At 70.7% G+C, this 112,999-nt stretch carries 110 protein-coding genes and 2 tRNA genes (1 of these 112 cut by a window edge); 46 read left to right on the top strand and 66 right to left on the bottom strand.

The genetic code is table 11. The annotated features are described in order from the left end of the window. The 3 genes in view from ABD705_RS11650 to ABD705_RS11640 are tightly spaced (each overlapping or abutting the next) and all read left to right on the top strand, a layout consistent with a single transcriptional unit that may run on beyond the window. Window positions 1-920, top strand: the 3' portion of a protein-coding gene (locus tag ABD705_RS11650; protein WP_344783750.1) for a mechanosensitive ion channel family protein. 196 nt of this gene lie to the left of the window's left edge; 920 of the gene's 1,116 nt are visible here — the last part of the coding sequence; its start codon lies beyond the left edge, outside the window; it ends in the stop codon at window positions 918-920. Further along, a complete protein-coding gene (locus tag ABD705_RS11645; RefSeq protein ID WP_344783748.1) occupies window positions 917-1,366 on the top strand; it encodes a globin in 450 nt (149 codons plus the stop codon). Before ABD705_RS11650 ends, ABD705_RS11645 begins: the two co-directional genes overlap by 4 nt. Then, window positions 1,363-3,030 carry an FAD-binding dehydrogenase gene (locus tag ABD705_RS11640; protein ID WP_344783746.1) on the top strand — a complete coding sequence of 556 codons (1,668 nt, stop codon included), beginning with the start codon at window positions 1,363-1,365 and terminating at the stop codon, window positions 3,028-3,030. The genes ABD705_RS11645 and ABD705_RS11640 overlap by 4 nt, the downstream gene beginning before the upstream one ends. Window positions 3,031-3,034: 4 nt before the next feature. Here the strand turns inward: ABD705_RS11640 and ABD705_RS11635 are convergent, their stop codons facing one another. Continuing rightward, window positions 3,035-3,727, bottom strand: coding sequence for a DUF8185 domain-containing protein (locus ABD705_RS11635; protein WP_344783744.1), 693 nt, complete (start codon window positions 3,725-3,727; stop codon window positions 3,035-3,037). A gap of 67 nt (window positions 3,728-3,794) precedes the next feature. Between ABD705_RS11635 and ABD705_RS11630 the strand changes: the two genes are divergently transcribed. Then, on the top strand, window positions 3,795-4,682 hold the full coding sequence (locus ABD705_RS11630; RefSeq protein WP_344783742.1) for an acyl-CoA thioesterase: 888 nt from the start codon (window positions 3,795-3,797) through the stop codon (window positions 4,680-4,682). Window positions 4,683-4,715: 33 nt separating this feature from the next. Here the strand turns inward: ABD705_RS11630 and ABD705_RS11625 are convergent, their stop codons facing one another. The 4 genes from ABD705_RS11625 to ssb form a co-directional block, all read right to left on the bottom strand. Next, the gene (locus tag ABD705_RS11625) at window positions 4,716-5,246 is read right to left on the bottom strand and encodes an acyl-CoA thioesterase (RefSeq protein ID WP_344783740.1); all 531 of its coding nucleotides are present in this window, start codon (window positions 5,244-5,246) and stop codon (window positions 4,716-4,718) included. Continuing rightward, a complete protein-coding gene (ettA, locus tag ABD705_RS11620) occupies window positions 5,239-6,918 on the bottom strand; it encodes an energy-dependent translational throttle protein EttA (protein WP_344783738.1) in 1,680 nt (559 codons plus the stop codon). Before ettA ends, ABD705_RS11625 begins: the two co-directional genes overlap by 8 nt. 111 nt (window positions 6,919-7,029) lie before the next feature. Beyond that, window positions 7,030-7,578 carry a DUF6993 domain-containing protein gene (locus ABD705_RS11615; RefSeq protein ID WP_344783736.1) on the bottom strand — a complete coding sequence of 183 codons (549 nt, stop codon included), beginning with the start codon at window positions 7,576-7,578 and terminating at the stop codon, window positions 7,030-7,032. 37 nt (window positions 7,579-7,615) lie between these two features. Beyond that, window positions 7,616-8,218, bottom strand: coding sequence for a single-stranded DNA-binding protein (ssb, locus tag ABD705_RS11610; protein ID WP_344783734.1), 603 nt, complete (start codon window positions 8,216-8,218; stop codon window positions 7,616-7,618). Window positions 8,219-8,481: 263 nt separating this feature from the next. Between ssb and ABD705_RS11605 the strand changes: the two genes are divergently transcribed. Next, window positions 8,482-8,745, top strand: a complete 264-nt coding sequence (locus ABD705_RS11605; protein ID WP_344783732.1) for a hypothetical protein — start codon at window positions 8,482-8,484, stop codon at window positions 8,743-8,745. Window positions 8,746-8,774: 29 nt separating this feature from the next. Here the strand turns inward: ABD705_RS11605 and ABD705_RS11600 are convergent, their stop codons facing one another. Next, a complete protein-coding gene (locus tag ABD705_RS11600; RefSeq protein ID WP_344783730.1) occupies window positions 8,775-8,975 on the bottom strand; it encodes a methyltransferase in 201 nt (66 codons plus the stop codon). 192 nt (window positions 8,976-9,167) lie between these two features. On the opposite strand from ABD705_RS11600, the gene ABD705_RS11595 reads away from it, so the two are divergent. The 6 genes from ABD705_RS11595 to ABD705_RS11570 all read left to right on the top strand — a co-directional run bounded on the left by ABD705_RS11595 (window position 9,168) and on the right by ABD705_RS11570 (window position 11,269). Then, a tRNA-Arg gene (locus ABD705_RS11595) sits at window positions 9,168-9,240 on the top strand. A gap of 88 nt (window positions 9,241-9,328) precedes the next feature. After that, window positions 9,329-9,955: an oligoribonuclease gene (gene orn, locus ABD705_RS11590; protein WP_344783728.1), complete on the top strand. Its 627-nt coding sequence runs from the start codon at window positions 9,329-9,331 to the stop codon at window positions 9,953-9,955. Window positions 9,956-9,992: 37 nt separating this feature from the next. Continuing rightward, window positions 9,993-10,068, top strand: a tRNA-His gene (locus ABD705_RS11585). A gap of 57 nt (window positions 10,069-10,125) precedes the next feature. Further along, the gene (locus tag ABD705_RS11580; protein WP_344783726.1) at window positions 10,126-10,476 is read left to right on the top strand and encodes a metallopeptidase family protein; all 351 of its coding nucleotides are present in this window, start codon (window positions 10,126-10,128) and stop codon (window positions 10,474-10,476) included. Further along, entirely contained in the window at window positions 10,473-10,769 is a 297-nt protein-coding gene (gene clpS, locus ABD705_RS11575; RefSeq protein ID WP_425562076.1) for an ATP-dependent Clp protease adapter ClpS, read from the top strand. Before ABD705_RS11580 ends, clpS begins: the two co-directional genes overlap by 4 nt. Continuing rightward, window positions 10,769-11,269 (top strand): DUF2017 family protein, encoded by a 501-nt coding sequence (locus tag ABD705_RS11570; protein ID WP_344783724.1) that lies wholly within the window; start codon window positions 10,769-10,771, stop codon window positions 11,267-11,269. The genes clpS and ABD705_RS11570 overlap by 1 nt, the downstream gene beginning before the upstream one ends. 10 nt (window positions 11,270-11,279) lie before the next feature. Here ABD705_RS11570 and ABD705_RS11565 read toward each other — a convergent pair whose 3' ends face one another. From ABD705_RS11565 to gatC, 6 genes are all read right to left on the bottom strand, one after another. After that, a complete protein-coding gene (locus tag ABD705_RS11565) occupies window positions 11,280-11,870 on the bottom strand; it encodes a nucleoside/nucleotide kinase family protein (RefSeq protein WP_344783722.1) in 591 nt (196 codons plus the stop codon). Then, window positions 11,845-12,165, bottom strand: coding sequence for a hypothetical protein (locus ABD705_RS11560; protein WP_344783720.1), 321 nt, complete (start codon window positions 12,163-12,165; stop codon window positions 11,845-11,847). The genes ABD705_RS11565 and ABD705_RS11560 overlap by 26 nt, the downstream gene beginning before the upstream one ends. 43 nt (window positions 12,166-12,208) lie before the next feature. Further along, window positions 12,209-13,474 carry a DNA polymerase IV gene (locus ABD705_RS11555; RefSeq protein WP_344783718.1) on the bottom strand — a complete coding sequence of 422 codons (1,266 nt, stop codon included), beginning with the start codon at window positions 13,472-13,474 and terminating at the stop codon, window positions 12,209-12,211. Between the two features lie 313 nt (window positions 13,475-13,787). Beyond that, the gene (gatB, locus tag ABD705_RS11550) at window positions 13,788-15,287 is read right to left on the bottom strand and encodes an Asp-tRNA(Asn)/Glu-tRNA(Gln) amidotransferase subunit GatB (protein WP_344783716.1); all 1,500 of its coding nucleotides are present in this window, start codon (window positions 15,285-15,287) and stop codon (window positions 13,788-13,790) included. After that, window positions 15,287-16,795, bottom strand: coding sequence for an Asp-tRNA(Asn)/Glu-tRNA(Gln) amidotransferase subunit GatA (gene gatA / locus ABD705_RS11545; RefSeq protein WP_344783714.1), 1,509 nt, complete (start codon window positions 16,793-16,795; stop codon window positions 15,287-15,289). Before gatA ends, gatB begins: the two co-directional genes overlap by 1 nt. After that, entirely contained in the window at window positions 16,792-17,091 is a 300-nt protein-coding gene (gene gatC, locus ABD705_RS11540; protein WP_344783712.1) for an Asp-tRNA(Asn)/Glu-tRNA(Gln) amidotransferase subunit GatC, read from the bottom strand. Before gatC ends, gatA begins: the two co-directional genes overlap by 4 nt. Window positions 17,092-17,208: 117 nt before the next feature. On the opposite strand from gatC, the gene ABD705_RS11535 reads away from it, so the two are divergent. Next, window positions 17,209-18,915: a long-chain-fatty-acid--CoA ligase gene (locus ABD705_RS11535; protein WP_344783710.1), complete on the top strand. Its 1,707-nt coding sequence runs from the start codon at window positions 17,209-17,211 to the stop codon at window positions 18,913-18,915. Further along, on the top strand, window positions 18,912-20,750 hold the full coding sequence (locus tag ABD705_RS11530; protein WP_344783708.1) for a DEAD/DEAH box helicase: 1,839 nt from the start codon (window positions 18,912-18,914) through the stop codon (window positions 20,748-20,750). The genes ABD705_RS11535 and ABD705_RS11530 overlap by 4 nt, the downstream gene beginning before the upstream one ends. A 1-nt stretch (window position 20,751) precedes the next feature. Here the strand turns inward: ABD705_RS11530 and ABD705_RS11525 are convergent, their stop codons facing one another. The 9 genes from ABD705_RS11525 to ABD705_RS11485 form a co-directional block, all read right to left on the bottom strand. Further along, a complete protein-coding gene (locus tag ABD705_RS11525; RefSeq protein WP_344783706.1) occupies window positions 20,752-20,913 on the bottom strand; it encodes a PIN domain-containing protein in 162 nt (53 codons plus the stop codon). A 204-nt stretch (window positions 20,914-21,117) separates the two neighbouring features. Further along, window positions 21,118-21,609 carry a DUF4262 domain-containing protein gene (locus tag ABD705_RS11520; protein ID WP_344783704.1) on the bottom strand — a complete coding sequence of 164 codons (492 nt, stop codon included), beginning with the start codon at window positions 21,607-21,609 and terminating at the stop codon, window positions 21,118-21,120. A gap of 51 nt (window positions 21,610-21,660) precedes the next feature. Then, window positions 21,661-24,027 carry an NAD-dependent DNA ligase LigA gene (ligA, locus tag ABD705_RS11515; RefSeq protein WP_344783702.1) on the bottom strand — a complete coding sequence of 789 codons (2,367 nt, stop codon included), beginning with the start codon at window positions 24,025-24,027 and terminating at the stop codon, window positions 21,661-21,663. Between the two features lie 372 nt (window positions 24,028-24,399). After that, complete coding sequence (locus tag ABD705_RS11510; protein WP_344783700.1) at window positions 24,400-25,227, bottom strand: PhzF family phenazine biosynthesis protein; 828 nt, start codon at window positions 25,225-25,227, stop codon at window positions 24,400-24,402. A gap of 671 nt (window positions 25,228-25,898) precedes the next feature. After that, window positions 25,899-26,996, bottom strand: coding sequence for a tRNA 2-thiouridine(34) synthase MnmA (gene mnmA / locus ABD705_RS11505; protein WP_344783698.1), 1,098 nt, complete (start codon window positions 26,994-26,996; stop codon window positions 25,899-25,901). A 178-nt stretch (window positions 26,997-27,174) separates the two neighbouring features. Beyond that, a complete protein-coding gene (locus tag ABD705_RS11500) occupies window positions 27,175-28,431 on the bottom strand; it encodes a cysteine desulfurase family protein (protein ID WP_344783696.1) in 1,257 nt (418 codons plus the stop codon). Window positions 28,432-28,657: 226 nt separating this feature from the next. Beyond that, entirely contained in the window at window positions 28,658-30,238 is a 1,581-nt protein-coding gene (locus tag ABD705_RS11495) for an MFS transporter (protein WP_344783694.1), read from the bottom strand. Window positions 30,239-30,301: 63 nt separating this feature from the next. Further along, the gene (locus ABD705_RS11490) at window positions 30,302-31,411 is read right to left on the bottom strand and encodes a VIT1/CCC1 transporter family protein (protein WP_344783692.1); all 1,110 of its coding nucleotides are present in this window, start codon (window positions 31,409-31,411) and stop codon (window positions 30,302-30,304) included. Between the two features lie 99 nt (window positions 31,412-31,510). After that, window positions 31,511-33,328 carry a DEAD/DEAH box helicase gene (locus ABD705_RS11485; RefSeq protein WP_344783690.1) on the bottom strand — a complete coding sequence of 606 codons (1,818 nt, stop codon included), beginning with the start codon at window positions 33,326-33,328 and terminating at the stop codon, window positions 31,511-31,513. Between the two features lie 116 nt (window positions 33,329-33,444). Between ABD705_RS11485 and ABD705_RS11480 the strand changes: the two genes are divergently transcribed. Then, window positions 33,445-34,305: an SGNH/GDSL hydrolase family protein gene (locus ABD705_RS11480; RefSeq protein ID WP_344783688.1), complete on the top strand. Its 861-nt coding sequence runs from the start codon at window positions 33,445-33,447 to the stop codon at window positions 34,303-34,305. Window positions 34,306-34,425: 120 nt separating this feature from the next. Here ABD705_RS11480 and ABD705_RS11475 read toward each other — a convergent pair whose 3' ends face one another. After that, a complete protein-coding gene (locus ABD705_RS11475; protein WP_425562075.1) occupies window positions 34,426-35,226 on the bottom strand; it encodes a TrmH family RNA methyltransferase in 801 nt (266 codons plus the stop codon). A gap of 50 nt (window positions 35,227-35,276) precedes the next feature. On the opposite strand from ABD705_RS11475, the gene ABD705_RS11470 reads away from it, so the two are divergent. Together ABD705_RS11470 and ABD705_RS11465 are read left to right on the top strand one after the other, a co-directional pair. Further along, window positions 35,277-36,107 (top strand): Sir2 family NAD-dependent protein deacetylase, encoded by an 831-nt coding sequence (locus tag ABD705_RS11470; protein ID WP_344783684.1) that lies wholly within the window; start codon window positions 35,277-35,279, stop codon window positions 36,105-36,107. Between the two features lie 80 nt (window positions 36,108-36,187). Continuing rightward, complete coding sequence (locus tag ABD705_RS11465; RefSeq protein ID WP_344783682.1) at window positions 36,188-36,805, top strand: histidine phosphatase family protein; 618 nt, start codon at window positions 36,188-36,190, stop codon at window positions 36,803-36,805. Between the two features lie 180 nt (window positions 36,806-36,985). On the opposite strand, the gene ABD705_RS11460 is transcribed toward ABD705_RS11465, so the two are convergent. Genes ABD705_RS11460 through ABD705_RS11440 form a run of 5 tightly spaced genes read right to left on the bottom strand, consistent with a single transcriptional unit; the run spans window position 36,986 to window position 43,006 of the window. Further along, entirely contained in the window at window positions 36,986-37,801 is an 816-nt protein-coding gene (locus ABD705_RS11460; protein ID WP_344783680.1) for an HpcH/HpaI aldolase/citrate lyase family protein, read from the bottom strand. Beyond that, window positions 37,798-38,280, bottom strand: a complete 483-nt coding sequence (locus ABD705_RS11455; protein WP_344783678.1) for a MaoC family dehydratase — start codon at window positions 38,278-38,280, stop codon at window positions 37,798-37,800. The genes ABD705_RS11460 and ABD705_RS11455 overlap by 4 nt, the downstream gene beginning before the upstream one ends. 4 nt (window positions 38,281-38,284) lie before the next feature. Next, the gene (locus ABD705_RS11450) at window positions 38,285-39,445 is read right to left on the bottom strand and encodes an acyl-CoA dehydrogenase family protein (RefSeq protein WP_344783676.1); all 1,161 of its coding nucleotides are present in this window, start codon (window positions 39,443-39,445) and stop codon (window positions 38,285-38,287) included. 22 nt (window positions 39,446-39,467) lie between these two features. After that, a complete protein-coding gene (locus tag ABD705_RS11445; protein ID WP_344783674.1) occupies window positions 39,468-41,384 on the bottom strand; it encodes an acetyl/propionyl/methylcrotonyl-CoA carboxylase subunit alpha in 1,917 nt (638 codons plus the stop codon). Between the two features lie 5 nt (window positions 41,385-41,389). After that, window positions 41,390-43,006 carry a carboxyl transferase domain-containing protein gene (locus tag ABD705_RS11440; protein WP_344783672.1) on the bottom strand — a complete coding sequence of 539 codons (1,617 nt, stop codon included), beginning with the start codon at window positions 43,004-43,006 and terminating at the stop codon, window positions 41,390-41,392. Window positions 43,007-43,079: 73 nt separating this feature from the next. On the opposite strand from ABD705_RS11440, the gene ABD705_RS11435 reads away from it, so the two are divergent. Next, entirely contained in the window at window positions 43,080-43,676 is a 597-nt protein-coding gene (locus ABD705_RS11435; protein WP_344783670.1) for an SACE_7040 family transcriptional regulator, read from the top strand. Window positions 43,677-43,691: 15 nt separating this feature from the next. Here the strand turns inward: ABD705_RS11435 and ABD705_RS11430 are convergent, their stop codons facing one another. The 4 genes from ABD705_RS11430 to pdhA all read right to left on the bottom strand — a co-directional run bounded on the left by ABD705_RS11430 (window position 43,692) and on the right by pdhA (window position 47,728). Further along, the gene (locus tag ABD705_RS11430; RefSeq protein WP_344783668.1) at window positions 43,692-43,865 is read right to left on the bottom strand and encodes a PIN domain-containing protein; all 174 of its coding nucleotides are present in this window, start codon (window positions 43,863-43,865) and stop codon (window positions 43,692-43,694) included. Between the two features lie 367 nt (window positions 43,866-44,232). Then, on the bottom strand, window positions 44,233-45,588 hold the full coding sequence (locus ABD705_RS11425; protein WP_344783666.1) for a dihydrolipoamide acetyltransferase family protein: 1,356 nt from the start codon (window positions 45,586-45,588) through the stop codon (window positions 44,233-44,235). Continuing rightward, the gene (locus ABD705_RS11420) at window positions 45,585-46,595 is read right to left on the bottom strand and encodes an alpha-ketoacid dehydrogenase subunit beta (protein WP_344783664.1); all 1,011 of its coding nucleotides are present in this window, start codon (window positions 46,593-46,595) and stop codon (window positions 45,585-45,587) included. Before ABD705_RS11420 ends, ABD705_RS11425 begins: the two co-directional genes overlap by 4 nt. Beyond that, window positions 46,592-47,728 (bottom strand): pyruvate dehydrogenase (acetyl-transferring) E1 component subunit alpha, encoded by a 1,137-nt coding sequence (gene pdhA / locus ABD705_RS11415; RefSeq protein WP_344783662.1) that lies wholly within the window; start codon window positions 47,726-47,728, stop codon window positions 46,592-46,594. Before pdhA ends, ABD705_RS11420 begins: the two co-directional genes overlap by 4 nt. 163 nt (window positions 47,729-47,891) lie before the next feature. Between pdhA and ABD705_RS11410 the strand changes: the two genes are divergently transcribed. Continuing rightward, a complete protein-coding gene (locus ABD705_RS11410; RefSeq protein ID WP_344783660.1) occupies window positions 47,892-48,365 on the top strand; it encodes an Lrp/AsnC family transcriptional regulator in 474 nt (157 codons plus the stop codon). Here ABD705_RS11410 and ABD705_RS11405 read toward each other — a convergent pair. Beyond that, window positions 48,337-49,224: an alpha/beta fold hydrolase gene (locus ABD705_RS11405; RefSeq protein ID WP_344783658.1), complete on the bottom strand. Its 888-nt coding sequence runs from the start codon at window positions 49,222-49,224 to the stop codon at window positions 48,337-48,339. The genes ABD705_RS11410 and ABD705_RS11405 overlap by 29 nt on opposite strands. A 61-nt stretch (window positions 49,225-49,285) precedes the next feature. Here ABD705_RS11405 and ABD705_RS11400 point away from each other — a divergent pair, with 61 nt between their 5' ends. Beyond that, window positions 49,286-50,002: an exonuclease domain-containing protein gene (locus ABD705_RS11400; protein ID WP_344783656.1), complete on the top strand. Its 717-nt coding sequence runs from the start codon at window positions 49,286-49,288 to the stop codon at window positions 50,000-50,002. 67 nt (window positions 50,003-50,069) lie between these two features. Here ABD705_RS11400 and ABD705_RS11395 read toward each other — a convergent pair whose 3' ends face one another. The 3 genes from ABD705_RS11395 to glgA form a co-directional block, all read right to left on the bottom strand. Further along, window positions 50,070-50,324: a type B 50S ribosomal protein L31 gene (locus ABD705_RS11395; RefSeq protein WP_344783654.1), complete on the bottom strand. Its 255-nt coding sequence runs from the start codon at window positions 50,322-50,324 to the stop codon at window positions 50,070-50,072. Between the two features lie 62 nt (window positions 50,325-50,386). Continuing rightward, window positions 50,387-51,190, bottom strand: coding sequence for an ABC transporter ATP-binding protein (locus tag ABD705_RS11390; protein WP_344783652.1), 804 nt, complete (start codon window positions 51,188-51,190; stop codon window positions 50,387-50,389). A 9-nt stretch (window positions 51,191-51,199) separates the two neighbouring features. Further along, complete coding sequence (gene glgA, locus ABD705_RS11385; RefSeq protein ID WP_344783650.1) at window positions 51,200-52,414, bottom strand: glycogen synthase; 1,215 nt, start codon at window positions 52,412-52,414, stop codon at window positions 51,200-51,202. Window positions 52,415-52,460: 46 nt separating this feature from the next. Here glgA and ABD705_RS11380 point away from each other — a divergent pair, with 46 nt between their 5' ends. Both ABD705_RS11380 and serB read left to right on the top strand, forming a co-directional pair. Further along, window positions 52,461-53,705 (top strand): glucose-1-phosphate adenylyltransferase, encoded by a 1,245-nt coding sequence (locus ABD705_RS11380; protein WP_344783648.1) that lies wholly within the window; start codon window positions 52,461-52,463, stop codon window positions 53,703-53,705. A gap of 20 nt (window positions 53,706-53,725) precedes the next feature. After that, window positions 53,726-54,361: a phosphoserine phosphatase SerB gene (serB, locus tag ABD705_RS11375; protein ID WP_344783646.1), complete on the top strand. Its 636-nt coding sequence runs from the start codon at window positions 53,726-53,728 to the stop codon at window positions 54,359-54,361. A gap of 58 nt (window positions 54,362-54,419) precedes the next feature. Here serB and fabG read toward each other — a convergent pair whose 3' ends face one another. Then, window positions 54,420-55,130, bottom strand: coding sequence for a 3-oxoacyl-ACP reductase FabG (gene fabG / locus ABD705_RS11370; protein ID WP_344783644.1), 711 nt, complete (start codon window positions 55,128-55,130; stop codon window positions 54,420-54,422). A 116-nt stretch (window positions 55,131-55,246) separates the two neighbouring features. On the opposite strand from fabG, the gene ABD705_RS11365 reads away from it, so the two are divergent. From ABD705_RS11365 to ABD705_RS11355, 3 genes are read left to right on the top strand one after another with little or no spacing between them, the layout of a single operon-like run. Further along, window positions 55,247-55,651: a DUF3099 domain-containing protein gene (locus ABD705_RS11365; RefSeq protein ID WP_344783642.1), complete on the top strand. Its 405-nt coding sequence runs from the start codon at window positions 55,247-55,249 to the stop codon at window positions 55,649-55,651. After that, window positions 55,648-55,902, top strand: coding sequence for a hypothetical protein (locus ABD705_RS11360; RefSeq protein WP_344783640.1), 255 nt, complete (start codon window positions 55,648-55,650; stop codon window positions 55,900-55,902). Before ABD705_RS11365 ends, ABD705_RS11360 begins: the two co-directional genes overlap by 4 nt. After that, entirely contained in the window at window positions 55,899-56,810 is a 912-nt protein-coding gene (locus ABD705_RS11355; RefSeq protein WP_344783639.1) for an SURF1 family cytochrome oxidase biogenesis protein, read from the top strand. Before ABD705_RS11360 ends, ABD705_RS11355 begins: the two co-directional genes overlap by 4 nt. A 27-nt stretch (window positions 56,811-56,837) precedes the next feature. On the opposite strand, the gene abc-f is transcribed toward ABD705_RS11355, so the two are convergent. Continuing rightward, window positions 56,838-58,436, bottom strand: a complete 1,599-nt coding sequence (abc-f, locus tag ABD705_RS11350; protein WP_344783637.1) for a ribosomal protection-like ABC-F family protein — start codon at window positions 58,434-58,436, stop codon at window positions 56,838-56,840. Between the two features lie 189 nt (window positions 58,437-58,625). Here abc-f and ABD705_RS11345 point away from each other — a divergent pair, with 189 nt between their 5' ends. The 4 genes from ABD705_RS11345 to ABD705_RS11330 are packed head-to-tail and all read left to right on the top strand — an operon-like array spanning window position 58,626 to window position 61,345. Then, window positions 58,626-59,261 carry a biotin transporter BioY gene (locus ABD705_RS11345; protein ID WP_344783635.1) on the top strand — a complete coding sequence of 212 codons (636 nt, stop codon included), beginning with the start codon at window positions 58,626-58,628 and terminating at the stop codon, window positions 59,259-59,261. Window positions 59,262-59,308: 47 nt separating this feature from the next. After that, window positions 59,309-59,620 carry an iron chelate uptake ABC transporter family permease subunit gene (locus ABD705_RS11340; protein ID WP_344783633.1) on the top strand — a complete coding sequence of 104 codons (312 nt, stop codon included), beginning with the start codon at window positions 59,309-59,311 and terminating at the stop codon, window positions 59,618-59,620. Then, the gene (locus ABD705_RS11335) at window positions 59,617-60,456 is read left to right on the top strand and encodes an ABC transporter ATP-binding protein (RefSeq protein WP_344783631.1); all 840 of its coding nucleotides are present in this window, start codon (window positions 59,617-59,619) and stop codon (window positions 60,454-60,456) included. Before ABD705_RS11340 ends, ABD705_RS11335 begins: the two co-directional genes overlap by 4 nt. After that, the gene (locus ABD705_RS11330; RefSeq protein ID WP_344783630.1) at window positions 60,446-61,345 is read left to right on the top strand and encodes a siderophore-interacting protein; all 900 of its coding nucleotides are present in this window, start codon (window positions 60,446-60,448) and stop codon (window positions 61,343-61,345) included. The genes ABD705_RS11335 and ABD705_RS11330 overlap by 11 nt, the downstream gene beginning before the upstream one ends. A 19-nt stretch (window positions 61,346-61,364) precedes the next feature. On the opposite strand, the gene ABD705_RS11325 is transcribed toward ABD705_RS11330, so the two are convergent. The 6 genes from ABD705_RS11325 to sufB are packed head-to-tail and all read right to left on the bottom strand — an operon-like array spanning window position 61,365 to window position 66,668. Beyond that, window positions 61,365-62,525 carry a MalY/PatB family protein gene (locus tag ABD705_RS11325; RefSeq protein ID WP_344783628.1) on the bottom strand — a complete coding sequence of 387 codons (1,161 nt, stop codon included), beginning with the start codon at window positions 62,523-62,525 and terminating at the stop codon, window positions 61,365-61,367. A 53-nt stretch (window positions 62,526-62,578) separates the two neighbouring features. Then, window positions 62,579-62,908, bottom strand: a complete 330-nt coding sequence (locus ABD705_RS11320) for a metal-sulfur cluster assembly factor (protein ID WP_344783626.1) — start codon at window positions 62,906-62,908, stop codon at window positions 62,579-62,581. A gap of 9 nt (window positions 62,909-62,917) precedes the next feature. Beyond that, window positions 62,918-63,700, bottom strand: coding sequence for a Fe-S cluster assembly ATPase SufC (gene sufC / locus ABD705_RS11315; protein ID WP_344783624.1), 783 nt, complete (start codon window positions 63,698-63,700; stop codon window positions 62,918-62,920). Window positions 63,701-63,702: 2 nt separating this feature from the next. After that, window positions 63,703-64,029: a non-heme iron oxygenase ferredoxin subunit gene (locus ABD705_RS11310; protein WP_344783622.1), complete on the bottom strand. Its 327-nt coding sequence runs from the start codon at window positions 64,027-64,029 to the stop codon at window positions 63,703-63,705. Next, window positions 64,026-65,249, bottom strand: a complete 1,224-nt coding sequence (gene sufD / locus ABD705_RS11305) for a Fe-S cluster assembly protein SufD (RefSeq protein WP_344783620.1) — start codon at window positions 65,247-65,249, stop codon at window positions 64,026-64,028. Before sufD ends, ABD705_RS11310 begins: the two co-directional genes overlap by 4 nt. Beyond that, the gene (sufB, locus tag ABD705_RS11300) at window positions 65,250-66,668 is read right to left on the bottom strand and encodes a Fe-S cluster assembly protein SufB (protein WP_344783618.1); all 1,419 of its coding nucleotides are present in this window, start codon (window positions 66,666-66,668) and stop codon (window positions 65,250-65,252) included. Between the two features lie 251 nt (window positions 66,669-66,919). Here sufB and ABD705_RS11295 point away from each other — a divergent pair, with 251 nt between their 5' ends. Continuing rightward, window positions 66,920-67,900 carry a COX15/CtaA family protein gene (locus tag ABD705_RS11295; RefSeq protein ID WP_344783616.1) on the top strand — a complete coding sequence of 327 codons (981 nt, stop codon included), beginning with the start codon at window positions 66,920-66,922 and terminating at the stop codon, window positions 67,898-67,900. A 16-nt stretch (window positions 67,901-67,916) separates the two neighbouring features. On the opposite strand, the gene ABD705_RS11290 is transcribed toward ABD705_RS11295, so the two are convergent. Then, entirely contained in the window at window positions 67,917-68,828 is a 912-nt protein-coding gene (locus ABD705_RS11290) for a heme o synthase (RefSeq protein WP_344783614.1), read from the bottom strand. Between the two features lie 223 nt (window positions 68,829-69,051). Here ABD705_RS11290 and tkt point away from each other — a divergent pair, with 223 nt between their 5' ends. The 6 genes from tkt to pgl are packed head-to-tail and all read left to right on the top strand — an operon-like array spanning window position 69,052 to window position 77,202. Then, window positions 69,052-71,148 carry a transketolase gene (gene tkt, locus ABD705_RS11285; RefSeq protein ID WP_344783612.1) on the top strand — a complete coding sequence of 699 codons (2,097 nt, stop codon included), beginning with the start codon at window positions 69,052-69,054 and terminating at the stop codon, window positions 71,146-71,148. Next, window positions 71,145-72,263 carry a transaldolase gene (gene tal / locus ABD705_RS11280; protein WP_344783610.1) on the top strand — a complete coding sequence of 373 codons (1,119 nt, stop codon included), beginning with the start codon at window positions 71,145-71,147 and terminating at the stop codon, window positions 72,261-72,263. Before tkt ends, tal begins: the two co-directional genes overlap by 4 nt. Further along, on the top strand, window positions 72,260-73,876 hold the full coding sequence (locus ABD705_RS11275; protein WP_344783608.1) for a glucose-6-phosphate isomerase: 1,617 nt from the start codon (window positions 72,260-72,262) through the stop codon (window positions 73,874-73,876). The genes tal and ABD705_RS11275 overlap by 4 nt, the downstream gene beginning before the upstream one ends. A 14-nt stretch (window positions 73,877-73,890) precedes the next feature. Continuing rightward, the gene (gene zwf, locus ABD705_RS11270) at window positions 73,891-75,456 is read left to right on the top strand and encodes a glucose-6-phosphate dehydrogenase (RefSeq protein WP_344783606.1); all 1,566 of its coding nucleotides are present in this window, start codon (window positions 73,891-73,893) and stop codon (window positions 75,454-75,456) included. Further along, window positions 75,453-76,406: a glucose-6-phosphate dehydrogenase assembly protein OpcA gene (locus ABD705_RS11265; protein WP_344783604.1), complete on the top strand. Its 954-nt coding sequence runs from the start codon at window positions 75,453-75,455 to the stop codon at window positions 76,404-76,406. Before zwf ends, ABD705_RS11265 begins: the two co-directional genes overlap by 4 nt. Then, window positions 76,399-77,202 (top strand): 6-phosphogluconolactonase, encoded by an 804-nt coding sequence (gene pgl / locus ABD705_RS11260; RefSeq protein ID WP_344783602.1) that lies wholly within the window; start codon window positions 76,399-76,401, stop codon window positions 77,200-77,202. The genes ABD705_RS11265 and pgl overlap by 8 nt, the downstream gene beginning before the upstream one ends. A 17-nt stretch (window positions 77,203-77,219) precedes the next feature. Here pgl and ABD705_RS11255 read toward each other — a convergent pair whose 3' ends face one another. From ABD705_RS11255 to coaE, 17 genes are all read right to left on the bottom strand, one after another. After that, a complete protein-coding gene (locus tag ABD705_RS11255; RefSeq protein ID WP_344783600.1) occupies window positions 77,220-77,576 on the bottom strand; it encodes an RNA polymerase-binding protein RbpA in 357 nt (118 codons plus the stop codon). A gap of 1 nt (window position 77,577) precedes the next feature. Beyond that, window positions 77,578-77,826 carry a preprotein translocase subunit SecG gene (secG, locus tag ABD705_RS11250; protein ID WP_344783598.1) on the bottom strand — a complete coding sequence of 83 codons (249 nt, stop codon included), beginning with the start codon at window positions 77,824-77,826 and terminating at the stop codon, window positions 77,578-77,580. A 97-nt stretch (window positions 77,827-77,923) separates the two neighbouring features. Then, on the bottom strand, window positions 77,924-78,733 hold the full coding sequence (tpiA, locus tag ABD705_RS11245) for a triose-phosphate isomerase (protein WP_344783596.1): 810 nt from the start codon (window positions 78,731-78,733) through the stop codon (window positions 77,924-77,926). After that, window positions 78,721-79,953 (bottom strand): phosphoglycerate kinase, encoded by a 1,233-nt coding sequence (locus ABD705_RS11240; RefSeq protein ID WP_344783594.1) that lies wholly within the window; start codon window positions 79,951-79,953, stop codon window positions 78,721-78,723. Before ABD705_RS11240 ends, tpiA begins: the two co-directional genes overlap by 13 nt. A gap of 7 nt (window positions 79,954-79,960) precedes the next feature. Then, window positions 79,961-80,971, bottom strand: coding sequence for a type I glyceraldehyde-3-phosphate dehydrogenase (gap, locus tag ABD705_RS11235; protein WP_344783592.1), 1,011 nt, complete (start codon window positions 80,969-80,971; stop codon window positions 79,961-79,963). Between the two features lie 97 nt (window positions 80,972-81,068). Beyond that, window positions 81,069-81,695, bottom strand: a complete 627-nt coding sequence (locus ABD705_RS11230; RefSeq protein ID WP_344783590.1) for a superoxide dismutase — start codon at window positions 81,693-81,695, stop codon at window positions 81,069-81,071. Window positions 81,696-81,807: 112 nt separating this feature from the next. After that, window positions 81,808-82,785, bottom strand: coding sequence for a DNA-binding protein WhiA (whiA, locus tag ABD705_RS11225; RefSeq protein ID WP_344783588.1), 978 nt, complete (start codon window positions 82,783-82,785; stop codon window positions 81,808-81,810). A 58-nt stretch (window positions 82,786-82,843) separates the two neighbouring features. After that, window positions 82,844-83,728, bottom strand: a complete 885-nt coding sequence (gene rapZ / locus ABD705_RS11220) for an RNase adapter RapZ (protein ID WP_344783587.1) — start codon at window positions 83,726-83,728, stop codon at window positions 82,844-82,846. A 42-nt stretch (window positions 83,729-83,770) separates the two neighbouring features. After that, entirely contained in the window at window positions 83,771-85,639 is a 1,869-nt protein-coding gene (uvrC, locus tag ABD705_RS11215) for an excinuclease ABC subunit UvrC (protein WP_344783585.1), read from the bottom strand. A 5-nt stretch (window positions 85,640-85,644) separates the two neighbouring features. Continuing rightward, complete coding sequence (uvrA, locus tag ABD705_RS11210; protein WP_344783583.1) at window positions 85,645-88,545, bottom strand: excinuclease ABC subunit UvrA; 2,901 nt, start codon at window positions 88,543-88,545, stop codon at window positions 85,645-85,647. A 76-nt stretch (window positions 88,546-88,621) separates the two neighbouring features. Then, a complete protein-coding gene (locus ABD705_RS11205; RefSeq protein ID WP_344783581.1) occupies window positions 88,622-89,140 on the bottom strand; it encodes a hypothetical protein in 519 nt (172 codons plus the stop codon). Then, window positions 89,137-90,399 carry a DUF58 domain-containing protein gene (locus ABD705_RS11200; RefSeq protein WP_344783579.1) on the bottom strand — a complete coding sequence of 421 codons (1,263 nt, stop codon included), beginning with the start codon at window positions 90,397-90,399 and terminating at the stop codon, window positions 89,137-89,139. Before ABD705_RS11200 ends, ABD705_RS11205 begins: the two co-directional genes overlap by 4 nt. After that, entirely contained in the window at window positions 90,399-91,418 is a 1,020-nt protein-coding gene (locus ABD705_RS11195; RefSeq protein WP_425562083.1) for an AAA family ATPase, read from the bottom strand. The genes ABD705_RS11200 and ABD705_RS11195 overlap by 1 nt, the downstream gene beginning before the upstream one ends. Before the next feature lie 9 nt (window positions 91,419-91,427). After that, window positions 91,428-91,943: a hypothetical protein gene (locus tag ABD705_RS11190; protein ID WP_344783577.1), complete on the bottom strand. Its 516-nt coding sequence runs from the start codon at window positions 91,941-91,943 to the stop codon at window positions 91,428-91,430. Then, complete coding sequence (locus ABD705_RS11185) at window positions 91,940-92,674, bottom strand: DUF4129 domain-containing protein (RefSeq protein ID WP_344783576.1); 735 nt, start codon at window positions 92,672-92,674, stop codon at window positions 91,940-91,942. Before ABD705_RS11185 ends, ABD705_RS11190 begins: the two co-directional genes overlap by 4 nt. Window positions 92,675-92,692: 18 nt before the next feature. Continuing rightward, window positions 92,693-94,774 carry an excinuclease ABC subunit UvrB gene (gene uvrB, locus ABD705_RS11180; RefSeq protein WP_344783574.1) on the bottom strand — a complete coding sequence of 694 codons (2,082 nt, stop codon included), beginning with the start codon at window positions 94,772-94,774 and terminating at the stop codon, window positions 92,693-92,695. A gap of 63 nt (window positions 94,775-94,837) precedes the next feature. Continuing rightward, the gene (gene coaE / locus ABD705_RS11175; RefSeq protein ID WP_344783572.1) at window positions 94,838-95,467 is read right to left on the bottom strand and encodes a dephospho-CoA kinase; all 630 of its coding nucleotides are present in this window, start codon (window positions 95,465-95,467) and stop codon (window positions 94,838-94,840) included. A gap of 102 nt (window positions 95,468-95,569) precedes the next feature. Between coaE and ABD705_RS11170 the strand changes: the two genes are divergently transcribed. After that, window positions 95,570-96,319, top strand: coding sequence for a response regulator transcription factor (locus ABD705_RS11170; RefSeq protein ID WP_344783570.1), 750 nt, complete (start codon window positions 95,570-95,572; stop codon window positions 96,317-96,319). Here ABD705_RS11170 and ABD705_RS11165 read toward each other — a convergent pair. From ABD705_RS11165 to rpsA, 3 genes are all read right to left on the bottom strand, one after another. Then, on the bottom strand, window positions 96,260-97,429 hold the full coding sequence (locus ABD705_RS11165; protein WP_344783568.1) for a nucleotidyl cyclase domain-containing protein: 1,170 nt from the start codon (window positions 97,427-97,429) through the stop codon (window positions 96,260-96,262). The genes ABD705_RS11170 and ABD705_RS11165 overlap by 60 nt on opposite strands. Before the next feature lie 3 nt (window positions 97,430-97,432). Then, entirely contained in the window at window positions 97,433-99,073 is a 1,641-nt protein-coding gene (locus ABD705_RS11160) for an ATP-binding protein (protein WP_344783566.1), read from the bottom strand. Window positions 99,074-99,167: 94 nt separating this feature from the next. Next, window positions 99,168-100,622, bottom strand: a complete 1,455-nt coding sequence (rpsA, locus tag ABD705_RS11155) for a 30S ribosomal protein S1 (protein WP_344783564.1) — start codon at window positions 100,620-100,622, stop codon at window positions 99,168-99,170. A gap of 206 nt (window positions 100,623-100,828) precedes the next feature. Here rpsA and ABD705_RS11150 point away from each other — a divergent pair, with 206 nt between their 5' ends. Beyond that, window positions 100,829-101,323, top strand: a complete 495-nt coding sequence (locus ABD705_RS11150; RefSeq protein WP_344783563.1) for a hypothetical protein — start codon at window positions 100,829-100,831, stop codon at window positions 101,321-101,323. A gap of 2 nt (window positions 101,324-101,325) precedes the next feature. On the opposite strand, the gene ABD705_RS11145 is transcribed toward ABD705_RS11150, so the two are convergent. Next, window positions 101,326-101,688: a TraR/DksA family transcriptional regulator gene (locus ABD705_RS11145; protein ID WP_344783561.1), complete on the bottom strand. Its 363-nt coding sequence runs from the start codon at window positions 101,686-101,688 to the stop codon at window positions 101,326-101,328. A 51-nt stretch (window positions 101,689-101,739) separates the two neighbouring features. Between ABD705_RS11145 and ABD705_RS11140 the strand changes: the two genes are divergently transcribed. From ABD705_RS11140 to ABD705_RS11120, 5 genes are all read left to right on the top strand, one after another. Beyond that, the gene (locus tag ABD705_RS11140; RefSeq protein WP_344783559.1) at window positions 101,740-102,774 is read left to right on the top strand and encodes an FUSC family protein; all 1,035 of its coding nucleotides are present in this window, start codon (window positions 101,740-101,742) and stop codon (window positions 102,772-102,774) included. A 44-nt stretch (window positions 102,775-102,818) separates the two neighbouring features. After that, window positions 102,819-103,760, top strand: a complete 942-nt coding sequence (locus tag ABD705_RS11135) for a 5'-3' exonuclease (protein WP_344783557.1) — start codon at window positions 102,819-102,821, stop codon at window positions 103,758-103,760. A gap of 83 nt (window positions 103,761-103,843) precedes the next feature. Beyond that, window positions 103,844-105,007, top strand: coding sequence for a sensor histidine kinase (locus ABD705_RS11130; protein ID WP_344783555.1), 1,164 nt, complete (start codon window positions 103,844-103,846; stop codon window positions 105,005-105,007). After that, a complete protein-coding gene (locus tag ABD705_RS11125) occupies window positions 105,004-105,666 on the top strand; it encodes a response regulator (RefSeq protein WP_344783553.1) in 663 nt (220 codons plus the stop codon). The genes ABD705_RS11130 and ABD705_RS11125 overlap by 4 nt, the downstream gene beginning before the upstream one ends. A gap of 119 nt (window positions 105,667-105,785) precedes the next feature. After that, window positions 105,786-106,088, top strand: coding sequence for an SHOCT domain-containing protein (locus tag ABD705_RS11120; protein ID WP_344783551.1), 303 nt, complete (start codon window positions 105,786-105,788; stop codon window positions 106,086-106,088). 57 nt (window positions 106,089-106,145) lie between these two features. Here ABD705_RS11120 and trpD read toward each other — a convergent pair whose 3' ends face one another. Beyond that, entirely contained in the window at window positions 106,146-107,207 is a 1,062-nt protein-coding gene (trpD, locus tag ABD705_RS11115) for an anthranilate phosphoribosyltransferase (protein ID WP_344783549.1), read from the bottom strand. Window positions 107,208-107,424: 217 nt separating this feature from the next. On the opposite strand from trpD, the gene ctaE reads away from it, so the two are divergent. The 4 genes from ctaE to qcrB are packed head-to-tail and all read left to right on the top strand — an operon-like array spanning window position 107,425 to window position 111,814. After that, window positions 107,425-108,063: an aa3-type cytochrome oxidase subunit III gene (gene ctaE, locus ABD705_RS11110; protein WP_344783547.1), complete on the top strand. Its 639-nt coding sequence runs from the start codon at window positions 107,425-107,427 to the stop codon at window positions 108,061-108,063. 15 nt (window positions 108,064-108,078) lie between these two features. Then, on the top strand, window positions 108,079-108,882 hold the full coding sequence (qcrC, locus tag ABD705_RS11105; protein ID WP_344783545.1) for a cytochrome bc1 complex diheme cytochrome c subunit: 804 nt from the start codon (window positions 108,079-108,081) through the stop codon (window positions 108,880-108,882). Between the two features lie 29 nt (window positions 108,883-108,911). Beyond that, complete coding sequence (qcrA, locus tag ABD705_RS11100) at window positions 108,912-109,991, top strand: cytochrome bc1 complex Rieske iron-sulfur subunit (RefSeq protein WP_344783543.1); 1,080 nt, start codon at window positions 108,912-108,914, stop codon at window positions 109,989-109,991. Continuing rightward, a complete protein-coding gene (qcrB, locus tag ABD705_RS11095; protein WP_425562074.1) occupies window positions 109,988-111,814 on the top strand; it encodes a cytochrome bc1 complex cytochrome b subunit in 1,827 nt (608 codons plus the stop codon). Before qcrA ends, qcrB begins: the two co-directional genes overlap by 4 nt. Window positions 111,815-112,999 lie beyond the last annotated feature (1,185 nt).

Raw genomic sequence — 112,999 nt, 5'->3', positions numbered from 1 at the left:
ACGGCGCCAAGCACAAGGCGCAGGTCGACGATACCCAGGCGCTGGAGCGCTCGCCGCTGGCCGCGGTGCGCATCGTCCAGCGCACGCGCACCCTGGGCACGATCCTGAGCAACGTCGTCAACGTGCTGATCGGCGTCATCGCCATCGTGCTGGTGGTCAGCGTGCTGTTCCCGGGCGTCCTCGGCTCGTTCGCCCTGCTCACCGCGGCGCTCGGCGCCGGCCTGGGCTTCGGTGCGCAGAACATCGTCAAGGACGTGCTCAACGGCATCTTCATCGTCGCCGAGGACCAGATCGGCATCGGCGATGTCGTCGACCTGGGCCTGGCCACCGGCGTCGTCGAGTACGTCAGCGTGCGCGTCACGCACGTGCGCGACGTCAACGGCACGCTCTGGTACGTGCGCAACGGCGAGGTCACCCGCATCGGCAACATGTCGAAGGGCTGGTCGCGCGTGATCGTCGATGTCGGCGTCGCCGCGGGCGTCGACGTCGATGCGGCCGAGGACCAGATGCTGGATGCCGCGGCGGGCCTGGCGAAGGACCCCAAGTGGCGCTCGCGGATCACCGGATACCCCGAGCTGTGGGGCCTGCAGCAGATCGACGGCGAGACGCTGGTGCTGCGCATCGTGCTCAAGACCCGTGCGAACGCGAAGGACGACGTGGCCAGCGAGCTGCGCCGGCGCCTGCGAGCCGCGCTGAGGGCGACCGGCACGGAGGTGTCGGGCCTGAACTCGGTGGTGCTCGAAGGCGCCGAGGGCGCGCAGCGGGTGCGCGGGGCCAATCCCCCCAGGACGAAGCCGAACCCGATCGCACCCAGCGATGTGCACTGGAAGCCGAAGTCGAAGAAGGGCCGCAAGCGCGACGCGTCGGCCGGCGGCGAGGGCCCCGCCGAAGGCGCCGGCGACGCGAAGGAGAAGCCATGACCGATGCCGCACCGATGACCTTCTATGAGGAGGTCGGCGGGCACGATGTCTTCGTGCCGCTCATCCACGACTTCTACCAGCGGGTCGCGCAGGACGCGCTGCTGCGCACGATGTATCCGCTGCACGACATGGACGGCGCGGAATGGCGGCTGCGCACCTTTCTGGAGCAGTTCTGGGGCGGGCCCACGGACTACAGCCAGCGGCGCGGACACCCGCGGCTGCGCGCGCGCCACGTGGCCTTCCACGTGAATCCCGAAGCCCGCGACCACTGGCTCGGCCACATGCGCGACGCGCTGGACGAGCAGAACCTGCCGCCGCTGCACGCGGACGTCATCTGGGACTACCTGCAGCGCTCGGCATACGCCATGGTGAACACGTTCGAGCCGACGCCGCCCTACCCGCCCTCTCCGGCGGCGCCCACCGACGCCGCGGAGCGGACGGTATGAGCACGGACACCGCCCACAGCGCCGACCTGCTCGTGATCGGCTGGGGGCTGGCAGGCCTGGTCGCCGCCGGCGAGGCGACCGCGGCCGGCAAGCGGGTCATCGTCGTCGACCAGGAGCCGCGCACGAACCTGGGCGGACAGGCCTGGTGGTCCTTCGGCGGGCTGCTGTTCATCGACTCCCCCGAGCAGCGCCGGTTCGGCATCAAGGACTCGTTCGAACTGGCCCGGCAGGACTGGTTCGGCACCGCCGGCTTCGATCGCGATGAGGACGCCTGGCCCCGGCAGTGGGCCGAGGCCTACCTGCAGTTCGCACATCAGGAGAACCGCGCGTGGCTGCGCGAGAAGGGCGTCGGCTTCTTCCCCGTGCCCGGCTGGGCCGAGCGCGGCGGCTACACCGCCGCCGGGCCCGGCAACTCGGTCCCGCGCTTCCACATCACCTGGGGCACCGGACCGGGCCTGGTGGCGCCGTTCCAGAAGGCCCTCGAGCAGGCCGAGGCAGCCGGGCGCCTGAGGGTGCTCCCCCGGCACCGGGTGGCGGCCCTGACCGTCGACGGCGGCACGGTCACCGGTGCGACCGGCGACGTCCTGGCGCCCTCGGGAGCCGCCCGCGGGTTCGCCAGCTCGCGCGACGTGGTCGGCTCGTTCTCGGTCTCCGCCACCGCCACGATCGTCTCCTCGGGTGGCATCGGCGGCAACCACGACCTGGTGCGGCGGAACTGGCCGAGCCGGCTGGGCACGCCGCCGCAGACGATGGTCACCGGCGTGCCCGCCTACGTGGACGGGTCGATGCAGCAGGTCAGCGCCGACGCCGGCGCCCGGCTGATCAACGCCGACCGGATGTGGCACTACGTCGAGGGCATCCAGAACTGGGATCCGGTGTGGCCCGGTCACGGCATCCGGATCCTGCCCGGACCGTCCTCGGTGTGGCTGGATGCCACCGGCAAGCGGCTGCCGGTGCCGCTGTTCCCCGGCTTCGACACGCTCGGCACGCTGGAGTACCTGCGCGGCACCGGGTACGACCATTCCTGGTTCATCCTGTCGCAGCGCATCATCGAGAAGGAGTTCACGCTCAGCGGCAGCGAGCAGAACCCCGACCTCACCGAGAAGAACCTGCCGCTGCTGCTGCGTTCGCGGCTGGGCAAGGGCGCGGCCGGCCCGGTGCAGGCGTTCCTGGACCATGGCGCCGACTTCATCGTGCGCGACACGCTCGACGAGCTGGTCGCCGCGATGCGGCAGCTGCCCGGCGGCGAGGCGCTGGACGGGCAGCGGGCGCGTGAGGAGGTCGAGGCGCGCGACCGCGAGATGGCCAACCCGTTCACGAAGGACGCGCAGATAGCGATGCTGCGCTCGGCGCGCTCGTACCGTGGCGACAAGCTCGTCCGCACCGCCGCGCCGCACCGCATCCTCGATCCGAAGGCCGGGCCGCTGATCGCCGTCAAGCTGCACGTGTTGACCCGCAAGTCGCTGGGCGGCATCGAGACCGACCTGTCAGCCCGTGCACTCGCGCCCGGCGGACAGGTCGTGCCCGGCCTGTACGCCGCCGGCGAGGCGGCCGGCTTCGGCGGTGGCGGCATGCACGGCTACCGGTCGCTGGAGGGCACCTTCCTGGGCGGATGCCTGTTCTCGGGGCGGGTCGCAGGCCGGGCGGCGGCCGCCGCCCTCTGAGCGGTCAGTCCACGAGTGCGGCCACGTGCCCGGTCTCGCGCACCTCGGTCATACCCAGGTGCGCGGGTCCGCGCAGCAGCACATGACCGCGGCGCAGCGTCAGCCGGGTCCACCGGCCACAGGTGCGCACCCCGACATCCTCGGCGTCCTCGCCGATGAACCCCAGCGTGCGGGCGACGAAGGCGACCCCGCGCGGCAGTCCGCCGAGGTCTTCGTCGGGAGCGCTCCAGATCTTGCCGCGCACGGCCTGCACGATCAGATCCCCCGGGTCGATCGGCAGCGCGTGCGCGACCGCCGACATCCCCCACTGGGCGCGTTCGGCCAGCACGGCGAGGTCGAGCGTGCCGGCGTGCGACCAGCCGCTGCGCGGCACTTCGGCCGCCGACCACAGCGGCGGCGGCACCGCCGTCTCGGGCAGCTCGACCGCTTCGGCGTCGTCGTGCGCGATCTGCAGCAGCGCCGCCTCGACGACCAGATCGCAGTCCAGCTCCGGATCCACCGGCAGCAGCCGCATCCCGATGATCGTGGGGGTCGAATCCAGCAGCCCCTGCCGCAGCAGCGGGGCGGCGGCGGTCACCAGCGTGCCGCCCGACGCCCGCAGGTGCACGGCGCCGTCGCCCGCGCGCGCGGCGCGACCGGCGAAGGTGATCAGGTCGGCGGCCGCGTACGCATCCGGGAACACGAGTCGCTGAGCCATCAGTCCTAAACTACCAAGCAGACACCCACCGGGCGCCGAGGTGCCCGACGAGAGCGAAGAGAGTTCTGTGACCGACGCCGCCGTTCCCACAGATCCGATCGACGCGCTGCTGGAGGTGCTGAATCTGGCGGATTCGGGCGCCCGCACCACGGAGGACATCTTCGTCGGCGTCTCGCAGCCGATGCCCGAGGGCCGGGTCTACGGCGGTCAGGTGCTGGCGCAGTCGATCGTGGCCGCGCAGCGCACGGTCGAGGCGGAGCGCACCCCGCACTCGATGCACGGCTATTTCCTGCGGCCCGGCGACGCGGCCCAGCGCATCACGTTCTCGGTCGATCGCATCCACGACGGCCGCTCGTTCTCGACCCGCCGCACGCAGGCGTTCCAGAACGGCGTGCCGATCTTCTCGATGATCTCCTCGTTCGAGGCGGAGTCGCCCGGCCTCGACCACCAGGCCCCGATGCCCGACGGCATCCCCGCGCCGGAGGATCTGCCCACGGGCGACGAGCAGCTGCGGGGGCTGCACCCGCTGTCGCAGCGGCTGCTGCGCGACCGCCCTGTCGAGCTGCGCTATCTCGACCGGCCCATCTATGCGCCGGGGCAAGATGACCCCTCGCCGCATCAGGCGGTGTGGATGCGCACCCGCCGGCAGCTGCCGGACGATCCGGCGGTGCACCGGGCGGCGCTCGTGTATCTGACCGACATGACGATCCAGGAGACGATCCTGCGGGCGCACGGCATCTCGTGGGCGACGCCCGGCCTGAAGCTGGCCAGCCTCGACCACGCCATGTGGTGGCACCGGGACGGCCGGGTGGACGAGTGGATGCTGTACGTGCAGGAGTCCCCCAGCGCCCGCGCCGGCCGCGGGCTGGCGCAGGGCCGGCTGTACACCCGGGCGGGCGTGCTGCTGGCCTCGGTGGCGCAGGAGATCATGGTGCGCGTTCCGGACCAGAGCTGACCGACCGGCCGACATCGGCGGGCCCGGTTCCGCTCAGCGGCGGTGTGAGAAATGCACGGCGGGCCCCAGATAGGGTTCCCACGCCGCCCGCTCGACCTCGCTGATGCGGATCGGGCGGCCGCTGGCGGCATCCACCTTCACGACCGTCGTCGTCGCGCGGACATAGACGGTCTGCGTACCCTCGGCGGGCGCGGCCTCAGCGGGTGGAGAGTCGGCGGGCGCGGCCTCGCGTGGCGAGCACACCTCGTAGCAGACCTCGAGGCTGCTGCCGATGACCTTGGAGAACCACATCTGCACGTCCAACGGCTCACGCTGGTAGGGCACCGGGGCGCGGTACTCGATCTCCTGCCGGGCGATCAGGGTGAGCACCCCGCTGTCCAAAGTGGCATCCATCACCGCCGTCGACGGCGCATGCTCACCGGCCAGCGGCCGCCACAGCGCGCGCACCCGCGCCTCTTCGAGGAGCTTAAGCATCGTCACGTTGTTGACGTGGTTGTAGGCGTCCAGGTCGCCCCACCGCAGCGGGATGGGGATGTGCAGCCGCCTCTGCTCGCCCTCAGTCACGCGTGAGCTTCCGGTACGTCGAGCGGTGCGGGGTCGCGGCGTCGGCGCCGAGGCGCTCGATCTTGTTCTGCTCGTAGGCCTCGAAGTTGCCCTCGAACCAGTACCACTGGTCGGGCTTGTCGTCGGTGCCCTCGTACGCGAGGATGTGCGTCGCGATGCGGTCCAGGAACCACCGGTCGTGGGTGATCACCACGGCGCAGCCGGGGAACTCCAGCAGGGCGTTCTCCAGGCTCGACAGGGTCTCGACGTCGAGGTCGTTGGTGGGCTCGTCCAGCAGCAGCAGGTTGCCGCCCTGCTTGAGGGTGAGGGCGAGGTTGAGCCGGTTGCGCTCGCCGCCCGAGAGCACGCCGGCCTTCTTCTGCTGGTCGGGGCCCTTGAAGCCGAACTTGGACACGTAGGCGCGCGACGGGATCTCGATCTTGCCGACGGTGATGATGTCCAGGCCGTCCGAGACGACCTCCCACAGCGTCTTGTTCGCGTCGATGCCGGCCCGGGTCTGATCGACGTAGCTGATCTTGACCGTCTCGCCGACCTTCAACTGGCCGCCGTCGATGGGCTCCAGGCCCACGATGGTCTTGAACAGCGTGGTCTTGCCGACGCCGTTGGGACCGATCACGCCGACGATGCCGTTCGGCGGCAGGCTGAAGCTGAGGCCGTCGATCAGGGAACGGTCGCCGAAGCCCTTCTGTAGCTTCTTCGCCTCGATCACGATGCTGCCCAGGCGCGGGCCTGCGGGGATCTGGATCTCTTCGAAGTCGAGCTTGCGGGTGCGCTCGGCCTCGGATGCCATCTCTTCGTAGCGGGCCAGGCGGGCCTTCGACTTCGCCTGCCGGCCCTTTGTGTTCGACCGCACCCAGTCCAGCTCGTCGGCGAGGCGCTTGGCGAGCTTGGCGTCCTTCTTGCCCTGCACCTGCAGGCGCTCGGCCTTCTTCTCCAGATAGGTCGAGTAGTTGCCCTCATAGCCGATCAGCCGACCGCGGTCTACCTCGGCGATCCATTCGGCGAGGTGGTCGAGGAAGTACCGGTCGTGCGTGACGGCGATCACGGCACCGGGGTACTTCTGCAGGTGCTGCTCGAGCCACTGCACGCTCTCGGCGTCCAGGTGGTTGGTGGGCTCGTCCAGCAGCAGCAGGTCGGGCTTCTGCAGCAGCAGGCGGGTCAGCGCGACGCGGCGCTTCTCCCCGCCCGAGAGGGTGTCCACCGGCGCGTCGCCGGGCGGGGTGCGCAGCGCGTCCATCGCCTGCTCGAGCTGCGAGTCCAGGTCCCACGCGTCGGCGGCGTCGATCTCCTCCTGCAGCGTGCCCATCTCGGCCAGCAGCGCATCGAAATCGGCATCCGGGTCGCTCATCAGCGCCGAGATCTCGTTGAAGCGGTCGACCTTGCCCTTGATCGCGATGCCCTCCTGGATGTTCTCCAGAACGGTCTTGGTCTCGTCGAGCTCGGGCTCCTGCATCAGGATGCCGACGGTGTAGCCGGGCGAGAGCATGGCCTCGCCGTTGGACGGGTGGTCCAGGCCCGCCATGATCTTCAGGATCGTGGACTTGCCCGCCCCGTTGGGGCCGACCATGCCGATCTTCGCCCCGGGCAGGAACGCCATCGTCACATCGTCGAGGATCAGCTTGTCGCCCACAGCCTTGCGGGCGCGGACCATCTGATAGATATATTCAGCCATTCGAAAGTGCTCTCCCTGCGTGACGACGTCAGCGTCCCAGCCTACCCGGCTGCGGCCCTGCCGACCTGCGGCGGGCGATCGCCAGTCGTTGACGCCGGTGGCACCCAGCGGTCACCAGTCGATGACGCGGGTGGCGCCCAGCAGGCAGCCGCCGCCGGCGAGCCCCGGAAGCACCGTCGTCACCGGCGCGCCGGTGTCGGGGCCGACCTGTCCGACCAGGCACTGGCCGTCCGGCCACCGCACCGAGAACTCGATCGACTCGGCGGGATGGCCCACCGTCGACTGGTCTTGCGTGACCTGCATCGCCTTCTTGTCGAACCCCGCCGTCACGAGCGCATCGATGTACGCCCGCCCCTCGACCTTGCCCGCACCGGCGGCCACCTGGGCCACGACGGCGCGGAACCGCGGCAGGTTCTGCTGCGCGGTGCCGGCAGCGTGCGGCTGCGTCGACGTCGCACCCGGCGTGCCAGAGGGCTCGACCACGGGCGGCGGCGACACGCTCGCCGGCGGCGCCACGGTGCCGGTCGTCGCCGGGCCGGCCACCACCGGGTCGGCCGAGCCACCGCCGGTGCATCCGGCCAGCGTCACCGCCACGCCCAGCGCGACGATCAGAGTCAGCGCACGGCGCGGCACCGACGCGAGGACGGGACGCAGACGCACCCACCGAGTCTAGGCGGTGCGTCCGCGCCGGAACCGCTCAGAACGGCGTATCGACGAGCTCGGCATCGGTGACGACGGGCACGGACCCGGCCGCCGGATCCGACGGCCGCCCGGGCTCCGGTGCGGGGGCGCCCCAGTCCCCGCCGCGCGCGGCACCGGCATCCGGCCCCTCGGCATCGGACTGCGCCCCCGCACCGGGCCTTGTCATGTCCCACTCCGGCGCCCGCTCCGGGTCGGCGTCCGGACCGGCTGCGCCGCCGGGCACCGCCCAGGACTGCTGCTCGTGCTCGGCACGCTGATACTGGGTCGTCGCCCAGAGCAGGTCGTGTCCGATGCCGTCGGCATCGATCTCGATGGCCGTGCCGTGCTTGTCGCCCGACTCCCACTGCCGCACCTTCAGCTTGCCGGTGACGATGACGCGCTCACCCTTGTGCAGCGAGGCGAAGGCATGGTCGCCGAGGCGACGGAACGCCGAGACCGAGTACCAGTTCGTCGCCGTCTGCACCCATTGGCCCTTGTCGCGGTCGAAGTGCCGCTGGCTGCTGCCCACCCGGAATGTGGTCACGGCAACCCCCGAGCCGATGTGCCGCCGCTCCGGGTCGGCCGCGATGTTGCCGGTGATCGTGATCATGTCGCTCATCTCGCTGTCCTTTCCGACAGTCGTGCCCATCCGGAGAATCAGGGTGATGCCCCGGTGCCCGAGTGCCCGTCGAGCACCGGGGCTGGCACCCACTGTGCCGCCGGCGGACCGGCGACGGCGGCGACATCCGGCGATCTGTGGATGCCGCCGCCGGTATCGCGAAATCAGCGGTGCTGGGGAGGAGCCGACGTCACGCGATCGCTGACGGGTCGGCCGGCGGCGATGTCGGAGGCCGCAGTTATCTTCAAAATCAGGAGGACATCATGCGCACCACACGTGTGACACCGGCAGCCGGCCCGCCCCGGTTGCGCCCCGGCACGGGCCTGCACCTCATGCCGATCGGTCGCGACCGCTGGCGGGTCGTTGATGCCGCGGGGCTGATCGTCGGCCACATCGGCGCCGAGCACGAGGCCCGAGGCACACGTTACCGGGCACGCCGCTACCACCCTGGGTCGCGGGCGTTCCTGGACCTGGGCGCGTTCTGGTCGATCGACGACGCCGTGGACTGCCTGCGCTACGGGCGCTGAGCCGACGGCGCCTGATGCCGCCGCGGGTGTCAGTGCTGTTCGAACCGCGGCCAGTCACTGCCCGCGGCCATTGCCGAGTACAGCGCGGATTTCGCGACCGCCATGGTCGGATAGGTGCCCAGCGCCGCATCGGCACCGGCCTTGGTGACGGTGAAGCCGTCGTCGCCCTGATGAATCATGCCCACAACCCCGGTCTCGCCGTGGGCCACCCATACCGTCTGGTCAGCCATGATCGAGCTCCTTCCGCTCTGCTGCCGACGCTACGCCAGCGCGCGCACCGGCGCCAGAGCCGGGCCGCACCGGCACCGGCACGCACCGGTGGCCGGGCGTGTGCGTGGATGCGTCCGGGCGCCGATCGCCGGCGGCACACACGCCTGTTTCCGGCCGGCACCCGCACCCGCTAATCTGTCTGTGACCCATCTCCCTCCGTAGCTCAGGGGACAGAGCGAGCGGTTTCTACCCGCAAGGTCGGGGGTTCGAATCCTCCCGGAGGGGCCCATCGTGCGCTGGCGCATCGCCGGCGACCGCATCAGCGGGCAGGCGCCGCGCGGTCGCGTCCGGGCCCGTCGTTAGGATGAAGACCATGGTGGGAACATCCGAGAACGACCGGCTGGTGTGGATCGATTGCGAGATGACCGGGCTCGACCCGGCCGTCGATGAGCTGGTCGAGATCGCGGTGATCGTGACCGACTTCGAACTCAAGCCCCTTGATCCGGGCCTGCAGGTCGTGATCAAGCCGGGCGCGGCGGCGCTGGCGCATATGAACGACTTCGTCACGAAGATGCACACCGCCTCGGGGCTGATCGAGCAGATCCCGCTCGGCGTCACCCTGGCCGAGGCAGAGGCCGAGACGCTCGCCTACATCAAGAGGTTCGCGCCGCTGCAGGGCAAGGCGCCGCTGGCCGGCAACACGATCGGCACCGACCGTATGTTCATCGCGAAGTACATGCCGCAGGTCGACGCCTGGCTGCACTACCGCAACGTCGACGTGTCCAGCATCAAGGAGCTCTCCCGGCGCTGGTTCCCGCGCGCGTACATGCACGCGCCGACCAAAGACGGCGGCCACCGGGCCCTCGCCGACATCCGCGAATCCATCCGCGAACTCGCCTATTACCGCCAGGCCGTCTTCGTTCCCGAGCCCGGCCCGACCAGCGATGACGCGAAGGCCACGGCGGCGGCCACGGTGTCGTCGTTCGCTCTGCAGGTGTGAGAGAATCGTCTGGTTGCCCGCGCAGGCGGGACACATGGTGGGTATAGCTCAGTTGGTAGAGCACCTGGTTGTGGTCCAGGGGGTCGCGGGTTCAAGTCCCGTTACTCACCCCATGAAGCCGGCATTCGCCGGCACGGCGCCCGACACGACGCGCAGGAGCTGAACGGCCGATGCTGAACATGGATGCCGAGGCATTCGAGGCACTCGTCACCGACGAGCTCGACCGCCTGCCGGACGACATGGTCGAGGGGCTGGACAACGTCGTGTTCGTCGTGGCCGACCGCCCCGAGGACGGCAGCCTAGACCTGCTCGGCCTGTACGACGGGTGGGCCCTGACCGAGCGCGACCGCTATGGCGGCGGCGAGCTGCCCGATCGGATCATCGTCTACCGAGAGCCGCATTTGGACATCTGCGCCGACGAGGACGAACTGCGCGACGAAGTGCACACGACGCTCGTGCACGAGATCGCGCACTTCTACGGCATCGACGACGAACGACTGCACGAACTGGGCTGGGCATGACCCCGCTGGCGACCCCCGACATCGACGAGGTCGTCGACCAGCGCGCGAGCGTGGATCCCGATCGCAATTGGCAGACCGTCGTGTGGAACGACCCGGTCAACTTGATGAGCTACGTCGTGCGGGTGCTGCGCGAGTACTTCGGCTACCCGCGCTCCGTCGCGACGACCCTGATGCTCGCCGTGCACGAGCAGGGCCACGCCGTGGTCTCCGAGGGCCCGCGCGAGCAGATGGAGCTGCACGCCCAGGCCATGCACGACTACGGACTGTGGGCGACGATCAGAAGGGTTCCGTGATGAGCGTGCCGAACACCGTCGTGATGCAGATCGCCCGCATGGAGGCGACGCATCTGGCCGACCTGATCGAGCAGTTCCGCGACCTGCTGCAGGGATCGGATGGCGCAGCCGGCGACGTGCCGACCGATCCGGCGCTGGCCCGACTGTTTCCGGATGCCTACGCCGACGACATCGACGCCGCCCGGCAGTTCCGCGAGCTGACCGCATCCGACCTGCTCGCACACCGTGACGAGGATGCCCGGACCGTGCTGGCGAGCTTGGGCGACGCGCGGGAAGGGCCAGACGGCGTCGACGATCCTCGCGAGCTGATCATCGTCGACCTGTCCCCCGACGACGTCGAGGCGTGGCTGCGCACGCTGACGTCGCTGCGCCTGGTGATCGCATCCCGCCTGGGCATCCGCACCGAGACCGACCACGACCAGACCGATCCACGATTCGGCATCTACGAATGGCTCGGCTACCGGCTCGAGGGACTGCTGCAGGCCATCGACCCGGACTGAGTACACGCGCTCACGGCACCGGGAAGACCAGGTCCGCCAGATGCAGCGGATCGTCGCGGTCCAGGTGGTGCTGCTCCTGCTGCGCCCACCGCTGCCAGTGCGGACGGTAGGCCTCCCCATCCCGCTCCAGCGCCCGATGCCGGCGCGAGCGCTCCGGCGAGTCCAGCCACACCCGCACCCGGCCCAGGGGCGCGGTGTCGGGCCGCAGCAGGCCTGCGCCCTCGATGACGAGCGGTCGCGAGAAGTCCACCGCATGCGCGTCGGCGGGCTCACCGGCATCCCAGTCCCACCGTCGCCAGGTGCCGGCTCGGCCCCCTGCGCGCGGGATCAGGATGCCGTCGCGGACGATGTCGACTCCGGCATCCATCCCGTCCCAGCCGGGGTACAGCGCGTCGAGCGCGACCAGCTGCGCGTGCCGGGGCGGCCATTGCGCGACCAGCAGCCGCGCGAGCGACGATTTGCCCGCACCGCTGCGGCCGTCGATGAGCACCACGGGATTAGCCGAGGCGGTGGCGGCGATCGCCGCCCAGGCGCCAGCGGCAGCCGCGGCCAGAGCGACGCCGACCGGGTCGGCGCTACTTCTTGAGGGCTCGGATGACACGGCTGAGCGCGCGGCCGCAGACCCAGACGAACGGGATCGCGACGGCCAGGAACGACACGACGTTCGGCTCGAACCGCAGGTCGTCGCCGCGGCGCACATATGCGCCGATCGGAATGGCGTAGCCGCCCCCGCCGCCCCCGCCGGTGCCGGCGTCGTCGGAGCCACCGCCGTACCCCGACCAGCTGATGGCCACCGGAATGACCCGGATGCCGTCCATGTCCTGCTGCGAACCGTACGCGCTGTTGACGCCGAAAGACGCGGCCTGCTTGCCGAGCTCGAGTGCGATATTGGGCATGGGTCCACGCTAGCCGCCCGCGGACGTCCTGCCCACCCCCGGCTCAGTCGGCCGGGCGGCGGCGGGGCGGCGGATGATGCGTGACGCCGCCGACGTCGCGGCGCGGGCCCAGCACGGCGGCGCGCCGGACCGCCCCTTCACCGAATCGCGCCGCGGCATCGTCGAGCGCGGTCTCGACCTGCCGCCACTCTTCGTCGTCGTCCCACAGCGCCGTCCCGGCACTGCCGGCAGGGCGCAGTCGTTCCGCGCGCACGCCGATCAGCCGCACCGGGAGCGGGCGGTCGACCTGGTCGAACAGGTCGATTGCCGCAGCGCCCAGACGCTGCCCGACCGCGGTGGGCTCGGGTAGGGTCTGGGTGCGGGTGAGGGTCGTGAAGTCGGAGAACCGCAGTTTCAGCGACACCGTGGCCGCCTCCCACCCGGACTGTCGCAGCCGCGCGCCCACCCGGTCGGCCAGGTGCCGCAGCTCAGCGCGCAGCACCTGCGCGTCGGCGATGTCGGTCTGGAAGGTCTCTTCGTGGCCGACGCTCTTCTCGACGCGTTCGGTCTCGACGGCCCGGGCATCCCTCCCCCGGGCCAAGTGCCAGAGACGATCGGCCATCGCGGCGCCCAGCACGCGTTCGAGCACCGGCCGCGGCGTCTGCACGAGGTCGGCGACGGTGCGGATGCCGCGGCCGGCGAGCACGTCGCCGGCCTTCGGCCCGACGCCCCACAGGGCGCGCACGCTCAGCGGCTGCAGGAACGCCTCGGTGTCGGCCGCGGCGATGATCAGCAGCCCGTCCGGCTTGCTCATGGTGGACGCGATCTTGGCGACGTGCTTGGTGGCCGCCGCCCCGACGCTGCAGGTCAGACCGGTGCGCTCGCGCACCCGCGCCCGCAGCATCCGGGCGACCTGCCCCGGCGGCCCCCATAGCCGGCGCGCGCCGCGCACGTCGAGGAATGCCTCGTCGATCGAGAGCGGTTCGACCAGCGGCGTGATCTCGTGGAACAGGTCCATCACCTGATCGGACAGGGCGAGGTAGCGGTCGAAGTGCGGCGGCACGACCACCGCGGCGGGGCACAGCCGCATCGCCTGGCCCACCGGCATCGCGGAGCGCACACCGTAGCGGCGCGCCTCGTACGTTGCGCTGGAGACGACGCCGCGGCCCTCAATGCCACCGACGATGACCGGCTTGCCCCGCAGCGAGGGGTCATCGAGCACCTCGACCGACGCGTAGAACGCGTCCATGTCGACGTGCAGGATGCCGGCGCCGGTGTCGTCCGCGTCATCCGCTGACACCCGCCGTCCCGATCCGTCGCCACGTCCCATCCGACCATTGTCCCCGCTGCCACCGACACCCGGCCCCGCCGAGAAGGCGCATCCGCCCTCGAGAAGGCCCTTCCCACACCGAGAAGGTCCTGCCTACGCCGAGAAGGCGCATCCTGCGTCGAGAAGGCCCTTCCCATGCCGAGAAGGTGCATCCGCCCTCGAGATGGTGCTGCACCGCCTCGGCGTAGAAACCACCTTCTCGGCAGAAAACCCACCTTCTCGGCGTAGAAACCACCTTCTCGGCAGAAAACCCACCTTCTCGGCGCAGAACCCACCTTCTCGGCGGGCTACGCGCCTTCTCGGCGCGGGCGGGCTACCGGGCGGCGCGCTCCAGGATCAGTTCGCGCACGCGGGCGGCGTCGGCCTGGCCGCGCATCGCCTTCATCACGGCGCCGATCACCGCGCCGGCGGCCTGCACCTTGCCGTCCTTGATCTTCGCCAGCACATCCGGCTGGGCGGCGAAGGCCTCGTCGATCGCAGCGGTCAGCGCGCCGTCATCCGAGACCACGGCCAGGCCGCGGGCATCCACGATCTGCTGCGGACTGCCCTCACCCGCCACCATGCCGCCCAGTACCTGCCGGGCCAGCTTGTCGGTCAGGGTGCCCTCGTCGACGAGCTTCTGCAGCGCGGCGACGTCAGCCGGTGCGACCATCTCGCTGGCCTCACGGTCGGCGACGTTGGCCAGACGGGCGATCTCGCCCGTCCACCACTTGCGCGCGGCAGCCGGCGTCGTGCCGGCCGCGATGGTCTGCTCGACCTCGATGAGCACGCCGCCGTTGGCGACGTCCTGGAACTCGAGGTCGGTGAAGCCCCACTCCTGCTTCAGCCGGCGGCGACGCACCGCCGGCGGCTCCGGCAGCGCCGCCCGCAGCTCGGCGATCAGCTCCGCCGAGGGCGCCACCGGCAGCAGGTCCGGCTCGGGGAAGTAGCGGTAGTCATCGGCGTCGGACTTGGGCCGGCCGGGCGAGGTGACCCCGGTGTCCTCATGCCAGTGCCGGGTCTCCTGCGTGATCGTGCCGCCGGCGGCGAGGATCGCCGCCTGCCTGCGGATCTCGTAGTGCACGGCGCGCTCGACCGAGCGCATCGAGTTGACGTTCTTGGTCTCGGTGCGGGTACCGAGCTCGACCTGCCCGTACGGACGCAGCGACACGTTCGCGTCGCAGCGCAGGTTGCCGCGCTCCATGCGCGCGTCCGAGATGCCCAGCGACAGCACGATGTCGCGGATCGTGCGCACATAGGTCGCCGCGATCTCGGCGGCACGGGCGCCGGCGCCGAAGATCGGCTTGGTGACGATCTCGACCAGCGGCACACCGGCCCGGTTGTAATCCACCAGCGAGTGGTCGGCTCCTTGGATGCGGCCGGCTCCCCCGCCGATGTGCGTGAGCTTGCCGGCATCCTCTTCCATGTGCGCCCGCTCGATCGGAATCTGCACGAGGGTGCCGTCGGCCAGCTCCACCTCGACCTGCCCCTCGAACGCGATGGGCTCGTCGTATTGCGAGATCTGGTAGTTCTTGCCCATGTCGGGGTAGAAGTAGTTCTTGCGCGCGAACCGGCTCGAGGGCGCGATCTGGCACCCGAGCGCCAGGCCCAGGCTGATCGAGTAGCGCACAGCCTGCTCGTTGACCACCGGCATCGACCCGGGCAGGCCCAGGTCGACGGGTGCCAGCTCGGTGTTCGGGTCACGGCCAAACGAGTTGGGTGCGGCCGAGAACATCTTGGTCTTGGTGTTCAGCTCGACGTGCACCTCGAAGCCGAGCACCGGCTCGAACTGCTCGATGGCGGCATCGAAGTCCATCAGCTTGTCGGCGGCCATCAGCGCGTCCCTCCCAACACGGGCGCCCGATCCAGCAGCGGACCACCCCACGAATCCAGCAGCGCGGCTTCGGTCGCCGCACCCACCCGGTACAGCTGCGCATCCGCACGGGCCGGAGCCAGGAACTGGATGCCGACGGGAAGCCCGTCTTCTTCGGCGAGCCCCGACGGAACCGAGATCCCGGGCACGCCGGCGAGATTCGCCGGGATCGTGGTCAGGTCGTTCAGGTACATCTGCAGCGGATCGTTGATCTTCTCGCCGAGCTTGAACGCCGTCGTCGGCGCGGACGGCGTGGCGATCACGTCGACCTGCGCGAAGGCCGCGTCGAAGTCACGCTGGATCAGCGTGCGCACCTTCTGTGCCGATCCGTAATAGGCGTCGTAATAGCCGGCCGACAGAGCATAAGTGCCGAGGATGATGCGACGCTTGACCTCGTCGCCGAAGCCGGCCTCGCGGGTCGCTGCCATCACGTCTTCGACCGTGCCGGGTGCGTTCACCCGCAGGCCGAAGCGCACCGAGTCGAACTTCGCCAGGTTGCTGGATGCCTCGGCCGGCAGGATCAGGTAGTACGCGGCCACTCCGTACTCGAAGTGCGGCGCGCTGATCGGGACGATCTCGGCTCCCTGCGCTGACAGCAGGTCGAGGGCGGCGCGGAAGGATGCCGACACGCCGGCTTGGAAGCCACTGTCGGGCAGCTCGGTGATCACGCCGATCTTCAGCCCCTTGAGCACCGCTCCGGTCGCTCCCTCGCGGGCGGCGTCGGCAAACGACGGCCACGCGTCGGTCAGCGACGTGGAATCGTTGTGGTCGTGGCCGCCGATCACGTCGTGCAGCAGGCCGGCGTCGAGCACCGTGCGGGTGACCGGGCCGACCTGGTCCAGCGACGAGGCCAGCGCGATCGCGCCGTACCGGCTGACGCCGCCGTAGGTGGGCTTCATGCCGACGGTGCCGGTGACGTGCGCGGGCTGGCGGATCGAGCCGCCGGTGTCGGAGCCGAGGGCCAGCGGCGCCTCGAAGGCCGCCACGGCCGCGGCCGAGCCGCCGCCGGAGCCGCCGGGGATGCGCTCCAGGTCCCACGGGTTGTGCGTGGGCCCGTATGCGGAGTGCTCGGTGGACGAACCCATCGCGAACTCGTCCATGTTGGTCTTTCCCAGCGGCACCAGGCCGGCCGCGCGCGAGCGCGCCACCACAGTGGCGTCGAACGGCGACAGGTAGCCCTCGAGGATCTTCGAGCCGCTGGTGGAGGGCATGTCGGTGGTCACCAGCACGTCCTTGATCGCGAGCGGCACGCCGGCCAGCGGCGACAGCGACTCGCCGGCGCCACGACGCCGATCGATGTCGGCTGCGGCATCCAGCGCGTGCGCGTTGATGTGCAGGAACGCGTGGATGTCGCCGTCGACGGCGGCGATGCGGTCGAGGTGCGCCTGAGTGGCCTCGACGGACGAGACCTCGCCTGCGGCGAGCTTGCCCGCCAGCTCGGCGGCGGACAGGCGGATCAGATCGCTCACTGCTCCTCCCCCAGGATCGCCGTGACGCGGAAGCGGCCGCCCGCGGCATCCGGTGCGTTCTGCATCGCCTGCGCGTGCGTGAGTGTGGCGCCCACCTCGTCGGGGCGGAACACGTTCTGCAGCGGGACGGGGTGGCTCGTGGCCGGCACGTCGGGAGTGGCCACTTCGGAGACCTTGGCGATGTTGTCGACGATGACATCGAGCTGGCCGGTGAGGCGCTCGACCTCTTCGTCGCTCAGCTGGATGCGCGCGAGCACACCGAGATGGCGCACGAGTTCGGGGGTGATTTCAGACACCCCTCCAGTCTATGGTCGCGTGGATGCCGCCACCGGCGGCCGCTGCCCGCGACGCCCGCAATGCCCGTCGACGCGGGACATCCTGTCCGCGACCGCCCCGACGCGTAGGCTGGCGAAGTGACGACGTTCGACCCACCCCGCCCGTGGACCGCCAGCTATGCCGCCGGCGTCCCCATCGACCTCGACCCGGTCAGCGGGTCGCTCGTCGACATCGTGACGGCTTCGGCCCGCGACTACCCCGACGCCCCCGCGCTGCAGTTCTTCGGCCGCGAGACGACGTACCTGCAGCTGAAGGAGCAGATTGACCGCGCCGCCGCCGGGCTGGCGGCGTTGGGCGTCGGCGCCGGCGACACCGTCGCGATCGTGCTGCCGAACTGCCCGCAGCACATCGTCGCGTTCTACGCGATCCTGCGGCTGGGCGCGATCGCGATCGAGCACAATCCGCTGTACACCCCACGCGAGCTGCGCAAGCAGTTCGAGGACCACGGTGCGAAGACGGCGATCGTGTGGACGAAGGTCGTCGAGTCGGTGCAGGATTTGCCCGCCGACCTCACCGTGGCCAACCTCATCTCGGTCGACATCATCTCGGCGATGCCGCTGGCCACCCGGCTGGCGCTGCGCCTGCCCGTCGCGAAGGCCCGCGAGTCGCGTGACGCGCTGTACAGCCCCGTCAGCGGCACGATCGAGTGGAAGCAGCTCGTCGCCGCGGCCCCGCTGCCGCCGAGCCACCCCACACCGCAGACCGACGACCTGGCCATCATCCAGTACACCAGCGGCACGACCGGAGCGCCCAAGGGTGCTGCGCTCACGCACCGCAATCTGCTGGCCAACGCCGCCCAGGCCCGCGCCTGGGTGCCGCAGATCGTGCGCGGCGACGGCTGCGTCGTCTACGCAGTGCTGCCGATGTTCCACGCCTACGGGCTGACCCTGTGCCTGACGTTCGCGATGTCGATGGGCGCCCGCCTGGTGCTGTTCCCGAAATTCGACCCCGACATGGTGCTCGAGGTCACGAAGAAGCATCCGGCGACGTTTCTGCCGCTCGTACCCCCGATCGCCGAACGGCTGCTGAAGACCGCCGCCGCGAAGGGCGTCTCGCTGCAGAGCACCCAGGTCGCCATCTCGGGTGCGATGGCGCTGCCGCACGAGCTCGTCGTGCCGTTCGAGAAGGCCAGCGGCGGCTACCTCGTCGAAGGATACGGGCTGAGCGAGTGCTCGCCCGTGCTGATGGCGAACCCGGTCGCCGAAGGCCGCGTCGCCGGTACAGTCGGGCTGCCGGTGCCGGGCACGCAGTGCCGGGTCGTCGACCCCGACGAGCCCACGACGGATGTCGCCCCCGGCGCGCCCGGCGAGCTGGTCGTGCGCGGCCCGCAGGTGTTCGGCGGCTACTACGGCAAGCCCGAGGCCACCGAGGCGGCCTTCGTCGACGGATGGTATCGCACCGGCGACATCGTCACGATCGACGAGGCCGGCTTCGTCCGCATCGTCGACCGCATCAAAGAGCTCATCATCACCGGCGGCTTCAACGTCGCCCCCACCGAGGTCGAGAACGCGGTGCGCCAGCATCCCGACGTCGAAGACGTCGCCGTCGTCGGCCTGCCCAGCGAGCATTCCGGCGAAGAAGTGGCGGCGGCGATCGTGCTCGCCCCCGATGTTCGGAACCCCGATGTCGAGGCGATCCGCGCGTTCGCCCGCAGCATCCTCACCCCCTACAAAGTGCCGCGGCGCATCTTCGTCGTCGACGAGCTGCCGAAATCATTGATCGGCAAGGTGCTGCGCCGCCAGGTGCGCGAGAAGCTGCTGAACCTGACGGGAGCCGGATCATGAGCGAGACTGCACAGGCCTCGACAACGGATGCCACCACCGGTGAGCCCGAGGCCCCGGGCTTCGAACAGCTCGGCGTGACCGGACCCGCCCTCGCGGCGATCCGCGACCTCGGCTACGAGACACCCTCGGCCATCCAGGCGGCGACGATCCCGTTGCTGCTGAGCGGCCGCGACGTGCTGGGCACCGCACAGACCGGCACCGGCAAGACGGCGGCGTTCGCACTGCCGGTGCTGGAGCGGCTGGATCTGACGCAGAAGACCCCGCAGGCCCTCGTGCTCGCACCCACTCGCGAGCTCGCCCTGCAGGTGTGCGAGGCGTTCGAGTCGTATGCCTCGCACATGAAAGGCGTGCACGTGCTGCCGGTCTACGGCGGGCAGGGCTACGGCGTGCAGCTGTCGGCGCTGCGTCGGGGCGTGCACATCGTCGTCGGCACGCCCGGGCGGATCATGGACCACCAGGCCAAGGGCACGCTCGACCTGTCGCAGCTGAAGTATCTCGTCATCGACGAGGCCGACGAGATGCTCAAGATGGGCTTCGCCGAGGACGTCGAGCAGATCCTCGCGCAGACGCCCGAGGACAAGCAGGTGGCGCTGTTCTCGGCGACGATGCCCGCCGCGATCCGCCGGCTCGCGCAGAAATATCTGCGCGAGCCCGAAGAAGTCGCGATCAAGACCAAGACCACGACCAACCAGAACATCACCCAGCGCTACCTCGTCGTCTCGTACGCGCAGAAGGTGGATGCCCTCACCCGCATCCTCGAGGTCGAGAACTTCGACGGCGTGATCGTGTTCGTGCGCACCAAGAACGAGACCGAGACGCTCGCGGAGCGGCTGCGCGCCCGCGGCCATTCGGCGGTGGCGATCAGCGGCGACGTGCCGCAGGCCCAGCGCGAGCGCTCGATCAAGCAGCTGCGCGACGGCAAGCTCGACATCCTCGTGGCCACCGACGTGGCCGCGCGCGGTCTGGACGTGGAGCGGATCAGCCACGTCATCAACTTCGACATCCCCACCGACACCGAATCGTATGTGCACCGCATCGGACGCACCGGCCGCGCCGGGCGCACGGGCGACGCGATCAGCTTCATCACGCCGCGCGAGCGGTACCTGCTGGGGCACATCGAGAAGGCGACGCGGCAGCAGCCCACGCAGATGCCACTGCCCAGCCCCGAGGATGTCAACACCACGCGGCTCAACCGGTTCGACGATGCGATCACGGCGGCGCTGGAGGCCACCGGCCGCATCGAAGCGTTCCGCGACATCATCGACCACTACGTGCGGCACCACGACGTGCCGGAAGGGGATGTCGCCGCCGCCCTCGCGATCGTCGCCCAGGGCGAGACCCCGCTGCTGATGGACCCCGCCCACGACCCGCTCTCGGCCGCGCTGGACGCCGCCGGCCGCCCGTCTCGGGAGCGAGGCGGACGGGATGCCCGCGAGCCGCGCGAACCGCGGCGTGGCCGTGGCGACTACGCCCCCTACCGGATCGAGGTCGGCCGGCGCCATCGCGTCGAACCGCGCCAGATCGTGGGCGCCCTCGCCAACGAAGGGGGTCTGCGGCGCGACGACTTCGGCGCGATCGCGATCAAGCCCGACTTCTCGATCGTCGAACTGCCGGCGAACCTCGATCCCGCCGTGCTCGAGCGACTGCGCGACACCCGCATCTCGGGGCGGCTCATCGCGATCACCCCCGACCGCGGCGTTCCGAACCGACGCCGGCCGGCGCATTCGGCCGGCGACACCCGGCCCCCGCGCGATGACGATCACCGGAAGCCGCGTCGCGAGCATGGCGACGCGGGCCGCGATGACCGCCCGCAGCGCAAGCCTCGTCACAAGTGAGTCAGACCCGGATCACCGTCACGCCCTTCGCCCCTTCGAGGGCGTCGAAGTCCCCATCCTGAGTCACGATCGGCAGCCCGTGTGCCGCTGCGATCGCGGCGATCCACAGGTCGTCGACGCCGATCGTCCGCTCTCCACCAGGTGCGCCCGGAGCCGGGCCCACTGCGCAACGGCACGAGAATCGACCGGCAGAACCGCGGCGCCGCGAAGTCGCTGCGGAGTGTCGAGCCACGTGGCCCGGACCTCCGATTCCTTCGCGCTGAGAACGAGAAGGGCTTCGCGACTGAACCATTGCGAAGGCGAGCCCACAGGCACCACGCGGGCGACGGGGTATCCATAGACGGTGATGGTGATGTGTGTAGCACACTCATGCGCGGAACTCCCCCGGGCGCGGCTGCAGCCATGCCGGACGCGAGTACCCGGGCTCGCCGGGGAAGCGTCCGCCCTCGTCGTCGATCGTCAACTGATAGACCGGCACGGAGTATTCGTCGGGACGCTGGTAAAAGCGATTCGCGGTGAAGGCGATCTCACCCGGATTGGGCACCGCTTCGATGAGAACCCGGTGCGGCCGATCGGCGAACGTGAGGATCTCGCCGGGGACGAGATCCGACCCGTCACGGATCCGTGCGGACACATCGTTGAGGATGTTCGCGGCACTTGTGGGGTCGACGCCGAACACCAGCAGCTCCGGATGCCCCAATCCGAACAGGCCGACGGTGTAGGCGAACGACGTGTGGCGCGCTCGCTGGTCACCGCCGACGAATTGGATGAATGTGCCGTGACGTCGGATGATCTCCGCCGTACGGCGGTCTTCCTGGTCAAGCCATGCCTGCGTGGCGGCATCGATGTCGGAGGTCATGTTCGTTCCCTTCTCGAAGTTCTTCGAGACTAGAACATACCTACGACACTCTTACCCGAGCGCCTCCGGCCCCTGCTCGACCAGGATCTTGAATTGCGCCGCGTCGATGATCCGCACGCCGAGCTCTTCGGCCTTGCCGAGCTTCGAGCCCGCACCGGGGCCGGCGGCGACGAAGTCGGTCTTCTTCGAGACGGAGGACGCGGCCTTGCCGCCGGCGGCGATGATGGCCTCCTGCGCGCCCTCGCGGGTGTAGCCCTCGAGGCTGCCGGTCGCCACGACCGTCAGGCCATCGAGCACTCCGCCGGCCGCGGTGGCCGCGCCGGGGCCCGGAGGACCGGGAGTGGCCCACTGCACGCCGGCATCCGTCCAGCGCTGCACGATGTCGACGTGCCAGTCGACCGTGAACCAGTCGATCAGTGCCTCGGCGATGATCGACCCGACCCCTTCGACCGCGGCGAGATCCTCGGCAGTGGCCTGTCGGATCGCATCGAGCGAACCGAACCACCCGGCCAGCGCGCGCGCGGCGACCGGCCCGACATGTCGGATGTTCAGCGCGACCAGCAGGCGCCACAGCTCCTTTGTCTTCGCCTTCTCCAGCTCCGCCAGCAGCTTCACCGCCGCCTCGGACGGCTGCACCGCGTGATAGTCCTTTCGGACGCCGGCGCGGCGGCGGGCTGCCGCATCCATGTCTTCCGTCCCCGGTGGGTACTGCGCCGGGCCGAGTTTCTGGAACGGCGAGCGGCGCACCAGTTCACCGGACTCCTCGTCGATCTTCTGTTCGCCCGTCTCGGCATCGCGCACCACGACCGAGATCGGCACGAGCTTGTCGAGGGTCAGATCGAACAGCCCCGCCTCGGTGTCCAGCGGGGCGACGGCGGGAGACTCGGCCTGCGTGAGCGCGGCGGCCGTGACCTCGCCGAGCACCTCGATGTCGAGGGCACCGCGTGAACCGATGTGCTCGACCCGCCCGCGCACCTGCGCCGGGCATGAGCGCGTGTTCGGGCACCGCAGATCGATGTCGCCCTCCTTCGCGGGGGCGAGGACGAACCCGCACTCCGGACACCGCTCGGGCATCACGAATGCGCGTTCGGTGCCGTCACGCAGTTCGACGACCGGGCCGAGGACCTCGGGGATGACATCCCCCGCTTTGCGCAGCACCACGGTGTCGCCGATGAGCACGCCCTTGGCTTTGACGACATCCTGATTGTGCAGCGTGGCCTGCCGCACGACCGAGCCGGCGACACGAGCCGGCGCCATCACCGCGAACGGTGTGGCACGGCCGGTGCGGCCGACCGAGACCACGATGTCGAGCAGCTTGGTGTTGACCTGCTCGGGCGGATACTTGTAGGCGATGGCCCACCGCGGCGCGCGGCTGGTCGCGCCCAGCTCGTCGTGCAGGGCGAGTTCATCGACCTTGACGACGATGCCGTCCAGCTCGTGCTCGATGTCGTGCCGGTGCTCACCGTAGTACCGGACGTAGTCGAGCACTCCGTCGATCGTGGTCGGCGTCTGGAAATAGGGGCTGGTCGGCAGGCCCCACTCGGCCAGCAGGCCGTACACCTCGCTCTGCGAGCCCACCGGAGGATCAGGCCAGGCGCCGATGCCGTGCACCAACAGACGCAGCGAGCGCAGCCGTGCGTCGCCGGCTTCGAGCTCGAGGCCGTCCTTCTTGTCGAGCTGCTGGCGCAGACCGCCGCTGGCGGCGTTGCGCGGATTCGCGAAGGCAGGGAAGCGCCGCTGCGCGCTCAGGACTGCTTTGGCCTCGTCGAACGAGGCACGACTGCGCTGCCTGTTCTGCTCCACGGCGCGCTCGCGCAGCCGCGCCTGCAGCCGATTGAGCTCGTCGAAGGCCGCGACCGGGATGAACACCTCACCGCGCACCTCGACGATGGGTGGATGCCCGCCGCCGGCCAGGCGCTGCGGGATGCCGGCGACGTTGACGGCATTCATCGTGACGTCTTCGCCGACCCGGCCGTCGCCGCGGGTGGCGGCCGAGGTGAGCCTGCCGTGCTCATAGCGCAGGCTGATCGCCAGGCCGTCGATCTTCAGCTCGGCGAGCCAGCGCACGTCGCGGCCCGCCGCGGATTGCGTCTTCACGCACCAATCGCGCAGCTCGTCGGGAGAGAACACGTTGTCCAGACTCAGCATCCGCTCAGCGTGCTCGACGGGCGCGAACGGCGTGTTCTCGGCGGCGCCGACGGTGCGCGTGGGCGAATCCTGGCCGGCCAGTTCGGGGTAGAGCTGCTCGAGGTGCTCGAGCCGGTGCATCCAGCCGTCGTAGGTGGCGTCGTCCACGAGCTCGGCGTCGCGGCCGTAATACGCGTCGCGCGCGTCGAGGATCTTGTCGGTCAGCTCGGTCGCCTCGGCGCGCGCCTGTGCGAGGGTCGGATCCGGGATGTCACTCACAGCCTCTGCCACTCCGTCAGTCTAGAAGCAGCCTCCGACGTCGCCCTTATGCGAGGGGCCTTGCGGGGCCCGTGCCGGGATGCTGCCGTGTTCCGAGGCGGTACCGGTCCGGCCCGGGGCGGGTCGGGGCGGGGCGGGCCCGGGGCGGGGCGGGTCGGGTCGGGTCGGGTCGGGGCGAGCCTGGCACGGCGCGCGGCAGTGTGGAGTTCCACCGGCATCCACTCCGTGCCACGGCTGAATCCCACCGAGAACGCGCAAACCGCGCGCCTCGGCCCGCAGCGGCGCAGTTTGCGCATTCTCGGCGGGCCCGCGCCGTCACGTTGCCCGCGGGGCGGCGCCCCGCGCCAGATGCGGTGCGGTCCAGCAGACCTCCTCCGCACCAGATCAATCGGGGAGAACGACGGTGCCTTCGAGGAAGCGCACGCATCGCCCCGACAGCAGCACTCGGTCGCCCTGCAGGGCGACCTCGACTGTGCCGCCGCGCGGCGACAGCTGGCGGGCGGTCATCTCGGTGGCGCCCAGGCGTGCTGCCCACAGCGGCGCCAGTTGGCTGTGGGCGGAGCCCGTGACGGGGTCCTCGGAAACGCCGGCCTCTGCCCCGAACCAGCGCGAGACGAAGTCGTAGTCGGTGCCGTCACCGGCGGCGGTGACCGCGATGCCGCGTACGGGCAGCGCCGCCAGGAATGTCAGGTCCGGGCTCAGCTCGCGAACCGTTGCGGCGCTCGCGACGGTGTAGATCAGGTCGGTGGCCCGATGCGCCGTCAGCACGTCCGCCCCGAGGGCGCGAGCGATCGCCGGATCGACGTCGACAGGCGCCGGGATCTGTGCCGGGAAGTCCATCGTGAGCAGACCACAGCGGGCCCGGGTCACGGTCAGCCAACCGCTGCGCGTGGAGAACTGGAGCACCTCGGCATCGGGATGGACGTCCTCGAACAGGTACGCGGAGGCGCCCAGGGTCGCGTGGCCGCACAGGTCGACCTCGGTCGCGGGGGTGAACCAGCGCAGGTCGTATGCCGGTGCTGAGGCGTCCGGGACCGGATCGCCGGCCGGATCGTGGACGACCAGGAACGCGGTCTCGGACAGGTTGTTCTCGAGAGCGATGTGCTGCATCACAGCATCCGGCAACCACTCATCCAGCGGCATGACCGCCGCGGGGTTGCCTTCGAACAGCGTGTCGGCGAAGGCATCGACCTGGACCAATGGAACTCTCACAACGACCTCCCGGAGACATGCGCACGAGTAGCAACGCTACGCGCGATCGGCGGCGGCGCCGGCAGCGGGAGCCCACCACGTGGAGCTATGGCGCGCCGTGCGCGCGGCGGAGAGGCCTTCGGCATCCCACTCGCCGCCATATCCAGACCGGCGCAGAGCCAGGCCGGCCCGGCCCAGACCGGCGCAGACCCAGGCCGGCCCGTCCCAGAGCGGCTATGCCCCGTCCAGAACGCGCAAACCGTGGGCATGGCCTCGTCACCACGCAGTTCGCGCAATCTCGACGGGTCCCGGGTGCCGGCCACCGTGACGGGCTCGCCGCGGCAGGCCCGCGACCCACACGCGGCGGCCGCGTGGCAGGCCAGCGGCATCCACATCAGCTCCCGCAAGACGGCGTCGAAAATGCGCAAACCGCGCGCATAACCCCACCACCGAGCAGTATGCGCATTCTCGAGGGATACCTGCCCCACCGCACGCGCCACCGGCGGCATTCAGACCGAGTGCGACCTGAGCCGGCCTCGCCGGGCACCGCCGAAAACGCGCGACCTGCGCGCACAACCTCACCAGCGCGCAGTCTGCGCGTTCTCGACCGGCCGTGGCGCGCGGGCCGTCCGCTGCGAAGCCGCGATGGGCGCGCGACAGGCCTGCAACACACCTGCGGCGATCCCAGCGGGCTACGCCTCGACGGGCACCGCCGACACCGTGGTGTCGATCGTGAACTGGCCGATCACCCGGGTGCCCTCGTACAGCACCGCGGTCTGTCCCGGTGCGACGCCGTCGAACGGCTCATCCGGCCGCACCGTGAGGATGCCGTCGGCCAGCACCGCGTGCGCCGGAACCGGATCCGCGTGGGCGCGGATCTGCGCGTCGCAGGCGAACTCGGTCGCCTCGGGCGCCCGTCCCGACCAGGTGTAGCGCGCGCCCGCGATCTCGGCGGTGGCCAGCGCCTCCTTCGGTCCGACCACGACGGTGTTGCTGGCCGGCCGCACCTCGAGCACGAAGCGCGGCTTGCCGTCGGGCGCGGGCATGCCCAGCGACAGGCCGCGGCGCTGCCCGACCGTGAACGCATGCGCGCCATGGTGGCTGCCCACGACCGCACCGCTGCGGTCGACGATCTCGCCGTCGGCGGCGCCCACCCGCTCCGCGAGCCAGCCGCGGGTGTCGCCGTCCGGAATGAAGCAGATGTCGTGGCTGTCGGGCTTGTGCGCCACCGACAGTCCGCGTCGCTCGGCCTCGGCGCGCACCAGCGCCTTGGACGGCGTCTCACCCAGCGGGAAGAGCGTGTGTGCCAGCTGCTCGGCGGTGAGCACCCCGAGCACATAGGACTGGTCCTTCGCGTTGTCGGACGCCCGGTGCAGCTCGCGACCGTCCGGCCCATCCACCAAGGTCGCGTAGTGCCCGGTGCACACGGCGTCGAAGCCCAGCTCGATCGCGCGCTCCAGAAGCGCCGCGAACTTGATCTTCTCGTTGCACCGCATGCACGGGTTCGGCGTGCGCCCGGCGCGGTACTCGGCGATGAAGTCGTCGATCACGTCGTCGCGGAACCGCTCCGAGAAATCCCAGACGTAGAACGGAATGCCCAGCACGTCCGCTGCGCGACGGGCATCCATCGAGTCCTCGATCGTGCAGCATCCGCGGCTGCCGGTGCGCAGCGTGCCCCCGGCTCGGGACAGCGCCAGGTGCACCCCCACGACGTCGTGCCCCGCCTCGACGGCCCGTGCGGCCGCTACAGCCGAGTCGACGCCTCCACTCATTGCCGCCAGAATACGCATGGGTTCCAGTGTACGAGCCCGGTCCGGATGCTGTTGCGGCGCAGGGCCAGGACCGGGCCCGGATGCCGCTGTGCCGCCGGTCAGGACCCGGTCCGGATGCCGCTGTGCCGCCGGTCAGGACCCGATCCGGATGCCGCTGCGGCACGTCAGCACCGACCGGCCGCGGTGCGCAGCACGGTCAGCGGGGTGCGGCCGCGCGTGCCCGCGCCACGGCCGCCGGCAGCGCGGCGAGCACTTCGTCGACGTCGGCGTCGGTGCTGGTGCGGCCCAGCGTGAACCGCAGCACCTGGCGGGCCTCGGCATCCGTGCGCCCCATCGCCGCCACGACGTGCGAAGGCTCCGGGATGCCCGCCTGGCACGCCGACCCGGTCGACGCGCACACATCGGCCCGGTCCAGCACGAACAGCAGCGTCTCCCCCAGAGCGCCCGCGAACAGCACATGCGCGTTTCCGGGCAACCGGTCGGTCGGATCACCCAGCAGGGTCGCATCGGGCACCGTCGCGTGGATGCCGCGGACCAGCCGGTCCCGCAGCGCGACCAGGCGCACCGCCTCGGCCGCACGCTCTGCCGCGGCCAGTTCGGCGGCGACGGCGAACGCGCAGGCACCCGCGACATCCTGCGTTCCCGGGCGCAGCCCGCGCTGCTGCCCGCCGCCCTGGAGCAGCGGAGTCGGGGTCGCCGCACGCGAGACCACCAGCGCGCCGACACCGACCGGACCGCCGATCTTGTGCGCCGAGACGCTGAGCGCCACCAGGCCCACCGGGCCGGCGGCGTCTGCGCGCCACTGCCGGAACGACATCGGCACGTGGCCGAATGCCGCCACGGCGTCCAGATGCAACGGCACCCTTGCGGCCGCGGCCGTCTGCGCGAGCGCCGCCGCGTCGTTGATCGTGCCGACCTCGTTGTTGGCGACCAGTGCCGTGGCCACCGCGGCGGCCGAGCGTGGACCCGACGGTGCTGCAGCCGGCGATCCGCCCCGGACCGGTGCAGCAGGGCGCGACCCCGCCGGCGCCGCGGCAGGGCCCGCCAAAGCGGCGGCGAACGCGTCGGGGAGAATGCGGCCGACGTGATCCAGCGGCACCGCTGTCACGTCCGCTCCCTCCTGCCGGTGCAGCCAGTCGGCCACCTCGAGCGTCGCGTGGTGCTCGCCGTCGGGCAGCGCGATGCGCCCCGCGCCGGCGGGCCGTGCCCACCACAGTCCCTTCAGCGCCGTGTTGATCGACTCGGTGCCGCCCGAAGTGAACACCACCTCGACGGCGTCGCAATCCAGCACGGCGGCCAGCCGCTCGCGCGCCTCGGCGAGCATCCGCTTCGCATTCTGCCCGGCCCGGTGGATGGAGGATGCGTTGCCGGTCTGGGCCGAGGCCGCCAGCCACGCCTCCCGCGCCTCGGGGCGCAGCGGCGTGGTGGCCGCATGATCCAGGTAGACCGTCACCGCTCCACTCTGCCACGCGCGGCGGCATCCGGGACATCCGCGTGCGGCGCTCCCAGGCCTCGGACAATCACAGCAACTTCGGACGATCTCGGGCGAGATCATCCGAGGTTCATCTGTTTCTCCGAACCCTGTGAACAGCTGGGCGTGCCGGTCGCAGCATCGGCGGCCGGATGTCGAGGATGCCGCCGGGCAGGGTCGCCCGGGGCGCTACTGCCCGAGGTGACCGTCACCGGCGACCGCGCGCACGCGCAGGGCGCCGACCAGACCCAGCAGCAGGAATGCCGCCGCCACCAGGAGCGCGATGCTCGTGGCCTGGGTGAATCCGCAGGCAAGGACCGCGACCAGGTCGTCGGAATGCTGCGCGCGCAGCTGCGAGATCGTCGCGCCGGCGCTGTGTCGGGTGGCATCCACCAGCTGGTCCACCTTCGCACCGGACAGATTCGCCGAGGCGGCGGCCGCCGGCAGTGTGATCGCCAGCGCGATCGACAGCGCCGCGCCCGACAGGGCCGTGCCCAGCGCTCTGCGTGGCCGAACCCTGCCCAGACCGCGCCCGCGGCACATCGCGCAGCACCGTGCCGGTCAGCTGCGCCGACGCCAGGCCCAGCCCCAGGCCGTAGACCACCAGCGGCACGGCGATCGCCCAGCCGGCGACCCCCGGGCTGACCACGAAGGCCACGACGATGATGCCGGCCGCTTCCAGCGCGAGGCCGAGGATCACGACCCCCGGCGCCCCCATCCACACGGCCAGATTGCGCGCCAACGCGCCCGAGACGAACGCGCCGGCCGCCATCGCCGCGAGCACGAGGCCCGCACCCATGACGTCCATGCCCATCGCGTTGACCAGGCACAGCGGCAGCACGAAGACGACCGCGAACTCGCCGACGGCGACCGTGCCGGCAGTGAGGTTGCCCCAGCTGAAGGTCGACAGCCGGAACAGCGTCAGATCCAGCAGCACCGCCCTGCCGGCCCGAGCGCGCGCCCACTCCCACCACAGGAATCCGCCGATCGCTGCGACGGCCACCGCGCCCAGCACCGGGATGATCGAGATCGCCGCGCTGCGCGGCCACATCATCCCGCCGGCCTTGAAGTCGGCCGCCGGCCGCACCCAGCCGAGGTCGGGCCCTTCGATCACGACGAACACCAGCGCGGCGAAGCCGATCGCGCTGAAGAGCGCGCCGAGGATATCGGCTCCCTCGCCGTCGCTTCGCGGCTCGCGCGTCTCGCGCACGGTGAAGATCGCCGCGACCAGCACGAGCGCACCGACGGGGATGTTGACCAGGAAGATCCACTGCCATGACGCGTACTGGGTCAGTGCCCCACCGGCCAGCGGCCCGATGGCCGCCGCACCCGAGATGACGGCGCCCCACACGCCGAACGCGGCGGCGCGGTGTCGGCCGCGGAAGGTCGCATTCACGCTGGACAGCGTCGTGGGCAGGATCATCGCCGCGCCCAGCGCCTGTGCCGCGCGCGCCGCGATGAGCGGGCCCGCGGCCCCGGCGGCGGCCGCCCAGACGCTGCCGGCGACGAAGACCACGATGCCGATCAGGAACAGCCGCTTGCGGCCGAACCGGTCGGACAGGCGCCCCGCCGACAGCAGCAGCGCCGCCAGTACGGCCGCATACAGGCTGCCGACCCACTGCGCGTCGCTGAGGGTCAGATGCAGGTCTCTGACGATGTCCGGCAGCGCCACTCCGACGATTGTGCCGTCCAGCACGATCATGCCCAGCCCCGCGGCGAGGGTCGCAAGACCCAGCCAGTCGCGACGCGTGGGCGCGGCCACCTGCGGGTGCAGGGCGATCCTCGTCACGTCGAGCTCCAAACCTTCAGTACCACTGATACTTCTTCAGTATAGCTGAAGGCGTAATGGCTGTCATCCCATGCTCACGCCGAACAGCAGACCGAGCAGGTAGGTGATCGCCGCGGCCCCGAATCCGATCAGCAGCTGGCGCAGCGCCCGCCGCAGCGGCGGGCCGCCGGAGAGCAGGCCGACCATGGCACCGGTGCCCAGCAGTGCCAGACCCACCAGCACCAGCGCCAGCAGCACCGCCCACACCTCGGCCAACCCGAACAGCCACGGCAGCACCGGGATGATCGCGCCGGAGGCGAAGAACACGAAGCTGAACAGCGCCGCGCGCCACGCCCCGCCGACGACCTCCTGCGCGTCGCGCAGGTGCGTGCCGCCGGTGTGGCTGCCGACCGGCTCGGACCGGCGGGCGCGGTGCAGAGTCTGCCGGGCCTGGTCCATCGCCTGATCCTCGGGCACACCGCGGCTGCGGTAGACCAGCGCGAGCTCATTGGCGTCCAGGTCGAGGTCGGGAAGGATGCCGCCGGCCAGCTCGCCGGGCTCGGTGGCCTCGAGCAGCTCGCGCTGCGAGCGCACCGAGACGTACTCCCCCGCGCCCATCGACAGAGCACCGGCCAGCAGCCCCGCCATGCCGCTGAACATCACGAACGTCGACGCGACGCCGGTCGCGCCGATGCCCATCACCAGCGCCAGGTTCGAGACCAGCCCGTCGTTGGCCCCGAACACGGCGGCCCGGAAGCCCCCGGACAGCCGCCGGCGGCCCCGGGCGGCAAGTCCGCGCACGACCTCCTGATGCACCTTCTCGTCGGCGGCCATCGCCGCCGTGGCATGCGGATCGGCATCGTAGGGCGAGCGGCCTTCGGCATTCTGCGCGAGGGCGAACACGAAGATCGGGCCGAAGTGCCGGGCCATCCAGCCCAGCGCCATGGTGCGCCGTGAAGCCCGCGGCAGGCTGGCCGGCTCACCACCCAGCAGCGCCAGCCAGTGCGCCTCGTGGCGGCCTTCGGCGTCGGCCAGGGCACCCAGGATGTCACGCTCGGCGCCGCTGCGGCGCGCCGCGAGCTCGCGGTACACGCGCGCCTCGGCGCGCTCGTTGACGAGGTACTGCGCCCAGCGGCGCCGCTCGCGCGGTGTGGATTCGCCCGCCGTGGACGCGGCGGCAGCAGGATCGGTCACGGCATATCTCCCCGGGTGGACGGCCTTTCGAGGCTATCCGCCGCCGACGACGGCATCCGTCCGAATGTCGTGATTGCCAGGATTTCGGGGATCCGAACCTCAGCTGTGCACGCGGCGGCGCAGCATCTCGATGCGCTTCTGCAGCTGGGCGACGGTGGCCTGGGCGACCGCCGGGCCACCGCACACCCGGCGCAGCTCGGCGTGCACGGTGCCGTGGGGCTCACCCGACTGCCGTGCGTACAGGCCGACCAGGCTGTTCAGCAGCTGGCGCTGCTCCTTCAGGGTGCGGTGCAGCGCCTGCGGGGGCACCGCTGCGTCGGATGCCGCACCCTCGCGCGCTTCGCGCTCCTGGCGGTGCCGGCCCTGGCGCGCCTGTCGCTGCATCAGCAGCTCGTGCACGCTCTCCGGTTCGAGCAGGCCCGGCAGACCGAGGAACTCCTCTTCTTCGGGTGTGCCGGGCACGGCCAGCTGGCCGAACTCGTGGCCGTCGTAGAGCACCCGGTCGAAGTGCGCGACCGACCCGAGGGCCTGATAGCTGAACTCCGCCGTGAGCGCGTCGGAGACCTTCTCGTCGCGCTCGGCGGCATCCATCAGGTCTTCTTCGGCGTTCCACTGGTCGCCGTCGCCATCGCCGTCGCGGTCCAGCGCATGGTCGCGCTGGCGCTCGAGCTCGCCGGCCAGAGCCAGCAGCTGCGGCACGTTCGGCAGGAAGACGCTGGCGGTCTCACCGCGCCGGCGGGCGCGCACGAAGCGTCCGATGGCCTGGGCGAAGAACAGCGGCGTGGCGGCACTGGTGGCGTACACGCCCACCGACAGGCGCGGCACGTCGACGCCCTCCGAGACCATCCGCACCGCCACCATCCAGCGGCTGGTGTCGGTGCTGAAGGACTCGATGCGACGGGATGCCTCGGCCTCGTCCGAGAGCACCACGACCGGCGCCTCGCCGGTGATCTGGTGCAGGATCGTGGCATAGGCGCGCGCGGCGGTCTGGTCGGTCGCGATCACCAGGCCCCCGGCATCCGGCACCTGCTCACGCACCTCGGACAGGCGCCGGTCGGCCGAGCGCAGCACGGCGGGAATCCAGTCGCCCTCGGGGTTCAGCGCCGTTCGCCAGGCCTGCGCGGTGATGTCCTTGGTGTTGTCCTGGCCGAGCTGGGCTTCCATCTCGTCGCCGGTCTTGGTGCGCCAGCGCATCTGGCCGGCGTAGACCAGGAAGATCACGGGACGGACGACGCCGTCCTTCAGCGCGTCGTGATAGCCGTAGCTGTAGTCGCTGCGCGAGAGGCGGATGCCGTGCTCGTCCGGGTGGTATTCGACGAACGGGATCGGCGCGGTGTCGCTGCGGAACGGGGTGCCCGAGAGCAGCAGCCGTCGGGTCGCGCGCTGGTAGGCCTCGCGCAGCGCATCGCCCCAGCTGAGCGCGTCGCCGCCGTGATGCACCTCGTCGAGGATCACCAGCGTCCGCTTGTCCAGGATCAGCCGCTCGTGCACCGAGGCCTTCACCGCGACCTGCGCATAGGTCACGACGACGCCCTGGTACTGCCGGGAGGGGTATGCGTGCCGGTTGGAGAACGCGGGGTCGAGGCGGATCGAGGCGCGTGCGGCGGCATCTGCCCACTGCGTCTTGAGGTGCTCGGTGGGTGCGACCACCACGATGCGGTCGATCACCTGCCGGCGCAGCAGCTCGCTGGCCAGGCGCAGCGCGAACGTGGTCTTGCCGGCACCGGGGGTCGCTGCGGCGAGGAAGTCGCGCGGGCCCTTGCCCGGCCCGTCCGGGCCGTCGAGGCTGAAATAGAGGTCGAGCGCTTCGGCCTGCCAGGCGCGCAGCGCCTGCGCGGTGCCCCGGGCGGCGCGCTGCGGGTAGGTCGGGGAGAGATGTTCGGCCGCGAAGCTGCCCAGCGTCGCCTGCTCCTGCACCTGCTCTCCTTCCGATGCGCCCGATCCACGCGACCGCCGACATTCCACGATAGGCGACACCGCCGACACCGCCGACGGATTAGTCTGAATGCCGGTCACCAAACCGGGAGGAGCCGATGTCTGCCGTCGAAGATCGCCGCGGTACGCACGTCGATAACGATCAGCCGCATCCCTGGCGCCGCTACGTCGCCCTGGGCGACTCGTTCACCGAGGGTGTCGGCGACCCCGACCCGGCCCACCCGGGCGCGTTCCGCGGCTGGGCCGACCGCGTCGCCGAGGTGCTCAGCGGCCAGGTCGAGGACTTCGCGTACGCGAACCTGGCGGTGCGGGGCAAGCTCATCGGCCAGATCGTGGCCGACCAGGTCGAGCCGGCGCTGGCGCTCAAGCCCGATCTGATCACGTTCTCGGCGGGCGGCAACGACGTCATCCGCCCGGGGTCGGATCCGGATGCCGTCGCCGGGCTGTTCCGGGATGCCGTGGCGCGCCTGTCCGGCGGCGGGGCCACCGTCGTGGTGTTCACGGGCCTGGACACCTCGTTCACCCCGGTGTTCCGCGGCATCCGCGGCAAGGTCGCGATCTACAACGAGAACATCCGTGCCATCGCCGACGAGTACGACGCCGTCGTGGCTGACCAGTGGAGCCTGAAGCAGGTGCAGGACCCGCGCTTCTTCACCGACGACCGACTGCACTTCAACCCGCTCGGCCACCACGAGGTCGCCCGGATGGTGCTGCGCACCCTGAACGTGCCCAACGAGCTGGAGCCGCTGCAGCCGGACCCGCAGCCGCCGCGCACCTGGCGGACGGCGCGCGCCGAAGACCTGGTCTGGGCACGCGAATACCTCGTGCCGTGGGTGCTGCGCCGGCTGCGGCACCAGTCCTCGGGCGACCACATCGCCGCCAAGCGACCGCAGCCGTTGCCGGTGACGATCATGGCGCCCGGGCCGGATCCCGCCGCCGGCCCCGGCGAACAGGCCTGACGGCCGCCTGCCGTGCCCCGACGACCCGCTCGCCGGGCGGTGAGACCTGACATCTGCGGGACACGCGCTGATCGCCCGGCAGCTGTCGGCGCCGACCGCCAGCATGAGCTCCGCGCGAGGTCACCTCGTCGCGTAGAACGCCACGGCCGATGCGGCGGCGATGTTCAGCGAGTCGACGCCGCCGGTCATCGGGATCGTCACCCGTCGATCGACCCGTCTGTCGGCCTTCGCCGTCAGGCCGTGCCCCTCGGTCCCGAACACGAGCGCCAGCTTCGCGTGCCGCTGGGCGACCAGTTCGTCGAGCGAGATGGCGCCTTCGCCCAGGGTCATGCCCGCCACGACGAAACCGGCATCCTGCAACTCGTCGATGCCCTCGGGCCACCCCTGGATGCGCGTCCACGGCACCTGGAACACGGTGCCCATCGACACGCGCACCGACCGGCGGTAGAGCGGGTCGGCGCAGCGGGGCGTGACCAGCACGGCGTCGACACCGAGCGCCGCGGCCGAGCGGAAGGCCGCACCCACGTTGGTGTGGTCCACGACGTCTTCGAACACCGCCACACGCCGTGCCCCGGCCACCACGTCGGCGACCGGTGGCAGCTGCGGCCGGTGCATCGCGGCCAGCAGCCCCCGGTGCACCGCATAGCCGGTGACCTGCTCGGCCACCTCAGCGGGCACGACGTACACCGGCACGTCCGGGTGCGAGACGAGCAGCTGCTCGGCCTCCGGCATCCACTTTTCCTGCAGCAGCACCGACCGCGGCAGATGGCCCACCGCCAGAGCCCGCACCAGCACCTTCGCCGATTCGGCCATGTACAGGCCGCCGGCCGGCTCGAGCTTGCGGCGCAGTGCGACGTCGGTCAGGTCGCGGTAGTCCGACAGTCGCGGGTCGGCCGGATCGTCGATGCGGGTCACAAGCACCGTTCCAGGATGCCGCATCGGCGGCGTAGCCTGGTGCGCGGGGGGTATGGATGGCGGGCGCGGTGGACGAGGCGGTGTCGGCGCTGTCGGGCCGTCCTGTCGCTGTCCTGACCGGGGCGGGCGTGTCCACCGACTCCGGCATCCCGGACTACCGCGGCGAGGGCGCTCCGGTGCGCACGCCGATGACCGTGCAGCAGTTCCTCGCATCCGATCATGCGCGGCGGCGCTACTGGGTGGGCAGCCATCTGGGCTGGCGGCGGTTTACCTCGGTGCGCCCGAACGGCGGCCACACCGCGCTGGCCGCGCTCGAGCGCCGCGGTGTGACCGGCGGCGTGATCACTCAGAACGTCGACGGCCTGCACCTGCAGGCGGGGTCGCGGCGCGTCGTCGAGCTGCACGGCACGATGCGGCGGGTGATCTGCCTGCACTGCGGCCAGGTGTTCGACCGCCGCGCCATCGCCGTGCGCATCGAGGCGGACAATCCCTGGATGACCACCAGCGAAGACGCCGTGCTGCTGCCCGACGGCGATGTGCGCCCCGAATCGGTGGACGGCTTCCGGCTGCCGGTGTGCACGGTCTGCGGCGGGATGCTGAAGCCGGAGGTCGTCTTCTTCGGCGAGACCATCCCCCCGGCCCGGTTCGCCGGCGCCGAGCAGCTGGTCGCGCGGGCCCGGGCGCTGCTGGTCGCGGGGTCGTCGCTCGCGGTGAACTCGGGGATGCGTCTCGTGCAGCGCGCGCAGCGGCGCGACCTGCCGATCGTGATCGTCAACCGCGGTCAGACGCGGGCCGACGCCCACGCCAGCGTGAAGATCGACGGCGGCACGAGCGAGGTGCTCGCGGAGCTGGCCGAGCGCCTGCCGGATCCGCCGTCGGGGCGCTGAGTCCCCGGCATCCCGCGTGCCCGGCCGCGCAGCGCGCGCTCACACAGCGATCTGCGATCGGCCGCGGATAGCCTGTACCTATGACCTCCCTGATCTTCGTGCGCCACGGTGAGACGGACTGGAACCTGACCGGACGCATCCAGGGCAGCTCCGACATCCCGCTCAACGACACCGGGCGCTGCCAGGCGCGTGCCGTCGCCGCCGAGCTGCGCGACGGGCTCGACGGCCCCGTCACGATCGTCGCGAGCGACCTGTCCCGGGCGCGCGAGACGGCCGAGATCATCGCCGCCGAGCTCGGGCTCGACGCGCCCCGCCTGTACCCGCAGCTGCGCGAGCGCGCCTACGGCGAGGGCGAGGGCAAGACCGGCGCCGAGGCCGCCTCCCTGTGGGGCTCGTGGCGCACGGCGCAGGTGCCCGGCGCCGAGAGCCCCGACCAGCTGCGCCGGCGCGCCCTGGCCGGCGTGCACCAGGTCGTGCGGGATGCGCGTCGGGCGACCGCGCCGGCTGCGGCATCCGTCATCGTCGTCTCGCACGGCGGCCTCATCCGGGAGCTCGTGCGCCACGCCTCCCGGGGCGACCTGCCCGAGCCCGGCACGTCGCTGCCCAACGGCGGCGGCTACACGATGCTGTACGAGCGGCACCGGCTGCGCCTGGTCGACACGGCGCGCGGCGCGCGCATCCCCTCCGCGACGCGCTGACCCGCTGCGCCGGCACCCTCTTCGGCGCTGGCAGCCTCCTCGGCCCAGGCGAGGGGATCTGCCTGCGCGAGGGCCCGCTCGCGCGATCCGATCCTCGTCTCGGCAGATATCCTCGCCCGAGCCGAGGGCCTTCCGCGCCGCGCGCTGACCCGCTGCGCCCAGGACCCCAGGGCGGATGCCTCAGGCTCGCGTGAGCACGGCGCGCGCGTGGCGCAGCACCGGCTCGTCGACCATCTGGCCGTCGAACGCGAACACACCGCGCTGCCCCTCGGCCGCCGCCAGCACGGCGCGTGCCCACGCGATGGCCTTCGCATCCGGCCGATAGGCATCCCGGATCGGCGCCACCTGCCCGGGGTGGATGCATGCGGTCGCAGCGAACCCGCTGGCGGCGGCATCCGCCGCCTCACGGGCGAGCCCCTTCGTGTCGGCGATGTCCAGGTGCACGGCGTCGATCGCGGCCGCACCGCGCGCGCCGGCGGCGGACAGCACCCGCGACCGCGCGTAGCGGGCGATGTCGCGGTAGCGGCCGTTGCGCTTGCGGCTGGAGGTGCCGCCCAGCGAGGCGACGAGGTCCTCGGCGCCCCACATCAGCGCCACGACGTTCTCGAGCGCGGCGATCTTCGGCGCGGTCTCGACGCCGCGCGCCGTCTCGCACAGCGCGACCACGGCGAAGCGCGGATCGAGCCGGCCGATCTTCCCCGCCGATTCGCTCTTGGCCACCATGACGGTGCGGTAGTCGGTCTGCGCGAGCGTCGACAGATCGGATGCCGTGTGCTCGGACCCGAGCGGATTGATGCGCACGATGGTGCGCTCGGGATCCAGTTCGGACTCGATCAGATGACCGCGCGCGGTGGCCTTGTCGGTGGGGGCGACGGCGTCCTCGAGGTCGAGGATGACGGCGTCGGCGCGCTCGGCGGCCTTCTGGTACCGCTCCGGCCGGTCGGCCGGGCAGAACAGCAGCGCCGGGCCCATCGTGAAGCCGCGCACGGCGCTCATGACCGGGCCTGGTCGTCGGGCGTGCACCACATCAGCGCGACCCGGGTGGCGGTGGCCACCACGGTGCCGTCCTGGTTGCGGCCGGTGTGCGTCATCGTGACCAGCCCCTGGCCCGGCCGGGACTTCGACAGCCGCTTGGCGACGATCTCGGTCTCGCAGTACAGCGTGTCGCCGGCGAACAGCGGGTGCCCGAACGCGATGTCGCTCAGCCCGAGCTGGGCGACCAGCGTGCCCTGCGTGATCTGCGTGACCGATGCGCCGACGATGGTCGCCAGCGTCCACATCGAGTTCATCAACCGCCGCCCGAACGGCTGGGTGGCCGAGAACGCGGCATCCAGGTGCAGCGCCTGCGTGTTCATCGTCAGGGCCGAGAACAGCATGTTGTCGGAGTCGGTGACGGTGCGTCCGGGCCGGTGCAGGTAGCGCGCGCCGACCTCGCATTCGTCGTAGTACAGCCCGCGCTGGATGATGTCGCTCATGCTCTCACGCCAATCCGAGCGCGCGGGCGATGACCAGCAGCTGCACCTCGGTGGTGCCCTCGCCGATCTCGAGGATCTTCGAGTCGCGGTAGTGCCGGGCCACCGGATACTCGTTCATGAACCCGTTGCCGCCGAAGACCTGGGTGGCATCGCGCGCGTTGTCCATCGCGGCGTCGCTGGCGACCATCTTGGCGATCGCCGCCTCGGTCTTGAACGGCTTGCCGCCGTCGCGGAGCCTGGCCGCGTGGTGCCAGGCCAGGCGCGCGGTGTGCACCCGGGCATGCATGCGCGCGATCATGAACTGGATCGCCTGGCGGGTGGCCAGCGGCTCGCCGAACACCATCCGCGAGTGCGCGTAGTCCGTCGCGGCCTCGACACAGCCCTCGGCAGCGCCAGTGGACAGCGCGGCGATGGCGATCCGGCCCTCGTCGAGGATGTGCAGGAAGTTCGCGAACCCGCGGCCGCGCTGGCCCAGCAGGTTGCCCTCGGGCACGCGCGCATCGACGAAGGTGAGCGGATGCGTGTCGGAGGCGTGCCAGCCGACCTTGTCGTAGGCCGGCTCGACGGTGAACCCGGGCGTGCCGCTGGGCACGATGATCGTGGAGATCTCCTTGCGGCCGTCCTGCTCGCCGGTGACGGCGGTGACCGTGACGAACCGGGTGATGTCGGTGCCCGAGTTGGTGATGAACTGCTTGGCGCCGTTGATCACCCACTGCCCGTCATCCAGCGTCGCGGTGGTGCGGGTGGCGCCGGCATCCGATCCGGCCTCGGGTTCGGTCAGCCCGAAGCCGGCCAGCGCGCGGCCGGCCAGCAGGTCGGGCAGCAGCTGCTGCTTCTGCTCTTCGGTGCCGAACCGGAATACCGGGCTCGCGCCCAGGCTGACGCCGGCCTCGAGGGTGATGGCCAGCGACTGGTCGACCCGGCCGATCGCCTCGATGGCCAGGCACAGTGCGAAGTAGCTGCCGCCCTGCCCACCGTATTGCTCGGGGAACGGCAGGCCGAACAGCCCCATCTCGCCCATCTGGGCGACGACATCCAGCGGCAGGGTGTGCGTGCGGTCGGCCTCATACGCCTGCGGCGCTATCACCTCGTCGGCGAAGCCGCGGACCAGGCCGTTGAGCTCGCGCTCGTCGTCGGTCAACTCGAACGATGCGTACGTGTCCATGCGTCCTCTTTCCGGGGATGTCTCAGGGGGTGTCGGCGCTCACGCGGGCGAGCACCTGGTCGCGGCGGACCTGGTCGCCCATCGCGGCGGTCAGGGTGAGGGTTCCGTCCTGACCGGCGGTGACGGGGTGCTCCATCTTCATCGCCTCGATCGTGATCAGCCGCTGGCCGGCGGTGACGTGCTCGCCGTCGGCGGCGTGCACGGCGATGACGCTGCCGGGCATCGGCGCGCGCACCTCGGGGTCGGCGGCGCCCGCGGCGTGCTCGCGCTGGGCGAGGCGGGCCTCGGCCGCCTGCCGGCGGGTCAGCGGCACCAGCGCACTGTTGACTCCGTCGGCGTGCACCCACACGGTGCCGTCGTCGGCGGTCGCCGCCACGGCGTCGCCGTCGGCGGTCGCGGCCACGATCTGCCCGTCCCCGGTGCGCAGCGAGACCCGGGCAGGTTCTGCCGGCGCCGCCATCCGCCAGCCGGAGCGCGTGCGCCACAGGGCCGATGCGTGCGGTGCCTGCCCATCCACGGCGTCCGTCTCGGACGCCCGCCGCGCCAGCACGACGGCCGCCGCGGCGCCGAGCGCGACCATGCTCGGCGCGGGGTCTTCGAACCGGGACATCCGGTCGATGAGTCCCGTGTCCATCCCGCCGGCGACCACCACGGGGTCGGTGATCAGCGCGCGCAGGAACGCGATGTTGCTGTCCACCCCCAGCAGCACCGTGTCGGCCAAAGCGGCATCCAGCGTCGCGAGCGCGCCGGCCCGGTCGTCGGCGCACGCGATGACCTTCGCGATCATCGGGTCGTAGTCGGCGCCGACCGTGCTGCCGGTCTCGACGGCCGAGTCGGTGCGCACACCGGCCGCGGGCCGCCAGGCCAGCACGTCACCGGTGGCCGGCAGAAAACCGCGGGCGGGATTCTCGGCGTACACCCGCGCCTCGACGGCGTGGCCGGTCCAGGCGACATCCTGCTGCGCGATCGCCAGCGGCTCACCCGCTGCGACGTGCAGCTGCTGCTGCACCAGGTCGATGCCGGTGACCAGTTCGGTGACCGGGTGCTCGACCTGCAGCCGCGTGTTCATCTCCATGAAGAAGAACTCGTCGGGTCGATCGGCCGCCACGATGAACTCCACCGTGCCGGCGCCGGTGTACGACACCGAGGCCGCCGCCGCACACGCGGCCGCGCCCAGACGCGCGCGGGTCGCGGCGTCGATGATCGGCGACGGCGATTCCTCGACGACCTTCTGGTGCCGCCGCTGCAGCGTGCATTCGCGTTCGCCGAGATGGATGACGGTGCCGTGCGCATCCCCGAGCACCTGCACCTCGATGTGCCGCGGGTTCTGGATGAGCCGTTCGAACAGCAGCGTGTCGTCGCCGAAGGCCGCTTTCGCGACCCGGCGCGCCGTGGCCACGGCATCCGGGACCTGGGCGGCGTCGTACACCTCCTGCATGCCCTTGCCACCGCCGCCGGCGGACGGCTTGATCAGCAGCGGGAAGCCGGCCGCGACCGCGGCCTGCGCGATCTGCTCGTCGGTCATCCCGGCGGCGCTGAACCCCGGCACGATCGGCACGCCGGACGCGGCGACGTGGTCGCGGGCGCGGATCTTGTCGGCCATCACCTCCAGCGCCTGCGGGCCGGGGCCGACGAACACGATGCCTGCGGCCGCGCAGGCAGCGCCGAACGCGGCGTTCTCGGACAGGAAACCGTAGCCGGGATGGATGGCCTGCGCTCCGGTGGCGCGCGCGGCGGCGATGATCGCGTCGATGTCCAGATAGGACGCGGCGGCGGCGGCCGGGCCGATGCGCACGGCTTCGTCGGCCTCGCGGGTGTGCGGGGCATCGGCATCCGCGTCGCTGTAGACGGCGATCGAACGGATGCCGAGGGTGTGCAGGGTGCGGATCACCCGGCGTGCGATCTCGCCGCGATTGGCGACCAGGACGGTGTCGAACATGGTCCTCACATCCGGAAGACGCCGAAGCGCGGTTCGGGCAGCGGGCTGCGGGCGACGACGTCGAGGGCGAGGCCGAGCAGGTCGCGGGTGTCGGCGGGGTCGATCACGCCGTCGTCCCACAGCCGTGCGGTCGCGTAGTACGGACTGCCCTGCTGCTCGTACTGCTCGCGGATCGGCGCTTCGAATGCGGCTTGGTCTTCGGCCGACCACTCCTGGCCGCGCCGCTGGAGCTGATCGTGCTTGACGGTGGACAGCACCGAGGATGCCTGCGGCCCGCCCATCACCGAGATGCGGCTGGCCGGCCAGGTCCACAGGAACCGCGGCGAATACGCGCGGCCGCACATCGAGTAGTTGCCGGCGCCGAACGATCCGCCGATCACGACCGTGATCTTCGGCACTCGCGTGGTGGCGACGGCCGTGACCATCTTGGCGCCGTCTTTGGCGATGCCGCCGGCTTCGGCATCCCGCCCCACCATGAAGCCCGAGATGTTCTGCAGGAACAGCAGCGGAATGCCGCGCTGATCGCACAGCTCGATGAAGTGCGCGCCCTTGAGGGCCGACTCGCTGAACAGCACGCCGTTGTTGGCGACGATGCCGACCGGATGCCCGTGGATGTGCGCGAATCCGGTCACCAGCGTCGTGCCGTACTCCTTCTTGAACTCGTGCAGCTCGCTGGCGTCGACCAGCCGCGCGATCACCTCGCGCACGTCGTAAGGCTGGTTCACGTCCACCGGCACGACGCCGTACAGCTCGGCGGTGTCGGCGGCGGGGGCCTCGTCGGCGAGGACCTCCCACGCGGGCTCGGCCGGCGGCGGCAGCGTGGCGACGATGTCGCGCACGATCTCGAGGGCGTGCTCGTCGTCTTCGGCGAGGTGGTCGACGACGCCGGAGCGCCGAGCGTGCAGCTCTCCCCCGCCGAGCTCCTCGGCCGTGACGATCTCGCCGATGGCGGCCTTCACCAGCGGCGGCCCGCCGAGGAAGATCGTGCCCTGGTTCCGCACGATCACGGTCTCGTCGCTCATCGCGGGCACATACGCGCCGCCCGCCGTGCACGAGCCGAGCACGGCGGCGATCTGCGGGATGCCGGCGGCCGACAGCTGCGCCTGGTTGAAGAAGATCCGGCCGAAGTGGTCGCGGTCCGGGAAGACCTCGTCCTGCATCGGCAGGAACGCGCCGCCGGAGTCGACGAGGTAGATGCAGGGCAACCGGTTCTGCAGTGCCACCTCCTGCGCGCGCAGGTGCTTCTTGACCGTCATCGGATAGTACGTGCCGCCTTTGACGGTGGCGTCGTTGCACACCACTATCACATGCCGGCCGTGCACCAGCCCGATGCCGGCGATCACACCCGCCGCGGGCGCCTGCCCGTCGTACAGCCCGTCGGCGGCCAGCGGCGCCAGTTCGATGAACGGACTCCCCTCGTCGAGCAGGCGGCGCACGCGGTCGCGCGGCAGCAGCTTGCCGCGGGCGACGTGCCGGTCGCGGGAGCGCGCCGGTCCACCCAGCGCAGCCTGAGCCAGTCGCTCGCGAAGCTCGGTCGCCAGCGCCTGCTGGGCGGCCGCATTGCCCGTGAACGTGTCGTCCCGGGTCGGCACGGTTCCGATCGTCGGAGCCCGTCCGCTCATGTCATCTCCATCGACTGCCGAGTGATGTTAGTGTTCACTAACTGAGATACTATGTTAGCGAGGATTAACCGAAATGGCAACGGCGACCACCGATCGGGCACGCGCCAAGTCCCGCCGCCGGGATGACCTGGTCGCGGCGGCGGCGGCGCTGTTCGCCGAGCGCGGTTTCGCCGGGGTCACCCTGGAGGAGATCGGCGCCGCGGTGGGAGTGAGCGGCCCGGCGGTGTACCGGCATTTCGCCAGCAAGCAGGCGCTGCTCGGCGCGATCCTGGTCGGCGTCAGCGAACGGCTGCGCGACGGCGGGCGCGCAGTGACGGCCGACGCCGCCGATCCGCTGCACACCCTGGACGGCCTGATCCGCTTCCACGTCGCGTTCGCGCTGACCGATGCCGACGTCATCCGGGTGCAGGATCGCGATCTCGCGTCGCTCGCCGACGACGACAGGCACCAGGTGCGGCGCCTGCAGCGCGAGTACGTGGAGCTCTGGGTCGGCGTGCTGCGCACCATCCACCCGGCCCGCGCCGATGCCGAGCTGCGCGTGCGCGCACACGCCGTGTTCGGGCTGATCAACTCGACACCGCACAGCGTGCGCGGATTGCGTGCGGCCCCGCCGGAGGCCTCGGTGCGCCAGATCCTCGAGCAGCAGGCGCGCGCGGCGCTGACCGCCTGACCGAAGCGGCCCCGGTTACGGGTTCTGCATCAGGATGGCGGTGGTGATCGCGATCGCCGGCAGCAGGATCGCCGGGACGAAGAAGATCAGCAGCGCCTGCCAGAGGTGGTCACGGTGATCCGAGCCGTTGGCCCAGTCCGTGCCGTAGGTGCGGACGCCTCCGCGGCGCCGTTTCGTCTCGGTTGCCATGACCTGCTCCCCCTCTGATCGCACCCGCTCGCATCACGACCCCTCGCGGGGCCGAAGCGGGTCACGGTGCCGTACCGTCGAGTGGCTCACTTCGAGCATATGGGCGTTCGGCGCCGGCGTGGCCGATTGCACGGCGTGCGGGCCTCCCTGTCGGGCTCCGGCCGGATTCCTGCCGGTCCCTGTGTGCAGAACTCCTCCAGATCGCACTGCACGGCGCTCGCGACGCCCGTGTCGGGCGCGCGGCGCCGGTTTCGAAGGAGTTCTGCACGGCGTGCGGCCCAGCCAGGCAGGCGAACCCGACCCAGCCGCGCCGGCGGCAGCCCGCTCAGCGGCGCACGGCCCCACCCGCGTGCCGGCGCACGGCGGGTCAGCGCATCAGCATCGCCCGGCCGGGCTCGGCGAGGATGCTCGCCACGTCCACCAGGAACCGCGACCCCTCGGCGCCGTCGACCAGACGGTGGTCGAACGACAGGCTCAGCGTCATGACATCGCGCAGTGCGATCTGCCCATCGTGCTCCCACGGCCGGCGCGCGACCGAGCCCAGGCCCAGGATGCCGGCCTCGCCGGGGTTGAGGATGGGCGTGCCCGCCTCGACCCCGAACACGCCGAAGTTGGTGATCGAGAAGGTGCCGCCGGTCATCGCGGCCGGCGGCGTCTTGCCCGACCGCGCCGTCAGAGCGAGCTCGCTGATCCGATCGGCCAGCTCGGGCAGCGCCATCGCATCGGCGTCATCGATCACCGGCACGATCAGCCCGCGGTCGGTCGCGGCGGCGATGCCCAGGTTGACGTAGTGGTACTCGACGATCTCGTCGGCTTCGGCATCCCACCGCGCGTTCAGGCTGGGGTTGCGCCCGAGCGCCAGGCACACGGCCTTCGCGGCGACCGCCATGACGCCGATGCGGTGGTCGGCCAGCGACCGGTCCGCCTTCAGCGATGCGACCAGCCGCATCGTCTCGGTGACGTCGACGGTGTGGAACGTCGTCACGTGCGGCGCGGTGAACGCGCTCTTGACCATCGCGGCGGCGGTGAACTTGCGCACGCCGCGGATCGGGATGCGGCGCACCCGCGCGTCGTCGTCGGTGCGGCGGGCCGGGGCGGCTGCCGCGGCCGCGGCCGGAACGGCACCGACCCGGTCGGCATACATCTGCACGTCGTCGCGGGTGATCAGTCCGTTCTCGCCGGATGCCGGCACCAGCGCCAGATCGACGCCGAGGTCCTTCGCGAGCTTGCGCACCGGCGGCGTCGAGCGCGGGCGCTCGCGCACCCGCTCCGGCGGCGGCTCGACGATCGCGTCGTGCGGGGCGGCCTCCAGCACCGCGGTGTCGGCGGCGGCACGCGCATCGCCGGAGCGCGCGGCCCGGGCCCGGCGCGCCGGGCGTGCGCCCTTGCGCGGTGCGGCGCCGTAGCCGACGAGGTTCGGGGTGGCCTTCTCCTCTTCGGGCTCGGCGGTCGCGGCGACCGGCTCGGTCGCCGGTGCCGGGGCACCTGCGACGTCGAACGAGATCAGCACTTCGCCGACCTCGACGGTGTCTCCGGCGGCGTGGTGCAGCGTGCTGACGGTGCCGGCGAACGGCGAGGGCAGCTCGATGACCGCTTTGGCGGTCTCGACCTCGGCGATGTTCTGGTTCAGTTCCACGGCGTCGCCCTCGGCGACCAGCCACTGCACGAGCTCGGCTTCGAGAAGTCCCTCGCCGAGCTGCGGAAGGACGAAGTCGGTACTCACAGCTCCACCCCCGTCATGCTGTTGGGACGGTCCAGCACGCGGTCCACCGCGTCCAGGATCCGGTCCAGGTCGGGCAGGTGGTGCTGCTCGAGCTTGGCGGGCGGGTACGGGATGTCCCAGCCGGTGACGCGCACCGGGGCGGACTCCAGATAGTTGAAGCAGCGCTCGGTGACGCTGGCAACCAGTTCGGCGCCGACCCCCGCCTCGCGCGCGGCTTCGTGGGTGACCACGACGCGGCCGGTCTTGCGCACCGATGCGGTCACGGTGCGGTAGTCCACCGGTGAGATCGAACGCAGATCGATGACCTCGATCGACACTCCATCGTCCTCGGCGGCGGTCGCGGCATCCAGTGCCGTCGTCACCTGGGCGCCGTAGGTCAGCAGCGTGACATCGGTGCCGGGCCGCGCGATGCGGGCCAGGCCCATCGGCGCGGCGTCGTCCAGATCGATGTCGAGGTTCACCTCGCCCTTGGCGTGATAGAGGCGCTTGGGCTCGAAGTAGACCACTGGGTCGTCGCAGGCGATCGCCTGGCGCAGCATCGTGTAGGCGTCCTGCGGATTCGAGACGGCCACCACGCGCAGCCCGGCGGTGTGCACGAAGTACGCCTCGGGCGATTCGGAGTGGTGCTCGGCGGCTCCCACTCCGCCAGCCCACGGGATGCGGATCGTGATCGGCATCTGCACGGTGCCGCCCGAGCGGTAGTGCAGCTTGGCGACCTGCGAGACGATCTGGTCGAACGCCGGGTAGACGAATCCGTCGAACTGGATCTCGACCACCGGCCGGTAGCCCCGGTAGGCCAGGCCCACCGCGGTGCCCATGATGCCGGACTCGGCCAGCGGCGTGTCGACCACGCGCATGGCTCCGAAGGTGTCGAGCAGTCCGTCCGTAATCCGGAACACACCGCCCAGCTTGCCGATGTCCTCGCCCATGACGAGCACCTTGTCGTCGTCGGCCATCGCGCGATGCAGGCCCGCATTGATGGCCTTGCCCATCGTCAGCGTGGTCATCGCGACACCTCCCGCTCGGACTCGGCGAAGCCGTCCAGATAGGCGGTGAACCAGGTGCGCTCCTCGTCGATGCCGGCGTGCGGCTCGGCGTACACGTTGTCGAGGATCGTCACCGGGGGCGCCGAGGTCATCCCCAGGCACGTGCTGCGCACGTCCGCGGCGATCTTGTCGGCAGCGGCGGCCACATCGGCGGCGAACTCGTCATCGAACGCACCCTGGCTGCGCAGGTACGCCTCGACCCGGGTGAGCGGGTCGCGGGCGCGCCAGCGCTCGAGCTCGTCCTTGTCGCGGTAGCGCGTGGGGTCGTCGCTGGTGGTGTGCGGGCCCATCCGGTAGGTCACGGCCTCGATGAAGGCCGGGCCCCGACCGGTGCGGGCGTGGTCGATGGCCCACCGCATCGCAGCGGTCACGGCCAGCACGTCGTTGCCGTCCACACGCATGCTCGGGATGCCGAAGCCCGGCGCGCGACGGGCGATCGGCACCTGCGCCTGCAGGCCGACCGGCTCGCTGATCGCGTACTGGTTGTTGGAGCAGACGAAGACCACCGGCGCCCCGTACGAGGCGGCGAAGACCATCGCCTCGTTGACGTCGCCCTGGCTGGTGGCGCCGTCGCCGAACCAGGTCGCCACGACCTGATCGCCGCCGTCGCGCTGGATGCCCATCCCATAGCCGACCGCGTGCAGCGTCTGCGCGCCGATGATGATCTGCGGGATGGCGGCGCCGATCTCGTGCGGATCGTAGCTGGAGTGCGCCTCGCCGCGCCAGGCGCGCACGTAGCCTGCGGGGCCGGCCCCACGGGCATAGGTCACGCCGGTCTCGCGGTAGCTGGGGAAGGCGAAGTCGTCCACGCGCAGCGCACGGGCGGTGCCGATCTGGGTGGCCTCCTGCCCTTGGCACGGAGCCCACAGGCCCAGCTGGCCCTGTCGCTGCAGCGCCATGCCCTCCGCGTCGATGCGACGCAGCAGCGCCATGTCGCGATACAGATCGCGCAGCATGTGCGTGTCGACGTCGGCGACCCAGGGGTCCAGGTCGTGGTCGGCGATTCGCTCGCCGTCGGCGGTCAACAGGCGTGCGACGTCATCGACGTCGGTGTTGAGGTCGGCGACCGGAGTCGGGGTGTACATCATCGTCATACCTCCTTCTCGCGGGTCCCTCGTGAGGCGCACCGCGTGACGGCCGGCGACATCGCCGGATACTCTGAGAGTACGTCGGCCGCGCACCTAGCTCAAGCATCTCGATAACGATTGAGCATGTTGCGCAGAATTGCGCCTGTCTTGCGTGCTAGTGTTTCGCACTATGGCCCACCTGGACAGCGTCGATCTGGAGCTGCTGGCCACCCTCGCGCGCGAACCGCGCGCGACCGTGGTCGCTCTCGCCGACAAGCTCGGTCTGAGCCGGAACACCGTGCAGGCGCGGATGGCCCGGCTGGAGCGCTCCGGCGCCTTCCTCTCCTACGAGCGGGCGATCTCGGTCAGCGCCCTCGGCTTCCCGATCGAGGCGTTCATCAGCGTCACGGTGCGCCAGGCCGACCTGCCGTACATCACGGCCGAGCTGCACCGCATCCCCGAGGTGCTGCAGGCGCACGGCCTCAGCGGCCAGATCGATCTGCTGGTGCAGGTGGCGTGCCGAGACACCCAGCACCTGTTCGACACGGACGCCCGCATCCTGGCGATCGACGGCGTGGAGCGCACCGAGACCTCGCTGGTGATGGGCGAGGTCATCGACTACCGAGTGCGTCCGCTCATGGAGCTGTCGCGAGAAAGCGAGTGATCGCCCGGGCGGCCTGATCCGGCGTCTCATAGTGGATCAGGTGCCCGACCCCGGCGATCACGACCAGCTGCGCGTCGGGGAAGCGCTCAGCCAGTTCGCGCTGCCTGGCCAGCGGCGTGATGTCATCGCGATCGGCCGCGATCAGCAGCGTCGGCTGCGCGATGGCGGCGGCCGACTCGCGCACGTCGTGTGCCACGCTCGTGACGAACGCGTCGCGCAGCACGTCGCGATCGGCGAACCGGGAGAAGTAGGTGTCGTGCTGGTCGTGCACGAAGCGCCGGATGGCCCGGTCGTGCGACTTGACCATCGCGATGCTCATGACCCGCACGATCACGCGATTGCGCAGCAGCGCCTCGCCCAGCCGGGCCGGCAGCTTCGCGCCCAGCCAGTAGTAGAAGACCGCCAGGCGGGTCAGGATGCCGCGCGGACCCTGCAGCGCGGGGGCGCCGATCGGGTTGACCAGGATCAGCCGGGGCGTGGGCAGCGCGCCGGCGACCGCGGCGGCCGCGACGATCGAGCCGAAGCTGTGGCCGAGGATGACCGCGCCCGGCGCCACGGCGCCGGCGAAGGCCGTCAGCCAGTCGACGTACGCCGCCAGGTCGTGCCGTCGTGCCGGCAGCGGCGGCGTCTGCCCGAACCCGGGCAGGTCGGGCGAGATGATGCGCACATCCGGCAGATGCGCGACGACGGGCTCGAGGCCGTGGTGCTCGCCGCGGAAGCCGTGCACTGCGATGATCGTCACCGGCGCGTCCGCCGGGCCGTAGGTCCAATACGCCGTACTGCCGCCGAGCACCCGCACCTCGCCGCGCACGGGCGCCATCAGCGCGAACCGGGTCGCATAGGGGTTGGGGGCAGGCACTCATCGAGTCTACGGACCCGCCTGCCCGGTCGTGTCCGAGGTATCGCATACCGTGGGTGGCATGGACGAGCTGGAGTTGTTCGACACCCCGGAGTGGTCGCGCCGGATCGGCGTGTTCGATCTCGAGACGACGGGTGTGGACGTCGCCTGGGACCGCATCGTGACGGCGCACGTGGGTGTGCTGGACGCGACCGGCGCCGTGCTGCGTGCGGACAGCTGGCTGGCCGACCCCGACGTGCCGATCCCCGATGCCGCGACCGCCGTGCACGGCGTGACCACGGCGTTCGCCCGCGCGCACGGGCGTCCGGCGGCGGAAGTGATCGGCGAGGTGGTCGCCGCGCTGCGCGCGCTGCTGGATGCCGGCATCCCGGTCGTGGCCTACAACGCGTCCTATGACTTCTCGCTGCTGGGCAATGAGGCGCGCCGGCACGGCATCGCGCCGATCGCCCGTCCCACCCCGGTGATCGACCCGCTGGTGGTGGACAAGGCGATGGACCGGTACCGGCGCGGCAAGCGCACTCTCACCGCGGTCGCCGAGCATTACGCCGTGCCGCTGACCGACGCACACGAGGCGGCGGCCGACGCCGTCGCCGCCGGCCGCGTGGCGCTCGCGCTGGCCGAGCGGTTCGCGGCGCGGCTGCCGGCGTCGGCCGCCGCACTGCACACCCAGCAGATCGGCTGGGCCCGCGATCAGGCCGAGAGCCTGACGGCCTACTTCGTGAAGATCGGCCGGATCGACCCGGCGCAGCAGCTCGACGGCAGCTGGCCGATCCGCTGAGCGACCGCCGCGGCGGGGGCGCCAACGACAACGGCCCCGCCGAAGCGGGGCCGTCGCACAGCGGTTGCTACTTCGCGCCGCCGAAGTGCTTGAAGCGCTGGTTGAACTTCTCGACCCGGCCGGCCGAGTCCATGATGCGCTGCTTGCCGGTGTAGAACGGGTGCGATGCCGACGAGATCTCGACGTCGATGACGGGGTACTCGACGCCGTCCAGCTCGATGGTCTTGTCGCTGCTCGTGGTCGAACGGGTCAGGAACGTCTCGCCCGAGCCGAGGTCGCGGAACACGACGGCGCGGTATTCGGGGTGAATATCAGTCTTCATGGCTTTTCCTTGCAGGTGCGAAAGCGAAATCTTCGGTGCGCATGCACCAAGGAGTGATTCTATCAGTCTTGCGCGCCGACCCGCGACGCGGCACGGGCCGCGTATCGTCCGTCCGACTCGGTGAGGGCGATCGGCATGTCGAACGTCTCGCTCAGGGCCGCGGCGGTCAGCGTCTCGTGCAGGGGTCCTGCGGCCACGACCGCGCCGCCGCGCAGCAGCAGCACGTGGGTGAATCCGACCGGGATCTCTTCGACGTGATGCGTGACCATGACCATCGCCGGGGTGGTCGGCGCCTGCGCATAGCCGGCCAGCAGCTGCAGCAGCTCCTCGCGGGACCCCAGGTCCAGGCTCGCACTCGGCTCGTCCAGCAGCAGCAGCTCCGGGTCGGTCATCACCGCGCGGGCGATCTGCACGCGCTTCTGCTCGCCCTCGGACAGCGTGCCGAAGGTGCGGTCGGCGAGGCCGTCGAGCTTCCACTCGGCAAGCACGCGCAGCGCGCGGCGCTCGTCGATGTCCTCATACGCCTCGTTCCAGCGGCCCAGCACCGAGTACGCGGCCGTCATCACGACGTTGAGCACGGTCTCCTCGGCCGGCAGGCGCCGCGCCATGGCCGCTGAGGCGAATCCGATCCGCGGACGCAGCTCGAAGACATCCGTCCGGCCCAGCCGCTCATCCAGGATCGTCACCGCGCCGGCGCTCGGATGCAGCAGCGTCGCGGCCAGCTGCAGGATCGTCGTCTTGCCGGCGCCGTTGGCGCCCAGCACCACCCACCGCTGGTCATCGTGCACCGACCAGTCGACGTGATCGACGATGTTCCGGGTGTTTCGACGAACGGAGACGTCGGAGAACTCGAGCACCTGGGGCATGCGTCCAGCCTAACGGCCGGAGCCCGCGACCTCCGCGTACAGCGCCGCCGTCTGCTGCGCGATCGTCCCCCAGCTGAAATCGTGCGCGGCCCGCTCGCGGCCGGCCCGGCCGTACGCAGCGGCCTTCTCGCGGTCGCCGACCACCTCGGCGATGGTCTGTGCCAGATCGTGCACGTACTGGTCCGGATCGTTCGGCGTGCCGGTGCCGTCGGTGGCCTGATCGATCGGCACCAGCCGCCCGGTGACACCGTCGACGACGACCTCGGGGATGCCTCCCGTCGCCGTGCCCACCACGGCGGCGCCGCACGCCATCGCCTCCAGGTTGACGATGCCCAGCGGCTCATAGATCGAGGGGCACACGAACACGTCGGCGGCGGTCAGGACCGTGCACAGCTCGCGGCGGCTGAGCAGCCGGTCGATCCAGACGATCCCGCTGCGCACCTGCTGCAGCTCGTGCACGAGGTCGGTGACCTCACTCATGATCTGCGGCGTGTCGGGTGCGCCGGCGCACAGCACGACCTGCACATCGGCCGGCAGCATCCGCACCGCCCGCAGCAGGTAGGGCAGACCCTTCTGCCGGGTGATCCGTCCGACGAAGGCGACCGTCGGGCGCGCGGCATCCGCCCCCAGCTGCGCCAGCAGCGCGGGGTCGTGCACCGGATGCCACTGGTCGACGTCGATGCCGTTGTAGATCACGCGCACCTTGTGCGGGTCCAGCCCCGGATAGCTGCGCAGGATGTCCGAGCGCATGCCGTCGCTGACCGCGACTATCGCCGCCGCCGCCTCGTAGGCGGTGCGCTCGATGAAGCCGGATACGGCATAGCCGCCGCCCAGCTGCTCGGCCTTCCACGGCCGCAGCGGCTCGAGGCTGTGCGCCGTCACGATGTGCGGGATGCCGTGCAGCAGCGACGCGAGGTGGCCGCCGAAGTTCGCGTACCAGGTATGACTGTGCACGACATCGGCCCCGGCCACGTCGGTCGCGATCTGAAGATCGGTGCCCATGGTCTGGATCGCGCCGTTGGCACCGGCCAGCTCGACCGGCACCGGATATGATGTCGTGCCGGGCTCGTCGCGCGGCGCGCCGAACGCGCGCACCCGCACTTCAAGCGCGTTCGAACCCTGGGCGCGACACGCGCGCAGCGCACGCACGAGCTCGGTGACGTGGACGCCGGCGCCCCCATAGACCTCCGGCGGGTATTCCTTGGTGACGATGTCGACGCGCATGTCACGAACGCTAGTACAACCGCGCGGTGGGGCATAGTGTGGTGCCATGCCAGCGGCACCCAAGGTATTCGGAATCATCCTCGCGGGCGGCGAGGGCAAACGACTGATGCCTCTGACGGCGGACCGGGCCAAGCCTGCGGTGCCGTTCGGCGGCCAGTATCGGCTGATCGATTTCGCGATCTCGAACCTCATCAATTCGGGGCTTCGCCAGGTCGTCGTGCTGACGCAGTACAAATCGCACAGCCTGGACCGGCACATCTCGCAGACGTGGCGGATGTCGGCGCTGCTGAACTCGTACGTGGCGTCGGTGCCCGCCCAGCAGCGGCTGGGCAAGCGCTGGTTCTCGGGTTCGGCCGATGCGATTCTGCAGAGCCTGAACCTGATCACCGACGAACAGCCCGACATCGTCATCGTGATCGGCGCCGACCACGTCTACCGGATGGACTTCCGACAGATGCTCGAGGCGCACATCTCCTCGGGTGCCCGGGCGACGGTCGCCGGCATCCGGCAGCCGCTGGGGCTGGCGGGTCAGTTCGGTGTGATCGATGTCGACCTCGAGCGCGAGGGCCGCATCCGCGAGTTCCTCGAGAAGCCGCAGAATGCGACCGGGCTCGCCGACGCTCCGCACGAGGTGCTCGCATCCATGGGCAACTACATCTTCGACACCGATGCGCTGATCGAGGCGGTGACCGCCGATGGCGAGGTCGCGACGTCCAATCACGACATGGGCGGCGACATCGTGCCGTACTTCGTCGATCGCGGCGAAGCCGGCGTCTATGACATGAAGCTCAACCACGTGCCCGGCTCCACCGATCGCGACCGGTCCTACTGGCGCGACGTGGGCACGATCGACTCGTTCTACGACGCGCACATGGATCTGATCTCGACGCTGCCGATCTTCAACCTGTACAACATGGACTGGCCGATCCATTCGCAGACCGTGAACGCGCCGCCGGCGAAGTTCGTGCGCGACTCGGTGGGCCGGATCGGCAACGCGATCGACTCGATCGTCTCACTCGGCTCGGTGCTGTCGGGCACCCACCTGGAGCGCAGCGTGGTGGGCCCCTGGACCCTGGCCGCCGGCGGCTCGACGATCACCGACGCGGTGCTGCTGGACCATGTGCGGGTGGGCCAGGGCGCGCGCGTGCACCGCGCGATCCTCGACAAGAACGTCGTGCTCGACGACGGCGCGACCGTCGGTGTCGACCGCGAACGCGATCTGGAGCGCGGCTACACCGTCACCGATTCGGGCATCACGATCGTCGGCAAGGGCGTGCACGTCCCGCAGTAGCGCGCCGGTACTGTGGACGGGTGTCCGCGCGCCTGCTCGTCGTCCTCGATGCCGATTCCACACTGATTCGCAACGAGGTGATCGAGCTACTCGCCGACGAGGCCGGGCGCGGCGCCGCCGTCGCTGCGGCGACGGCGTCGGCGATGCGCGGCGAGGTGGACTTCGCCGCCAGCCTGCGCGCGCGCGTCCTGGAGCTGCAGGGTGTGCGCACGGCCGCGTTCGCCCGGGTCCTGGCGCGGATCGAGCCCACGCCGGGCGTGCGCGAGCTGATCGCGGCCGTGCACGAGCGCGGCGGCATCGTCGGGGTCGTCTCGGGCGGGTTCCACGAGATCCTCGACGCCGTGGCCGGCGAGCTCGGGGTGGACGAGTGGCGCGCGAATCGTCTCGAGGTGGCGGCGGACGCGCTGACCGGTCGGGTCGACGGTGAGATCGTGGATGCCGCGGCAAAGGCATCCACGCTCAGAGAATGGGCCGATCGGCACGGCGTGCCGCCCGAGCGCACGATCGCGATCGGCGACGGCGCGAACGACCTTCTGATGATGCAGGCGGCGGCCCTCGGGGTGGCGTTCAATGCCAAGCCCGCCGTGCGGGCGCAGGCCGACCTCGTGATCGGCCTCGTCGACCTCGCGCAGGTCATCCCGCTGCTGCCGCGCTGAGCGCGGTCGCTGCGCTGACGACGATCGCCGCGATCGAGGACTTCCTGGCCGCGTATGGCTAGTGACCCATCCCCAGTCCCCCGTCGACGGGGATGACTGCGCCCGAGATGTAGGCGGCGTCGTCCGAGGCCAGCCACGCGACCACGCCGGCGACCTCGTCGGCGGATGCGTAGCGACCCGCGGGAATGGCCTTCTTGTACTCGGCCTTCTTCTCTTCCGGCAGCTCGGCGGTCATCTCGGTCTCGATGAACCCGGGGGCCACGACGTTGGCGGTGATGCCGCGGGAGCCGAGCTCGCGGGTCAGCGACCGCGCGAAGCCGACCAGGCCCGCCTTCGAGCTCGAGTAGTTGATCTGGCCGCCCGAGCCGTACAGCCCCACTACGGACGAGATCAGGATGACCCGGCCCCACCGGGCCTTCAGCATCCCCTTCGCGGCGCGTTTGACGACGCGGAAGGTGCCGCCCAGGTTCGTGTCCACGACGCTGTCGAAATCCTCGTCGCTCATCCGCAGCAGCAGCGTGTCCTTGGTGATGCCCGCGTTGGCCACGACGATGCCCACCGGGCCCAGCGCGTTCTCGACCTCGGTGTATGCGGCATCCACGGCTGCCGAGTCGGTGACGTCCGCACGCACCGTCACAGTGCCTTCCGGCCCCTGCCCCGAGCGGGCCGTCACCGCGACGGGATAACCGGCGACGACGAAGCGCTCCGCGATGGCGCGGCCGATGCCGCGGTTGCCGCCGGTGACCAGGACGACGGGGGTGTGGTTCATGTTGGCTCCGGCGGTTCGGGGGCGGCTCGCGGGTGGATTTTCCCGCACCAGCCTACCGGCCACCGCCCGGCGCACGCGGCGTAGTCTGGAAGCATCGTGAAGAGTCTGGAAGCATCGTGAAGACCTCAGCTGAGCACCAGTCCGCCACTTCGCTGCCGCGCGCGCCGCGCGACGACGTGAGCTCGCGATCCACGCGCTATCTGATCATGATGGGCGTGCGCGTGCTGTGCTTCCTGCTCATGGTGTTCGTCCAGCCCTTCGGCTGGTACACCTGGATCTTCGGCGTCGGCGCGATCTTCCTGCCCTACATCGCCGTCGTGCTGGCCAACGCCGGCGGCGAGTCCAACACCGTGGGCGTCGTGCCGCCCGAGCGCGCCCTCGAGGCGCCGCACGCCGCTGCCGCCCCGGGGCGCCCCGAGGGCGGACACGAGGTGATCCGGGTCGCTGAGACGCACACCGCCGCAGCCGGCGGCGCGCGGGCCGCATCGAGTCGTCCGGGAATGCCGGACGACGGTAAATGAGTCTGCCGTTCTCCTCGCCGGACGCGGCCGAGGAGCCGATCTGCTCCCGCGCGGGCTGCCGGGAGCCGGCCACGATGCAGGTGGTGTGGCGCAATCCCCGCATCCACTCAGCCGACCGACGTAAGATCTGGCTGGCATGCGATGACCATGTCGGGTTCCTGCGCGAGTATCTCGCTTCGCGCGCGTTCCCGGTGGCCGTCGAACCGTTCCTGCCGCCCCCGGCAGCCGTCCCGACCGAGGAGCCCGAGTGAGCCGACGACAGTCTGCCCCGGCGGCGATGCGCTGGACGGCATACATCGGCGTGGCGATCGTGTTCGCCATCGCGTGCGCCTTCCTGTCGAACTGGCAGTTGACCAAGAACGAGCAGCGCAGTGCCCAGCTCGAGCTGATCTCGCAGAACTACGACGCCGACCCGGTGCCGCTGGACCAGCTGCTCGCGCCGGGTGCCACACTGCCCGCCGCCGACCAGTGGCGGCAGGCGACGATGACGGGCCGCTACCTGACCGACCACCAGCTGCTGGTGCGCAATCGGGTGCACGGCGGCACCGCGGCCTACGAGATCATCCTGCCGTTCCAGCTCCAGGACGGCCGTGTCTTCCTCGTCGACCGCGGCTGGGAGCTGCCCGGCAACCGGCAGCCCACGCCCGACCACATTCCGGCCGCGCCCACCGGCGAGGTGACCGTCGTCGCCCGGCTGATGCCGGGCGAGCCGCTGCCCTCGTCGGGTGCCGGCGCACCGCCCGGCCAGGTGCCGTCGGTGAACCTGCCCCTGATCGCCCAGACACTCGGTGCCGCCGGTGCCGGCCTGGACCCTGGTGCGTACGGTGAGGTCATCTCGGAGAGCCCCGCACCGGCATCCATGCCGCAGGCGTTCGAGCCCCCGTCGAGCGACCCTGGACCGTTCCTGTCCTACGGCATCCAGTGGATCCTGTTCGCCGTGATGGGCTTCATCTTCATCTGGTATGTGATCCGCTCCGAACGGCGCGCGCATCGCGAGGCCGAGGCCGATGCCGCCGCCATCGCGGCCCTCGCCGAGACCGATCCCGAAGCCGCGGCGCTGCTGCGGGCCGAGACGACCGTGCGTCGCGCGCACCAGAAGCTGCGCCGCGACCGCGATTCCGCCGACGAGGACGCGCTGCTGGACCACGCCGGGCACTGACGCGCACCGGGCGACCCCACGGCGCGATCAGGCCAGCGTGACCAGATCGATGTAGTCGCGTCCCCAGATGTCCTCGACGCCGTCGGGGAGGATGAGCACCCGTTCCGGATTCAGCGCCTGCACGGCGCCTTCGTCGTGCGAGACAAGCACGACGGCCCCCTCGTAGTGCGCGAGCGCACCGAGGATCTCTTCGCGCGAGGCGGGGTCGAGATTGTTGGTGGGCTCGTCCAGCAGCAGCACGTTCGCGCTGGAGACGACCAGCGTGGCCAGCGACAGCCGGGTCTTCTCGCCGCCGGAGAGCACCCCGGCCGGCTTGAGCACGTCATCGCCGGTGAACAGGAACGACCCGAGCACCTTGCGCGCCTCGGTCGCGGTGATGTCCGGGGCGGCCGACATCATGTTCTCCAGCACGCTGCGGCTCACGTCGAGGTTCTCGTGCTCCTGCGCGTAGTAGCCGATCCGCAGGCCGTGGCCGGGCTCGATCTGCCCGGTGTCGGGCTGATCGACGCTGGCAAGGATCCGCAGCAGCGTCGTCTTGCCCGCGCCGTTCAGGCCCAGCACGACGACCTTCGACCCGCGGTCGATGGCCAGATCCACGTCGGTGAAGATCTCCAGCGACCCGTACGACTTCGACAGCCCGGACGCCATCAGCGGCGTCTTGCCGCACGCGGCGGGCTTGGGGAAGCGCAGCTTGGCGACCCGGTCGACCTGGCGCACCTCGTCCAGCCCGGCGAGCAGCTTGTCGGCCCGCGCCATCATCTGGTGCGCCGCGGCGGCCTTGGTCGCCTTCGCACCGAAGCGGGCGGCCTGCAGCTGGAGGGCGGTGGCCTTCTTCTCGGCCCCGGCGCGCTCCTTCTTGCGGCGCTCCTCGTCGGCGACCCGCTGCCGCTGGTAGTTCTTCCAGTTCATGTTGTAGATGTCGATCACCTGGCGGTTCGCGTCCAGGTAGAACACCCGGTTGACCGTCTCGCCGACCAGCTCGACGTCGTGGCTGATCACGATCAGACCGCCGCGGTAGCTCCTCAGGAACTCGCGCAGCCACACCACGCTGTCTGCATCCAGGTGGTTGGTCGGCTCGTCCAGGATCATCGTCTCGGCGTCCGAGAACAGAATGCGCGCCAGTTCGATGCGGCGGCGCTGGCCGCCGGAGAGAGTGCGCAGCGGCTGGTCGAGGATCCGATCCGGCAGCGACAGATTGTGCGCGATCGAGGCGGCCTCCGCCTCGGCGGAATAGCCGCCGAGCGTCTCGAACCGCTCGGTGAGGTTCGCGTACCGGCGCATCGCGCGGGCCGCGACATCCGCGTCCGTCGCGCCCATCTGCTCGGATGCCTCACGCATGCCAATCGCCAAGGAGCCGAGCCCGCGGGCGTCCAGGATGCGGGTGCGGGCGAGCATGTCGGGGTCGCCGGTGCGCGGATCCTGCGGCAGATAGCCGAGTTCGCCCGATCGGTCCACCGACCCGTCGGCGGAGAGCAGGTCGCCGGCGAGCACCTTGGTCAACGTCGTCTTGCCGGCGCCGTTGCGCCCGACCAGTCCGATCTTGTCGCCGGCGCCGACGCGGAACGAGACTCCGGACATGAGTATGCGCGCTCCCACGCGGATCTCCAGGTCGTGCACGGCAAGCACAGCAAACGTCCATTCACAGGGGGTGGAAAAGATGACGGCCGGATCGGCCAGCCCCTCAGTATACGGACCCGACCTGTCCGGCCGCTGATCGTTGTGGGGTCTGCACACCGGACCGGCCCGGGCGCCCCCCTATGCTGGAGATCGGATGCCGGATCGCGCAGAGCCGGCACGCACTGCCGAAGGAGACTCATGTCCTCGATCGCCGCAACCGGACGCCGTCGTGTTCTGGCCGATGCCATCTCGCGCCCTGCCGCCCCGGCACGGGCCTTCGCCGTCGATGCCGGCCTCGTCGTCATCGGCGCCGCGCTGGTCGCGGTGCTCGCCCAGGTGCAGATCCCGATGTGGCCGGTTCCGATCACAGGGCAGACGCTGGGCGTCATCGTCGTCGGAGCGGCCCTCGGCTCGCGGCGCGGTGCGGCGGCGCTGACGACCTACCTGCTGGCGGGCCTGGCAGGTCTGCCGGTGTTCGCCGGCTTCGTCGGGACGATCGCCGCCGTGGCCATGCCGAGCTTCGGCTTCATCCTCGGGTTCATCCCCGCCGCGTTCGTCGCCGGCTGGTTCGCCGAGCGGGCCTGGGACCGCAGGCCGGTGCTGGCCTTCCTCGGCTTCGCCGCCGCGAGCGTCGTTCCGTTCCTGGTCGGCGTGCCCTACCTGGCGATGATCCTGAACGGCTTCCTGGGGATGCACCTGGGCGCCGCACAGATCCTCGCGCTGGGGGTCACCCCGTTCATCGTCGGCGGCTTCGTGAAGGCGGCCATCGCCGCCGCCGCGATCCCGCTGGCCTGGCGCGGCGTGCACGCTCTGGATGCACGCAAGAACGGCTGAGCGGGAGTACCCGCAGCAGGGCCCCGATCCTCGGATCGGGGCCCTGCTTGTGGCTCGCCGGAAGCCTCAACGGCGCGGCGCGGCCCGCGATCGCACCACTGGCCATCACCTGCGCACTGCTGCTGCCGGTGCTGGTGATCCACGCCGGCGGCCTGAGCACGCTGCGTCTGGGCGATGATTCCGCCGCCGGCCTCGGCGTGCGCGTGCAGCGCACCCGCATCAGCGTGCTGATCGCCGACCTGATCGGGCAGTTCGCGTTCGACAGCCGCTACCCGGTGGGCGTGGTCACCGGGGCGATCGGCGCGCCCTTCCTCGTGTTCCTGCTGATCAGGATGAACCGCTCCGGAGGATCCCTATGACCCGCGCACATAGTCTGCATGCGGCATCCGTCACGCTCGCGTATCGGGAGCACACCGTCGTGGCGGACCTGGACCTGCAGGTGCCGCCCGGACGGATCACCGCGATCGTCGGCGCGAACGGATGCGGCAAGTCGACGCTGCTGCGAGCCCTGGCGCGGCTGATCGCCCCGCGTCGAGGCCAGGTGCTGCTGGACGGCCATGCCCTGCGCACCCAGCCGACGAAGCAGATCGCCCGCACCCTCGGCCTGCTGCCGCAGGGCCCGGTCGCTCCCGAGGGCATCGCCGTCGCGGACCTGGTCGGCCGCGGCCGCCAGCCGCACCAGAAGCTGCTGGGGCGCTGGAGCCCGCATGACGACGAGGTCGTCGCACGGTCGCTGGAGGCGGCCGGCGTCGCCGATCTGGCCGACCGCAGCGTCGACGAACTCTCCGGAGGGCAGCGTCAACGGGTCTGGATCGCGATGGCACTGGCGCAGCAGACCGACATCCTGCTGCTGGACGAGCCGACCACCTTCCTGGATGTGGCCAATCAGGTCGAGGTGCTCGATCTGCTCACGGATCTGAACCGCGATCACGGCACCACGATCGTGATGGTGCTGCATGACATGAACCTGGCCGCCCGGTACGCCGATTACCTGTTCGCGCTGCGCGACGGGAAGATCGTGGCTGCCGGGCCGCCGCACGAGGTCATGACCCGCGAGCTCATCCACACCGTCTTCGACCTCGATGCGCTGGTCGTGGACGACCCCGTCTCCGGCTCCCCCATCGTCCTCCCCCGAGGACGCCACCACGTGCGCACCACCGGGATGACCCCCTCTGCAGGCCCAGATGCCCGTTGACACGATGCGATTCTTCCCTGTTCGGGTGCGGGCCATCAGCGACCTCACGCCGAGCCTGCGGCGATTCATGTTCACCGGCGATGACCTCGGCGAATACGGCGATACCGGGTTCGATCAACGAGTGAAGGTCGTCTTCCCGACCCCGACGGCGGGGCTGTCGGCGATGCCGCAGGGCGACGACTGGTACCCGAGGTGGCGCGAGCTGGGCCAGACCGAACGTCCGCCGTTCCGCACCTACACGACCCGGGCCGTCCGTCACGACGTGCGCGAGGTCGACATCGACATGGTCGCGCACGATGTGCGGGGACCGGCATCGGCATGGATCGCCGCTGCCGCCATCGGCGACGAGGTGCTGATCCTGGCCCCCACCACCGCACACACCGGAGTCAGCTACGGCATCGACTTCGTCCCGCCCGCGCACACCGAGAACATCCTGCTGGCCGGCGACGAGACCGCCGCACCGGCGATCGCCGTGATCCTCGAGCAGCTGCCGCCGGCGGCGCGCGGCGTCGTCGTGCTCGAGGTGCCGCAGGCGGCGGACGCAGACTACCTGCCGCACCACCCGGGCTTCGCATATCGGATCGCCGCGCGCAGCGGCGACCGGCACGCGCACCTGGTGACGGCGGTGGCCGATGTCGTCGCCGACCTGGTCCCGGCGGGGCGCGGCGGGCAGGTCGAAGAGATCGACATCGATGCCGACACCCTCTGGGAGGTGCCGCGCACGGCCAAGGGCGGTGCCGCGCTGAAGAGCGCACCGCTGTATGCGTGGCTGGCCGGTGAGGCCGGCGCCATCAAACAGCTGCGGCGCGACCTGGTCGGCGGGCATGGCGTGGACCGGCGCGCGATCGCGTTCATGGGCTACTGGCGGCTCGGCAAGGCCGAGGTCTAGCATCCGCGGCGCCCACCGATCACGCCGGGATCAGCGCGCCGATGCGCTGCACGGCCTCGCGCAGCAGCTCCGGCGAGCAGCCGAAATTGATCCGCACGTGCCCCTTGCCGGGCGCGCCGAAGTGCGGCCCGAAGTTCAGTGCGACGGATGCCTCGCGCAGGATCTTGCCGGCCGGATTGTCGCCCCAGCCGAGGGCCGACAGGTCTACCCACGCCAGGTATCCGGCATCCGGCATCCGGTAGCGCGCACCCGGCACGTGCTCGGCCAGCAGCTCGGCCAGCAGCCGGCGGTTCGCGTCGAGGGCGGCCAGCAGGCTGTTCAGCCATGGATCGCTGGCGGCGTCGAACGCGGCAACGGCCGCCATCGCGCCGAACAGGCCGGTGCGCCACTCCACCTCATCGTCCAGCGCATCGACCACCCGAGCGGTCTCGGCCGACGCGGTGATCATCAGCGCGCACTTCAGGCCGGCCAGGTTGAACGCCTTGCTCGCGCTGGTGACGGCGAAGCCCACCTGGGCGGCGGTCTCGGACGCCGCCAGGAACGGCGTGAACTGCGCCCCGGCGTGGGTCATCGGCGCGTGGATCTCGTCGCTGATCACCCGGGCGTCATGCCGCCCCGCGATCTCGGCGAGCGCGGCCAGCGCCGCCGCGGTGTGCACGGTGCCGGTGGGGTTGTGCGGGTTGCACAGCAGCAGGGCCCGGGCGCCGGCGGCGAAGGCCGCCTCGATGCCGGCCAGGTCCAGCTGCCAGCCGTCGGCGGTCGCGCTCAGCGGCACCCGCTCGACGACTCCGCCGGCCTCGGCCACGCAGTCGTAGAAGGGCGGATACACCGGCGGTGTGACGATCACCCGGTCGCCGGGTGCGATCACGCTGCGCAGGATCTCGACGACGCCCATCATCACGTCGCACGTGGTGCGCACGCGGGCGGGGTCCACGCGCCAGCCGAACCGGCGCTGCGCGAACGCCGCATAGGCGTCGCGCACGCCCGGCTCCGGCGGGGTGTACCCGGTGTCGCCGAGTGCCACCGCGCGCGCCAGCCGCTGGCTGATGGCAGGGGCGAGCGGAAAGTCCGTCTCGGCGACGAACAGCGGCAGGATGTCGGCGGGGTATTTGCGCCACTTCGTGCTCGAGCGCTGGCGCAGCTGGTCGATCGGCAGGGCTTGCAACGGGGTGGCGCTCACTCCTCGAGCCTACCGACCCGACGGTCCGGCGCCTCGCCCGCCGTCACCTGAGGTCAGATGGCGAAGCCGAGCGCGCGCATCATGTCGCGCCCGTCGTCGGTGATCTTCTCCGGGCCCCACGGCGGCATCCAGACCCAGTTGATCCGGAACCGCTCGACGACTTCATCCAGCGCCTGTGCGGTCTCTTCCTCGATCACGTCGGTGAGCGGGCAGCCGGCACTGGTGAGCGTCATGTGGATGACGAGAGCATCGTTTTCGTCATCCCATGCGAGATCGTAGATCAGGCCGAGGTCTACGACGTTGATCCCCAGTTCGGGGTCCATGACGTCCTTGAGCGCCTCGGTGACCTCGTCGAACTTTTCGGGAGTCAGAGTTGCGGTCATGGTGCGAGTCTACGCGTCGATCTCGACGGAGGGCTCGGGCTCACCGTCGAGGTAGCGGTCGTACCCCTCCTCTTCGAGACGCTCGGCCAGTTCCGGGCCGCCTTCTTCGGCGACGCGGCCCTTGACGAGCACGTGCACGAAGTCGGGGCGGATGTAGCGCAGGATGCGCGTGTAGTGCGTGATCAGCAGCACGCCGAGGTTGGTGGCGGCCTTGGCTCGGTTGACCCCTTCGGAGACGATCTTCAGCGCGTCCACGTCCAGGCCCGAGTCGGTCTCATCCAGAATCGCGATGCTGGGCTTGAGCACCTCGAGCTGCAGGATCTCGTGGCGCTTCTTCTCGCCGCCGGAGAACCCTTCGTTCACGTTGCGCTGGGCGAACTTGGGATCCATCCGCAGGTTCTTCATCGCCTGCTTGACGTCCTTCATCCAGGTGCGCACGGCGGGTGCCTCGCCGTCGATGGCGGTCTTGGCTGTGCGCAGGAAGTTCGTCACGGTGACGCCGGGGATCTCCACCGGGTACTGCATCGCCAGGAACAGACCCGCGCGGGCGCGGGCATCCACCGTCATCGCGAGGACGTCTTCCCCGTCGAGGGTGATGGCACCGCCGGTGACGGTGTACTTCGGGTGCCCGGCGATGGTGTACGCCAGGGTCGATTTGCCCGAGCCGTTGGGCCCCATGATGGCGTGGGTCTCGCCGGTGCGGATGGTGAGGGTGACGCCGTTGAGGATGGGGGTGGACCCCGCATCCGTCTCGACACTCACATGCAGGTCGCGGATTTCAAGGACTGACATCTTCAGAATTCCTTCGTAACGGTCGGATCGATGAGCACATCGTCGCCCTCGATCTGGACGACATAGACGGGTACCGGCTCGTAGGCGGGCAGATTCAGGGCCGCACCGGTGCGCAGCGAGAAGCGGGAGCCGTGCGCCCAGCATTCCAGCGTGTCGTCCTCGACGAACCCTTCGGACAGGGAGATGGCGCCGTGCGTGCAGGTGTCGCCGATGGCGTGCACCTCACCGGCCGAGTCGAGCACCACTGCGATGGGCACGTCGCCGATGACGACGCGCCGTGCGGTGTCCTGCTCCAGTTCGCTCAGTGCGCACACGCGCGTCGCGCTCACGCGGACACCTCCGCGTCCTGCAGCGCTGCACCCGCCGCGAGCTCGCGCTCGATGCCCGCGATCAGCTCCTTCTCCAGGGCGGGGATGCCGATGCGCTGCGCGATCTCGCTGAGGAAGCCCAGCACGACCAGCCGGCGCGCTTCGCGCTCGGGGATGCCGCGGGCCTGCAGGTAGAACAGCTGCTCATCGTCGAAGCGCCCTGTGGCGCTGGCGTGGCCGGCACCGCGGATCTCGCCGGTCTCGATCTCGAGGTTCGGGATCGAGTCGGCCTGGGCGCCCTCGGTGAGCACCAGGTTGCGGTTGGCCTCGTACGAGTCGGTGCCGATCGCGTCCCGGCCGATCAGCACGTCGCCGATCCATACGGTGTGCGCCGACCTGCCCTGCAGCGCGCTCTTGTACAGCACGTCGGCGCTGGTCTCGGGCCCCTCGTGGAAGATGTACACCTGGCTCTCCAGATGCTGATCGGCGTCGCAGAAGCTGATGCCGTAGATCTCGGCGCGCGAGCCCTTGCCGGACAAGCGCACGTTGGGGTTGACCCGCACGACGCGGCCGCCGAAGCTGACCACGAAGTGCCGCAGGGTGGCGTCGCGCGCGACGGTGGCCTGGTGCGCGGCCAAGTGCACCGCGTCGGGCTGCCATTCCTGGACGGTCACGACCTGCAGGTGCGCGCCGTCGCCGACGATGATCTCGACGTTCTCGGCGAGCGAGGCCGAGCCGGTGTGGCGCAGCAGCACGGTGCCGTGCGCGTTCGGGCGCGCCTCGATCACAAGGTGTTCGTGCGCCACGCCGCCGCGGCCGTCCACCGTCACCAGGATCGGCTCGGCCAGCTCGCCGTCGACGACGATGTGCCGGGCCTCGGTCGCCTGCACCCACGCGATCGCGGCGGGGAGGTCTTCGGGAACGAACGCGTCCCCGCGCGGGGACTGGCCGATCGCCAGCGGCGCGGCCGTGGCGCCGCTGATCTGCACGCTGACCGCGCCTGAGTCGCCGGCTGCGGCATCCAGCAGCGCGCCGATCCGGTTCATCGGCGTGTGCTTCCAGTTGACCTCACGGCCGGTCGGCGTGCCGAAGAAGGCCGGGTCGTAGGAGTGGGGTCGCTCGGACCGGGTCTGCACCGGCGTCTGGTAGGCCAGCAGCTTCGCCGCGGGGTCCACGTGCGCGTGGCTGTTCTCCGCCTGCGCGGCCGGGGCCTGCGCAGACGCTGTCGATAGGGCCGCCATCTAGCCGACCGATCCTTCCATGCCCATCTCGATGAGCTTGTTCAGTTCCAGTGCGTATTCCATCGGCAGCTCGCGGGCGATCGGCTCGATGAAGCCGCGCACGATCATGGCCATCGCCTCGTCCTCGGGTACGCCACGGGACTGCAGGTAGAACAGCTGCTCGGCGCTGACCCGCGACACGGTCGCCTCGTGGCCGAGTTCGACGTCGTCGACGCGGATGTCGATGGACGGGTAGGTGTCCGACCGCGACATCTTGTCGACCAGCAGCGCGTCGCAGCGCACCGTGTTGGCGGAGTGGTGCGCATTGGGCTCGACCCGCACCTCGCCGCGGTAGCCGGAGCGGCCACCGCCGCGGGCGATCGACTTCGAGACGATCGAGGACTGCGTGTACGGCGCGAGGTGGACCATCTTCGCACCGGCGTCCTGGTGCTGTCCGGGGCCGGCGAAGGCCACCGACAGCGTCTCGCCCTTGGCGTGCTCGCCGGCCAGGTAGATCGACGGGTACTTCATCGTCACCTTCGAGCCGATGTTGCCGTCGACCCATTCCATCGTGGCGCCCTCGTGGGCGATGGCTCGCTTGGTGACGAGGTTGTAGACGTTGCTCGACCAGTTCTGGATCGTCGTGTAGCGCACGCGGGCGTTCTTCTTCACGACGATCTCGACCACGGCCGAGTGCAGCGAATCGGACTTGTACACGGGGGCGGTGCAGCCCTCGATGTAGTGCACGTAGGAGTCCTCGTCGGCGATGATCAGCGTCCGCTCGAACTGGCCCATGTTCTCGGTGTTGATCCGGAAGTAGGCCTGCAGCGGTATCTCCACATGCACGCCGGGCGGCACGTAGACGAACGAGCCGCCGGACCACACCGCGGTGTTCAGCGCCGCGAACTTGTTGTCGCCGGCGGGGATGATCGTGCCGAAGTACTCCTCGAAGAACTCCGGGTGCTCGCGCAGCCCCGTGTCGGTGTCGGTGAAGATCACGCCCTGACTGGTGAGGTCGTCGCGGATCTGCCGGTAGACGACCTCGGACTCGTACTGGGCGGTGACGCCGGCCACCAGGCGCTGACGCTCGGCCTCCGGGATGCCCAGGCGCTCGTAGGTGTTGCGGATGTCTTCGGGCAGGTCTTCCCAGGTCTCGGCCTGACCCTCGGTCGACCGGACGAAGTACTTGATCTCGTCGAAGTTGATCTCGGACAGGTCGGCGCCCCAGGTCGGCATCGGCTTGCGCTGGAACAGCGTCAGGCCTTTCAGCCGGTTCTTCAGCATCCACTCAGGTTCGTCCTTGAGGTGGGAGATGCCGCGCACGACCGACTCGCTCAGACCGCGTTCCGCGATCGCGCCGGCGGCGTCGGCATCATGCCAGCCAAATTCGTATACCCCGAGACCATCGAGTTCCGGACGTTCGATCAGCACATCGGACATGACGTCACACACTCTCCTCTTTGGACCGCAACGGTGTCATCCGTCCCGGCTTCCCGGTCCTCCACGGGAGTGCTGGAGGGAAGAAGCCGCTTTCCGGGCCCGCTCTCTGGCGCGTCTGGCACGCCTAGACTGTCAGGGATGCGACCAAAGCTCGCGCCGCATCCAACCCCTCGATTCTATAGGTTCCACCCGCCCGGTGGGTCGGAGCCTCGCCCGCCGGTACGGCGGATTGCCACGGAGGCCCCATTCCGATGTCTACGGACCTGTCCAGCCGCACCCCCGCAGCCCGCGGCCGCCGCTTCTGGAGCTGGCTGCCCACCGGCGCGGACCGCCGCGTGCGCGTCGCGGGCTGGATCTCGTTCATCACCGAGCTGATGATCATCGGCACCGGCGGCGCGGTGCGCCTGACCGGGTCGGGCCTGGGCTGCGAGTGGCCGCTGTGCGCCCCGGATTCGCTGATTCCGGTGGCCGGGATGGGACTGCACTCGTACATCGAGTTCGGCAACCGGATGATGACCGGCGTGGTGGGGCTGGCCGCCCTGGCCGTGCTGATCCTGGTGCTGCGGCTGCGCAAGACCCGCCGCGATCTGTGGTGGCTCGCGGTCGTGGTGATCCTGGCGGTGCTCGCACAGGCGGTCGTCGGCGGCATCACGGTGCTGACCGGGCTGAACGCCGGGATCGTCGGCTTCCACTTCCTGGCATCCCTCGCCCTCGTGGCCACGACGGCCGCGTTCGTGGTGCGGGCCTACACCGAGCCGGGACCGCGCGCGCTCGTGGTGCCGCGCGGGCACGCCACCCTCGTGTGGGTGACAGCCGGGATGACCGTCCTGACCCTGATCGTCGGCGTGGTCACGACGGCCTCGGGCCCGCACTCCGGCGACGACTCGGTGGTGCGGCACCTGCTCAACCCCGACATCATGGCGCACGTGCACTCCGCACCGGGGTACGCGCTGCTCGCCCTGACCCTGGCGGTCGTGGCGTGGGCGTCCGCGGCGCGGCTGGCCACGCTGCGGTGGGGCATCGTGCTGCTCGCGGTGCTCGTGGTGCAGATCCCCGTCGGCATCTACCAGGCACGCGACGGACTGCCGGCGCTGGCCGTGGGCGTGCACATGATGCTGGCCGGCATGGCCGCCGCCGCGATGACGGTCCTCGTGATGCGCGTGAGCGCGCCGGTCCCCCCGGCCGCCGCGGCAGCGGGTTCCGCCGCGCCCGTGGCGGCGAAGGTCGAATAGAGTCGGCGGGCGCGCGTCAGAACGGCAGCAGCGGGTCGATCGCGACGGCCAGGAACAGCAGCGTCAGGTACGTGATCGACGCGCTGAACACGCGCATCGGGCGCACCAGCAGGCCGCGCACCGAGCGGCTGTAGAGGACATGCCCCTCGTAGATGAACCATCCGCCGAACACGACGGCCGCGACGCTGTAGACCAGGCCCATGTGCCCGACCGGGATCAGCAGCAGCGAGCAGACCACGGTCGCCCAGGCGTACAGGATGACCTGGATGCCGACCTGGGCGCCGTTGCGGGTCGCCCCCAGCATCGGCACATCCACGTCGGAGTAGTCACCCTTGTACTTCATCGACAGCGGCCAGTAGTGCGGCGGCGTCCACAGGAAGATGACCGCGAACAGCACCATCGGCGGCCACGCGACCGATCCGGTCACGGCGGTCCAGCCGATCAGCACCGGGAAGCAGCCGGCGATGCCGCCCCACACGATGTTCTGCTCGGTGCGGCGCTTCAGGATCAGCGTGTAGATGACGACGTAGAAGAAGATCGCGAACGCCGACAGCGCCGCGCTCAGCAGGTTCGTGAAGGCCCACAGCCATGCCGTCGAGACGATGGCCAGCACCCACGAGAAGATCAATGCGCCCCGCGGCGATGCCGCGCCGGTCACCAGCGGCCGGTTCTCGGTGCGGTGCATGTGCACGTCGATGTCGCGATCGATGTACATGTTGAACGACGCCGCCGACCCGGCCGACATGGCGCCGCCGATGACGGTGGCCGCCACCAGCCACAGGTTCGGCACGCCCTGCGCGGCCAGGAACATGACGGGAACAGTGCTGACCAGCAGCAGCTCCATGACGCGCGGCTTCGTCAGTTGGAAGTACGCGCGGACCTTGCGACCCAGGTACGCCGCGGAGTACGGCTGACCGAGGTGCGCCACCGCGGCACGAGACGTCGTGGTGATGACTATCGCCCCCTCTGGACCCGACCTGGGAACTCCCCAAGTCTACGGCACGAATGCTCCCGGGATCCGTCCCGGGAGCGTGTCACCGACCGCATCCTGCGCACCCCGTATCGCTATGCTGAGAACTACACGCGCGCCCTGCGCCATTGCCGCGGCGACGCGGCCGCCAGGGCTCCCCGTACTCACGAAAGGCGGCCCTGTGTCGGATCTGCGTTGGGAAGACATCGATCGGCGGGCGGTGGACACGGTACGTGTCCTCGCGGCGGATGCTGTGGAGAAGGTCGGCAACGGCCACCCCGGCACCGCGATGAGCCTCGCACCGGCGGCGTACCTGCTCTACCAGCGGGTGATGCGCCATGACCCGGCCGACACCCACTGGATCGGCCGCGACCGGTTCATCCTGTCGTGCGGGCACTCTTCGCTCACGCAGTACATCCAGCTGTACCTGGGCGGCTTCGGCCTGGAGCTGACCGACCTCGAGCAACTGCGCACGTGGGGCTCGCTGACCCCGGGACACCCGGAATACGGCCACACCAAGGGCGTCGAGATCACCACCGGCCCGCTCGGCCAGGGACTGTCCTCGGCGGTCGGCTTCGCCTATGCGGCCCGGTACGAGCGCGGCCTGCTCGACCCCGACGCCCCCGCCGGCACCTCGCCGTTCGACCACTTCGTATACGTGATCGCGTCGGACGGCGACCTGCAGGAGGGCATCACCAGCGAGGCCTCGTCGCTGGCCGGGCACCAGAAGCTGGGCAACCTCGTGGTCATCTACGACGACAACCAGATCTCGATCGAGGACGACACGAACGTGGCGTTCACCGAGGATGTCGCGGCCCGCTATGCCGCATACGGCTGGCACGTGCAGACCGTCGACTTCAAGCGCACCGGCCAGTACGTCGAGGATGTCGCCGAGCTGAACGACGCGATCACGGCGGCGCAGGGCGAGACCGACCGCCCCTCGATCATCGTTCTGAAGACGATCATCGGCTGGCCCTCCCCCGGCAAGCAGAACTCCGGCAAGATCCACGGTGCGGCACTGGGCGCCGACGAGCTGGCCGCCACCAAGCGCGTGCTCGGCTTCGACCCGGACAAGTCCTTCGTCGTGGCCGACGACGTCATCGCACACACCCGCGAGCTGGGCGAGCGAGGCGCCGCCGCGCACCGCGAATGGCAGGTGTCGTTCGACGCCTGGGCGGCCGCCCACTCGGACCGCAAGGCGCTGCTGGACCGGCTTGAAGCCCAGGAGCTGCCGGTCGGCTTCGACGCGGCGATCCCGGAGTTCGCCGCCGGCAAGGACGTCTCCACCCGTTCCGCATCCGGTCAGGTCATCAACGCCCTGGCCGAGGTGCTGCCGGAGCTGTGGGGCGGCTCGGCCGATCTCGCCGAGTCGAACCTGACCACGATCAAGAGCGCCCCGTCGTTCAACCCCGGCGGCTGGTCGACCCACGAGTGGACCGCGAGCCCGTACGGGCGGGTGCTGCACTTCGGCATCCGTGAGCACGCGATGGCCGCCATCGTCAACGGCATCGTGCTGCACGGGCCGACGCGCGCCTTCGGCGGCACGTTCCTGATCTTCTCGGACTACATGCGCCCGGCCGTGCGACTGGCCGCGCTGATGAACATCCCGTCGATCTTCGTGTGGACGCACGACTCGGTGGCGCTGGGCGAGGACGGCCCCACGCACCAGCCGATCGAGCAGCTGGCGGCACTGCGCGCCATCCCGAACCTCACCGTCGTGCGCCCCGCCGACGCCAACGAGACCGCACACGCCTGGGCCGAGCTGCTGCGCCGGCACGCCGGACCCGCAGGGCTGGCGCTGACCCGGCAGAACCTGCCGACGTTCGCGCGCGGCGACGGCGAGGCATCCGGCGACACGCTCGCCTCGGCCGAGTACACCACCAAGGGCGCGTACATCCTCGCCGAGGCCGAGGACGGCACGCCCGATGTGATCCTGATCGCGACCGGCTCCGAGGTGCAGCTCGCACTGGCCGCCCGCGAGCAGCTGAAGGCCGAGGGGGTGGCCGCCCGCGTCGTCTCGGCGCCGTCGCTGGAATGGTTCGCCGAGCAGGATGCCGCCTACCGGGAGCACGTGCTCCCCAAGGCCCTGACCGCGCGCGTGTCGGTCGAGGCGGGCGTGGCGCTGTCGTGGCACGGCATCGTCGGCGACCGCGGCCGCTCGGTCTCGATCGAGCACTTCGGCGCCTCGGCCGATTACAAGACGCTGTTCGAGAAGTTCGGCATCACCGCCGACGCCGTCGCCGAGGCGGCGCGACAGACTCTGAAGGAGAACGCATGAGCAATCCCACCCAGCAGCTGACCGACCAGGGCGTGAGCATCTGGCTGGACGACCTGTCCCGTCGCCGCATCACGACCGGCAATCTCGCCGACCTGATCGCGAACCACAACGTCACCGGCATCACCACCAACCCGACCATCTTCGCCGGCGCGATCAGCCACGGCGAGGGCTACCAGGACCAGGTGGCCGAGCTGGCCGGCCGCGGCGCGGACGCCGACCAGGCGATCTTCGAGATCACCACGACGGATGTCCGCGACGCGTGCGACATCATGAACGGCGTCTACGAGTCCACCGGCCACGTCGACGGGCGCGTCTCGATCGAGGTGTCCCCCGATCTGTCCGACGACACGGCAGCCACGACGGCGCAGGCCGCGCTGCTGTGGAAGACGGTCGATCGCCGCAACGCCTACATCAAGATCCCGGCGACCCGCGCCAGCCTGCCGTCGATCACGGCGTCCATCGCCGCCGGCATCTCGGTCAATGTCACCCTGATCTTCTCGCTGGACCGCTACGCCGAGGTGGTCGAGGCGTACCTGGCCGGCCTTGAGCAGGCGCGGGCCGCGGGCCTGGACCTGTCGGAGATCTTCTCGGTCGCGTCGTTCTTCGTCTCCCGCGTGGACACCGAGGTCGACAAGCGCATCGCCGCCCTGGGCACCGACGCCGCCACCGCACTGAAGTCCAAGGCCGGCATCGCGAACGCGCGGCTGGCCTACGAGCTGTTCGAGACCAGCTTCGCGACCGACCGCGCGAAGGCGCTGCTGGCCGCCGGCGCGCACCTGCAGCGCCCGCTGTGGGCCTCCACCGGCGTCAAGGACCCGTCGCTGCCCGACACGCTGTACGTGACCGAGCTGGTCGCCCCGGGCGTGGTCAACACGATGCCGGAGAAGACGCTGGATGCCGTCGCCGACCACGGTGTGATCACCGGCGACACGGTGACCGGCAACTACGCCGACGCGCACGCGGTCCTCGACTCGCTCGCCGACGTGGGCATCGACTTCGCCGACGTGACGCAGCTGCTCGAGGAGGAGGGCGTCAGCAAGTTCGTCGCCTCCTGGCACCAGCTGGCCGACACCGTGACCGAGGCGCTGTCCGCCGCGGCGGGCGCTGACAAGTGAGCTTCGAGGTCCGCGTCAGCGGTGCGGTCCGGGACATCGCCGAGGCGATCGTCCCGGGCCTGGTCGCGGACCTCGTGGCCTCGGGCATCACCGCCCAGGACGCCACGCTGTGGGGTCCCGCCGCCCAGGACGAGGCGTCGCGCCGTCTGGGCTGGGTGCAAGCCGTGTCCGTCTCGCGGCCGCTGGTGGATGAGATCGTCGCGCTGCGCGAGGAGTTCGTCGCCGCCGGCCTGACCCGCATCGTGCTCGCGGGCATGGGCGGCTCGTCGCTGGCGCCGGAGGTGATCGCCCGCACCGCCGGCGTCCCGCTCGTGATCGTGGACACCACGGCACCCGGCGAGGTGCTGGCCGCACTGGATGGCGACGAGGACGGCGACCTGGCGCAGACCGTGCTGGTCGTCTCATCCAAGTCCGGATCCACGGTCGAGACCGACGCGCTCCGCCGCGTGTTCGAGACGTCGTTCCGCGACCTGGGCATCGACCCGGCCCAGCGCATCGTCGTGGTCACCGACCCCGGTTCGCCGCTGGCCGAGTCGGCCGCCGTCGCCGGCTACCGCGTGTTCGAGGCCGATCCCGCCGTGGGCGGCCGCTACTCGGCGCTGACCGCGTTCGGGCTGGTGCCGGCAGGACTCGCGGGTGCGGACCTGACCGAACTGCTCGATGAAGCGGATGCCACGCTGCTGGAAGTCGCCATCGACGGCCCGCAGAACCCGGCGCTGACCCTGGCCGCCGCGATCGCCGGCGGCGCGCCGGTGCGCGACAAGCTGGGCCTGATCGCGGACGGCACCCACATCGTGGGACTGCCGGACTGGATCGAGCAGCTGCTGGCCGAATCGAGCGGCAAGGACGGCACGGGCATCCTGCCCGTCGTCCTCCTGCCGGTCTCGCCTGAGCTGGATGCCCGCCCCGCTGACCTGCAGGTGCTGCGCCTGGTCGATGAGGCGGCGCAGTTCCATCTGTTCGGCCGGCACGAGGGCGAGATCCTGGTCAGCGGGTCGCTGGGCGCCCAGTTCGTGGCGTGGGAGTACGCCACCGCGATCGCCGGCCGCATCCTCGGCATCGACCCGTTCGACCAGCCGGATGTGGAAGGCGCCAAGGCCGCCACCCGCGCGCTGCTGCAATCGCGTCCCGAGCCGGTGCCGGCGGCGTTCACAGCGACCGGCGTCGAGGTGCGCGCGAGCGAGGCCGAACTGACCAGATCGGGCACCCTCGCCGGCGTGCTGGACGCACTGTGGGCGCGGCTGGGTCCGAACGGCTACGTCAGCGTGCAGGCCTATGTCGACCGGCAGCAGCTGGGCGAGCTGGCCGGTCTGCGCGAGATGGTCGCGGCCGATTCCGGCCGCCCCACCACGTTCGGCTGGGGCCCGCGCTTCCTGCACTCGACCGGGCAGTTCCACAAGGGCGGACCCGCCACCGGCGTGTTCCTGCAGATCACCGAGCGCACCGAGGTCGATGTGCAGATCCCCGGCCGCCCGTTCACCTTCGGCCAGCTCATCGCCGCGCAGGCCGCCGGCGACGCCGCGGTCCTGGCCGCGCACGGCCGCCCCGTCCTCACCCTCACCCTCACCGATTCCCCGGCCGAAGTGCTCTCGCTCTTCGAAGCCGCCCTGTAGGAGCTCATCGATTCATGACAGTGGAGATCACCCGGGATCACAACCCGTTGCGCGACCCGGAAGATCGTCGGCTGAACCGGATCGCCGGTCCCAGCGCGCTGGTCATCTTCGGCGTCACCGGGGACCTGTCCCGCAAGAAGCTGATGCCGGCCGTGTACGACCTCGCCAACCGCGGCCTGCTGCCGCCCGGGTTCGCCCTGGTCGGCTTCGCCCGGCGGGACTGGCAGGACCAGGATTTCGCCGAGGTCGTCTACCAGGCCGTCAAGGCGCACGCCCGCACCCCGTTCCGCGACGAGACCTGGCAGCAGCTGCTGCAGGGCATCCGGTTCGTCTCGGGTGAGTTCGGCGATCCGGCGGCGTTCGCGCGGCTGCGCGACACGGTCGAGAGGCTCGACGTGGAGCGCGGCACGATGGGCAACCACGCGTACTACCTCTCGATCCCGCCCAAGGCCTTCGCCGAGGTGGCCGAGCAGCTGAAGAGCTCGGGACTGGTCGATGACACCGCCGACCAGCCTGACCGCTGGCGGCGCGTCGTGATCGAGAAGCCGTTCGGCCACGACCTGGCCTCGGCGCGCGAGCTCAACAGCGCGCTGCGCTCCGCGTTCCCCGCCGACTCGATCTTCCGCATCGACCACTACCTCGGCAAGGAGACGGTGCAGAACATCCTGGCGCTGCGGTTCGCGAATGAGCTGTACGAGCCGATCTGGAACCGCAACTACGTCGACCATGTGCAGATCACGATGGCCGAGGACATCGGCGTGGGCGGGCGTGCCGGCTACTACGACGGCATCGGCGCCGCCCGCGACGTCATCCAGAACCATCTGCTGCAGCTGCTGGCGCTGACCGCGATGGAAGAGCCGATCTCGTTCAATGCGCACGACCTGCGCACCGAGAAGGAGAAGGTGCTGGCCGCGGTCACGCTGCCCGAGGACCTGTCGCTGGCCACCGCCCGGGGTCAGTACGGCGGCGGTTGGCAGGGCGGCGAGCAGGTGCACAGCTTCCTCGACGAGGACGGCATGGACCCGCAGTCCACGACCGAGACGTATGCGGCGGTGAAGCTGAACATCAACACCCGCCGCTGGGCCGACGTGCCGTTCTATCTGCGCACCGGCAAGCGGCTCGGCCGCCGGGTGACCGAGATAGCCGTCGTGTTCAAGCGCGCGCCCGAGCACCTGTTCACCCGCAACCAGACGTCGGGTCTGGGCCAGAACGCGCTGGTCATCCGAGTGCAGCCCGACGAGGGCGTGACGATCCGGTTCGGCTCGAAGGTGCCCGGCGGCAGCACCCAGGTGCGCGACGTGACGATGGACTTCGGCTACGGGCACGCCTTCACCGAGGCGAGCCCGGAAGCGTACGAGCGACTGATCCTGGACGTGCTGCTGGGCGACCCGCCGCTGTTCCCGCGGCATGAGGAGGTCGAGCTCAGCTGGAAGATCCTCGACCCGATCGAGCAGTACTGGGCCGGGCTGGATGCCTCCCCGCACCGCCGGCCGCTCGAACAGTACACCCCCGGCGGCTGGGGCCCGCGCTCGGCCGACGAGCTGCTGGCCCGCGACGGCCGGATGTGGAGACGCCCATGATCATCGACCTGCCCGACACCACCGTCAGCAAGATCGCGAAAGCCCTCGTCAACGTCCGCGAAGAGGGCGGCGCGGTCGCCCTCGGCCGAGTGCTGACGCTCATCATCCTGGTGCGCCACGGCGCCGAGGAGGAGGGCATCGAGGCGGCCAATGACGCCTCCCGCGAGCATCCCATGCGCGTCATCGTGCTGATGAGCGATCCGCACGGTGCCGACGCGGATGCCGACCCCCGCCTGGACGCGCAGATCCGGGTCGGCGGCGACGCCGGCGCCAGCGAGGTCATCGTGCTGCGCGCGTACGGTGCCGCCGGCAACAATTCCGAGAGCCTCGTGACGGGTCTGCTGCTGCCGGACGCCCCGGTGGTGGCGTGGTGGCCGCGCAACGCCCCGAAGCGCCCGTCGCGGACCTCGATCGGCAAGATCGCGCAGCGGCGCATCACGGATGCCGCGACCCAGGCCGACCCGGGGGCGTGGGTGGCCGGCCTCGGCGAGCACCATGCGCCGGGTGACACGGATCTGGCGTGGACGCGCCTGACGCACTGGCGCGAACAGCTCGCTGCGGTGCTCGACCAGCCGCCCTACGAACCCGTCACCGCCGTCGAGGTGTCCGGCGCCGGCGACTCGCCGTCCACCGGCATGCTGGCGGCCTGGCTGCGGCTGGCGCTGGATGTGCCGGTGCGCTGGAACTATCTGCCTCCCGAGGAGTGGGCCGCCGGGATCAAGTCGGTGCGCCTGGTGCGCCCCTCCGGCGACACCCTGCTGGAGCGACCCGTCTCCGGCGAGGCCGTGCTCACCCAGCCCGGTCAGCCCTCGCACGAGCTGGCCTTCCCCCGCCGCACGCTGCGGGAGTGCCTGGCCGAAGAGCTGCGGAGCCTCGATCCGGACCTGCTGTATGGTCGAGTGATCACGGAGGGCTGGACGCTTCTGGAAGGCGGCGACGACGATGGCTGAGGGTTCCACGGCCAAGCGCGTTCTGGTCCGATCCGACCCGCAGACGCTGGCCGACGCCGTCGCGAAGCGGTTCTACAGCCGAATCGGCAAGCGGGTGCAGGGCGGTGGGGTCGCGCACATCTCGCTGACCGGCGGCGGTATGGGCACCGCTGTGCTGCGCGCCGCGGCGGCCCGCCCGGAGCGGGACCAGATCGACTGGTCGAAGGTGCATTTCTGGTGGAGCGACGAGCGATTCGTGCCGTCCGACTCCCCCGAGCGCAACGACGTGGGCGCGGACGGCGCACTACTGGATCTGCTGGACATCCCGCCGGCGAACATCCACCGCATGGCCGCGAGCGACGACGGCATCGACATCGAGGCCGGCGCGGCCGCCTATGCGGCCGAGCTGGCCCGGTTCGGCCCGGCCGAGAGCACCGCGACCGGGGTGCTCAGCGGGCCGTGGCCGTCGTTCGACATCTGCTTTCTGGGCGTCGGACCCGACGCGCACATCGCGTCGCTGTTCCCGGACCGGCCCGAGATCCGGATCACCGATCGCACCGCGGTCCCGGTGCTGGGCTCGCCCAAACCGCCGCCGAACCGGATCACGCTGACCCGGCCGGTGATCAATTCATCGCAGCGGGTGTGGCTGGTCCTGGCCGGCGCCGACAAGGCGTCCGCGCTGGGCCTGGCGCTGGCCGGCGCCAGCTATCACAGCGTGCCGGCGGCGGGGGCCAAGGGGCGCCGCCGCACGGTCTTCTTCGTCGACGCGGCAGCGGCTGCGGCCGTGCCGCCCGAGCTCATCGACGGGGACTACTAGAGCGCGACCGGCCGCGATCAGTGCTGGCCGCGTCGTTCGCGCAGCTGGCTGAGGGCGTCCGCCAGCAGCGTCTGGGCCTCTTCGTCGGTGCGGCGCTCCTTCACATAGGCCAGGTGCGTCTTGTACGGCTCGGGCTTGGCCATCTCGGGCGGGTTCTTCTGATCGCGCCCGGCCGGCAGGCCGGAGTGCGGAGAGTCGATGGTCTCGGGGATCTCTTCGGCCGGGATGTCCGCGGCGAAGTATCGGACGGTCTCGTTGCCCAGCGCGTCCCAGTAGGAGACCGCGACCCGCTCGGCGTGGTAGCCGTGGTCCTGCTCGCCCATGGGGCCGGCACCCACCCGGGTGCCGCGGATCGCGTTGCCGCCGGTGGCCATCTCACAGACCCCCGACCTTGGTCAGCAGTCCGAGCGCGACGATCGTGACGAACCACGCGAGCCCCAGCACCACGGTGAAGCGATTCAGGTTGCGTTCGGCCAGTCCCGACGATCCCAGTGACGAGCCCATGCCGCCGCCGAACATGTCGGACAGGCCGCCGCCGCGTCCCTTGTGCAGCAGGATCAGCAACGTCAGCAGGAGACTGGTCAGCCCCAGGATCACCTGCAGCACGAACTCGAGGATTTCCACGCTATGCGCCTTTCGCGGCGGCCGTTCGGCCGTACCGGGTCAAGTATACGGGAGGGGATGCCGGGGGCTGGATCGGACGCCCGGCCCCCGCTTCGACTCAGACGCCGACGTGCTTCTGGTAGCGGATGATGGCGGCGAACTCGTCCGCCACGAGGCTCGCACCGCCCACCAGCGCGCCGTCCACATCGGGTTCGCGCATGAATGCGGCGATGTTGCCGGATTTCACCGATCCGCCGTACAGCACCCGGGTGCGCGCGGCCGCGTCGGCGCCGATCGCTGCGGCGACGACGTCGCGCAGCGTGGCGCACACCTCCTGCGCCTGGTCGGGGGTGGCCGCCTGCCCCGATCCGATCGCCCAGACCGGTTCGTAGGCCACCACGACCTCGGCCCCGGAGGCAACGCCGGCGAGGGCGGCCTGCAGCTGGCCGACCGGCACGGCGCTGGCGCCGTGGGTCTGCAGGTCTTCGGCGGTCTCGCCGACGCAGATCACCGGCACCAGCGAGTGCCGCAGCGCCGCCTGCACCTTGGCGGCGACGACCTCGTCGGTCTCGTCGTGGTAGGCGCGGCGCTCGGAGTGCCCGATGATGACGTACCGGCAGTCCAGGCGCGCCAGGAACGCGCCGGAGACCTCGCCGGTATAGGCACCGGACTCGTGCGCGGACAGGTCCTGCGCGCCCAGGGCGAACGGGATCTTGTCGGCGTCGAGCAGCGTCTGCACGGTGCGCAGGTCGGTGAACGGCGGGAACAGCGCGACCTCGACCGAGCCGGGCTCGTGCCGGGCATCCTTCAGCGCCCAGTGCAGCTTCTGCACCAGCGCCACCGCTTGCAGATGGTCGAGGTTCATCTTCCAGTTGCCGGCGATCATCGGCGTGCGGCGGGCGTCGCCGCCTGCGGTCACTGCTCCCATCCGAGCACCTCCAGTCCGGGCAGCTTCTTGCCCTCCAGAAACTCCAGACTCGCGCCGCCTCCGGTGGAGATGTGCCCGAATCGATCATCCGTGAAGCCGAGCTGGCGCACTGCGGCGGCGGAGTCTCCGCCACCGACCACGCTGAGCCCGGCGACCTCGGTCAGCGCCTGCGCGACGGCCTGGGTGCCGGCGGCGAACGCCGGCATCTCGAACACGCCCATCGGGCCGTTCCAGAACACCGTCGTGCTGCTGCGGATCGCCGCGGCGAACTGCTGCGCCGTCGCGGGACCGATGTCCAGGCCGAGCCCGGACGCCCCGAACGGAGTGTCCTCCAGCGCGTCGGCGGCGGCGACCACGTGCTCGGCATCGGCGGCGAAGGATGCCGCAACCACGGCATCCACCGGCAATACCAGCTCGATGCCGCGCTCGGCCGCCGTCTGCAGGTAGCCGCGCACCCGATCCAGCTGGTCCTGCTCGAGCAGGCTCGCGCCGACCTTGTGCCCTTGCGCAGCCAGGAACGTGAACATCATCCCGCCGCCGACCAGCAGCTTGTCAACGCGCGGCAGCAGGTGCTCGATGACGCCCAGCTTGTCGCTGACCTTGGAACCGCCCAGGACGACCGTGTACGGGCGCTCGGGGTTCTCGGTGAGCCGGTCCAGCACGTCGACCTCGGTCGCGATCAGCAGCCCCGCCGCGGACGGCAGCAGCTGTGCCAGCTCATAGACGCTGGCCTGCTTGCGATGCACGACGCCGAACCCGTCTGAGACCAGCGCGTCGCCGAGGTCCGCCAACTGTGCGGCGAACGCCGCACGGTCGGCGCCATCGGATGCCGTCTCGCCCGGCTGGAAACGGAGGTTCTCGAGCACCGCGACGTCGCCGTCGCCGAGGGCGGCCACGGCCTCCTGCGCCGAGGCCGCCACCGTGTCGCGCGCGAACGCGACCGGCTTGCCGAGCAGTTCGCTCAGCCGCTGCGCCACCGGCGCGAGTGAGAGCGTCGTAACGTCACCGGCGACGGGGCGGCCCAGGTGCGAGCACACCACGACGCGGGCGCCCTGGTGGATCAGCGCGTTCAGGGTCGGCAACGACGCGCGCACGCGGCCGTCATCGGTGATCTGGCCGTCCTTGAGGGGGACGTTCAGATCGCAGCGGACGACGACCCGCCGGCCCGCGAGGGAACCGCCCAGGCGCGCCGGCAGGGTGTCGAGGGTGCGCAGAGCCACGGGCGACTCAGAGCCGCTCGGCGACGTACTCGGTCAGGTCGACGAGACGGTTGGAGTAGCCCCACTCGTTGTCGTACCAGCTGGAGACCTTGACCAGGTTTCCGCTGACGTTGGTCAGCAGGGAGTCGAAGATCGACGAGTGCGGGTCCAGCTGCACGTCGCTGGAGACGATCGGGTCTGCCGTGTACTTCAGGATGCCCTGCAGCGGCCCGGACTCGGCGGCCGCGCGGTAGACCGCGTTGATCTGGTCGACGGTCAGGTTGTCGGTTCCCACGACCGCGGTCAGGTCGACGATCGAGCCGGTGGGCACCGGCACCCGGTACGACGAGCCGCTCAGCTTGCCGTTGAGCTCGGGCAGCACCAGGCCGATGGCCTTGGCGGCACCGGTCGAGGCCGGGACGATGTTGATGGCGGCCGCGCGGGCACGGCGCAGATCGGCGTGCGGGCCGTCCTGCAGGTTCTGGTCCGCGGTGTAGGCGTGCGCGGTCATCATGAAGCCGCGCTCGATGCCGAACGCGTCGTTGAGGACCTTGGCCAGCGGGGCCAGACAGTTGGTGGTGCAGCTCGCGTTGGAGAGGATGTTCATCGTCGCGGGGTCGTAGGTCTGCTCGTTCACACCCATCACGAACGTGCCGTCCGAATCGGAACCCGGTGCCGAGATGATGACCTTCTTGGCGCCGCCGGCGAGGTGCTTGCTCGCATCTGCGGCCTTGGTGAACCGGCCGGTGGACTCGATGACGATATCGGCGCCCAGTTCGCCCCAGGGCAGCGCACCCGGGTCGCGCTCGGCGAAGACCTTGATGGTGTTCTCGCCGACCGTGATCGCGTCGCCGTCGTAGCTGACCGGCGCACCGAGGCGGCCGCCGACCGAGTCGTAGGTGAGCAGGTGTGCCAGCGTCTTGTTGTCGGTCAGATCGTTGACGGCGACGATGTCGAGGTCAGCGCCCTGCGCGAGTGCCGCGCGCAGGAAATTGCGGCCGATGCGGCCGAAGCCGTTGATTCCGATCTTGACGGTCACGGAGATTCTCCCAGTTGTTGTGTCGTGCGCGAGTGCGCGGGATTCCTTCACGGACAACGGCGTCCCGGCGGGCATCCCGCCGGGACGTCCGCACCTGCTACGACAGTACCAGCAGCCCCGCGGTCTTCTCCCGCGCTGCGGCCAACCGGTCCGCGACGTTCTGCCAGTTGGCGATGTTCCAGACGGCCTTGATGTAGTCGCCCTTCACGTTCAGGTAGTCCAGGTAGAAGGCGTGCTCCCACATGTCCAGCTGGAACAGCGGGATGGTGCCCTGGGCAGTGTTGCCCTGCTGGTCGAACAGCTGCTGGATGATCAGCTGCTGGCCCATCGGATCCCAGCTGAGCACTGCCCAGCCGGAGCCCTGGATGCCGGTGGCGGCCGCCGTGAAGTGGGCTTGGAACTTCTCGAACCCGCCGAAGAACTCGTCGATGGCCGCCTTCAGCTCGCCCTCGGGCTGCCCGCCGCCGTCCGGCGACAGGTTGGTCCAGAAGATCGAGTGGTTGACGTGGCCGCCGAGGTTGAACGCGAGGTCCTTCTCGAGCTTGTTGACATTGGCCAGGTCGCCCGCGTCACGGGCGGCGGCGAGGCCCGCCAGCGCGTTGTTGGCGCCGGTGACATAAGCCCCGTGGTGCTTGTCATGGTGGAGCTGCATGATCTTCCCGCTGATATGCGGCTCCAGCGCGGCGTAATCGTAGGGGAGGTCGGGCAACGTGTAGTTCGCCATATTCTCTTCTTCCTATCGGCGCCGCGCCGAACACGGCAGCGAAGAGGCTCCCGGACGCAGCGAAGGTGACACCTTCATCCTACCGAGGCCGGACCCACCGGTGGTGGTGCCCTCAGCCCTCGACGCCGGCGGGCACCGCCGACTCGGTGCCGGGGATGCCCTCGATCTCGGCCTTCTTGTCGGCCATCGCCAGCAGCCGCCGGATCCGGCCGGCCACGGCATCCTTGGTCAGCGGCGGCTGCGCGTGGTGGCCCAGCTCGTCCAGGCTCGCGTCGCGATGGGCCAGGCGCAGCGCGCCCGCCTCGTGCAGGTGCTCGGGCACCTCGTCGCCGAGGATCTCCAGCGCGCGCTCCACACGGGCGCAGGCGGCGACGGCGGCCTGCGCCGAGCGGCGCAGGTTCGCGTCGTCGAAGTTCACCAGCCGGTTCACTCCGGCACGCACCTCGCGGCGCTGACGCAGCTGCTCCCACGCGGCGGCAGCGCGGGCGGCGCCCATGACCGCCAGGACGGAGCGGATGGCTTCGCCGTCGCGGACCACGACCCGCGGCATCCCGCGCACTTCGCGTGCCTTCGCGGCCACGCCGAGGCGGTGCGCGGCCCCGACGAGTGCCATCGCGGCTTCGGATGACGGGCAGGCCACCTCGAGGGCGGCGGATCGGCCTGGATCGCTGAGCGTGCCGGCGGCCAGGAAGGCGCCGCGCCACACCGCGGCAAGATCGGGCCGGGCGCCGGTGGTGAGCGCGTTCGGCAGCCCGCGCACCGGGCGACGCCGCTGGTCGAGCAGCCCGGTCTGGCGGGCCAGAGTCTCCCCCGCTTCGATCACGCGCACGGCGTATCGCGCGCCGCCGGTCGAGCCCGCGCTCTGCACCTGCACCAGCTCGGGCCGCACGCCGTAGATCTCGGCCAGCTCGCGGGCGGTGCGGCGCGCGACCTGCTCGGAGTCGACCTCCGCCTCGACCGCGACTCGCCCCGCGATCGAGTGCAGCCCGCCCGAGAAACGCAGCAGCGCCGTCAGCTCGGCCACGCGCGCCGTCGGTCGCGTATCGCGCAGGGTGACGAGCTCTGCCTTCACATCGGCGGTCAGCGGCACGGTGCTCCTCGGGAATGGGTTCGAAACAGACAGGGACGGCGATCCAGCCTACCCGGGCTTACTCCCGGCCCAGATCGCGGTGCGCGACGCGCACCGCGACACCGGGCGCCTCGGTCAGGCGACGGGCGAGCTCGACGGCCATCACCACCGAGCGGTGCTTGCCGCCGGTGCAGCCGATCGCGATCACGCTGTGGCGCTTGTTCTCGCGCTGGTAGCCGGCCAGCACGGGCATGGCGACGGCGGTATAGGCGTCCAGGAACTCGCTCGCGCCGGGCTGGGCCAGCACGAATTGCCTTACCGGCTCGTCTTCGCCGGTGAGGGAGCGCATCGACTCGTCCCAGAACGGGTTGGGCAGGAACCTCATGTCGGCGACCATGTCGGCGTCCACCGGCAGACCGTATTTGAAACCGAAGCTGAGGATCGTCAGGGTGTGCTGCGCGGCCCCGCGCTCGCCGAACAGGTCCACGACGTGGGTCGCGAGCTGGTGGATGTTGAAGTCGGTCGTGTCGATGACGATGTCGGCGGTCTCACGGATGCTCTTCAGCCGCTCGCGCTCGCGGCGGATGCCGTCGAGGATGGTGCCGTCGCCCTGCAGCGGATGCGGCCGGCGCACCGCCTCGTAGCGGCGCACCAAGACATCGTCGGAGGCGTTCAGGAACACCACGCGCAGCTGCTCGCGCGCACTGCGCAGCGCGCGGGTGACCTGGGGCAGCTCGGCGAACAGGCTGCCGCCGCGCACGTCGACGACGGCGGCCACGCGCGGCAGCGCACTGGCGGCCAGGCCCGACAGATCCAGCAGCGGCCCGAGCATCTGCGGCGGCAGATTGTCGACGACGTACCAGCCCATGTCCTCCAGCGCGTTGGCGGCCGTGGATCTGCCGGCACCGGACATCCCCGTCACGATGAGGATCTCGCTCGCCGGCTGCTGTTCGGACTCCGCCACTGGTGTTCCCCCGATCACGAGCTCCCAGCCTACCCAGCCCCGCTATGGCCTCGCCAGGTGCTGATGCACGGCGGCGGCCAGCTTCGGCCCGATCCCCGGCAGCGCGGTGATCTCCTCGGGCGTGGCCTGGCGCAGCCGGGCTACCGAGCCGAAATGGCGCAGCAGCGCCTTGATGCGCGCCTGGCCGAGCCCGGGGACCTCGGACAGCACGGTCGTGATGTCGCGCCGCCGGCGGGTGCGCTGGTGGGTGATGGCGAACCGGTGCGCCTCATCGCGCAGGCGCTGCAGCAGATAGAGCGCCTCGGAGGTGCGGGGCAGGATCACCGGGAAGTCCTGTCCGGGCAGCCACACCTCCTCCAGCCGCTTGGCGATGCCCGCCAGGGCGATCTCACGATGACCCGATTCGGCCAGCGCCGCAGCCGCCGCGGCCACCTGCGGCTGGCCGCCGTCGACCAGCAGCAGCTGCGGCGGGTAGGCGAACCGGCGCTTGCGGGTGCCCGCTTCGGCATCGTCGGGCGGGTCGGGCTGGTCGAGGTAGGCGAGCCGGCGCATCAGCACCTGGTGCATCGAGTCGGTGTCGTCGGTGGTCTCGGGGATGTGGAACGAGCGGTACTGGTCCTTGCGGGGCAGTCCGTCTTCGAACACCACCATCGAGGCGACCACGTTCGTGCCGCCCAGGTGCGAGATGTCGTAGCACTCGATGCGCAGCGGCGCCTCGGTCATGCCCAGGGCCTCCTGCAGGTCGGTCAGCGCCTGCGTGCGCGCGACGTAGTCGCTGGTGCGCCGGGTCTTGTGCAGCATCAGCGCCTGCTGGGCATTGCGGGTGGCGGTCTTCATCAGCTCGGCCTTGCGCCCGCGCCGGGCCACCGAGATGTCGACCTTGCGGCCGCGGCGCTCGCGCAGCCAGAGCTGCAGCTCCTCGGCATCCTCGGGCAGCTGGGGCACGATGATCTGGCGCGGGATGTCGGAGGGTGCGGCCCCGCCGTAGACGCGCTGGAGCACTTGGTCGATCAGCTCGCCGCCGCCGATCTCGAGCTCTTTGTCGATCGTCGTCGCCCGCACGCCGCGCACCCGCCCGCCGCGCACGATGAAGTGCTGCACGGCCGCGGACAGCTCATCCTCGGCGATGCCGAACAGGTCGGCGTTCATGTCGGCCGCCAGTACGAGGGCGCTCTTGCTGAGCACGGCGTCGATGGCCGCCAGCTTGTCGCGATAGCCCGCCGCGGCCTCGTAGTCCATCGCGGCCGCCGCGGCCCGCATCCGACCGGTCAGCTGGACGCGGAACCGCTCGTCGCCGCCGGAGAGGAAAGCGACGAAGTCGTCGACCATCTGTCGGTGCTCGGCGATGGACACCGTCATCGAGCAGGGCCCGCCGCAGCGGCCGATCTGACCCGGGAAGCACGGCCGGCCGGTCGCCATCGCCTTCTTGTACGACGCGTCGCTGCAGGTGCGGATCGGGAACACCTTGATCATCAGATCGATCGTGTCGTGCACCGCCCACACCTTCGGATAGGGACCGAAGTACCTGGCACCAGGGATCTTGTGGTTTCGGGTGACGATCACCCGCGGCGCCTCGTCGGCGAGGGTCACGGCCAGGTAGGGGTAGGACTTGTCGTCCTTGTAGCGCACGTTGAACTGCGGCTTGAACTCCTGGATCCACATGAACTCCAGCTGCAGCGCCTCGACGTCGCTGCCGACCGTCGTCCATTCCACCGAGGCCGCCGTGGTCACCATCCGCCGCGTGCGCTCGTGCAGCGTGCGCAGCGGCGCGAAGTAGTTCGACAGCCGGGCGCGCAGATTCTTCGCCTTGCCGACGTAGAGGATGCGCCCCTGTGCGTCGCGGAACCGGTACACCCCCGGCTCGGTGGGGATCTCGCCCTGCTTCGGCTTGTAGGAGAGCTCTTCGGCCATCGCGCCTAGCCGGCCTTACGCCGCTGCGCGGCGGTGCCCAGCACCTCGGCGAGGAACGCACCGGTGTACGACGCCTCGACCCGGGCGATCTGCTCGGGCGTGCCGGTCGCGATCACGGTGCCGCCGCCGGCGCCGCCCTCGGGGCCGAGGTCGATGACCCAGTCCGCCGACTTGATCACGTCGAGGTTGTGCTCGATGACGATCACCGTGTTGCCCTTGTCGACCAGCCCCGACAGCACGCCCAGCAGCAGCTTGACGTCTTCGAAGTGCAGGCCGGTGGTGGGCTCGTCCAGCACGTACACGCTGCGTCCGTTCGACCGGCGCTGCAGCTCGGTGGCCAGCTTCACCCGCTGCGCCTCACCGCCCGAGAGCGTCGTGGCGGCCTGGCCGAGTCGCACGTATCCCAGACCGACATCCACCAGGGTCTTCAGGTAGCGGTGGATCGCCTGGATCGGCTCGAAGAAGTCCGCCGCCTCGGCTATCGGCATCTCGAGCACCTCGGCGATGTTCTTGCCCTTGTAGTGCACCGAGAGCGTGTCGCGGTTGTACCGCTTGCCGTGGCAGACCTCGCAGTCGACGTAGACGTCGGGCAGGAAGTTCATCTCGATCTTGATCGTGCCGTCGCCCGAGCACGCCTCGCAGCGCCCGCCCTTGACGTTGAAGCTGAACCGGCCGGGCCGGTAGCCGCGCACCTTGGCGTCGGGCGTCTCGCTGAACAGCGTGCGGATGCGGTCGAACACCCCGGTGTAGGTGGCGGGGTTGGACCGCGGCGTGCGGCCGATCGGCGCCTGGTCGACGTGCACGACCTTGTCGAGGTCGTCGGTGCCGGTGACCCGGGTGTGCTTGCCCGGCACCGTGCGGGCACCGTTGAGCCGAGAGGCCAGCACCTGGTACAGGATGTCGTTGACCAGCGACGACTTGCCCGAGCCGCTGACACCGGTCACGGCCGTCATGACGCCGAGCGGGAAGTCGACGGTCACGTTCTGCAGGTTGTTCTCGCGCGCGCCGACGACGCTGAGCATCCGCTTCTTGTCGACCTTGCGGCGGCGTGCGGGGGTCGCGATCTCGCGACGGCCGGCGAGGTAGTCGGCGGTCAGCGACGCGGGCTCTTCCAGCAGCTGCGCGAGCGGTCCGGAGTGCACCACGGTGCCGCCGTCCACACCCGCGCGCGGGCCGATGTCGACGATCCAGTCGGCCGCGTGGATGGTCTCTTCGTCGTGCTCGACGACGATCAGCGTGTTGCCCAGGTCGCGCAGCGTCAGCAGCGTCTCGATGAGCCGCCGGTTGTCGCGCTGGTGCAGGCCGATCGAGGGCTCGTCGAGCACGTACAGCACACCGGTCAGGCCCGAGCCGATCTGGGTCGCCAGCCGGATGCGCTGCGCCTCACCGCCGGAGAGCGAGCCGGCCGCGCGGCCGAGGTTCAGATAGTTCAGCCCGACCTGGATGAGGAAGTCCAGCCGCAGCCGGATCTCACGCAGCACCTGCGCGGCGATCTTGGCCTCGCGGTCGGTGAGCTTCAGGTTCTGGAAGTATTTCTGCGCGTCGGCCAGGCTCATCCGCGACGCGTCGGCGATCGAGTGCCCGTGCACCTGGACGGCCAGCACCTCGGGTTTGAGCCGGTCGCCGTGGCACGCCGCGCACGGCACCTCGCGCAGGAACTCCGACCAGCGGTGCCGCGCGCTGTCGGACTCGGCCTGCAGATACTGCCGCTCGATGTAGGGCACGACGCCCTCGAACCCCGAGGTGTACCGCATCTCGCGCCCGTAGCGGTTGCGCCACTTCACAGTCACCTTGAAGTTCTCGCCGCGCAGCACGGCCTCGCGCACCCGCTCGGGCAGCATCCGCCAGGGGGTGTCCAGCGAAAACGACAGGTCGTCGGCCAGCCCCTCCAGCAGCCGCTCGTAGTACTGGAAGAGCCCCTTGCCCTGCGTCGTCCAAGGGATGATGACGCCCTCGCGGAGGGACAGGTCCTCGTCGCCGAGCATCAGGTCGACGTCCACCGACATCCGGGTGCCCAGGCCCGAGCAGGTGGGGCACGCGCCGAACGGCGCGTTGAACGAGAACGTGCGCGGCTCGATCTCGGTCAGCGCCAGCGGATGCCCGTTGGGGCAGGACAGCTTCTCGGAGAAGCTCTGCCAGGCGGCATCCCCGGTCTCGTCGACGAAGTTGACCTGCATCAGCCCGTCGGCCAGACCCAGTGCCGTCTCGACCGAGTCGGTGATGCGGCCCAGGATGTCGGGGGCGGCCACCAGCCGGTCGACGACGACCGCGATGTCGTGCTTGTAGCTCTTCTTCAGCTTCGGCGGGTCGCTCAGCGGGGCGAGCTCACCGTCGACCACGGCACGCGCGTAGCCCTTGGCGCTGAGCTCGGCGAACAGGTCGACGAACTCGCCCTTCTTCTGCGTGACCACCGGCGCGACGATCTGATAGCGGGTGCGCTCGGGTAGCTCGAGGAGCCGGTCGGCGATCTGCTGCACGGTCTGGCGCTGGATGACGTGCCCGCATTCGGGGCAGTGCGGCACCCCGATGCGCGCCCAGAGCAGTCGCATGTAGTCGTGGATCTCGGTGATCGTGCCGACCGTGGAGCGCGGGTTGCGGTTGGTCGACTTCTGGTCGATCGACACGGCCGGGCTGAGCCCCTCGATGAAGTCGACATCGGGGCGGTCGACCTGGCCGAGGAACTGGCGGGCGTAGGCGCTCAGCGACTCGACGTAGCGGCGCTGCCCTTCGGCGAAGATCGTGTCGAACGCCAGGCTCGACTTGCCCGAACCGGACAGCCCGGTGAACACGACCAGGGCGTCGCGCGGGATGTCGAGGTCGACGTTGCGCAGGTTGTGCACGCGGGCACCACGGACACTGAGCTTTCCGGACGAGTTTCCAAACGCGGCGACAGGGATGATGGGCACCGGACAAGTCTATTTGCGACCTCGGACATCGGCCCGCCGTTCGCCCTGGGCACCGGCACGCGCGGCCGGGCCGCGCTCAGCGGCGCGGTGCCAGCGCACGCAGCAGCACGGCGATCGCGACCGCGCACACTGCCGCGGCCACCGCGACGAGGCCGGCCGGGACGAGCCCTTCCCGCGGCATCCGCTGCGCCAGCAGCCCCACCACCAGCAGCACCTGCGCGGGGACCTGCACGAGCAGCCAGCGTCGTGCCGGCCGCGCCAGCGCGCGCAGCTGCAGCACGCCGCGGGCGGGCAATGCCAAGGTCAGCGAGCCGAGGGCGTGCAGCAGGTGCACGACGACGAGCGCGAGATACGGATGCCAGTCCCCTGCGGTCGGCAGATGGCCGAGCTGGGCGAGGGCCACCACCAGCAGCGCCCCCCAGGTCAGCAGCGAGGTCGGCCAGATCGCGCCCGCCAGCGCCATCACCAGGGCGGCGATCGCGTACGGCGGCGGCGCCAGCGCGAACGCCGCGCCGGCGACGACGACCACGGCCGCCCGCAGCGCCATCAGCGGCACGCTCGCGGCGGCCGGGCGCCGGGTGCCCGCGCCGCTCATCGCCGCCGCCGCATCCGCGTCATCGACCGCAGCGCCGCGGTGCGCAGTCCGGGGTCCGTGTCCCACTGCAGCACGTCGGCGCCGACCGCCCGCAGCTCGGCCAATCGGTCCGAGCGCGCACCCAGCACTATCCGGGAGGCGACCAGTTCGGGGGCCGTCAGGCGCTCACTGCGCAGCTGCGGCAGCGTGTCCACGGCCAGCACGCGGTGCCCCGCAGCCCGCCACAACCCGATCAGGCGCACCGTCTCGTCGTCGAGGAACGTGGACAGCAGCACGACGAGCGCGCCGCGCGGCACCAGCGGCGTGCGGCTGCGGCTGAGCCGCTGCTGCGGGGTGACCGCGCAGATCGCGGCGCGCAGCCGCTCGCGGTGGCGGGCGCCGGAGCCGCGCGGCACGGCGCTGCCGGCACGCGAGAGCACCTGGAACGACACCTGGTCGGCGGTGCCCAGGTAGGCGCATGCCAGGCTCCACGCCGCCTCGCGGGCGACATCCATCGAGGTCGGCGCCTGCCGCGATCGGTCGCCGCGCACCCAGTCCCCCACCATTCCGGTGATGTCGTCGCCGTCGTCGAGCACGAGCGCCAGGTCGATGTCGCTGGTGGCCTGCGTGCGCCGCACGAACAGGTCGCCGGGCCTTCGGGCCAGCCGCGCCGTGGCCTTCCAGTCGATGCGCGCCGGCCGGTCGCCGGAGGCGAACGGGTGGATGTCGCGGAACTCGCCGCCGTCGCCCGGCCGCGGTGCGTCGTGCGCGCCGGTCAGCCCGGTGGGCACCCGCGACAGCGGCAGGAACGGCAGCGCACGGGCACGGGGTTCGATGACCGCCCGGGTGCGCCCCGGATAGGTGTCGGTCCAGGTGCCGTCGGCGCGGATCGCGACGGCGCGCAGGCGCAGCAGTTCCTGGTCGCCGGTGTGCACCGTGTCCAGGTCGAACGTCGCCTGCCCGTGGCCGGGCACCGCCACAGCCCGAGTGCGCGCGCCCAGTTCGACTGCGCTCAGCAGCACCAGATCGGCTCCGGGTGCGCGCACCGCCGCCCGCACCCCGATCGCGGTGGAGCGGGTGCCGGGCTCGCCCGGCAGCACGTCGACGGTCACCTCCGGGTCAGCCGCCGCCGCGGTCGCGGCGTAGCCGAGGGCCACGGCGCACAGCAGTGCGACGCCTGTCACCGCCAGGTCGACCCGGCCGAAGCCCAGCGCGACCGCGAGCAGGATCAGCCCGCAGCCCGCCCCCGCCGCTGCCGCCGGGGTGATCCCGGGCCGCATCAGGGCTCGGCGCTCGCGCGCGCCAGGGTCGGTGGGCCGGCGACCCTCGACGCGATTGCCTCGACCACCCGCGCCGGCACGACCCCGGCCGCCCACGCCGCCGGTGTCAGCGTCAGCCGGTGCGCCAGCACCGGCACCGCCACCCGTTTGACGTCGTCGGGGGTCACGTAGTCGCGCCCGTCGATGACCGCGAGGGCGCGCGCGACCAGCATCAGCGCCTGCGACCCGCGCGGCGAAGCGCCCACTTCGACGGAGCCGTCGGCGCGGGTGGCGGCCGCCAGGTCGACGCAGTAGCGGATGATGTCGGGATCGGTGTGCACGCGCTCCACACCCGCCTGCATCCGCAGCAGCTGCGCGGGATCGATCACCCGGCGCACGTGCGCGACCTCGGTGCGGCGCGCGATGCGCCCGGCGAGGATGCGCTCCTCGTCGGCACGGTCCGGGTAGCCGACGCTCAGCCGCACCAGGAAGCGGTCCAGCTGGGCTTCGGGCAGCGCATAGGTGCCCTCGTACTCGATCGGGTTGGCGGTGGCGATCAGGTGGAACGGCTGCGGCAGCGGGTAGCTGACCCCTTCGACCGTGACCTGTCCCTCGGCCATCGCCTCCAGCAGCGCGGACTGCGTCTTGGGGGCGGTGCGGTTGAGCTCGTCGGCCAGCAGCAGACCCGTGAACACCGGTCCGGGCCGGAATTCGAACTTCCCGGAATCGGGGGCGTACACGAACGAGCCGGTGATATCGGCCGGCAGCAGGTCGGGGGTGCACTGCAGTCGCCGGAAGGCGAGCCCGGATGCCTCGGCGAGGCACCGTGCGGCGAGGGTCTTGCCGAGCCCCGGCACGTCTTCGAAGAGCACATGCCCGCCGGCGAGCATCGCCGCCAGCGCAAGGCGCAGCGGTTCGGCCTGGCCGACCACGACCGTCCCGATCTCGTCGAGGATGGCCCGCGCCGTCTCGCCGACGCGTTCCGGCGGATAGGCGTCGGGGGCGTCGGGGCGGGCGGGATCGGTGCTGGGTTCGGGCACGGTCACGGATCAGTCCTCTCTGGCGCGGGAGCCGGGGCGGGTGGAGTCGATGGCTTCGAGCGCTGTCAGGCAATCGGCCACCATGCGCAGCGACACCGGGCTGCGACCGGTGAGGGTCAGGTAGGGGCGATCGCCGAGCAGGGCGCGGATGGGTTCGGCGGCGGCCGGGTCGTCCAGGTCGAGTCCGGATCGGGCCAGGCGGGTCCGGGCGAAGGCGTACAGGTGCTTGCGGCCGGACTCGCCGATCTGGCCGTGCCTGCTGTGCAGCGACCAGGACACCCGGGCCAGGTCGGAGCGGGTGCCCGGCCGCGGCGACGGATCCGCCCGATGGTAGCCGGGGCTGTCGGTGTCGGCGAATGCCGTCCAGGCGATGCCGCCGGCGAGCACGAGGGCACCAGCGGCGACGGCGAACGGCGCCGTCACGCCGACGAACCAGAGCAGGAGCGCGACGACGGCCCCGAGCGCGGCGCCGCCGGCGATCGGCGCCAGCAGGTGCCGCCGCATGCTTTGGGTGCCGGCGCTCATCGGGCCCTCAGCTCTCCGCCTTCGGCCGGAGCGGCATCATGCCAGGATGCCTGCAGCCGCAGCAGGCAGCCGCGGGCGTCGGCCACTGCGGCGGCCGTGGCGCTCTGGCCGCCGAAGCGCACGTCCTGATACAGGTGCAGCAGCGTGTCGGCCGCGTCGCGGTCGGTCTCGAAGCGCCGGATGATGCGCGCGGCGTATTCGGCGGGCGTCTCGGACGGCCGGCGTTCGGCACCGGCCTGCACCGCGGCGTCCTCCAGGCCCAGCCACGCCTGCACGACGGCATCCGACGGCGCTCTGGGCATGTCCAGCAGCGCCAGCGCCCGCGCGATGCCCCGCTGCATCACCGGAGCCGGCACACTCTCGCCCGGCCGCACTCCCGCACCGCCGCCGACGTCGGTGCGGCCGCCACGACGGCGCAGCAGCCGGCGTCGGGCGCGCCACAGGCGCACCAGATACCCGGCCAGTGCCGCGACGATCGCGGCGGCGCCGAGGATCAGCAGGATCTCGAAGATGATCCCGAACACCTCGGCACCGGCCCCGGGCCCCTGGTCGAGTCCGGCCGGCGGATTGCCGCTGGAGGTCGGCAGCGGCCGCGCGATCGGCGTGACCTGCGGGACCCACCGCGGCGGCCCCACCTGCACGGGCCCGGCGGCCAGCACGCCGAGGACGGCGACGAAGCCGGCCGCGACGACCGCCGCCACGAGCAGCCCGCGGCCGTTGGGGTTGTCCACACGCTCACGCTACCGCCGCTACGCGTGGCCGGCCCGCTCCATCGCCCGCAGCTCCTTCTTCAGGTCGGCCACCTCGTCACGCAGCCGTGCCGCCAGCTCGAACTTGAGCTCGCCCGCGGCGGCGAGCATCTGCGCGTTCAGGTCGGCGATGGTGTCTTCCAGCTGCTCGGCGCCTTCGGCCGCGATGCCCTCGCGACGCAGTCGCGGTGTCGGACTCTTGCCCTTGCCGCTGCGCGACCTGGCGGCATCCCGCTTCGACATCATCGCCGCGGTGTCGGCGCCTTCGCGCGCGAGCACTTCGGTGATGTCGGCGATGCGCTTGCGCAGCGGCTGCGGGTCGATGCCGTGCGCGAGGTTGTAGGCGACCTGCTTCTCGCGCCGGCGGGTGGTCTCCTCGATGGCGGTGCGCATCGAGTCGGTCATCTTGTCGGCGTACATGTGCACTTCACCGGACACGTTGCGCGCGGCGCGGCCGATGGTCTGGATCAGCGAGGTGCCGCTGCGCAGGAAGCCCTCCTTGTCGGCGTCGAGGATGGCCACCAGCGACACCTCGGGCAGGTCCAGGCCCTCGCGCAGCAGGTTGATGCCGATCAGCACGTCGTACACGCCCGCCCGCAGCTCGGTGAGCAGCTCGACGCGCCGCAGCGTGTCGACGTCGGAGTGCAGGTAGCGCACCCGAACGCCGTGCTCGCCGAGGAAGTCGGTGAGCTCTTCGGCCATCTTCTTGGTCAGCGTGGTCACCAGCACCCGCTCGCCTCGCTCGGACCGGCGCCGGATCTCTTCGAGCAGGTCGTCGATCTGCCCCTTCGAGGGTTTGACCACGATCTGGGGATCGACCAGGCCGGTCGGGCGGATGATCTGCTCGACGACGCCGTCGGCGATGCCCATCTCGTACCTGCCCGGGGTGGCGGACAGGTACACGGTCTGGCCGATCCGCGCCTTGAACTCGTCAAAGCGCAGCGGCCGGTTGTCCAGCGCCGACGGCAGCCGGAAGCCGTGCTCGACGAGGGTGCGCTTGCGCGAGGCATCCCCCTCGTACATCGCACCGATCTGCGGCACCGTCACGTGCGACTCGTCGATGACCATCAGGAAGTCGTCGGGGAAGAAGTCCAGCAGCGTGTGCGGCGGCTCGCCCGGCTCGCGCCCGTCCAGGTGCCGCGAATAGTTCTCGATGCCCGAGCAGAAGCCCAGCTGCTGCAGCATCTCGAGGTCGAACGTCGTGCGCATCCGCAGCCGCTGCGCCTCGAGCAGCTTGCCCTGGCGCTCGAGTTCGCCGAGCCGCTCGCCCAGCTCGGTCTCGATCGTGCCGATGGCCCGCTGGATGACGTCGGCGCCGGCGACATAGTGCGAGGCCGGGAAGATCGGCACCGACTGCAGCTTCTGGACGATTTCGCCGGTGAGCGGGTGCAGCATGTACAGCGCCTCGATCTCGTCGCCGAACAGCTCGATGCGGATCGCGTACTCCTCGTAGACCGGGATGATCTCGATCGTGTCGCCGCGCACCCGGAAGTTGCCGCGCGAGAAGTCGATGTCGTTGCGGTTGTACTGCATCGCGATGAACTGCCGGATCAGCGCGTCGCGGTCATAGCGCTCCCCCACCTGCAGCGCGACCATGGCACGCAGGTACTCTTCCGGCGCGCCCAGGCCGTAGATGCAGGACACCGTGGAGACGACGACCACGTCGCGCCGGCTCAGCAGCGAGTTGGTCGTGGAGTGCCGCAGCCGCTCGACCTCGGCATTGATCGACGAGTCCTTCTCAATGAAGGTGTCGGTCTGCGGCACGTATGCCTCGGGCTGGTAGTAGTCGTAATAGCTGACGAAGTACTCCACCGCGTTGTTCGGCATCAGCTCGCGGAACTCATTGGCCAGCTGTGCGGCCAGCGTCTTGTTGTGCGCGAGCACGAGCGTCGGGCGCTGCACCTGCTCGATCAGCCACGCCGTGGTGGCGGACTTGCCGGTGCCGGTCGCGCCCAGCAGCACCACGTCGGTCTCGCCCGCGGTGATCCGCGCCGCCAGCTCGCGGATGGCCTGCGGCTGATCGCCGCTGGGCTGATACTCGCTGACGACCTCGAAGGGACGGACTGATCGGGTGGTCTGCATCCCTCCAGGCTACGTCGGGGTTCCGACACTTCGGCAGGCTCAGTGCATTGCACTCCGGCAGGCTCAGTGCATCGGGCCGTGCCCGGCGTCCCCGGCCGTGATCCGCGCCCACAGTGCGTCGGTCTGCGCGAGGGTGTGCTCGAGCGTGCCGGATGTGTCGATCACGACGTCCGCGAGCTCCCGGCGTGCCTGATCGGACGCCTGGGACGCTATCCGCGCGGACGCATCGGCGGGGGTCATCCCGCGCAGATCGATCAGCCGCTGCCGCCGCACGGCGGCGGGCGCCTCGGCGACCACGACCAGGTCCCACCGGTCTCCGGCGCCGCCGCGCGCCTCGGCCAGCAGGGGCACGTCGTACACGACGACCGCATCCGGGTCGGCGCCCCACGCCGCGGCGAACCGGCGCTGGGATTCGGCGCGGACGGCGGGGTGCACGATGGCGTTCAGCCGCGCGACCCGGTCGGGGTCGCCGAACACGTGGGCACCCAGACTGCTGCGATCGAGCGACCCGTCGGGGCGCAGCATCCCGGCGCCGAAGGCCTCGGCGATGCGACCCAGCACCGGCGAGCCGGGCTGCTGCACGTCGCGGACGATCGCGTCGGCGTCGACCACCACCGCGCCGTGCGCCGCCAGGCGCTGCGAGATGGTGGACTTGCCGGCGGCGATTCCGCCGGTCAGGGCGATGAGGGGCATGGTTTCGAGGATGCCACGAACCGGCCCCGGCGCAACGTCCGCTAGTGTGAAAAGCGCCGGTGCTGCTGTGGGGCGGCGCCGTAACGGCCCGGGGGTATCGTCGTGCAAGAGGCTCGCAGTGCTGTCGTGATCGAAGACGACGATGACATCTGCGCGCTGCTGGCCACGGTCCTCGAGCAGGCGGGTTTTGTGGTGCACACCGCGAGTACGGGCCTGCATGGGCTGAACCTGGTGCGCGAGCAGAACCCGCTGGTGACCACGCTCGATGTCAACATGCCCGGTATGGACGGATTCGAGACGGCGCGGCGCATCCGCGCCATCAGTCCGACCTACCTGGTCATGCTCAGCGCGCGCGGTGAGGAGATCGACACGCTGCAGGGTCTGGAGGCCGGTGCCGATGACTACATCACCAAACCGTTCCGCACCCGCGAGCTGCGCGCGCGCATCGACGCCATGCTGCGTCGGCCGCGCAACCATGTGCTGGCGCCAGATCCCGATCCCATGCCCGCGGCGGCGACCGATGCACCGGGGTGGGTCGAGCACCGGGGGCTCCGGCTCAATCGCCTGATGCGCATCGCCACGGTCGACGGCAGCGAGCTGGAGCTGACCCGCAGCGAGTTCGAGATCCTCGCCGCACTGCTGGCGTCCGGCCGGCGCGTGCTCGGCAAGAGCGACCTCGCGTTGATGCTGCGCGGCGAGCGGCACAGCGGCGTCGAATTCGTCAGCGAAAGCGACGCGCGCGCGATAGAGGTGCACATGGCGAACCTGCGCCGCAAGCTCGGCGAGACCGCGTCACGCCCCCGCTGGATCGAGACCGTGCGCGGAGTGGGCTACCGGCTCACGGCGGGCTGACTCGCGTCGAGCGGCAACCAGCAGCGCATCGGCGTCATTGCCGTCCACGTCGGTCAGCGCGACCCCAACGCCGATCACCGGGAGCACCGAACCAGGCACCGCACGCAGATCCTCGAACAGGCCCCGGGCCAGCCGCGTGCCGATCCGGTGCGCCTCGGCGGGGCTGGCGACGACCGTCGCCGCGACCAGACGGTGCGCGCCGTCGCCGCCGATGCGCGCTGCAGCCGGAAGATGCCGGCGCACACCGGCACGCCAGGCGTCCGAGATGTCCCGCGCCACCTCACCGCCGAACGCCGACGCGATCTGGTCCAGGTCTTCGATCGCGACGGCCAGCACCGCCACCAGCTCATCCCGCCACGCCGCTCGCGTCAGCAGTCCGCGCAGGGCGACGTCGAACTGCGCGGCCGGCACGATGCCGCCGTCCGCGCGCACCGCGCGCCCGAGTTCGGCCAGTCCTCGCACCGGCGTGCGACCGGCGCGCAGCACCGACGCGGCCACCAACGAGACCACCGTGAAGGTGACGGTCAGGAAGCTCGCCGTGACGGTCGAGAACCACGTCTGGAAGATCACCGAATCCGGACCTGCCGTGACCAGGGCGATCGTGCGCAGCAGGAAGTAGCCGCTCTGCAGTCCGAGCACCGCCGCCAGTGCCCCTGCGATGCGCGCGGCGCGCATCGCGCCGCGCAGGCATTCCGCACAGCCCAGCCCGGCCACGATCACTATCGCCATGAACATCACCGCCGCTCCGGCCCAGTCGCCGCCATCCGGGCCGGCCGCCAGCGCCGCACCAGCCGTGGCCAGCACGCCCACACCCACGGCAGCCGGAGCCCACACTCCGCGGCGCCCGTTGAACGTGCGGCTGCCCAGCCACATCAGGGCGGTCGCCGCGACGAACGCGGCATTGCCGGTAGCGACGGCCCACCACTGGCTGCGGTCGTAGGCCCACGCGACATAGGCGATCGACGCGACCATGCCCGCTAGGAACGCCAGCGTCCATACTCTGCTCGCGCCCTCGTCGCGACGGATGACGGTCTCGAGGATGAAGACGACAGCACTGACATTGACCACCAGTGCCGCCATCACCGTCACGGAGTACAGGTCCATCGCCATGCGTCACTCGCGCGATGCTGCGGCGGGCAGCCGGACAGTGAACGTCGACCCGACACCCAGCTCACTGCACACCGTGATGTCTCCGCCGTGCGCGCGGACGATCTCCCGGCTGATCGCCAGTCCCAGGCCCGTGCCGGTCATGCCCGTGCCACGCACGGCCCGACCCCGGTAGAAGCGCTGGAACAGTCGCTCGCGGTCGGACGCGGCAAGGCCCACTCCGGTGTCGTGCACGTCGATGACCACCTCATCCGCGGGCCGTGCGGTGGTGATCACCACTGCACCATCAGGATGATTGTACTTGATCGCATTCGCGATCAGATTGTCCATCACCTGCCGCAGTCGAAGCGGATCGACTCGCGCGTGCACCGAGGTCACCCCGCTGCTGTCGATGCGCACACCGCGCTCGGCCGAGCCCGGCTGCAACGACTCGACCGCGGCGCGGACCACCGTGGCGACGTCGACATAGACGGGGTTGATCGGTAGCTGTGCCGAGAGGTCTCGGTGCGCCCGGGACGCGGCCAGAATGTCGGCGATGATCCCCAGCAGCCGCTCGGCGTTGCGCTCGGCGATCTCCAGCCGGTGCCGGGCGCCCTCCGGCACGGTCGGGTCGTCCACGACCAGATCCAGGTACCCCAGGATCGAGGTCAGCGGCGTGCGCAGCTCATGCGAGACCGAGGCGACCAGCTCGTCGCGGGCGCGCAGCGCGGTCATCTCGGCCGTGACCTCTCGGGAGACCACGATCGCGCCGATGTCGTCGCCGCTGGATGCCGTCAGCCGGCGGGCCGTCACGCTGAGCACCCGGCGGGGACCGGACGGATCGCCGAACCACACCAGCTGGCCGTCGAACGCCTCGCCGCGCAGCGCCCGCGCCAGCGGCAACTCCCCTGGCGGCAGAGGGGTGACGCCGTCGTCCTGGTAGGCCACCGCGCCCGCCGCGCCCTGCCCTCGGTCCAGCGACTGCTGCAGTCGGCCGTGGGCCTCGTTCGTGACCGCGATGGTGCCGTCGACGTCGATGCGCATGACGCCGAAGTCGACGGCATCCAGCACTTCGGTGACCTCCTGCTCCTGCCGGCGGGTGCGCTCCAGCGCGTTGGCGAGCACATCGGCCTGCTTGTCCAGCAACGATCGCTGCGCGGCCGACCTGCGGGCGACCAGATACACGGTGGCCGAGACGGCCAGCACGACCATCGGAAACAGGAAGGTGATGTACGAGTCGTTATGCATCGGGTCGGCAAGCACCATCAGCGCGAACAGCCCGAGCATCGTAGCCACACCGGTGAGCAGGCCGATCGCCCCGAAGGTGCCTGCCAACCACATCGCCGGGAAGATCCACAGCAGCGCGAACCCCGCGTATGGGGACGACATCCGCAGCACGGCCACCGCCACCATGTCCGCGAGCGGGATCAGTGCCATCCACCACAGCGCGATGCGGTTCCACGGCACGACCAGTGTGACGCCGGCGACGAAGAGGGTGCCCAGCGCGCCGGCGAAGAACAGCCCGTAGCTCCCGGGGAACGGGGTGACCGCGACGATCACGGTCAGCGCGAGCACCACGGCGGACAGCATCAGCTGGTTGAGCACGGCGGTGCGATCGCGGATGCGGTCGAAAGCCGGTGGTCCGTGCGGTGCGGGCGGCTCCTGCATACTGTGACGCTATACCGCGGCCGGGCGAATGCGGAAAAGGCCGGGACCCTCGGGTCCCGGCCTTTTCGTGTCGGTCAGATCGATACCGCTGCGATCAGTTGCCGGACAGCTTCTCACGCAGCGCGGCGAGCGCCTCGTCGTCGGCCAGCGTGCCGCCCAGCGACGAGTCGCTGGAGAAGGACGACGACGGTGCGGCGCCCGAGCCGGTGCCGGCGGCCTCGGCCTCGGCCGCCTTGGCGACCTGGGCCTTGTGCGCCTCCCAGCGGGCCTGGGCGGCAGCGTATTCCTGCTCCCACTTCTCGCGCTGGGCGTCGAAGCCTTCCTTCCACTGGTTGGTCTCGGAGTCGAAGCCCTCCGGGTACTTGTACTCGCCGTTCTCGTCGTACTCGGTGGCCATGCCGTACAGCGCCGGGTCGAACTCGGTGCCGAACGGGTCGACCGCGTCGTTGGCCTGCTTGAGCGAGAGCGAGATGCGGCGACGCTCGAGGTCGATGTCGATGACCTTGACGAAGACCTCTTCGCCCACCGAGACGACCTGCTCGGCCAGCTCGACGTGCTTGCCGGACAGCTCGGAGATGTGCACCAGGCCCTCGATGCCGTCTGCGACGCGGACGAACGCGCCGAACGGCACGAGCTTGGTGACCTTGCCCGGTGCGATCTGGCCGATCGCGTGCGTGCGGGCGAAGACCTGCCACGGGTCCTCCTGGGTCGCCTTCAGCGACAGCGAGACCCGCTCGCGGTCCAAATCGACCTCGAGCACCTCGACGGTGACCTCCTGGCCGACCTCGACGACCTCGGACGCGTGCTCGATGTGCTTCCAGCTGAGCTCGGACACGTGCACCAGGCCGTCCACGCCGCCCAGGTCGACGAAGGCGCCGAAGTTGACGATCGAGGACACCGTGCCCTTGCGGACCTGGCCCTTGTGCAGGTTGTTGAGGAAGTTCGAACGCGACTCGGACTGGGTCTGCTCCAGCAGCGCGCGGCGTGAGAGCACCACGTTGTTGCGGTTCTTGTCCAGCTCGAGGATCTTCGCCTCGATCTCCTGACCGAGGTAGGGGGTCAGGTCGCGGACCCGACGCAGCTCGATCAGCGATGCCGGCAGGAAGCCGCGCAGGCCGATGTCGACGATCAAGCCGCCCTTGACGACCTCGATCACCTGGCCGGTCACGACGCCGTCGGTCTCCTTGATCTTCTCCACATCGCCCCAGGCGCGCTCGTACTGGGCGCGCTTCTTGGACAGGATCAGACGGCCTTCCTTGTCCTCCTTCTGGAGAACGAGTGCCTCGACCTGGTCGCCGACCTTGACGACCTCGTTCGGGTCGACGTCGTGCTTGATGGAGAGCTCGCGCGAGGGGATGACGCCCTCGGTCTTGTAGCCGACGTCGAGGAGCACCTCGTCGCGGTCGATCTTGACGACGGTGCCTTCGATGAGGTCTCCGTCGTTGAAGAACTTCAGCGTCTTCTCGACCGCGGCCAGGAAGTCCTCGGCAGATCCGATGTCGTTGATCGCGACCTGCTTGGTGGCCGGGGCGGTCGTTGCGGTAGTCATGTAGTGGGTTGTCCTTGTTGGGTTGGGATGTCGGGCCCCGCACGCCCTCGTCGGCCCGGGGCGGGACGGCGAAAAGCGGATCGGAGCGATGCGGATTTCGTTCGAATCACCGCGCACGCGGGATCCCCGCCACACGAATGACACTCCAGGGTATCAGAACGGCCCGTGCGGCATCCGCCCGCACTGCGGCCGTCTACCGTGGAAGCATGACCGAGTCCGCACCCGTCGTGAAGATCGTCTCGCCGCGCCGTGCGCTGGTGTTCCTGGGCATCGTGTGCATGCTGTTCGCGGCAATGGGCGTCGTGATCATCGCCCTCGCACCGACGCAGGAGATGAACCTGATCGTGGGCACCCTGGCGATCGGGTTCTTCGGCGTCGGCGGGGGCATCGCACTGGTCGGGCAGCTGCGCAAGTCGGTGCCGCTGCGCGCCGACGACGAGGGCCTGCGCCTGGGCGGCGGCGGGCGCATCCCGTGGGAGGACGTCGACCGGATCGGCGCCACGACGACGGCCCTCGGCGTGCGGATGCGCCGGTTCGACACGTTCCTGGCGACCGTGCCCAAGAGCGCCGGGCACACCGCCGAGAGCCTGCGCGCCGCTCGGGCGCAGACCGGCTGGGATCTCGCGTGGGAGTCGCGCCTGCTCGACCGCAGCCCCGGCGACGCCGCGCGCGATCTGCAGCGCCGCCGCCGCTCCTCCTGAGCTCAGCGCTCGAACCGCTCGGCGCACGGCACGCAGCGCGTGGCCATCGGGCGCACCCGCAGGCGGGCCAGCGGGATCGGCCGGCCGCAGCCGACGCAGGTGCCGTAGTCACCGGCATCCCACCGCGCCACGGCGGCGTCCACCAGCTCGCGCTCCTGCTCCTGCTGCGCGCGCAGCCCCTCCAGTCGCGACCACTCCGCAGAGAGGGTCACGCCCTCGGGGTCGTGCTCGTCGTCGGCGGTGGAATCGCCGCGGGCCACGGCGAGGCCGTCCAGGTCGGCCTGCAGCACCGCCAGGGTCTGGTCGACCTCGGCGCGGCGCCGATCCAGCAGGGTCTTGAAGGCGGCCCGATGCGCGTCATCCATGGTGCACGCCAGCCTAAGCGCAGAATCGGCCGCGCGGCCTAGCGTGGACCCATGCGCATGATCGCCGCGTTCCGCGCCAGCAGACGAGCCCCGCTGCTGCAGGTGCTCAAGTCCGCCGTCGCGACGGTGGCCGCCTGGCTGCTGTCGGCCTGGCTGATCCCCGGGCCGCTGCCGGTGTTCGCCGCGATCGCGGCGCTGCTGGTGGTGCAGCCGAGCCTGAATCAGTCCTTCGCCAAGGCCATCGAGCGCACCGTCGGCGTGATCATCGGCGTCGCCGTGGCCGGCGTCCTGGACACGCTGCTGGGCTCGGGGACCTGGATCATCATGCTCGCCATCGTCGTGGCGCTGCTGCTGGCCTGGTCGCTGCGGATGACGGCCGGCACCGCCAACCAGGTCGCCATCAGCGCGATGCTGGTGCTGGCGCTGGGCACCGGCACGCCCGGCTACGCCGTGGACCGCATCATCGAGACGATGATCGGCGCGGTGATCGGCTTCATCGTCAACATCCTGATCGTGCCGCCCACCGCCATCGCCCCCGCCCACGCGCGGCTGGAGCAGCTGGGCACCGAGCTGGCCGGGAGCCTGGATCGCCTGGCCGGGGCGCTGCAGCGGCCGCAGACGGCGCAGAGCCTGACCGAGCTGATCGTCACGGCGCGGCTGCTGCGCCCGATGCGCGACGCCGCCGAGTCGGCCATCGTCACGGCCACCGAGTCGCTCACGCTGAACCCGCGCGCCGGCGGTCACCGCGCCGAGCTGGCGGAGCTGCGCCGGGTGCTGGATCTGCTCTCGACGATCGTGACGCAGACGATCGGGATGACCCGCGCGGTGCACGACCGGTGGGATCCGTCGCTGCCGGACGAGTCCACTGTGACGGCCATCGCCGAGCAGCTGCGGCGCGCCGCGCACGACATCCGGCTGATGATCCACCGCGCCGACGCGGCCGCGGCCGTCCCCGACGAAGGGGACGAACCCGCGCTGACCCGGCCGCTGATGGTGGGCGCCCCCCGCTCCGGGCACTGGGTGCTGGTCGGCTCGCTGCTGGTGGACCTGCACCGGATCCACCTGACCCTGACCGAGGATGCCTGAGCCGCGGCCTCCCTCGTCGCCCGGCCTCGTGGCACACTGAGCGGATGAGCACCGCCCCCGCGCAGCTGATGCTGCTGGATTCCGCGTCGCTGTACTTCCGGGCGTTCTTCGGGGTGCCCGACACCGTCAGATCCCCCGCCGGCGCGCCGATCAACGCCGTGCGGGGGTTCCTGGACATCATCACGAAGCTCGTGACGACCTACCGGCCGACCCACCTGGTCGCGTGCTGGGACGACGACTGGCGCCCGCAGTGGCGGGTCGACCTGATCCCGACCTACAAGGCGCACCGCGTCGCCCGCACCGTCGAGGGCGGCTCCGACATCGAAGAGGTGCCGGAAGCCCTCGTCGCGCAGGTGCCCCTGATCCGCGAGGCGTTGGGCGCCCTCGGCCTGCCGATCGTCGGCGCGCCCGGATACGAGGCCGACGACATCATCGGCACCCTCGCGGCGCGCGCCGACATGCCCGTGGACGTGGTCACCGGCGACCGCGATCTGTTCCAGCTCGTCGACGACACGCGCGGCGTGCGCATCGTCTACACGGCACGCGGGATGAGCAACCTCGAGGACGTCACAGGCGCCGTGATCTCGGGCCGCTACGGCATCGCCGCCGACCAGTATGCGGACTTCGCGACGCTGCGCGGCGACCCCTCCGACGGGCTGCCCGGCGTGTCCGGCGTCGGTGAGAAGTCCGCCGCGACGCTCCTGCGCGCCTACGGCAGCCTCGACGGGATCATCGCCGCCGCGGCGGCGGAAGATCCCGGCATGACTCCCCGCATCCGCGGAAAGATCGCCGAGGCGCGCGACTACCTCGCCGTCGCCCCGGCCGTCGTGCGCGTCGCCGACGACGCGCCGGTGGCCGCGGCATCCGGCCGCCTTCCGATGATGGATGAGCCCGCCCGCGCGCGGGCGGCCGACCTCGCGCAGCGGCTCGGCCTGGGCGCTTCGATGACCCGCATCGTCGACGCGCTCGCCGCCGCGACCGTGTGAGCACGCCGTACTCCCCCGGGAGTACCCGGGATCACTTCGCACGGCCGACGAGCCCGACGCCGGCGCGCGGGTAGCCTTGCCGCATGCCGGAGCAGCGCTGGGACGAGTCCGGTCCGCGGTGGCGCCCGCCGCCCGGGGTCACGCTGTACGCGCCCGTGATCGTGTCGCTGCTCGTGCAGGTGCCGGCGACGATCGGCGTCTCGTCCTGGATGCACGCGGCACCGCGCTGGCTGCTGCTGGGCACCGCGCTGGCGACGGCATCCGCTCTCGCCCTGCTGGCGGCGCGGGCCCTGCCGGGGCCGACGGTCGCACTGGTGGCGGCACTGGCCGCCGCAGACCTGTTCGTTCCCCCCGACGCGGGGCCGCCCTTCATCGCCCTCGCGTTCGCGATCATCGGCGCCGTCGTGCGCGGCGCACTGGTGTGGGCGCTGAGCTCGGTCGGGGCCGCCTGGCTGGTGGCGGTGGTGGCCAGCGGCATGACCGGCCAGCTCTGGCATCCGTTCCGGATCGCCCTGGTGACACTGGTCCTGGGGCTGTGCTTCGCGGTCGGCGCCGGCATCCGCACCCGCGCCGACCGGGCCGCCCGGCACCGCGCCCAGTTCGCCGAGCGGCGCCGCGCGAACGAGCAGGAGGAGCGCACCCGGATCGCCCGGGAGCTGCACGACGTGCTCGCGCACTCGCTCAGCCAGATCGCGGTCCAATCCGGTGTCGGGCTGCACCTGTTCGACCGCGACCCCGAGCGCGCGCGCGAGGCGCTCGCGAACATCCGCGGGCTCTCGGCCACGGGGCTCGACGAGGTCCGCGGTGTGCTCGCGATCCTGCGCGGTGAGGGCGCCGGGCCGGGGACGGCGCCGCTGACCCCGCAGCCGCAGCTGGCCGACATCGCCGCGCTCGTGGCCGCGCGGTCCGGCCACGGCCTCGCCGTGGCGCTCGACGACCGGCTCGACGGCCACCTGCCGCGCAGCGGCATCCAGACCACGGCCTATCGCCTCGTGCAGGAGGCGCTGACCAACGTGGTGCGCCACTCCGAGGCGACCCACGCCGCCGTTCGGCTGCGGCGCGAGGGCGCCGACCTCCTGGTCACCGTCGACGACGACGGCATCGGCATCGGCGGCCGCCCGGAAGGCGGCGGGATGCGCGGCATGCGGGAGCGCGCCGCGCTCGTGCACGGCACCGTCCGGACCATCCCGGGTCCGGCCGGCGGCACCCGCATCCTCGCCCGTCTGCCCTGGGAGGGACCGGCATGATCCGCGTCGCGCTCGCCGACGACCACCAGCTCGTCCGCGCCGGGTTCCGCGCTCTGTTGGACTCGGAGCCCGACATCGAGGTGGTCGTCGAGGCGTCCGGGGGCGAGGAGCTGCTGCGCCTGGTCCGTGAGACGCCGGTCGACGTCGCCCTGCTCGACATCCGGATGCCGGACGGTGACGGACTGTGGACGACCGAGCAGATCGCCGCCGATCCGGCCCTGTCCGGACTGCGCGTGGTGATCGTGACGACGTTCGAGCTCGACGAGTACGTCGCCCGCGCCATCCGAGCCGGGGCCAGCGGCTTCCTCGTCAAGGACACCGAGCCGGTCGACCTGATCCGGGCCGTGCGGGTCGTGGCCGCTGGCGACGCGCTGCTGTCCCCCGGGGTGACCCGCCGCCTCCTCGAACGCGCGGCGGGCGGGCTGCGGGATGCCCCGGACCAGCGCGCCCTCGCGCGGCTGACCGAGCGCGAGACGGAGGTGCTGCGACTGGCCGCCCACGGGCTGACCAACGACGAGATCGCCGCGCAGCTGTTCCTGTCGCCGCTGACGGCCAAGACGCACGTCTCGCGGATCATGCAGAAGCTGCACGCGCGCGACCGCGCGCAGCTCGTGGTGATCGGCTACGAATCCGGGCTGATCACGCCCGGCTGGCAGTAGCCGTACTCCCGGCGGAGCACCACAGATCACTCCCGGCGGCGGATTCGCGAACGCCGCCGGCGGCGTTGACTCGGAGCATCCGGTCGCGAGAGTCGCGACCGGTCCCCGAAAGGCACACCATGTCCCACGCACTGACCGCCATCGCCGCCGCCCACTGGGCCGGCCCGTTCTTCGGCCCGTGGTTCCTGCTCGTCCCGCTGTTCTGGATCCTCGTGTTCGTCGTGCTGTTCGCCATCTTCGGGCGCCGCTGGCGCCAACGCGCGATGGACGGCGGATACGGCCCCGACGGCGGCGTGAACCCGGGCCGGCAGGCCGAGACCACGCTCGCCGAGCGCTACGCGCAGGGCGACATCGACGAGGTCGAGTACCGCAAGCGCCTCGAGGTGCTGCGCGCGAACGCGCCGGTGCGACCCGGGCGCTGACCGCATCCGCGCCGCCACGCCGAACCCGGCCGGCGGCGCGGGCCGCGCGGTCCGCCCTCAGCCGGCGAAGGAGTGCGTCGCCGCGACCCACTCGTCGAGCTTGGCCGCCGCCGCACCGCTGTCGATCGCGCGCGCGGCGACCACGATCTCCTCGCGCAGGCGGTCCAGGATCGGCCGCTGCACCTGTCCGGGGTCGCGGAAGAGCCGGTAGGCGACCAGCCCCGCCGCTGCGTTCAGTAGCACGATGTCGCGCACCGGGCCGGTCTGACCGCCGACGGTGCGCCGGACCACGTCGGCGTTGTGGGCGGGGTCCCCGCCGATCAGGTCCGCCAGCTCCGCCAGCGGCAGGCCGAGGTCGGGCGGGTAGATGTCGTGCTCGTGGATGTCGCCGAGGCTGACCTCCCATACCCGGCTGTGCCCGGTCGTGCTCATCTCGTCCAGGCCGTCGTCGCCGCGGAACACCAGCGCCGTCGCCCCGCGCGTGCGGAACACCCCGGTGATCAGCGGCACCCGGTCCAGCTGCGCCACGCCCACGGCGTTCGCCTCCGCCCGGGCGGGGTTGCACAGCGGCCCGAGGAAGTTGAACACGGTCGGCACGCCGAGCTCGGCGCGGGTCGGGCCGGCGTGTCGGAAGCCGGGGTGGAACGCCGACGCGAAGGCGAACGTGATGCCGGTGCGATGCAGCGTCTCGGCGACCTGCTCGGGGCTGAGGGTCAGGTCCAGACCCATCGCCGACAGCACGTCGGAGGAGCCGGACGCGGAGCTGGCCGCCTTGTTCCCGTGCTTGACCACGGGCACACCGGATGCCGCCGCCACGATCGCCGACATCGTCGAGATGTTCACGGTGCCGACACGGTCCCCTCCGGTGCCGACGATGTCGAGCACGTCGGCGGCCACCGGCAGCGGGAGGGCCGCCTCGAGGATCGCGTCGCGGAAGCCGACGATCTCGTCGACCGTCTCGCCCTTGGCCCGCAGCGCGATCAGGAATCCGCTCAACTGCGACGGCGTCGCGTCCCCGCTCATCACCTGGCGCATGGCCCAGGTGGCCTCCGCGACGCTCAGATCGCGGCCTTCGAGAAGCGCTGTGAGGATTCCGGGCCACGAGCTGAGTTCTGCCATGACCATAGATCCTACCGATCCCCGGCATCCGCCTATTTCGATCGGCAGCGCCGCCGGTGACGGCATCCTCGCCTTCACCGGGGATTCTCAGTGATGACTCGGCACATCATCGGCGGATGCACCACCGATATTCGGCTGGCACTAAGGCGGACCTAACTCGCACGAGGGGCCAAAATGGGCACGTCGATGCGAATATCCCGGGCCGGAATCGGCCATAATGGGTTGCGTGACGACCCCAGCGACTTTCAATCAAGCTTTGCGCACAGTGAAGCGACCTGATCCCGTTGCCGTCGGCACGATCGTCTGGCTCGGCAGCGAGGTGATGTTCTTCGCGGGACTATTCGCGATCTACTTCACACTGCGCAGCACCTCCTCCGGTCTGTGGGCGGAGATGACGCAGCACCTCAACGTGCCGTATGCCGCGGTGAACACGATCATCCTCGTGCTCTCATCGGTGACCTGCCAGATGGGCGTGTTCGCGGCCGAGCGCTTCCAGCCGTACTCCACGAAGAAACGTGGATGGCTCGGCTGGGGCATGGTGGAGTGGTTCTTCCTGACCTTCGCAATGGGCGCCGTCTTCGTGACCGGGCAGGTGTGGGAGTACGCCCAGCTCGTGCACGAGGGCATGCCGATCTACGCGAACGCCTACGCCTCGGCGTTCTTCCTGACCACCGGCTTCCACGCCCTGCACGTGACGGGCGGCCTGATCGCGTTCCTGCTCGTGATCGGGCGCGCATACGCGGTGAAGAACTTCGGGCGCAAAGAGATGACCACCTCGATCGTGGTGTCGTACTACTGGCACTTCGTCGACGTCGTCTGGATCGCGCTGTTCCTCGTCATCTACTTCCTGAAATAAGAAGGACGCACCGCAATGGCACGTGTTAAGAAGCGTCGCGCCTCCGGGCGTCGCAGTCCGATGGCAGCCGTCGTCCTGATCGGAGTCGGCCTGCTGTTCACCGGCGGCATCTATGCCGGCGCATCGGCGGCGGTGGCCGCCACCACCGACAGCCCGGCGACCGCGGCCGCCCTGTCTGTGGACGACGGCAAGAAGCTGTTCCAGGCGAACTGCGCGACCTGCCACGGCATGGACCTGCAGGGCACCCCGAACGGTCCGTCACTGTACGGCGTGGGCGAGCTGGCGGTCGAGTTCCAGGTCGCCACCGGCCGGATGCCGCTGGCGATGCAGGGCCCGCAGGCCCAGCAGAAGCCGCCGCAGTTCACCGAGGACCAGATCCGCGCAATGGCCGCCTACGTACAGTCCGTCGCACCGGGCCCGACCTACCCGTCTGCGCAGACCCTGGACGGCAAGGGCGACGTGCCCAACGGCGCCGAGCTGTTCCGCACCAACTGCGCGATGTGCCACAACGTCTCGGGCGCCGGCGGCGCCCTGACCGAAGGCAAGTTCGCGCCCGCGCTGAACGATGTCAGCGCGCTGCACATGTACGCCGCGATGGTCACCGGGCCGCAGAACATGCCCGTGTTCGGCAACCTCAACCTCAACCTCGACGAGAAGCGCGACATCATCTCATACCTGCTGTACCTGCAGCACAACGAGTCGCCCGGCGGCTACGGCCTCGGCTCCCTCGGCCCCGTCTCGGAGGGCCTGTTCGCCTGGATCTTCGGCATCGGCACGCTCATCGGCGCGACGGTGTGGATCACCGCGAAGTCCAACTGATCGTCTTATACCCACCCACGAGGAGCACCATGGCACACGAGGAAGACCCGCTCGAGCACGAGAGGGCTTCGTGGAAGCCCTCCACCGGGCTCGCCGTCGCGGTCCCCGACCCGGTGCAGAACAGCGATCTGCCACCGCACCGGGAACGGCTCACCGACTCCGACCCGGCCACGATGCAGCGGGCCGTGCGCACGGTGTACACGCTGTTCTACCTGTCGGTGGCCGCCAGCATCTGGGCGGTCGCGGCCTACATGATCTTCCCGATCGAAGACGGCCAGATCACCAGCATCCGGCACAACAACCTGTTCATCGGCCTGGGGATCGCCCTGGCGCTGCTGGCATTGGGCATCGGCGCGATCCACTGGTCCAAGGCGATCATGTCGGACAAGGAGTTCGTCGAGCCCCGGCACGCGACCCGCGGCCGTGATGCGACCCGCGACGCGGCCGCCGAGGCGTTCGCCGCGGCCAACGAGGAGTCCGGCTTCGGGCGTCGCGCGGTTGTGCGCAACTCGCTGTTCGCCGCGCTGGTGGCATCGATCATCCCCGGCATCACGCTGTTCCGCGGGCTTGCGCCGTTCGGCACGCCGTCCGACGCTTCCGCCGGCGACCCGGTGCACCTGCTCAACCACACGATGTGGAAGAAGGGCATGCGGCTGGCGCACGACCCCAGCGGCGTGGCGATCAAGGCCTCGGACGTCACCCTCGGGTCCGCCTTCCAGGTCATCCCCGAGCCGCTGGCGAAGATGACGCACGCGGAGGGGTACCTGGAGCAGAAGGCCAAGGCCATCGTGCTGCTGATGCGCCTGCCTATCGACGACCTGCATCCGGAACCCGGGCATGAGGACTGGGGCTTCGACGGCATCATCGCCTACTCCAAGGTCTGCACCCACGTCGGCTGCCCGGTGGCGCTGTACGAGCAGCAGACACATCACCTGCTGTGCCCGTGCCACCAGTCGCAGTTCGACGTCTCGCACGGCGCCCGGGTGCTGTTCGGCCCGGCCGCACGTCCGCTGCCGCAGCTTCCCATCGAAGTGGACAGCGAAGGCTACATCGTCGCCAAGAGCGACTTCCACGAACCCGTCGGCCCGAGCTTCTGGGAGCGCCATTGAGTACCGCAACCACCACGCGCCGGTCCCAGAATGAGACCAAGGAGCAGCCGCCGCTGGGGGGCCGTTTCGTGGGCTGGGCCGCGAACTACATGGATGAGCGGACGAGCCTTTCGGGCTTCGTCAAGGAGCTCGGCCGCAAGATCTTCCCCGACCACTGGTCGTTCATGCTCGGTGAGATCGCCCTGTGGAGCTTCGTCGCGGTGCTGCTGTCGGGCACCTTCCTGACGTTCTTCTTCCAGGCGTCGATGACGCCGACCCTCTACGCCGGCGCCTTCGTGCCGATGCGGGGCGTGGAGATGTCCGCCGCGCTGGATTCCACGCTGCGGCTGTCCTTCGACATCCGCGGTGGACTGCTGGTGCGCCAGATCCACCACTGGGCGGCCCTGGTGTTCATCGCCGGCATCGGCGTGCACATGCTGCGGGTGTTCTTCACCGGCGCGTTCCGCAAGCCGCGCGAGCTGAACTGGGTGATCGGCTTCATCCTGTTCGTGCTGGCATTGGGCGAGGGCTTCACCGGCTACTCGCTGCCCGATGACCTGCTCTCCGGCAACGGCCTGCGCATCATCGACGGAATGATCAAGGGCCTGCCGCTGATCGGCACCTGGACGTCGTTCCTGCTGTTCGGCGGTGAGTTCCCGGGCGATCAGATCGTGGGACGCCTGTACACCCTGCACATCCTGCTGCTGCCGGCCATCCTGGTCGGGCTGCTCGTGCTGCACCTCATGCTGATGGTGATCAACAAGCACACCCAGTTCGCCGGCCCGGGCCGCGCGCACAGCAACGTCGTCGGGTACCCGATGATGCCGGTGTACATGTCGAAGATGGGCGGCTTCTTCTTCATCACGTTCGGTGTGATCGTGCTGATGGCCTCGCTGTTCACGATCAACCCGATCTGGGCATACGGGCCGTATGACCCCTCCCCCGTCTCGGCCGGCACGCAGCCGGACTGGTACATCGGCTTCGCCGACGGGGCGCTGCGTCTGATCCCGCCGCATCTGGAGTTCGAGTGGCTCGACCGCACCTGGTCGTTCAACATCATCATCCCGGTGCTGATCCTGGTGGTCTTCATCGTCCTGGTGCTGATCTACCCGTTCATCGAGGCGTGGGTCACCGGCGACAAGCGCGAGCACCACATCGCGCAGCGTCCGCGCAACGCGGCGACCCGCACCGGCATCGGTGTGGCCGGCGTGATCTTCTACGCGGTGCTGTGGGCCGCGGCATCCTCGGACCTGATCGCCACCCACTTCCAGCTGAGCATGGAGGGTGTCATCCACACCCTGCAGGTGATGCTGATCCTGGGGCCGATCATCGGCTACTTCGTCGCCAAGCGCATCGCGATCGCGCTGCAGCGCAAGGACCGCGAGGTGCTGCTGCACGGCTACGAGTCCGGTCGCATCGTGCGGCTGCCCGGTGGTGAGTACATGGAGGTGCACCGCCCGATCGACCATTGGGACACCTTCAAGCTGCTCAACGCGGACGGCTACGAGCCGCTGGTGGTGCGCCCGAACGCCAAGGGCCGCATCCCGTGGCACGAGAACCTGCGGTCGGCGATGTCGCGCTGGTTCTTCGAGGACCGGTTCACGCCGATCTCGCAGACCCAGCTGGACCAGGCGCTCGAGCACCAGCACCACACGCTCGGCCAGGTCACGTCGGTGGCCAACGCCGAGATCCAGGCGGCGCACGAACGTGCCGGGCACCCGGAATCGCCGTTGCGCCCCGCAGATGTCGACACGAGGGCCAGCGAGATCCCGACGCACTCCACGTCGGTGCTCAGCGACAAGGACGACACCAAGAAGCGCCGCGACAAGGATGCCGACAAGTAGGCACCCGCACGCATTGCAGCCCCCGTCCCCGCCCCGCGGGGCGGGGGCTCTCGTTCGGGTGGGCGGCGGGGGCTCGGCCGTGGTGGTGCGATGCTGCGGCACGTTGGGTGGTGCGGTGCTGCGTCACGTTGGGTGGTGCGATGCTGCGTCACGCCGCTCCCCTGAGGCCGTCTGCATGTCCCCTCCGCGCCCTGAGGAGCGGAGGCGCCTGGCCGAGAATGCGCAAACCGCGCGATCTCCGCGCCCACGCGAATAGTTTGCGCGTTCTCGGCAGACTCAGTCGCCGCGTCGCCTCCCCATGCCTGTCCCGGCACGTGCGCACAGTTTGCGCGTTCTCAGCAGGGCAGCCCCGCGCCGCAGCGCCATGCTGCTCCCCAGGATCGCGATACTCGTCGAGAATGCACAAGCCGCGTCACAGCGGACACTGACCACACAGTTCGTGCGCTCTCGGTGGGCTACGGTCGCGGCCTCGGCGCGTCGGTGCCCCAGGGCGGGCCCCTCACAACCCGCGGGGCCCCTCAGGCACATCGGTGCCCCACTGCGGGCCGCGCATCGGTGCCCCACGCCGGGCCCCTCAGGCGCGTCGGTGCCCGCGGCGCGGCCCGTCGGCCACGTCGGTTGGTCCGCGGTGCGTCAGTGGCCGGAGGTCGGGCACCGCAGCGCCAGAACGCGCAAACGGCGCGAGGATCGCCAGGAACACGCAGTTCGTGCATTCTCGACCGGTGCAGCCAGGGCGGTAGCGACTCCTGCACACCACCACGGTCAACATCCCCGCCACCGCAGACGCTTCGCGCCACATGGCGACGGCTGGCCTGTGCCGCATGGCGACGGCTGGCCTGTGCCGCATGGTGACGGGTGACCTGTGCCACATGGCGGCAGCCGGCTTGTCGGATGCAGCAACACGCGCGTCGGCGCACGCAGCCTCAAGCGCCTCTGGCGGATAGCGCCAGGTGACACAGACCGGGAGCACCCCGCACGGCCGGTGCGCGCGACCCGATGGGGTGTCTCAGTGGAGGCCGCACCCACGGACAGCGGCCCATGCGGCAGAGCTCCACGTACGATGCGGCTTCCGACCGAGCGAGCGCGTGTCGGCGGCGCTCGAAAACTGGACAGTTCCGGCGGTTGAAAAGTGAACACTCGACGATGGGAGAGTGATCACTTTGGAGGACTGGGCGTTGATCCGGC

Source organism: Microbacterium kribbense, from assembly GCF_039537285.1.
In the GTDB taxonomy this organism is placed as follows: domain Bacteria; phylum Actinomycetota; class Actinomycetes; order Actinomycetales; family Microbacteriaceae; genus Microbacterium; species Microbacterium kribbense.
The sequence above is the reverse complement of the archived record's forward strand: the minus strand, read 5'-3'. Positions and strand labels throughout refer to the sequence as shown.

What these genes read in the sequence shown, in the direction of transcription:
- ABD705_RS11645 (WP_344783748.1), top strand. Translation starts at nt 917, where the DNA reads ATGACCGATGCCGCACCGATGACCTTCTATGAGGAGGTCGGCGGGCAC.
- ABD705_RS11640 (WP_344783746.1), top strand. Translation starts at nt 1,363, where the DNA reads ATGAGCACGGACACCGCCCACAGCGCCGACCTGCTCGTGATCGGCTGG.
- ABD705_RS11635 (WP_344783744.1), bottom strand. Translation starts at nt 3,727, where the DNA reads ATGGCTCAGCGACTCGTGTTCCCGGATGCGTACGCGGCCGCCGACCTG.
- ettA (WP_344783738.1), bottom strand. Translation starts at nt 6,918, where the DNA reads ATGGCTGAATATATCTATCAGATGGTCCGCGCCCGCAAGGCTGTGGGC.
- ssb (WP_344783734.1), bottom strand. Translation starts at nt 8,218, where the DNA reads ATGAGCGACATGATCACGATCACCGGCAACATCGCGGCCGACCCGGAG.
- ABD705_RS11605 (WP_344783732.1), top strand. Translation starts at nt 8,482, where the DNA reads ATGCGCACCACACGTGTGACACCGGCAGCCGGCCCGCCCCGGTTGCGC.
- ABD705_RS11600 (WP_344783730.1), bottom strand. Translation starts at nt 8,975, where the DNA reads ATGGCTGACCAGACGGTATGGGTGGCCCACGGCGAGACCGGGGTTGTG.
- orn (WP_344783728.1), top strand. Translation starts at nt 9,329, where the DNA reads ATGGTGGGAACATCCGAGAACGACCGGCTGGTGTGGATCGATTGCGAG.
- ABD705_RS11580 (WP_344783726.1), top strand. Translation starts at nt 10,126, where the DNA reads ATGCTGAACATGGATGCCGAGGCATTCGAGGCACTCGTCACCGACGAG.
- clpS (WP_425562076.1), top strand. Translation starts at nt 10,473, where the DNA reads ATGACCCCGCTGGCGACCCCCGACATCGACGAGGTCGTCGACCAGCGC.
- ABD705_RS11570 (WP_344783724.1), top strand. Translation starts at nt 10,769, where the DNA reads ATGAGCGTGCCGAACACCGTCGTGATGCAGATCGCCCGCATGGAGGCG.
- ABD705_RS11560 (WP_344783720.1), bottom strand. Translation starts at nt 12,165, where the DNA reads ATGCCCAATATCGCACTCGAGCTCGGCAAGCAGGCCGCGTCTTTCGGC.
- ABD705_RS11555 (WP_344783718.1), bottom strand. Translation starts at nt 13,474, where the DNA reads ATGGGACGTGGCGACGGATCGGGACGGCGGGTGTCAGCGGATGACGCG.
- gatB (WP_344783716.1), bottom strand. Translation starts at nt 15,287, where the DNA reads ATGGCCGCCGACAAGCTGATGGACTTCGATGCCGCCATCGAGCAGTTC.
- ABD705_RS11530 (WP_344783708.1), top strand. Translation starts at nt 18,912, where the DNA reads ATGAGCGAGACTGCACAGGCCTCGACAACGGATGCCACCACCGGTGAG.
- ABD705_RS11520 (WP_344783704.1), bottom strand. Translation starts at nt 21,609, where the DNA reads ATGACCTCCGACATCGATGCCGCCACGCAGGCATGGCTTGACCAGGAA.
- mnmA (WP_344783698.1), bottom strand. Translation starts at nt 26,996, where the DNA reads ATGCGTATTCTGGCGGCAATGAGTGGAGGCGTCGACTCGGCTGTAGCG.
- ABD705_RS11480 (WP_344783688.1), top strand. Translation starts at nt 33,445, where the DNA reads ATGTCTGCCGTCGAAGATCGCCGCGGTACGCACGTCGATAACGATCAG.
- ABD705_RS11470 (WP_344783684.1), top strand. Translation starts at nt 35,277, where the DNA reads ATGGCGGGCGCGGTGGACGAGGCGGTGTCGGCGCTGTCGGGCCGTCCT.
- ABD705_RS11465 (WP_344783682.1), top strand. Translation starts at nt 36,188, where the DNA reads ATGACCTCCCTGATCTTCGTGCGCCACGGTGAGACGGACTGGAACCTG.
- ABD705_RS11460 (WP_344783680.1), bottom strand. Translation starts at nt 37,801, where the DNA reads ATGAGCGCCGTGCGCGGCTTCACGATGGGCCCGGCGCTGCTGTTCTGC.
- ABD705_RS11455 (WP_344783678.1), bottom strand. Translation starts at nt 38,280, where the DNA reads ATGAGCGACATCATCCAGCGCGGGCTGTACTACGACGAATGCGAGGTC.
- ABD705_RS11450 (WP_344783676.1), bottom strand. Translation starts at nt 39,445, where the DNA reads ATGGACACGTACGCATCGTTCGAGTTGACCGACGACGAGCGCGAGCTC.
- ABD705_RS11445 (WP_344783674.1), bottom strand. Translation starts at nt 41,384, where the DNA reads ATGTTCGACACCGTCCTGGTCGCCAATCGCGGCGAGATCGCACGCCGG.
- ABD705_RS11440 (WP_344783672.1), bottom strand. Translation starts at nt 43,006, where the DNA reads ATGAGCGGACGGGCTCCGACGATCGGAACCGTGCCGACCCGGGACGAC.
- ABD705_RS11435 (WP_344783670.1), top strand. Translation starts at nt 43,080, where the DNA reads ATGGCAACGGCGACCACCGATCGGGCACGCGCCAAGTCCCGCCGCCGG.
- ABD705_RS11430 (WP_344783668.1), bottom strand. Translation starts at nt 43,865, where the DNA reads ATGGCAACCGAGACGAAACGGCGCCGCGGAGGCGTCCGCACCTACGGC.
- ABD705_RS11420 (WP_344783664.1), bottom strand. Translation starts at nt 46,595, where the DNA reads ATGACCACGCTGACGATGGGCAAGGCCATCAATGCGGGCCTGCATCGC.
- pdhA (WP_344783662.1), bottom strand. Translation starts at nt 47,728, where the DNA reads ATGACGATGATGTACACCCCGACTCCGGTCGCCGACCTCAACACCGAC.
- ABD705_RS11410 (WP_344783660.1), top strand. Translation starts at nt 47,892, where the DNA reads ATGGCCCACCTGGACAGCGTCGATCTGGAGCTGCTGGCCACCCTCGCG.
- ABD705_RS11400 (WP_344783656.1), top strand. Translation starts at nt 49,286, where the DNA reads ATGGACGAGCTGGAGTTGTTCGACACCCCGGAGTGGTCGCGCCGGATC.
- ABD705_RS11395 (WP_344783654.1), bottom strand. Translation starts at nt 50,324, where the DNA reads ATGAAGACTGATATTCACCCCGAATACCGCGCCGTCGTGTTCCGCGAC.
- ABD705_RS11390 (WP_344783652.1), bottom strand. Translation starts at nt 51,190, where the DNA reads ATGCCCCAGGTGCTCGAGTTCTCCGACGTCTCCGTTCGTCGAAACACC.
- glgA (WP_344783650.1), bottom strand. Translation starts at nt 52,414, where the DNA reads ATGCGCGTCGACATCGTCACCAAGGAATACCCGCCGGAGGTCTATGGG.
- ABD705_RS11380 (WP_344783648.1), top strand. Translation starts at nt 52,461, where the DNA reads ATGCCAGCGGCACCCAAGGTATTCGGAATCATCCTCGCGGGCGGCGAG.
- fabG (WP_344783644.1), bottom strand. Translation starts at nt 55,130, where the DNA reads ATGAACCACACCCCCGTCGTCCTGGTCACCGGCGGCAACCGCGGCATC.
- ABD705_RS11360 (WP_344783640.1), top strand. Translation starts at nt 55,648, where the DNA reads ATGAGTCTGCCGTTCTCCTCGCCGGACGCGGCCGAGGAGCCGATCTGC.
- ABD705_RS11345 (WP_344783635.1), top strand. Translation starts at nt 58,626, where the DNA reads ATGTCCTCGATCGCCGCAACCGGACGCCGTCGTGTTCTGGCCGATGCC.
- ABD705_RS11335 (WP_344783631.1), top strand. Translation starts at nt 59,617, where the DNA reads ATGACCCGCGCACATAGTCTGCATGCGGCATCCGTCACGCTCGCGTAT.
- ABD705_RS11330 (WP_344783630.1), top strand. Translation starts at nt 60,446, where the DNA reads ATGCCCGTTGACACGATGCGATTCTTCCCTGTTCGGGTGCGGGCCATC.
- ABD705_RS11320 (WP_344783626.1), bottom strand. Translation starts at nt 62,908, where the DNA reads ATGACCGCAACTCTGACTCCCGAAAAGTTCGACGAGGTCACCGAGGCG.
- sufC (WP_344783624.1), bottom strand. Translation starts at nt 63,700, where the DNA reads ATGTCAGTCCTTGAAATCCGCGACCTGCATGTGAGTGTCGAGACGGAT.
- sufD (WP_344783620.1), bottom strand. Translation starts at nt 65,249, where the DNA reads ATGGCGGCCCTATCGACAGCGTCTGCGCAGGCCCCGGCCGCGCAGGCG.
- sufB (WP_344783618.1), bottom strand. Translation starts at nt 66,668, where the DNA reads ATGTCCGATGTGCTGATCGAACGTCCGGAACTCGATGGTCTCGGGGTA.
- ABD705_RS11295 (WP_344783616.1), top strand. Translation starts at nt 66,920, where the DNA reads ATGTCTACGGACCTGTCCAGCCGCACCCCCGCAGCCCGCGGCCGCCGC.
- tal (WP_344783610.1), top strand. Translation starts at nt 71,145, where the DNA reads ATGAGCAATCCCACCCAGCAGCTGACCGACCAGGGCGTGAGCATCTGG.
- zwf (WP_344783606.1), top strand. Translation starts at nt 73,891, where the DNA reads ATGACAGTGGAGATCACCCGGGATCACAACCCGTTGCGCGACCCGGAA.
- ABD705_RS11265 (WP_344783604.1), top strand. Translation starts at nt 75,453, where the DNA reads ATGATCATCGACCTGCCCGACACCACCGTCAGCAAGATCGCGAAAGCC.
- pgl (WP_344783602.1), top strand. Translation starts at nt 76,399, where the DNA reads ATGGCTGAGGGTTCCACGGCCAAGCGCGTTCTGGTCCGATCCGACCCG.
- ABD705_RS11255 (WP_344783600.1), bottom strand. Translation starts at nt 77,576, where the DNA reads ATGGCCACCGGCGGCAACGCGATCCGCGGCACCCGGGTGGGTGCCGGC.
- tpiA (WP_344783596.1), bottom strand. Translation starts at nt 78,733, where the DNA reads ATGGGAGCAGTGACCGCAGGCGGCGACGCCCGCCGCACGCCGATGATC.
- ABD705_RS11230 (WP_344783590.1), bottom strand. Translation starts at nt 81,695, where the DNA reads ATGGCGAACTACACGTTGCCCGACCTCCCCTACGATTACGCCGCGCTG.
- uvrC (WP_344783585.1), bottom strand. Translation starts at nt 85,639, where the DNA reads ATGGCCGAAGAGCTCTCCTACAAGCCGAAGCAGGGCGAGATCCCCACC.
- ABD705_RS11205 (WP_344783581.1), bottom strand. Translation starts at nt 89,140, where the DNA reads ATGAGCGGCGCGGGCACCCGGCGCCCGGCCGCCGCGAGCGTGCCGCTG.
- ABD705_RS11200 (WP_344783579.1), bottom strand. Translation starts at nt 90,399, where the DNA reads ATGCGGCCCGGGATCACCCCGGCGGCAGCGGCGGGGGCGGGCTGCGGG.
- ABD705_RS11190 (WP_344783577.1), bottom strand. Translation starts at nt 91,943, where the DNA reads ATGAGCGCCGGCACCCAAAGCATGCGGCGGCACCTGCTGGCGCCGATC.
- uvrB (WP_344783574.1), bottom strand. Translation starts at nt 94,774, where the DNA reads ATGCAGACCACCCGATCAGTCCGTCCCTTCGAGGTCGTCAGCGAGTAT.
- coaE (WP_344783572.1), bottom strand. Translation starts at nt 95,467, where the DNA reads ATGCCCCTCATCGCCCTGACCGGCGGAATCGCCGCCGGCAAGTCCACC.
- ABD705_RS11165 (WP_344783568.1), bottom strand. Translation starts at nt 97,429, where the DNA reads ATGGCGATGGACCTGTACTCCGTGACGGTGATGGCGGCACTGGTGGTC.
- ABD705_RS11160 (WP_344783566.1), bottom strand. Translation starts at nt 99,073, where the DNA reads ATGCAGGAGCCGCCCGCACCGCACGGACCACCGGCTTTCGACCGCATC.
- rpsA (WP_344783564.1), bottom strand. Translation starts at nt 100,622, where the DNA reads ATGACTACCGCAACGACCGCCCCGGCCACCAAGCAGGTCGCGATCAAC.
- ABD705_RS11150 (WP_344783563.1), top strand. Translation starts at nt 100,829, where the DNA reads ATGACCGAGTCCGCACCCGTCGTGAAGATCGTCTCGCCGCGCCGTGCG.
- ABD705_RS11145 (WP_344783561.1), bottom strand. Translation starts at nt 101,688, where the DNA reads ATGGATGACGCGCATCGGGCCGCCTTCAAGACCCTGCTGGATCGGCGC.
- ABD705_RS11140 (WP_344783559.1), top strand. Translation starts at nt 101,740, where the DNA reads ATGCGCATGATCGCCGCGTTCCGCGCCAGCAGACGAGCCCCGCTGCTG.
- ABD705_RS11135 (WP_344783557.1), top strand. Translation starts at nt 102,819, where the DNA reads ATGAGCACCGCCCCCGCGCAGCTGATGCTGCTGGATTCCGCGTCGCTG.
- ABD705_RS11130 (WP_344783555.1), top strand. Translation starts at nt 103,844, where the DNA reads ATGCCGGAGCAGCGCTGGGACGAGTCCGGTCCGCGGTGGCGCCCGCCG.
- ABD705_RS11125 (WP_344783553.1), top strand. Translation starts at nt 105,004, where the DNA reads ATGATCCGCGTCGCGCTCGCCGACGACCACCAGCTCGTCCGCGCCGGG.
- ABD705_RS11120 (WP_344783551.1), top strand. Translation starts at nt 105,786, where the DNA reads ATGTCCCACGCACTGACCGCCATCGCCGCCGCCCACTGGGCCGGCCCG.
- trpD (WP_344783549.1), bottom strand. Translation starts at nt 107,207, where the DNA reads ATGGCAGAACTCAGCTCGTGGCCCGGAATCCTCACAGCGCTTCTCGAA.
- ctaE (WP_344783547.1), top strand. Translation starts at nt 107,425, where the DNA reads ATGGGTTGCGTGACGACCCCAGCGACTTTCAATCAAGCTTTGCGCACA.
- qcrC (WP_344783545.1), top strand. Translation starts at nt 108,079, where the DNA reads ATGGCACGTGTTAAGAAGCGTCGCGCCTCCGGGCGTCGCAGTCCGATG.
- qcrA (WP_344783543.1), top strand. Translation starts at nt 108,912, where the DNA reads ATGGCACACGAGGAAGACCCGCTCGAGCACGAGAGGGCTTCGTGGAAG.